Here is a 91,887-nt window from a genome sequence, read left to right as displayed (position 1 = left end):
CGGGTTTACCCGCGAATACGGTAGCGGCGGCAACGGTGAACGACTGGTGGAGATTGGCCAGCAGCCCCAGCCCGTTCGCGGCTACAGGCTAATCGACAAATCAGGCCGCGCCGTAACGCTTGCGCGCCTCGATGGCCAGCCCGCTACCAATGCTGCCAAAGATATTGCCTTCCACATGCCGTGCATTCGGCAGCATCGCCGAAACACTGTTGCGCAGCGCCGGAATGCCGCTGGAGCCACCGGTGAAGAACACCGTATCGACCTGGCCTTCGCTTACCCCAGCCTTGGCCAGCAGTTCGGTCACGCTACCGCGCACGCGCTCCAGCAGTCCTTCGATCGCCTCTTCGAACAGCGTGCGGGTCAGTTCCGCAGTCAGCTCGGGCTCGACGCGGCGCAGGTCGATGTGGCGGCTGTCATGCTCGGTCAGCTCGATCTTGCTGGCTTCCACTTCCATCGCCAGCCAGTGCCCGGCGCGCTGTTCGATCAATTTGAACAGGCGATCGATGCCGAAGCTGTCCTCGATGTCATAGCGCATGCTGCCCAGCGCCAACTGTGACTTCTGCGAATACAAGGCGTTGATGGTGTGCCAGGTGGCCAGGTTGAGGTGGTAGCTGGTCGGCATCAGCGCACCGCTCTTCATGCGGCTGCCATAGCCAAACAACGGCATCACGCCCTGAAGGCTCAGTTGCTTGTCGAAGTCGGTACCGCCAATGTGCACACCGCCGGTGGCGAGGATGTCGCTTTGGCGCTCGGCGACCAGATGGCGCTCGGGCGACAGGCGGATCAGGGTGAAGTCCGAGGTACCACCGCCGATGTCGACGATCAGCACCAGCTCTTCGCGGCTGATGCTCGACTCATAGTCGAAGGCCGCGGCAATCGGTTCGTACTGGAACGACACGTCCTTGAAGCCGATTTTGCGCGCCACTTCGGCCAAGGTGTCCTCGGCCTCCTGGTCGGCAGCCGGGTCTTCGTCGACGAAGAACACCGGGCGGCCCAGCACCACCTGGTCGAATTCTCGGCCAGCGGCCGCCTCAGCGCGCTTCTTGAGCTCGCCGATGAACATGCCCAGCAGGTCCTTGAACGGCAGGGCGCTGCCCAGCACGCTGGTGTCGTGCTTGATCAGCTTCGAGCCCAGCAGGCTTTTCAGCGAGCGCATCAGGCGGCCTTCGTAGCCTTCCAGGTACTCGTGCAGCGCCAGGCGGCCATACACCGGGCGCCGCTCTTCGATATTGAAGAACACCACCGAGGGCAAGGTGATCTTGCCGTCTTCCAGGGCAATCAGCGACTCGACGCCAGGCCGATGCCAGCCGACCGTGGAGTTGGAGGTGCCAAAGTCGATGCCCAGGGCGCGGGCCGGGGATACGTCAGACATGGGAAATGGGCTTCCGGAGGCAAAACGGCCGCGCAGTGTATGCCAGTTGGCTACAGAATCAAGACCAGTCGTCTGCCTTGAGGCAAACCCAAGTCGGTCTTGAAAGGCTATGCTTGACCCCTATCTTCAGTTGCAACATGCACATTCACATTGGTGATCCATAAATGGACTTCAAAGACTATTACAAGATACTCGGCGTAGAGCCCACTGCGGACGACAAGGCGATCAAGGCCGCGTACCGCAAACTGGCGCGCAAGTATCACCCGGATGTCAGCAAGGAGCGCGACGCCGAGGAAAAATTCAAGGAGGCCAACGAGGCCTATGAGGTGCTGGGCGACGCGCAGAAACGTGCCGAGTTCGACGAAATTCGCAAGTACGGCGGCCAGCATGGCCGGCCGTTCCAGGCACCACCGGGTTGGGAAAACCGTGGCGGTGGCGGCGGCTTCGAAGGCGGCGACTTCTCCGACTTCTTCAGCTCGATCTTCGGTGGGCGCAGTGCGGGTGGCAACCCCTTCGGTGGCGCCCGGCAGCAGCAACGCAGTGCTGGCAGGCGGGGGCAGGACGTGGAGCTTGAACTGGCAGTGTTCCTTGAAGAGACCCTGAGCAAGGAGTCCAAGCAGATCAGCTTCCAGGTGCCGCAAACCAATGCCATGGGCCAGCGCACCGGCTTCACCACCAAGACCTTGAACGTGAGGATTCCGGCTGGGGTGACCGACGGCGAGCGCATCCGCCTCAAGGGCCAGGGCGCGCCCGGCAGCGGTGGCGGGGCCAACGGTGACCTGTTCCTGACCATCCGCATGGCACCGCACCCGCTGTTCGATGTCGAAGGTCATGACCTGATCATCACTGTGCCGTTGGCACCGTGGGAGGCGGCCCTGGGCGCCAAGGTGGCGGTTCCGACCCTGGATGGCAAGATCAACCTGACCATCCGTCCTGACAGCCAGAGCGGCCAGCGCCTGCGTGTACCGGGCAAGGGCCTGGCGAACAAGCAGGGAGAGCGCGGCAACCTTTATGCGCAGCTCAAGGTGGTCATGCCACCAGCGTCGGACGAATCTGCCCGCGAACTCTGGACCAAGCTTTCCGAGAAAGCTGCGTTCAACCCGAGGACACAATGGAGTAAGTGATCATGAGCAGCACCCTGATCGTTCAACTGGACATGCGTACCCTGTGTCAGGAAGCCGATGTCACGGCTGAATGCGTGATCGAAATCGTCGAGCACGGCATTGTCGAACCTTCCGGGCGAACGCCGGAGGACTGGCTGTTTGACGATCAGGCGCCGTTGGTGACCAAACGAGCGGTGAAGCTGCACCAGGAGCTGGAACTGGAGTGGGAAGGGGTGGCGCTGGCGCTGGAGCTGTTGCAGGAAGTGCAGCAGTTGCGCAGTGAGAACAGCATGCTGAAGCAGCGTCTGGGCCGGTTTATTCAGATGTAGGTTGCCTTGCCGGCATCTGTGGGAGAGGCCTTGTGTCGCGATGGGCTGTGCAGCAGCCCGAGATCTTTGCTCCACCGCAAAATTGCCGGGGCTGCTTTGCAGCCCTTTCGCGACACAAGGCCGCTCCCACAATGGACCGCATTTCAGGTCGGTTCGGCGCCCGGGTTCAGCACCAGTTGCATGAAGGTCAGATCAAGCCAGCGGCCAAACTTAACCCCCACCTGCGGCATCTGGCCGGTCACCACGAAGCCCAGCCGCTCATGCAGGCGCACCGAAGCTGCATTGCCACGCTCGATCGCTGCCACCATCACATGCTTGCCACATCCGCGCGCGCGTTCGACCAGCGCCGCCATCAACACCGGCCCGAGCCCTTTGCCACGCTGGTCGCTGCGCACGTACACCGAGTGCTCAACGGTCAGGCGAAAGCCCTCGAAAGGCCGCCAGTCGCCAAACGAGGCATACCCCAGCACGCCGGTTTCATCGACCGCCACCAGAATCGGGTAGCCCTGCTGCGCACGCGCTTCAAACCAGGCCTGGCGGTTGTCGAGGTCCACCGGGGTTTCGTTCCAGATCGCCGTGGTGTTGAGCACCGCGTCGTTGTAGATGTCGAGTATGCCTGGCACGTCGGTGTGCAGGGCATCGCGAATTTCGTAGCTCATGACAGCGTCTCGCAAGGTCGTTGCTCGCAGATTAAATGGTTACCAGACCGCGTACACCTTCGGCTTGCATGTTTTCGCCGCGACCGCGCTGGATGATTTCGCCACGGGCCATGACCAGGTACTGGTCAGCCAGCGCTTCGGCAAAGTCGTAGAACTGCTCCACCAGCAAAATCGCCATGTCGCCACGCTCGGCCAGGCGGCGGATGACCGCGCCGATTTCCTTGATCACCGAGGGCTGGATGCCTTCGGTCGGCTCGTCGAGAATCAGCAGGCGCGGGCGGCTGGCGAGGGCGCGGCCGATGGCCAGCTGTTGCTGCTGGCCGCCAGACAGGTCGCCACCGCGGCGCTGTTTCATCTGCTCCAGCACAGGGAACAGTTCGTAGATGAAGGCTGGTACCTCGCGGGCTTCACGGGCGGGGAAGCGCGACAGGCCCATCAGCAGGTTTTCCTCGACGGTCAGGCGCGGGAAGATCTCGCGGCCCTGGGGCACATAGGCGATGCCGGCCTGCACCCGTTGCTGCGGTTTGAACGCGGTGATCGGCTTGCCTTCCCATTCGATGCTGCCGTCGCGGGCGGGCACCAGGCCCATCAGGCAGCGCAGCAAGGTGGTCTTGCCCACGCCGTTGCGGCCCAGCAGGCAGGTCACTTCGCCGATCTTGGCTTCGAAGGACAGGCCGCGCAGGATGTGGCTGCCGCCGTAGTACTGGTGCAGGGTGTCGATCTTGAGCATGTGAGAGTTCCTGAAAGGGATGCTGTGCCTGTGCCGGCCTCTTCGCGGGCAAGCCCGCTCCTACGACGGGAACCGCCCCATGGCATTACGCCCACTGTAGGAACGGGTTTACCCGCGAAGAGGCCGGCACAGGCGCCAAAAATTCAAATCCGGTCAGCGGCCCAGATACACCTCGACCACCCGCTCATCTGCCTGCACCTGCTCCAGCGAGCCTTCCGCCAGCACGCTCCCCTGGTGCAGCACGGTCACATGGTCGGCAATGCTGCCGACGAAGCCCATGTCATGTTCCACCACCATCAGCGAATGCTTGCCGGCCAGGCCCTTGAACAGCTCGGCGGTAAACTCGGTCTCGGCATCAGTCATGCCGGCCACCGGTTCATCCAGCAGCAGCAGTTGCGGTTCCTGCACCAGCAGCATGCCGATCTCCAGAAACTGCTTCTGCCCATGGGACAGCAAACCCGCCTGGCGCTGGGCCAGCGGCAGCAGGCGCAAGGTGGTCAGCACGTCCTCGATGCGCTGGCGCTGGTCACCGCTCAGGCGCGCGGCCAGGCTGGCCCACACCGACTTGTCGGTCTTCAGCGCCAGTTCCAGGTTCTCGAACACGGTCAGCGCCTCGAACACTGTGGGCTTCTGGAACTTGCGGCCAATGCCGGCTTGGGCGATCTGGTATTCGCTCATGCGGGTCAGGTCGAGGGTATCGCCGAAGTAAGCCGTGCCGCTGTCGGGGCGGGTCTTGCCGGTGATTACGTCCATCATCGTGGTCTTGCCGGCGCCGTTGGGGCCGATGATGCAGCGCAGCTCGCCCACCCCGATGTACAGGTTCAGCGTGTTGAGCGCCTTGAAGCCATCGAAGCTGACGCTGATGTCTTCAAGGCTCAGCACCGTACCGTGGCGGGTATCCAGGCCGGCCTTGCGGCTTTGGCCCAGGCCGATGGCATCGCGCCCGGCGCCGAGGTTGTCGAATACCGGTTCCAGCATGAACTCCGGGTGGACTGGGGGCACGCCTCTCATGGCTGGCTCCTTTTCTTCAACAGGCCGACCACGCCCTTGGGCAGGTACAGGGTGACGAGGATGAATAGTGCGCCGAGGAAGAACAGCCAGAACTCGGGGAAGGCCACGGTGAACCAGCTTTTCATGCCGTTGACCAGGCCGGCACCGAGCAGCGGGCCGATCAGCGTGCCGCGCCCGCCCAAGGCTACCCAGACGGCGGCTTCGATCGAGTTGGTCGGCGACATCTCGCTGGGGTTGATGATGCCCACCTGCGGCACGTACAGCGCACCGGCCAGGCCGCACAGCATGGCGCTCAGTACCCACACCAGCAGCTTGAAGCCGCGCGGGTCGTAGCCACAGAACATCATGCGGTTTTCAGCGTCACGCACGGCGGTGAGCAGGCGGCCGAACTTGCTGCGGGTCAGGCGCCAGCACAGGTACAGGCTGGCCAGCAGCAGGCCCACGGTCAGCAGGAACAACACCGCGCGGGTGCCCTGGGCTGCAATGTCGAAGCCGAGGATGGTGCGGAAGCTGGTGAAGCCGTTGTTGCCGCCGAAGCCGGTTTCGTTGCGGAAGAACAGCAGCATGCCGGCAAAGGTCAGGGCCTGGGTCATGATCGAGAAGTACACGCCCTTGATCCGCGAGCGGAAAGCGAACCAGCCGAACACCAGCGCCAGCAGCCCGGGCGCCAGCACCACCAGGCACAGGGCCCAGGCGAAATGCTGGGTACCGGCCCAGTACCAGGGCAGCTCGGTCCACGACAGGAAGGTCATGAACCCGGGCAGGCCGTCGCCGGCGGCCTGCCGCATCAGGTACATGCCCATGGCATAGCCGCCCAGGGCGAAGAACAGGCCATGGCCCAGGGACAGCAGCCCGGCATAGCCCCAGACCAGGTCCAGGGCCAGGGCGACGATGGCGTAACAAAGAATCTTGCCGACCAGGGTCAGGGTGTAGGCCGACACGTGCAGGGCATGATCTGCCGGCAGCAGTGAGCACAGTGGCAAAGCCACCAGCAGCAGGACGACGACGGCACCGATGGCAAGGGTCAGGCGTGGGCCGGCCTTTTGCGTAGCAGTGACAAGCAGTGGCTGGTTCATCAGTCGATTACCCGTCCCTTGAGGGCGAACAGGCCTTGCGGGCGTTTCTGGATGAACAGAATGATCAACGCAAGGATGAGGATCTTGCCGAGTACGGCACCGATCTGCGGCTCCAGCAGCTTGTTGGCGATGCCCAGGCCGAACGCGGCCCAGAGGCTACCGGCCAGCTGCCCGACGCCGCCGAGTACCACCACCAGGAACGAATCGATGATGTAGCTTTGGCCCAGGTCCGGGCCGACATTGCCCACCTGGCTTAAAGCCACGCCACCGAGCCCGGCGATGCCCGAGCCAAGGCCAAAGGCGAGCATGTCGACGCGCCCGGTGGACACGCCGCAGCAGGCGGCCATGTTGCGGTTCTGGGTGACTGCGCGCACGTTCAGACCCAACCGGGTACGGTTGAGCAGCAGCCAGGTGAGCAGCACCACGGCCAGGGCGAAGCCGATGATGACCAGGCGGTTGTATGGCAGCACCAGGTTGGGCAGCAGCTGGATGCCGCCGGACAGCCAGGCCGGGTTGCTCACCTCGACGTTCTGCGCGCCGAACAGCAGGCGGATGGCCTGGATCAGGATCAGGCTGATGCCCCAGGTGGCCAGCAGGGTTTCCAGTGGGCGGCCGTACAGGTGGCGGATCACCGTGCGCTCCAGCGCCATGCCTACCCCGGCACTGACGGCGAAGGCCACCGGCAGGGCAATCAGCGGGTAGAACTCGATGGCGCCTGGGGCGAAGCGCTGCAGCAGTACCTGGACCATGTAGGTGCTGTAGGCGCCGAGCATCAACATCTCGCCATGGGCCATGTTGATCACCCCAAGCAGGCCGAAGGTGATCGCAAGGCCCAGCGCTGCCAGCAGCAGGACCGAACCCAGCGACAGGCCGCTGAAGGCCTGGCCGAGCAGTTCGCCTACCAGCAGTTTGCGCTTGACCTGGGCCAGGCTCGTTTCGGCGGCTGTGCGCACGCCCGGGTCTAGTTCTGCATCGGGCTGCAGCAGGGCTTCGAGGCGGGTGCGGGCCAGCGGGTCGCCGGTTTCACCCAGCAGGCGCACGGCGGCCAGGCGTACCGCAGGCTCGCTGGCGCCCAGTTGCAGGTTGGCCAGGGCCAGGCCGAGGGCTGCCTGTACGGCGGCATCCGGCTCGGCGGCGAAGCGCCGGTCGAGGAAGGCCATTTGCGCGGGTTGTGCGCTTTTCTGTAATTGCTGGGCTGCGGCCAGGCGGGTGTCGCTGTTGTCGCTGAGCAACTGGTGGCTGGCCAGGGCGTTGTCGATCAGGCCGCGCAGGCGGTTGTTCAGGCGCACCTTGCGCGTGTCATCGGTGGCGATGCGGCCTTGGCGCAGGTTTTCCAGCAGTGGCAGGCGCGCGGCATCGGGTTGTGCTGCCCAGCCTTCGAGCAGGCCGGCCTGCTCGGCGGGCTTGGCGGTGAGAAAGAATTCGCCCTCGCTGGCGTGGGTTGCCAGGGGGATTAGCAGCAGGAGGGTGAGCAGGAGTCTGAGCATGCGGGCAATCCTGGAAATCGGTGTTGGATTCTTCGCGGGTGAACCCGCTCCTACACACAGACGGTGCAAGGTTTGAAACCTGCGCGGTCCTTGTAGGAGCGGGTTCACCCGCGAATGGGCTGCAAAGCAGCCCCATGCACTCAGTTACCTTTCACGGCGTAATCTGGCCGCTTGTCATTGCCCGGAATGAACGGGCTCCATGGCTGCGCCCGCAGTGGCTGCTCGGTTTCCCACACCACGCTGAACTGCCCGTCATCCTGAATCTCGCCGATCATCACCGGCTTGTGCAGGTGGTGGTTGGTCTTGTCCATGGTCAGGGTGAAGCCCGACGGGGCTTCGAAGCTCTGCCCGGCCAGTGCTTCACGCACCTTGTCGACGTCGGTGGACTTGGCTTTCTCCACCGCTTGCGCCCACATGTGGATGCCTACATAGGTGGCTTCCATGGGGTCGTTGGTCACGGCCTTGTCGGCACCTGGCAGGCCCTTGGCCTTGGCGTAGGCCTTCCAGTCGGCGACAAACTTCTGGTTGACCGGGTTATCCACCGATTCGAAGTAGTTCCACGCCGCCAGGTGGCCCACCAGCGGTTTGGTGTCGATGCCGCGCAGTTCCTCCTCGCCCACCGAGAAGGCCACCACCGGCACGTCGGTGGCCTTCAGGCCCTGGTTGGCCAGTTCCTTGTAGAAGGGCACGTTGGAGTCACCATTGACTGTGGAAATGACCGCGGTCTTGCCGCCGGCGGAGAACTTTTTGATGCTGGCGACAATGGTCTGGTAATCAGCGTGGCCAAACGGCGTGTACACCTCTTCGATGTCCTTGTCGGCCACGCCTTTGCTGTGCAGGAATGCGCGCAGGATCTTGTTGGTGGTGCGTGGGTAGACGTAGTCGGTGCCCAGCAGGAAGAAGCGCTTGGCGCTGCCGCCGTCCTCGCTCATCAGGTATTCCACGGCCGGGATGGCTTGCTGGTTCGGGGCGGCGCCTGTGTAGAACACGTTCGGCGACATCTCTTCGCCCTCATACTGCACCGGGTAGAACAGCAGGCCGTTGAGTTCTTCGAACACCGGCAGAACGGACTTGCGCGACACGGAGGTCCAGCAACCGAACACCACGGCCACTTTGTCCTGGGTCAGCAGTTGACGGCTCTTTTCAGCGAACAGCGGCCAGTTGGACGCCGGGTCGACCACCACCGGTTCCAGCATCTTGCCGTTCACGCCACCCTTGGCGTTGATCTGCTCGATGGTCATCAGCGCCATGTCCTTGAGCGATGTCTCGGAAATGGCCATGGTCCCGGAAAGCGAATGCAGGATACCGACCTTGATGGTCTCGGCGGCCTGGATACTCCAGCTCAGGCCCATCGCCGCGATCGATGCGCTGAGGGTAAGGGCCTTGATCAGACTGCGACGCTTCATGTGCTCTCTCCGCTGAGTTTTTTATGGTGTTGGGCAAGCGGGGAGGGCGTTGCAAGGGCTGTGCCTAGTGGCGAAAGGTACGGTTTAGAGGGGCTGTGCGAGGTGTTGGGGCGTTGGTTGGATCCAGGTTGGTGCCTGATGGATTTGTGTGCACAGGATTGGGGCCGCGGTGCGGCCCATCGCGACACAAGGCTGTTCCCACAGCGGACGGCGTACACCGTTGCCTTCGTGGGAACAGCCCCCGAGGCGATCAGCCGTTATGCACAGCCGTGCGGGGATGGCGCCTGCTGCGTACGAGCTGGTAGGTCACCGCCAGCACGACAAACCAGATCGGTGTCACTACCAGTGCTGAACGCGTATCCGCTTCCAGGCTCAGCAACACCAGGATGAACGCAAAGAACGACAGGCACACGTAGCACATGAAGCGCCCGCCCGGCATCTTGTAGTTCGACGCCTGATGCAGCCCCGCGCGGTCTTTGCGGTACTTCAGGTATGACAGCAGGATCAGCGTCCACACGAACATGAACAGTACCGCCGACACGGTGGTGACCAGGGTGAATGCCTCGACCACGTTCGGCACCAGGTAGATCAGCACCGCACCGAGCAACAGGCAGGTGCACGAGAAATACAGGCCGTTGGCCGGCACCGAACGGCTGGACAGCTTTTCGAAGGCCTTGGGCGCGTCGCCTTCCTGCGACAGGCCGTAGAGCATGCGGCTGGTGGAGAACACGCCGCTGTTGGCCGACGAAGCCGCCGAGGTCAGCACCACGAAGTTGATGATGCTTGCCGCCGCCGGCAGACCTGCCAGCACGAACAACTCAACGAACGGGCTTTTGCCGGGCACCACATCGCGCCACGGGGTCACGGCCATGATCGCGATCAGCGCCAGCACATAGAACACGATGATACGGACCGGGATCGAGTTGATCGCCCGCGGCAGGGTGCGTTCCGGGTTCTTCGCTTCGGCGGCGGTGGTACCCACCAGCTCGATGCCGACGAAGGCGAACACGGCGATCTGGAAACCGGCGAAGAAGCCCATCAGGCCATGGGGGAACATGCCGCCGTCATTCCACAGGTTGGCCAGCTGGGCGGTGCGCCCGCTGGGCGAGGTGAAGCCGGTGATGACCATGTACAGGCCGGTAGCGACCAGGCCGAGGATGGCAACGATCTTGACCAGGGCGAACCAGAACTCCAGTTCGCCGAACATTTTCACGGTGACCAGGTTCAGCGACAGCAGCAGCCCTACGCAGGTTAGCGCCGGTATCCACTGCGGCAGGTCGGGGAACCAGAACTGCGTGTAGGCGGCGATCGCGACCACGTCGGCAATGCCAGTGACCACCCAGCAGAACCAGTAGGTCCAGCCAGTAAAGTAGCCGGCCCAGGGGCCGAGCAGGTCGGCGGAAAAGTCGATGAACGACTTGTAGTTCAGGTTCGACAGCAGCAGTTCGCCCATGGCGCGCATGACGAAGAACAGCATGAAGCCGATAATCATGTAGACGAAGATGATCGATGGCCCGGCCAGGCTGATGGTCTTGCCTGAGCCCATGAACAGACCGGTACCGATCGCGCCGCCGATGGCGATCAGCTGGATGTGGCGGTTGGTCAGGTTGCGTTGCAGGTGCGGTTCATCTGTCGCTATGGGTGAGGTTTGCGTCATAGGCTGCAGTCTTCTTGTCAGAGGTAGCCGGCTAGGCTAACACGCGCGTTCCAGATCGGGGCGCGACAGATCGACTCTGCATTTTCGGCTCAGCATTTCGCCTGTGCTGGCCTCTTCGCGGGTAAACCCGCTCCTACAAAGGCAACGCGGTCCCTCGTAGGAGCGGGTTTACCCGCGAAGAGGCCAGCACAGGCAACACAAGGCTCAAGCGCTGGCCAAGACCCGGCGGCGCCTCACCACCAAACTATCCACTCCCCACATCACCACCATCGACACCCCCACCAGCGGGAACATCACCCCCAGCACCAGCATCACGGCCACCGCCGCCTTCCAGCGTGGCAGGTCATGACGCAGAGGCGGTACGCCCAGGCCGCCTTCAGGCCGGCGCTTCCACCACATCACCAGCCCGCTCACCGACCCCAGCAGAATCATCAGGCACACCAGCAGGATGATGATCTGGTTCAGCGCCCCGAACATCTTGCCTTCGTGCAGCATCACGCCCAGCTCGGTGGCGCGGGCGACCGGGCTGTAGTCGTGCCAGCGCACATCGGCCAGAACCTTGCCGGTGTATTGGTCGACATGCAGGGTGGCGTCGTTGCGCGGGTCGTCGGCGAACACGGCAATGGTGAACACCCCGTCGGCAGTGGTGGGCAGGGTAATGCTGTAGCCCGGCTCGACCTGACGCGAAGTGGCAATGTCTTCGACTTGCTGCACGCTCACCTGGGGCGCTGCGGGCATGTCCGACATCATGTGGTGCCCGGCGTGCTCGGCGTGTGCACCGGACTGTGGCATCGGCGTGTTTTCCATGGCCCAGGGCACGGTCTGGCGGTGTGCGCTGTTCAACTCACGCGCCTGCTGGTCCGACTTGGGCACGTCGTTCCACATGGCTGCCGGGAAGCGGTTCCACAAATCAGCGTACTGCTTGCCCCACAGGCCGGTCCAGGTCATGCCGCTGAGCAGCATCAACAACAGCAAGGCCGAACCCCAAAAGCCGGTTACCGCGTGCAGGTCACGCCACAGCAGTCGGCCGCGTGCCGACAGCCGCGGCCAAAGTACGCCGGCGCCATTGCGCCCGCGCGACCACCACAGGTACAGGCCCGATACCACCAGCACGATGCCCCAGCCCGCAGCCAGTTCCACCAGCCGGTCGCCGACCGTGCCGACCATCAGTTCGCCGTGCAGGGCGCGGGCGACGGCCTGCAGGTTCTGCTTGCCATCCTGCTCACCGAGTACCTTGCCGCTGTATGGGTCGACGAACACGTTCAGTTCACGCCCGCCGTCCTGCACCACGAACTGCGCACTACGCTCTGCATTCAGTGGCGGCAGGTATTGGCTGATGTGGCCCTTGGGGTAGGCCTGGCGCACTTCAGCCAGCATCATGTCTGCGCCCTGGCGGTGGTGGCCGGCCTCGACCACCATCAGATCGCGGTACAGCAGCGGGTCGAGCTGGGGCTTGAACAGGTAGATGATGCCGGTGATTGCCAGCAGGATCATGAACGGGGCCACGAACAGCCCTGCATAGAAATGCCAACGCCAGGCCAGGTTATAGAATGAGACGCGTGTTCCTCTCATGGGAACCTCCTTTTTGACCAGCTGAGGGGCGCAACCGAAGCTGCGCCCGTTGTTGTCAGAAGCTGAAGTCGACCTTGGTCCAGAAGGTCCTGCCTGGCTCGTTGACCGGCTGTGGATCTGTAGCCGGGTAGCCAAACCCGGCGTTCCCGGCCAGGTTCAAGTGCTCGGCGTAGGTTTTGTCGAACAGGTTGTCGACCCCTGCGCTGAGCTTGAGGTTGTTGTTCACCTTGTAGGCGCCGTTCAGGGAGAACACGCCGAAGCCGGCGCTCTTGTCGTAGTCCTTGCCAACGACGTTCCCTTGGTTTTCGGCAATGCGGTTTTGCGCCGCCACCAGCCGCCACAGTGCGCCGACGCTCCACACATCGCGGCTGTACGTCAGGCCCATGCGGCTTTCCAGGGGAGGCATTTGAGGTAGCGCTTTGCCATCGCTGCTGTTCTTGCCCCAAGCGTAGGCAAGCGTGGCGTCGGCCTTCCAGTTTTCAGTCAGCTGGTAGGCGGCGCCCAGTTCGCCACCCATGATGCGGGCATCGATGTTCTGCGCCTGCGAGGTGCTCATGCCCATCATGCCAGTGCGATAGTCGAACAGGATGTAGTCGCGAATCTGCCCGACATAGCCCGAAGCCCAGGCCTCCAGGCGTTCAGTGCGGTACTGGATGCCGAAGTCGAGCTGGGTGGTTTTTTCTGGCTTGATGCCGTCGAAGGCATTGGCCGAGCCGGGTGGTGCCAGCTTGGGTGAGAACAGCTCCCAGTAGTCGGGGAAGCGCTGGGCATGGCCGAGGCCGATGTAGGTGGTGGCCGGGATGGCCGCCAGGTCGTGCTCGTAACGGATGAAGCCGCTTGGCAGGGTATCGGCGCGGGTGTCGCCTTCGGTGGCGCTGGTTTTGCGGAAGTCACGCGCCGAGGCGCGGTCAAGGCGGGCGCCGGTAATCAAGCGGTCCTCACCGCTGACGTACCAGGTCAGTTCGCTGAAGGCGCCGTAGTTGTGGAAGTCGGCGTCCTTGGTCCAGGCCTTGCCCTTGTGTGCGTCCACACCCATACCGCCACGCTGGCGATGTTCGTTGGTTTGCGCGTCGATGCCGCTGATCAGTTGCACATCGGCCCAGCGCCAGGTGGCTTTGATGCGTGCACCCATGGTGCGGCGGTCGACGTTGCTGACCATCGGCATGCCCATCATTCCGCTACCCGACGGCGTGCGCAGGCTGTAGTTGTCCATCACATGGTCGGCGTAGTTGTAGTAGACCTGCGCCTCGACCTTGTCGAGCACCTCGCCGAGGTTGGACTTTTCAAAGCGCAGGCCCAGGCTTTCGCGCTTGAACTGCGAGCCGTCCATGCCGCGCCCGGCGTAGCGGGCTTCGCCGTCACCCTTGCCGGCAGTCAGTTCCAGCAAGGTGTCCTGGTCGGGTGTCCAGCCGAGGGCGACATCGCCGTTCCACTTTTCCCAGCGCGACGGCACGGTGTCGTCGTTGCCGTCGTGGTAGTCGTCCGAGCGTGACTGGTTGCCGACGAAGCGGGCATAGCCCTGACTGTTGCCGGCCGCGGCATCCAGCACCTTGTCGAAGCGGCCGTTGGAGCCGGCCAGCAGGCTTGCGTTGACGCGGCTGCCGAGGGTGCCGAATTTCTCAGGTTCGCGCTCGAAGAGGATGGTGCCGGCCGAGCCGCCGGGCCCCCAGATGACGCTCTGCGGGCCTTTGATCACGGTCAGGCGGTCGTAGGTTTCTGGCGAGATATAGGACGTGGGCGCGTCCATGCGATTGGGGCAGGCTCCAAGCATCAAGCCGCCGTTGGTGAGGATGTTCAGGCGCGAGCCGAACATGCCGCGCAATACCGGGTCGCCGTTGGTACCGCCGGCACGGATTGCCGAGAAGCCGGGGATGGTCTTCAGGTAGTCGGCGCCGTCGCTGGCCGGCACTGGCTGGCGCGGGTCTTTCGGGTTGGTGACCACAGTCAGCGGCGAACTCGGGGCCACGGCGGTGATCACCGTCGGGCTCAACTCGGGTGCGTCGTGCACATGGTCTTCATGGCCAGGGTCGGCAGCCAGGGCCATGGGCGCGAGCAGCGAGCCGCACAGGGCGGCGATGGTCCCACGCAGGGACAAGGCAAAAACAGGGGTGCAGCCGGACATAATGATTCCAGTCGATCAGTCATGAGTTAGCGCGAAGCCTCCTGGCTTCGTGCGCAAAATGTGGTTTCAGACGTTGATCGAAGAAGGCGGGGCGCGGCTGCGCGCACCAGGGAATACAGCCTGCCGGGCATGGCCCTGGTGCGTTGGCGCAAGCAGGTGGGTGGTGGGGACGATGCTGTCGGCGCTGAGCGGGCTGAGGGCCTGGGGCAGGGCCGGGCAGTTGAACAACAGGCTGCAGTAACCGCACTTTTCCCACATCACATGCAACTGGCCATCGCTGCCGTGGCCGTGATGGGCGTCGCCGCCATGCTGATGGGCAGCCGCCATCGGCATGTTCATCGGCATGTTCATGCCCGCGTGGTGGTCCATCGGCATCGACTGGGAAATCAGCGGGCCGATGAAGATCATCCACATGGCGAACAGGCTCAGCCATCCGCCACCGGCGCGCCTGAGGTCAGGGCGGGTGGTACGGCCGATGCTGTGGCGCGGCAGGCTCATGGCGCGTGCCTGTCAGCAGGTATCAGTGCGCGTGTTCGTGGGCTTGCGGCTGGTCCGCAGGCGCCTGCTTCTGCACGGCCACTTCGACGGTGATGTCGCCGGCCTTTTCGAAGTGCAGGGTCAACGGGAAGCGTTTGCCGTCGCTGAGCAGGCTGCGGTCCTTGGGCTGCATCAGCATCACATGGTAGGCACCGGGGGCAAAGGTCAGGTCCTTGCCGGCAGGCACTACCACGCTGGGCACCTGTTGCATCTTCATGGCGCCAGTGGCGCTCATGGCATGCTCGTGAAGTTGCGCGTCATCGCTGATGGGGCTGTCGACGCTGAGCAGGCGGTCATCAGCCTGGCCATTATTGTGCACCACGAAATACGCGGCGACGTTAGGCGCGTTGGGTGGCAACTGCAGCGACCACGGGTGGGCAATGTGCAGGTCACCCACGCTGTATTCGTGGGCATTGGCAAAGGCGCCAGGCAGCAGCAGGGCGGCCATGACGAGGGCGTGCTTGAGCATGGTGAATCTCCGTTTCAATTCTGGTTCAGGCAGACAGCATGATGAACTCAGGCTAGCGGAGAGGCACGAGGGTTTAGCCCAGGCCAGAGCTGGCGGGGCGTGGGTGTGTACTTGGCAGGTGGCGGCAGCAGCCCGCTGAGCAGTGTCGGCGGGTTGTGCAACTGTGGCGGGTAGCCGGGCAGGGCCAGCAGCGGCACGGCACCGGAGCAGCACCAGCAGTTCATCATGCCGACGCTGTCGTCACTTTGCGGGCCGAGGTCGATCTTGGCCAGGGCCTGAACGTCGACGTTGGCCTTGTTGGCCATGCTGGAACAGAAAGCCCCCCACAGCAGCTGCTCGGCCGTGCCCTTGGGCGCAGCAGAAGACAGCGGCATGGCCAGCAGGTTGAACAGCACTGCAAGGCAGGCTATCCAGGCAATGTGCCGACGTGGGGGCATGGAGAGATCCGGTCAGGAATCGTGGTGGCTATTGTACGGCGGAGTATAGGTAAAAATGCCGGGGTGCGGTGAAGTGACGCAGGTGGTCTGGTAATGGGGGCTGCTGTGCAGCCCATCGCGACACAAGGCCGCTCCCACAGAATTGCGGCAGCCTCGAATACTGCGCTGTCCTGTGGGGCCTTGTGTCGCGATAGGGGCGCAAAGCGCCCCCGACACTCTCAAATCTTGTTGCGGCCCATCAACCCGCGCACGGTTTCTTGCAGGTCAGCCGGCAACACCACCACTTTGGCATTGCTGCTCCCCGCCAGGTTCTCCATCGCGCCCACATAGCGTTCGCCCAATAGGTACATCGCCGGTACGGTCTCGTTGCCCACCGCTTCCTTCACCAGCGAAATCGACCGCGCCGAGGCCTCGGCCAGGCTGATCTGTGCCTCGGCATCCAGCCTGGCCGCCTGCAGGCGCGCCTCTGCTTCGAGGATCGCCGCCTGCTTGGCCCCTTCGGCGCGGGTAACGTCGGCCTTGCGCTCACGTTCGGCCGCGGCCTGGCGTTCCATGGCCAGTTGCATGTTTTCCGAAGGTTTGATGTCTTGAATCTCCACCGAGCGCACCGTCACGCCCCAGTCTTCGGTCTGCTCGGACATTGCATCGCGCAGGCGGGCCTTGATCTGCTCGCGGCTGGACAGCGCCTCGTCGAGGTCCATTGCACCGACGATGGCGCGCAGCGAGGTCATGGTCAGGCTGGTGACGGCGAACGAGAAGTCCTGCACGCCATACGAGGCTTTCTGCGGGTCGACTACCTTGGCGAAACACAGGGCGTTGGCGACGATTACCGCGTTGTCCTTGGTGATGATTTCCTGCTGCTGCACATCGAGGATGATGTCCTTGGTCGGCAGGCGGTAGGCGACCACGTCCATGTAGGGGATGACAATGTTCAGGCCCGGCTTGAGGGTGCTGTGGTAGCGACCCAGGCGTTCGACGATCCACTCCTCGCCCTGGGGCACGATGCGCACCCCCTTGAACACGGTGATCAGGACGAACAGGGCGATGGCGCCGACGACGATGAGGCTGGTCATGCTGCAAAATTCCTTTTAATGCGGATTCAGGCCCGGATAACGCGGGCGGTGTTCCCCTCGATGGCGGTCAGGCGTACCCGCTCGCCGGCGGCGATCTGGCTATCGGCGACGCAGGTCCACTCTTCGTTGCCGAGGATCGGCTTCTGGAAGCGTACGCGGCCTTTCTGGAACTCCGACACGGGAGCGGTCAGCAGGCCCACTTCGCCGATCACGCTGTCGGCGGTCCAGCGCACATCCGGCTGCTTGCGCCGGAACACTTTGAACCACAGCACGGTGGTGGCCGACGACAGCAGTACCCACAGCAGGACCTGCATGTCCAGTTGCAGGCTGGGTGCGGCGAGCGAGATAAGCGAGACCAGCACGGCGCCGATGCCGAACCAGAGTATGAAGAACGTTGGGAGGACCAGTTCAAGCAGGATCAGCGCAATGCCGAAGACCAGCCAGATCCACCATTGCATTTCCATATGGGTGAAACCTTCCGGGGGAGGGGCGTCGAGTTTAAGGCAGCAGATCGGCAACGGGCCACTGGGTTGGTTGGAAGAAAAGTCTGAAATCCTTGTAGGAGTGCCTTTGTGTCGCGAAAGGGCAGCGCCTAAAGGGCGAGCGCTGTGGCCAGATCCGTCAGTGAGTCGAATGCCCTGTCCACCTCCGGCAGCGTCGGACGTTTCAGGACAAGCACCGGCACGCCAAGCTCCCGCGCCACTTCCAGCTTCGGCTCGGTCGCCACACTGCCGCTGTTCTTGCTGATCAGCACATCGATGTGGCGGCGCTGGAACAACACTCGCTCATCCTCGATATGGAACGGCCCACGTGCGCCAATCACTTCACAGCGCTCGTTGCCAGGGCACGCCTCCAGCGCACGCAAGGTCCAGAACTGCTCCGGCGGAATCTCGTCCAGGTGCTGAAGCGGCTCGCGCCCCAGCGTGAACAGTGGCCTGCGGAACGGCTTCAGTGCTTCGATCAACCCTGCCCAATCCTCGACTTCACGCCAGTCGTCCCCCGCTTGCGCCTGCCAGGCGGGGCGGCGCAAGGCCCAGCACGGGATGCCGGCGTTGCGTGCGGCGCTGGCGGCATTGCGGCTGATTTGCGCGGCATAGGGATGGGTGGCGTCGATCAGCAGGGTGATGCCCGCTTCGCGCAGGTAACGGGTCAGGCCCTCGACACCGCCATAGCCCCCGACCCGCACCTGGCATTGCAAGCCCTGTGGCACGCGGCCGATACCGGCCAGGCTGTAGACATGTCGAGGCCCGAGCCGGCGGGCGATAGCCAGGGCTTCAGTGACACCCCCCAGCAACAGGATGCGCGCAGTCATTGCACACCCGCCTGGCCGACGATGCCGCCTTGGCGGTCGATGGCGAACACTTCCACGTGCACCTGCGCCGGCACGACGCTACGGGCGAAGGCCAGGGCGTGGGCACACACCGCGTCACCCAGGGCAATGCCGGCCGCATGAGCCAGGGCGAGCGCTTGCTGGCTGGTGTTGGCGCCGCTGATGGCAGCCTGCAACGCCTCGTCAGCGCCAATGTCTGCGGCCCAACCGGCCAGTTGCGGCAAGTCGATGCTGGAGTGACGGCTGTGCAGGTCCATGTGCCCGGCGGCCAGTTTGCTGATCTTGCCGAAGCCGCCGCACAGGGTCAGGCGCGGCACCGGTACCTTGCGCAGGTGCTTGAGCACCGCGCCGACGAAATCGCCCATTTCGATCAGGGCGATTTCCGGCAGACCGTAGACGCGGCGCATGGTGTCTTCGCTGGCATTGCCGGTGCACGCGGCTATGTGCGTGTAGCCATTGGTGTGGGCCACGTCGATGCCTTGGTGGATCGAGGCAATGTAGGCCGCGCAGGAGAACGGCCGCACGATGCCGCTGGTGCCGAGGATCGACAGCCCACCGAGAATGCCCAGACGCGGGTTCATGGTTTTCAGGGCCAGCTGCTCGCCACCTTGCACATTGACCGTGACCTCGAAGCCGCCAAGGTAGCCACACGCGTCGGCCAGGTGTTGCAGGTGTTCACTGATCATGCGCCGAGGCACCGGGTTGATGGCCGGTTCACCCACAGCCAGCACCAGCCCCGGCCGGGTCACCGTGCCCACGCCGCTGCCGGCGACAAAACCAATGCCAGGTTCCGCCAGCAGGCGCACCTGGCTATAGACCAGGGCACCGTGGGTCACGTCCGGGTCGTCACCCGCATCCTTGAGGGTGCCGGCTTCGGCGCACTCGCCGATCAGGCGGCAGAATTCCAGGCGCATCTGCACGACCTTGCCTTTGGGCAGGGTGATGTCCACCGCATCGTCACGCTGCCCGGTGAGCAGCAGCTTGGCCGCTGCCAGGCTGGTGGCGGTGGCGCAGCTGCCGGTGGTAAGGCCGCTGCGCAGAGGTGCGGGCTGTTCGCGGGTTTCTTCACGCATCGGCGGGTTTCAGTACTTCCAGAAGGGTGATCGGCAGCGCCTGGCGCCAAGTGTCGAACGCACCCAAGGGCTGGGCATGCGCGACATGGATGCGGGTCAGCTCACCACCGTGCTGTTCGCGAAAATGTGCCAGGGCCAGTTCGCTTTGCAGGGTGACGGCGTTGGCCACCAGGCGGCCGCCGGGGCGCAGGCTTGCCCAGCACAGGTCCAGTACACCTGTGCGGGTTACGCCGCCTCCGATGAAGATCGCATCCGGTTGTTCCAGGCCTTGCAGCGCCGCTGGCGCCTTGCCGCGAATCAGTTGCAGGCCGGGTACACCCAGTGCATCGCGATTGTGCTCGATCAAACCCTGGCGGCCTTCGTCGGCCTCGATGGCCAAGGCGCGGCATGCCGGGTGGGCGCGCATCCATTCGATGCCGATCGAGCCGCAGCCCGCACCCACATCCCACAACAGTTCGCCAGGCTGCGGTGCCAGGCGCGCCAGGGTGATGGCGCGGACATCACGCTTGGTCAACTGGCCATCGTGCCGGTATGCGGCGTCTGGCAGCCCGGCCAGCCGGTGCAGGCGGGGCGCATCGGGCGTAGCCAGGCATTCGATGGCTACCAGGTTGAGCGCCGCGATACCAGTGTGCGGCCAGTCTTGGGCGGTGCCGGCCAGTGCACGTTCGTCCACGCCCCCCAGGTGCTCGAACACCTGCAGGCGGCTAGGGCCGAAGCCGTGCTCGCGCAGTTGCGCGGCAATTGCCGCCGGACTGTCGCCATCGTTACTCAGCACCAGCAGGCGCATGCCGCTGTACAAGTGGGCATTGAGCGCCGCCAGGGGGCGGGCCACCAGCGACACCACCTGCAGGTCCTGCAGCGGCCAGCCCAGGCGGGCAGCGGCCAGGGCGCAGGAAGAGGGCAGCGACAACACGCGCATTTCTGCAGCAGGCACCTGGCGTGCCAGGCTGGCGCCGACGCCGTAGAACATAGGGTCACCGCTGGCCAGCACGCACACCGGCTCGCCGCGACGGGCCAGCACCGGGGCCAGCGAGAACGGGCTGGGCCAGGCCAGCTGTTCAGCGGTCACGCAACGTGGCAGCAAGGCCAGCTGGCGCGGGCTGCCGAAGACCCGGCCAGCGCCCAGCAGGGCGCGCCGGGCCTGTTTGCCCAGGCCGCTGAAGCCGTCTTCGCCGATGCCTACTACTGTCAGCCAGGGTGTCATGTATTTCAATCCGCCATTTTTGGGGCCGCTTCGCGCCCCTTCGCGGGCAAGCCCGCTCCTACAGGTACAGTGCAGCATGTGCAGCCTGCAGTGATCCTGTGGGAGCGGGCGAGCCCGCGAAGAAGGCGACGCGGTCCTGAATTTCTACTTGATCGCCGAGGATGCTCGACCACCGGCTTTTCATGCCGCCGGACAAAGCAGGCATAATACCGCGCCTTCTACACTCAAGCGCACTTTCACAGATTGCCGGACACCCCATTGACCCAGGCCGAAGCCCCCACTGTCATCCCTCGTCCCTCGGCCTGCCCGGGGTTGTGGCGCATCGTCAGTGCCCGTGATGGCGGCATCTGCCGTATCAAGCTGCCGGGTGGCCTGCTGCTGGCCGAGCAGGCCGAGGCCGTGGCGGCGGCGGCCGAGCGCTTTGCTGGCGGCGTGATCGAAGCCACCAACCGTGGCAACCTGCAGATTCGCGGCATTGGCAGCGAGCATCGCGCTTTGGTCGAGGCACTGCTCGCAGCCGGCCTGGGACCACGCGACGCCGCGGGTGACGATGTGCGCAACGTGATGCTCAGCCCACTGGCCGGGCATGACCCGCTCATGCTGCTGGACGCCAGGCCGCTGGCCGGGCAGATCCTCGACCTGTTGGAAGGCACCCCGCGCTTTCACCAGCTGTCGGCCAAGTTCGCTGTGCAGCTGGATGCAGGCGAGCGCCTGGCGATGCTCGAACACCCCCATGACCTGTGGCTGTCGCCCCTGCACCTGGATCAGCAGACCTGGCTGGCGTTTGGCCTGGCAGGTTGCCCGGCAGAGGGCCAGGCGCTCGGTGCGGTGCCGCTGGCACAGGGCCTGATGCTGGTGCGCGCCGTGCTGGAGCGCTTCCTCGATCTGGCATCCCCGACGCAGGCGCGCATGCGCCAGCTGCTTGAGGTGTACCCGTCAGCTGATTTTGTCGCTGGGCTCGGTCTGGACATCCGCCGCGATGCCGCCGTGCTCACATGGCGGCGTGAACAGCACCGCGCCTCGTGGTTGGGCAGATTGCCCCAGGCGCAGGGTATTGCCCTTGGCGTTGCCCCGCCGCAAGGCCGCCTGACCCCCGCGATGCTGCGTGGCGCCGCACGTATTGCCCGTGAACTGGGCGATGCCAGCATGCGCCTTAGCCCTTGGCAAAGCCTGGTGCTGACCAACCTGCAAGCGCAGCACATCGATCAGGCCCTGGCCGAACTGTCTGCGCTGGGGTTGCTGTGCCACGACCATGAACCCCTGGCGCGTATCAGCGCCTGCACCGGTGCCAGCGGCTGCGCCAAGGCCCTTGCCGAGACCAAGGCCGACGCCGTTGTCCTGGCCGCGCTGCTGGGCCCTGGCGTGCCGGCCAGCGTGCACCTGTCCGGCTGCCCCCGTTCCTGCGCCGTGGCCCATGTTGCCCCGGCCACTTTGCTGGCCCGTTCGCCGGGCCGTTACGACCTGTACCTGCGTGATGCGCGCCAGCCGGGTTTCGGTGCCCTGCGCGCCACCGACCTTACCTTGAATGAAGCAGGCGCCATGCTCGACCTGCCGACGGAGCACCTTGATGATTGACTACATCCGCGATGGTCAGGAGATCTATCGCAACTCCTTCCGGATCATCCGCGAGGAAGCCCGACTCGAGCGGATCCCCGCAGACCTTGAAAAGCTCGCCGTGCGCGTGATCCACGCCTGTGGCATGGTCGACGCCATCGATGGCCTGCAGTTCTCAGACGGTGCCGGCCGGGCCGGGCGCGAGGCGCTGCTCAACGGCGCGCCGATCCTGTGCGATGCGCACATGGTGGCCGAAGGGATCACCCGGGCGCGCTTGCCAGCTGACAACAAAGTCATCTGCACCCTGCGTGACCCCAGCGTGCCGGGCCTGGCCAAAGACGCCGGCAACACACGCTCCGCCGTAGCCCTGGAGCTGTGGCGCCCTTACCTGGAGGGCAGCGTGGTGGTCATCGGCAATGCCCCTACCGCGTTGTTCTACCTGTTGGAGATGCTCGATGCCGGTGCGCCCAAGCCGGCGCTGATCCTCGGTTTCCCGGTCGGTTTCGTCGGCGCTGCCGAGTCCAAGGCCATGCTCGCCGCCGACAGCCGTGGCGTGCCGTTCGTGATCATGCAAGGCCGCCTGGGCGGTAGCGCGATGGCCGCCGCGGCGGTCAACGCCCTGGCCACGGAGGTGGAATGATGGCGCCGCGCGGACGACTGCTTGGCCTGGGCGTGGGCCCTGGCGATCCTGAACTGATTACCCTCAAGGCCCTGCGCCTGTTGCGTGAGGCGCCGGTGGTCGGCTACTTCGTGGCCAAGGGCAAGCGTGGCAATGCCTTCGGCATTATCGAGGCGCACCTGCAGCCCGAGCAGACCCTGCTGCCGCTGGTCTACCCGGTCACCACCGAAGTGCTGCCGGCGCCGCTGTCCTATGAGCAAGTGATCAGCGACTTCTACGACGAAGCCAGCGTACAGGTGGCCGAGCACCTGGATGCCGGCCGCGACGTGGCGGTGATTTGCGAAGGCGACCCGTTCTTCTATGGCTCCTACATGTACTTGCATGACCGCCTGGCGCAGCGCTACGAGGCAGAAGTGATTCCCGGTGTCTGCTCCATGCTCGGTGGCGCTTCGGTGCTGGGGGCGCCGCTGGTGTACCGCAACCAGAGCCTGTCGGTGTTGTCCGGCGTGTTGCCCGCTCAAGAGCTCAAGCGCCGTCTGGCCGACGCCGATGCAGCGGTGATCATGAAACTTGGGCGCAACTTCCCCAAGGTGCGCGAAGTGCTGGCCGAACTGGGCCTGGACGGGCGTGCGCTGTATGTGGAACGGGCGACCATGGCCAACCAGAAGATCGTGCCGCTGGACCAGGTCGACCCGCAGTCGTCACCCTACTTCTCGTTGATCATCGTGCCGGGGGAAAAATGGCAGGGCTGAACATGCACAAGGCGCCGGCGATCATCATTCTTGGGCCGGGCAGCCTGGCGACGGCGCAGCGTATCCAGGCCTGTTATCCACAGGCCACGATCCATGGCCTCGAGGGGCGTGTCGAGGGTGCGGACCAGTCGTACGCGTCGTTTGGCGATACCCTGCGCGGGTTGTACCAGCAAGACACGCCGATCATCGCGTTGTGCGCCGCGGGTATCGTCATCCGCAGTCTGGCCAGCCTGCTCAGCGAGAAGGGCAGCGAGCCGCCGGTCCTGGCCGTGGCCGAGGATGGTAGCGCGGTAGTGCCGTTGCTCGGCGGCCTCGGTGGGGTGAACGTGATGGCGCGCGAAATCGCTGACGCGCTGGGCGTTTCCGCTGCCATCACCACCAGTGGCGAGCTGCGCTTCGGGACTTGCCTGCTGAACCCGCCGCAGGGCTATGCATTGGCCGACATCGAGCAAGGCAAGCGCTTTGTATCCGACCTGCTGGCGGGTGAGCCTGTGCGCATCGAAGGTAACGCCCCGTGGCTGCAGCTGGCGCAGTTGCCCGCCAGCGAAGCGGCGCAGCGCACCATCCATGTGGGGCATCAGGCGCGCCCGGCCAACCGCGACGAGCTGCTGATCCACCCGCGCCTGGTGGTGGTGGGCGTTGCAGGTGGCAATCTGCACAGTATTCGCGCAGCCCTGCAGCAGGCCGGCATCGCCGAGCCCTCGGTAGCCTGCGTGCTGGCAGACGAGCGAACCATGGCCGACAGCGCGTTGCACGAAGCTGCGCAGGCCCTGGGTGTCCCCTTGCGCTTCGCCACCCGCCCAGGCGATGTGGCCAGCATGGTCGCTGCGGCGGTGCCCGATAGCGAGTTGATAGCGCTTGGAGAAGTCGTGGTCGCGGTGGCGCCTGCCCCGGTCGACGTAGCGCAGGTCGGCCGCCGTCGCGGTCGCCTGGCGGTCATCGGCCTTGGCCCAGGTGCGGCGGAACTGATGGTGCCGGCGGTCAAGGCCGAACTGGCGCAGGCCGAAGATGTGCTCGGTTATGAAACTTACGTGCGCATGGCTGGCCCGTTCCGCAGCGACCAGGTGCTGCACTGCACCGACAACCGCGAAGAGATGCAGCGCGCCCGACATGCCTTCGAACTGGCGGCCCAAGGCCGTTCGGTGGTGGTGGTCTCGTCGGGCGACCCGGGCGTTTTCGCCATGGCCGCTGCGGTGCTCGAAGCATTGCACGAATCCAGCGACCCCACTTGGCATCGCGTTGACCTGCAGATCTTGCCGGGGGTATCAGCCTCGCTGGCAACCGCCGCCCAGGCAGGTGCACCGCTGGGGCATGACTTCTGCGTGATGTCGCTGTCGGACAACCTCAAGCCCTGGTCGATCATTGAAAAGCGCCTGGACCTGGCTGCCCAGGCCGACCTGGTGCTGGCCTTCTACAACCCGATCTCCAAGGCCAGGCCGCACCAGCTCGGTGTGGCCCTGGAGGTTGTGCGCCGACATCGTGACGGGAACACGCCTGTAGTCCTAGGCCGTGACATCGGTAGGCCGGGGCAGACGCTTAAGGTAGTCACCTTGGCCGAGCTGCTGCCGGAAATGGTCGATATGCGCACCATGGTTCTGGTTGGCTCCTCTACAACCTGTGTATTCCCTCGCCTGTCGGGTGGGGTGTGGGCCTACACGCCGCGTTGGTACCCCACCGCCAACTAGTTGCGTCGGAAACTCTTCAGCGCGCTTTGTGGCCAGCGCGCTGGCTAAGGTGATTGCCCTTGACTCAAGGGGCAACCATCAAGGAGTTTCCAATGTCCGATGCAACCCAAATCACCACCACCGATGCCGCCATCCTGGTAGACGGCAACCTGCTTGCCTTCGGCGCGGGCATGTCTGCGCAAAGCCGTCATGATGTGAAGAATGCCTTCCACTTCGCCACGTTGGTCGCCGACAAAGCTTTTGACGCCGAAAAGCAGAGCCGGGAGTGGTACGACAAATTCATCGATGTCATGCGAGACCTTGGCTTTACCATCCCACGCCGTACCTTCGAACTTGAAACCTCGGTGGAACTGTCCGTCACCGTAGGCGCCGTGGCCATCCGCGCGATAGGTGTGGTCGGCAATGCGATGCTGGGCGGCACCAAGCTGGGTGAAGTGGCAAAGCGGGCGTTTGACAAAATGACCACAGTCGAAAACGACGCCAAGGTGCTCCACCACAAGCGCAAGAACAAAGCCAGGGGCCTGGTCGGCCTGGCCTCCTGCATTGAAACCTCAAAAAACGATGTGGTCATGGTGGTGAGCTGCATCCAGGCATCTGCCCCAGCACTGGACGACGATGTGCTCGGCATCCAGTGGAAGCTGGACAGGTCCGCTTACTACGCCGGCACGGCAGTGCTCACCCTCAATAACTTTGTCTACGACAAAGTCCGCGAAACCGTAGAAAACAAACTCGGCGTGCGCAGTGTCGAGAACGTGCTCGAGTACGACATCTGATTGCTCGGCGGCGTAGTCGCAACGCCGCCTTGTTCGGTTCTTTGTGACGAGGTAACACGATGGATAGAGCAGATGAGCAACTGATGTTGATTGGCGGAACAGCATTGCTGTATTCGCCAGGCGCAGTCGAGGCACAACGCCAGGCCGCTTTCGATTCAGTCCTGTACGCGCAGTTGGTAGCCAACAAGCACGCCGGTTCACGCGTGGACAATTATGAAAACTGGTATGCCGCGTATCGGGAGGCCTACCGCCAACTGGGCTGGATCAAGCTGGCCAGTACTCATGACCTGAAACCGTTGGGGCGACCTGTGCGCAACGCGCATATACAGCCACTTGAAGCGTGGCTGAAGATGCGTTCGCTTCGCCATGAGGCCGTGCTGGCGGCGATAAAGACGGGCCTTGGCCAGTCTGCTGAAGGCTTCAGGCACTTGCTGAGTTTCTGCGCGCATGATCAGGCGCAGTGCTCCACCCTGGTCATCGAACTTGGCGTACTCAAGCCGGGCCCGGCGCTGGACTTGTGCAGCATCTCGCTGCAAATCGACAAGCCACTCTCGCTAGTTTCGCTGGAGACATTTCTGGGCGAACAAGTACTTGAGGGCGAGGCCGAGTTCAACGGCGTTTCCCTGGCATTGGATGAAGGACGCTTCCAACGCCAGCGTGATGAATTGCAGGCCTTGATGAAAACCAAGGATGCACAGGCCGTTTACCGGTTCGACCCTTACGCACAACCTACAGGAGCAGCATCATGAGTGAAGCCACGTCTGCCGTGATCGGCGCTGGGATTGTTTCGTTCTTGCCGGGCGTCGACGCCGCGCAGAAAAACAAGGTGAAGCTGGCCTTGGCAATGGCCGAAAGAGCCACCGAGGCCGCTTTCAAAGAGGGGCTGATTAAAGACTGGTTCGCTTATTACCGTAACCAACTCAAATTCATGGGGTGGGATGCGGTGACGGCTGAGCAGATCCATTGGCCGGACAAGACGCGTACGCAACAGACGGATCAGGTGCTGCAGACCCTGTCCAAAACTGCCGGGGACAGCTTTGCATCGTCGGTCAAAGTGTCCATTCAAGCGTTGCTGACCAAGCCGTCGGTGCTGAAGGAACTTGAGAAAAAGGCATTCGAGATGCAGCACTTTCAAGTGTTGGCCTGTGCGCCGGCCGGTAATAACCGTGTCGACATGGTGATTTACCACGAAACGGACAAGCAGTCTGTTTTCAGTGCAGGGTTCATCAGCCGCAAGCGCAGTTACAAGAATGTGCGTGCGGAGCTGGTCCGGTTCAATATTCTGGCCTTCGAGAACAGCGTAATGCCAAAAGTGCAGGAAAGCGTCGTCAAGGTATCCCTGGCGCGCATTCATGACTATGCCATCTAAGGCACCAGGTACCCTTTGATCCCTGTAAAAATGATCTGCGCCGCCAGGGCACAGACGAACAGCCCCATCAAACGGCTGACGATCTGCAGGCCCTGGTCGCCCAGGATTCGCTCGATACCGTGGGACAGGTAAAGCACTAGGCCGACAGTGAAACTGGCCAGGGCAATGCTGACGATGGCCAGCAGTTTTTCATCCCAGTGCGGCTGGCTCACCCCCATCACCAGCAGGGCACCGATGGTACCGGGGCCAACGGTCAGCGGAATGGTCAGCGGTACGATGGTCACATCCTGCTGCACGTTGTCGGCCTGTACCGCCGGCTTGCCCTGGGCCATGCCCAGGGCCGAAATGAATAGCACGCTGCCGGCACCGATGCGGAAGGCATCGGCGGTGATGCCGAAAATTCCGAAGATCGCGCGCCCGAACAGGTAGAGCGTCACGCTGGCGACCAAGGCTGCGAACGCGACCTTCCAGGCCAGTTGCTTGCGCTCCTTGCTGGAGTGGCCACGGGTCAGGCTGATGAAACACGACAGCACGAAGAACGGGCTGTAGAGCACGAGCATTTTCAGGTAGACGCTGAACAACTCATGGAGCATGAGCAGTGTTCCTTGGGTTTATGCCGGCGCGGCCTTGTGTCGCGAGGCCGCTCCTGCAAGAGCATTGGATATCGGTCAGGACGTATGTGCCGGGTCCACCTTGGCTTCCCGGTGATTGGCCCAGTATTGAATCAGCTCACGCAACTGCGACAACTCCACCGGCTTGGCCATGTGTCCGTCCATGCCTGCCAGCCGCGCACGCTCCTTGTGTTCGGCGAGTATGTGCGCTGTCAGTGCCACCACCGGCGTGCGCTGGCGCTGGTTTTCTGCTTCCCAGGCCCGCAACTGCTGGGTGGCCGAGAAACCGTCCAGTATCGGCATCTCGCAGTCCATCAACACCAGGTCATAATGCTGCGCTTTCATTGCCTGCAAGGCCTCTTCGCCATTGCAGGCGGTATCGGGCTTGAGGTTGAGCTTGCCGAGCATGCTGCGGATCACCTTGGTCGAGATGCTGTTGTCTTCGGCGACCAGCACGCGGAAGTCGCCTGGCAGGTCCAGCGCCTGCGGGATGCCAGGCAGGCTGGCAGGCATCGCCTGTTCGCGGCCGCGCTGGGCCAGCTCCTCGGCCAGGGTGGTCTTCAATGTATAACCGGCCACCGGTTTGGCCAGTATTCGCTTGACCCCGGCGTTGCGCGCGATGACTTTGCTCGGCGCATTGCTGATGCCGGTGAGCATCACCACCAGGATGTCGTGGTTCAGGCTCGGGTCTTCCTTGATCTTGGCGGCCAGCTGCATGCCGGTCATGCCGGGCATGTTCTGGTCCAGCAGCACCGCGTCGAAGTAGTCGCGCAGGTGTGCCTTGGTGCGCAAAAGGGCCAGAGCCTCCTTGCCTGACGGCACCGCGCTGACGTTCATGCCCCAGGCGCTGCACTGCTGTACAAGCACCTTGCGGCACGTGTCGTTGTCGTCGACCACCAGCACGCGGGCATCGCGCAGCGGGCTGTCGAGGTCCGCCGGTGGCTGTTCCAGACGGGAAGGGTCCAGCGGCAAGGTCAGCCACAAGGTGTTGCCCATGCCGGTGCTGCTCTTGATGCCGAACTCGCCCTGCATCAGACCGATCAGCTGTTTGGCGATGACCAGCCCCAGATGGCCGCCCAGCTTGTTGCTGGAAAGGAAGTGGTGGCTGTGCAACTCAGCCTGCAGCAAGGCTTCACGGTCGGCGGCGGGCAACGGCTCGCCGCTGTCCTGCACGGCGATACGCAGGCGTGGCACCTCGCCGCGTTGATCCAGCGCCACCACCAGCAGGATCTCGCCCTGGTCGGTGTTTTTCAGGGCGTTTTCCAGCAGGCTCGACAAGGCCTGGCGCAGGCGCGTCGGGTCTCCGCTGATGACCCGTGGTACTTGTGGCTGGGTGAAACTGATCAGCTCGATGTTCTGTTGCTCGGCCTTGGCGCGGAAGATGTTCAGGCAATCCTCGATCAGCGCGTTAAGGTCGAACTGCACGTCATCCAGCTCGATCTGCCGGGATTCCAGCTTGGAAATGTCCAGAATTTCGTTGATCAGCGTCAGCAGCTCGTTGCCCGCGCTGTGGATGGTCTGCACATAATCTCGCTGCTTCACCGACAGCGGTGTGCCCAGCAGCAGTTCAGTCATGCCGAGCACGCCGTTCATCGGGGTGCGGATTTCGTGGCTGATCTTGGCCAGGAACTCGGCTTTGGCGTTGATTTCTGCATCGCTGGCGGCCAGCGCGCGGCTGGCGCTGAAACGCTCCTCGCTTATGCGCCGCAGCCGTTCACTGACCGCCAGGTTGAGCAGCAGGCCACTGACCACGGTCAGGCCCAGCAGGATACACAGCAGCCAGGGTGTCGAGGTGCGTGTCAGGCCCAGCAGGGCTGGCAGCAGTACCAGGCCTCCGAGGTTGAACACCACCATTGCCAGGCTGAACAGGCGTCCGGGCGCATAACCCTTGTACCAGTGGTAGCTGCTGACCAGCAGCATGCTCACGCTGCCCAGCGCCATCAGGGCGTAGGTCATCAGGTTCAATGGCAGGGTATCGACGAACAGCAGCACCAGGCCACTGAGCCCGACAATCAGCATCTCACCCTGCAGCAGGCGGTTAAGCCGTGGCGAATTGCACGGCGAAAAGAAATGTTGGGTGAAATACAACCCGGACAGGCCGGCCAGGACCAGTGTCAGATAGGCGGCAGGCGTTTGCGCACTGTGCCACACATGCCACCAAGGGCCGCTGAGGTTCAGCAGGATCAGGCCGCTGAGCAGCATCAGGCCGTGGTAGAGCGCCAGGATCAGGGTGGTGCTGGAGCGGGTGTAGAGGAAGCGGATCAGGTTGTGCATGATCAGCATGATCAGGCCGCCGAACAGCATGCCGAACAGCAGCGGCTGGCGTTGGTCCGAAGCTGCCTCGGCCGCAGGTTCAAGGCTGATGGCCGGACGCAGCTGGTGCTCTGAGGCCAGGCGCAAGTAGATGTCCAGCGGTTGCCTGCTGTTGGGCAGGGGCAATACATGGTCGCTGCCTCGCAGGGTCGGGCTGGCATTGCCGGCCTGGCGCCCGTGGTGCAGCTGACGCAGAAGTTGTTCGCCTTCGAGGGCGTAGAGGTCCAGGCCAGAAAGGTCCGGGGCAAATACCCGCAGCAGTTGCTCCTGGTCACCTGGTGCCAGACGATAGTGCAGCCACAAGGCCTGTCCAGCCGGGGCAGCATCAAGGTCGGCGAGAGGCAGTGGGCTGAACTGGTTGCGATAGCGCTCGGAGCGCACATCGCTCAGTTGCAGGTTGGCCTGTTCGTCGAACAGAACGGTCCAGCCACCGTCATGTTCGGCCGCAGCCGGAAACATGCAGAGCAGGGTCAGCAAGCTGACGATCAGAGCTGAGGCAATCCGAAGCCGACGCACTACGAAATCCCTTCTTGGCCGATGTGCCGGGTACTCACTATGCGCGGCGCGCCAAGTCGAAGGCAAGGCCCATTCCGGGCCCTGTCGACGAGCCGGATGCCGCAGGCTGAAACCGCTACGGCATACCGGTAGTACTTACTGCTGGTGCTCACCGCGCTCGCGGGCAATGGCCCGATAGCCGATGTCGGAACGGTAGAAGCTGCCGTTCCAGCTGACTTCCTTGGCCAGGCGATAAGCCTGCTGCTGCGCGTCGGCAACGGTGCTGCCCATGGCGGTGGCACACAGCACGCGCCCGCCGTTGGTGGTTACCTTGCCATCCTTGAGCGCAGTACCGGCATGGAATACCTTGCCTTCGATCTTGGCGGCAGCGTCCAGGCCGTTGATCACGTCGCCCTTGGCGTAGTCGCCCGGGTAACCGCCCGCTGCCAGGACCACGCCCAGGCTCGGGCGCGGGTCCCACTGTGCTTCGACCTTGTCCAGTGCCTTGGCGAACGCAGCTTCCACCAGCAGTACCAGGCTCGACTCCAGGCGCAGCATGACCGGCTGGGTTTCCGGGTCGCCGAAGCGGCAGTTGAACTCGATGACCTTGGGGTTGCCCGCCTTGTCGATCATCAGGCCGGCGTAGAGGAAGCCGGTGTAGACGTTGCCTTCCTCGGCCATGCCGCGCACGGTTGGCCAGATCACCTGGTCCATCACGCGCTGGTGCACGTCGGCGGTAACCACCGGGGCAGGGGAGTAGGCGCCCATGCCGCCCGTGTTCGGGCCGGTATCCTGGTCGCCGACGCGCTTGTGGTCCTGGCTGGTGGCCATGGGCAGCACATTGTGGCCGTCGACCATGACGATGAAGCTGGCTTCTTCGCCATCGAGAAACTCTTCGATCACGACACGCGAACCTGCTTCACCGAAGGCGTTGCCAGCCAGCATGTCACGCACGGCGGCTTCGGCTTCTTCCAGCGTCATGGCGACGATCACGCCCTTGCCTGCCGCCAGGCCATCGGCCTTGATCACGATTGGCGCGCCTTTTTCCTGCAGATAGGCCAGCGCTGGCTCGATCTCGGTGAAATTCTGGTAGTCGGCGGTCGGGATCTTGTGACGTGCCAGGAAATCCTTGGTGAAGGCCTTGGAGCCTTCCAGCTGGGCCGCGCCCTTGGTTGGGCCGAAGCAGTCCAGGCCGCGGCTGCGGAACAGGTCGACCACGCCGATAACCAGCGGTGCTTCCGGGCCGACGATGGTCAGGTCGACGTTTTTCTCGGCGAAGTCGGCCAGTTGCTCCAGGGCACACACGTCGATGGCGACGTTCTCGCACTTGGCTTCAATGGCGGTACCGGCGTTGCCCGGGGCAACGAAGACTTTCTCGACGCGTGGGTCCTGGGCGACTTTCCAGGCCAGGGCGTGCTCACGGCCGCCGCTGCCGATGATCAAAACTTTCATGTCAAAACCTCGATTCAAGTGATCCCGTGGCTTGCGCCGAACACTGTGGGAGCGGGCTTGCCCGCGAATGCGGCGGTGAATCCACCATCGTATTCGCGGGCAAGCCCGCTCCCACAGGATCTCGACTCGCCTCGGGATCCGCGTAATTAGTGGCGGAAGTGGCGCATGCCAGTGAAGACCATCGCGATGCCGGCCTCGTCGGCAGCAGCGATGACTTCAGCATCACGCATCGAACCACCCGGCTGGATCACGGCGCTGATACCCACTTTAGCTGCATTGTCGATGCCGTCACGGAACGGGAAGAATGCATCCGACGCCATGACCGCGCCCTGCACCTGCAGGCCAGCGTGCTCGGCCTTGATTGCAGCGATGCGGGCGGAGTTGACGCGGCTCATCTGGCCGGCGCCGACGCCGATGGTCTGGCGCTGCTTGGCGTAGACAATGGCGTTGGACTTGACGAACTTGGCCACTTTCCAGGCGAATACCAGGTCGTGGATCTCTTGCTCGGTCGGGGCACGCTTGGTGACGATCTTCAGGTCATCGGCGGTGATCATGCCGATATCGCGGCTTTGCACCAGCAGGCCACCGTTGACGCGCTTGAAGTCCCAACCGGCAGCGCGCTCGGCTGGCCACTCGCCGCACTCCAGCAGACGTACGTTCTGTTTGGCAGCCACCACGTCGCGGGCGGCCTGGGAGATTTTCGGGGCGATGATCACTTCGACGAACTGGCGGTCGACAATGGCCTTGGCGGTTTCGCCGTCCAGTTCACGGTTGAATGCGATGATGCCGCCGAACGCCGATTCGGTGTCGGTCGCGTAAGCCAGGTCGTAGGCTTTGCGGATGCCGCCTTCGTCTTCCGGTACTACCGCCACGCCGCACGGGTTGGCGTGCTTGACGATGACGCAGGCCGGCTTGACGAAGCTCTTTACGCATTCCAGCGCGGCGTCAGTGTCGGCCACGTTGTTGAATGACAGTTCCTTGCCTTGCAGCTGGACAGCGGTGGAAATGCTGGCTTCGCCTTTCTTGGCTTCTACATAGAACGCCGCGCTCTGGTGCGGGTTCTCGCCATAACGCATTTCCTGTGCCTTGACGAACTGGCTGTTGAAGGTGCGCGGGAATTCGCTGCGCGCCTCGGTGCTCAGGGTGTCCTTGGCCTGGTCGATGGTGCCCATGTAGTTGGCGATCATGCCGTCGTAGGCGGCAGTGTGCTCGAACGCCTTGAGCATCAGATCGAAGCGCTGGGCATAGGTCAGGCCACCGGCCTTGAGGCCTTCGACGATGCCGGCGTAGTCGCTGGCGTTGACCACGATGGCCACGTCCTTGTGGTTCTTGGCTGCCGAACGGACCATGGTCGGGCCGCCGATGTCGATGTTCTCGATGGCGGTCGGCAGGTCACAGCCTGGCTTGGAAATGGTGGCTTCGAACGGGTACAGGTTGACCGCAACCAGGTCGATCGGCTTGATGCCGTGCTCGTTCATGATGGCGTCGTCGGTGCCACGACGGCCGAGGATACCGCCGTGGATCTTCGGGTGCAGGGTTTTGACCCGGCCATCCATCATTTCGGCGAAGCCGGTGTAGTCGGCCACTTCCACCGCGTTTACGCCGTTGTCCTTGAGCAGCTTGTAGGTGCCGCCGGTGGACAGGATCTCGACACCGAGCTGCTGCAGCTCACGGGCGAATTCGAGGATACCGGTCTTGTCGGAGACGCTGATCAGGGCGCGGCGGACTGGCAGGCGGGTAGTCTGGTCGGTCATTTCGGGTTCCAATAACGCGGTGGAGTCAGCAAAAAAGGCGCCTCTGTTCAGGGAGTCGCCTTTTCTGGATGGGATTCTGGCTTACAACAAGTCGTACTGCTTGAGCTTCTTGCGCAGGGTGCCTCGGTTCAGCCCGAGCATCTCGCTGGCCTTGGTCTGGTTGCCCTTCACGTAGTTCATCACGCTTTCGAGCAGGGGCGCCTCGACTTCGGAGAGCACCAGGTTGTACACGTCCGTCACGGTCGCGCCTTCCAGGTGGGCGAAGTAGTTGTGCAGCGCCTTCTCGACGCTGTCGCGAAGGGTCTGGCCCTCTTCGCTCGGCGTGTTGAGGTGCTGTTTCAGGTTGGCGTTGTCGCTCACGGGCGTTGTTCCACTCACAAATGTCTCGGTCATCATCGTCATGCGGCCACCCCTTGTCCGTCCTCTGTCTCAAGGCTCTGTCGACGTTCGCTGAAAAACGCGCGAACGTTGGCGCACTGCGCTTGTGTGTCTTCCAAAGCGTTGAACCGGGCGCGAAACTCCTTGCCGCCGGGTCGTGTTGCCAGGTACCAGCCAACGTGCTTGCGGGCGATACGTACGCCCATCACATCGCCATAGAAGGCATGCAGCGCGGCCAGATGCTCCAGCAGGATGCGTTCCACTTCGTCCAGTTGCGGCGCTGGCAGATGTTCGCCAGTGCGCAGGTAATGCTCGATCTCGCGAAAGATCCATGGCCGCCCCTGGGCAGCCCGGCCAATCAACAGGCCATCGACCCCGGTGGTTTCCAGCACCGCCCGGGCCTTTTCTGGCGAGGTGATATCGCCGTTGGCAAAAACCGGGATTGACACCGCCTGCTTGATGGCAGCGATGGTGTCGTACTCGGCTTCGCCGGTGTACAGGTCGGCACGTGTGCGGCCATGCACCGCCAGCGCCTGGATGCCAGCCTGTTCGGCGATCTTCGCCACGTTCAGGCCGTTCTTGTTCGCCCGGTCCCATCCGGTGCGGATTTTCAGGGTCACCGGTACGTCCACGGCGCTGACCACGGCGTGGAGGATCTCGCTGACCAAGGCTTCATCTCTCAATAAAGCAGAGCCTGCGGCTTTGTTGCAGACTTTTTTTGCCGGACAGCCCATGTTGATATCGATGATCTGGGCACCCGCCTCTACATTGGCCTTTGCCGCCGCAGCCATCATCTGCGCATCGCCGCCGGCGATCTGCACCGAGCGTGGCTCGGGATCACCTTCATGGATGCGGCGCAGGCTCGACTTGCGGCTGTTCCACAGGCTCATGTCGCTGCTAACCATTTCCGACACCACCATACCGGCGCCCAGGCGCTGGCAAAGTGTACGGAAAGGCTGGTCCGTGACCCCGGCCATGGGCGCGAGGATCAGGTTGTTACGTAGTGTGTATTGGCCGATGCGTACCGCCGACATAGGTGATCCCTGTTGTGGGGCCGAATCTTGGAGTTCGAAAAAGGGTTGGCATGATACCCGCTCTCGATGACTGGATAAAGATGGATTTGGATAAAATCTGAACAGTTGTCGGCTTATGCCTTTGCGCTTCAAGCAGCAGGCGACAGGACGAAAAGCGGTCGCGGTTGGGGCTTCTTGTCTTGTCGCTCGCTGCTGGCCGCTTGTCGCCTACTCCGGCGAACGGAAGCTCAGGCTGTAATTCACGGCCTTCGGGCCAGGGTCGAGGATGTCCAGGGCAATGTGGATTGGCGTCTGGCTGGGCATTTCGCCACGCCCTGCCAGTTCGCCCGACAGGTACTCGCTGGGCTTGAAGCGACGGCTGGCGATCAGTTGGCCATTGAGGTCGGCGAAACGCAGTTCCAGCAACGGGAATGGCTGGGCGAACGGCGCGCGGTTGTAGATGATTGCGTCGACAATCAGCGCGCCCTTGAAGTCCGGGTGGCTGCGTACCACCAGATTGCTGCTCTTGATGCGTGCAATATCGACGCGGGTTGGCACCTGGCAACCGACCATCGGGCAGATCTGCTGGAAAATCGGCCGATACTGGTCCTGGCGGGCCATTTCGTCGAAGTGGAACCACACGTACTGGAACGCGAGCAGGCCGGCAGCCAGCAGGGTCAGAAAGCCCCACAGCAGGCGCTTGCCCCAGTTGGGTGCGGGTTTTTCCCAGCCTAGCTGCAAGGGGTCGTCGACCACATCGACCAGCGGCTCCTTGCGCGAGGGGCGCTCGGGTTTGCCGGCAAGGCCTGGTTCCAGGCGCTCTCCGGGCAGCGGCTCGACGGGCTCGTCGTCATGCGCCGACAGGCGCAGCGCCAGTGGCTCGTCGTCGCGGGCGCTCAGGCCCGTTTCCGGGGTTTCGTCATCGCTGATACGCAGCGGTTCGCTGAATGCGGGCTGGTCATCGCGTTCGGCCGCACGGTGCACGGGCGGCTCGCCATCGATGTCCAGGTCAAGGTTGCTGCCCAGGGTAGGCTCGGTGCGTTCGCCGGGTGCAGGCTCCAGGTCGAGCTCCAAAGGTTCCGGTTCCAGCAGCACCGGGGTAGGCTCTGCCGGTTCCTGCGGCACGTAGGGCTCATCGGTAGCCGTGCCGAAAAGGTCTTCTGCGTGCTCGTCCGGGTGAAGTTCATCGCGCCGTGCCTGCAGCTTGTCATCCTGGCTGGGCGGGTGGGTCGGGGCCGGTTGGCCGCGACGCTCCAGGCGCTCCAGTTCCTTGTCGAGGTCGAGCTCGTCCAGCGCCTGGGCAGTCAGCGCCCAGTCCTGGTCAGGGGGGGTACCGCGTACGCTGGTGGCAGGCTCTTGCGCCGGTTCGGCCAGCGGCTCGGCAGGCACTGTAGGTACCGGTGCCGGCACCACGGGGGCGCTGGTGGTGGCGGCGCGGTTTTGCTCCAGCAGCTGCTTGGCGGCATTGAATACCTGCAGGCAGTGACCGCAGCGCACCACGCCACGGGCCACGCCCAACTGGTGGTGGGTGACGCGAAAGCTGGTCTGGCAATGCGGGCACTGGGTGACGAAACTGTCGGTCATGCGGCGATCCGGGAGCTGTGCAGAAAAGTATTCTAGGCCCGCTTAGCGACGCCGACCACTGATGCGCACCCAGCCGTCGCGCACGACGATCGGGTCCAGTTCAAAGTCGGCGGCATAAGCGGCGGCCACGTCTTCACCTTGCTCGGCGAGGATGCCCGAAAGCGCCAGCAGGCCACCTGGGCGAACCAGGCCGGACAACTGTGGCGCCAGCGACACCAGCGGGCCGGCGAGGATGTTGGCAACCAGCACGTCGGCCTGCATCGCCGGCATGTGCTCGGGCAGGTACAGCGCCAGTTTCTCGTCGGCAATGCCGTTGCGTTGGGCGTTGTCGCGCGAAGCCTCGATGGCTTGCACGTCGATGTCGGTGCCTACCGCTTCGCGGGCGCCCAGCAGCAGCGCAGCGATGGCCAGGATGCCCGAACCGCAGCCAAAGTCCAGCACCTGGGTGCCTTCAAGCTGCTGGCCGTCGAGCCATTCCAGGCACAGGGCCGTGGTGGGGTGAGTGCCGGTGCCAAAGGCCAGGCCCGGGTCGAGCAGCAGGTTCACGGCGTCCTTTTCCGGGGCATCGTGCCAGCTGGGCACGATCCACAGGCGGCGGCCGAAGCGCATCGGCTGGAAGTTGTCCATCCAGCTGCGTTCCCAGTCCTGGTCCTCGATCACCTCGGCCTGGTGCTCGGGCAGCTCGGCGCCGGTCAGCAGGCGCAGGTGGGCGAACACCTGTTCAGGGTCGGCATCGGCCTCGAACAGCGCCAGCAGGTGAGTGTGCGACCACAGCGGGGTGGTGTTGAGGTCTGGTTCGAAGATCGGTTGATCTTCGGCATCCATGAACGTGACCGAGACGGCGCCTACTTCAAGCAGCGCATCTTCATAGGTTTCGGCTTGTTCCGGGCTGATGGCCAGGCGTACTTGCAGCCAGGGCATGGCGGGCACCTTTGATAAATCGACAGGGGCAGCCCTAGGCTGCGCGAAGGCTGGCAGTTTACGCGAGTGCGGGGGATTTGTGGATCGGGGGCTGCACAGCAGCCCCCCGGGCATGTATCAGACAAAACAGAGCGACAGCGACTCGGCTATATAAGCAGGTTTCTCTTCACCCTCAATCTCCAGTGTGGCAATCGCCTTGAGTAGCCACTGCCCCGGCTTTTTCTCCACCACCTCGCCCAGCTTTACCTTCAGCCGAACCCGGCTGTCGACCTTGACCGGCTGAATGAAGCGCACGCTGTCCAGCCCGTAGTTCACCACCATCTTCAGCCCTTGCGGCAGGACGAGGATGTCCTCGATCAGCTTGGGGATCAGCGACAAGGTCAGGAAACCATGGGCGATCGTGCCGCCAAACGGGGTTTTTGCCGCCTTCTCGGGGTCGACATGGATGAACTGGAAATCGCCGGTCGCCTCGGCGAACAGGTTGATGCGCTGCTGGTCGATCTTCAACCACTCCGAGTGGCCCAGCTCCTTGCCAACGTACTGCGAAAGCTCTGTAACCGGTACATGGGGCATCGCGGACTCTCCGGGTTGTCTGTTGGTACGAAAGTACAAGATCAGCACGGCGAACCGTTTCAGTCAAGTTGCCCGCTTTTCGGCGAATATCGGTCTACAGCCGAGCGTGCTTATAATGGCGGCCATGCCCGAGGGAGATGCTTATGCTGTTGCGTGGTTTGACCTGGCTGGTACTGTTCCAGCTGCTGGGGACGGCGATCAATCACCTGTTCGTGCCGTTTTTACCCGGGCCGATCATCGGCCTGTTGTTGCTGCTGCTCTTCCTCATGGCCCGCGGTGAGGTCGGCAAGCCGCTGAACGAGGCCGCCAGCAGCTTGCTGCGCTATCTCCCGCTACTGCTGGTGCCGCCGGCAGTCGGGGTGATGGTATATGCCAAGGACATTGCCGCCGACTTCTGGGCGATTGCCGGGGCCTTGCTGATCTCCTGTCTGGTGACCCTGGTGTTCGTCGGTGTGCTGATGCAAAAGCTCATCCAGCGCCAGGGCAAGCGTGAGGAGCAGCCATGATGCTCGACTGGCAGGGCGCACTCGATGCGGTCATTCATCACCCATTGTTCGGTATCGGCATCACGCTGGGGGCCTATCAGGTAGTGCTGGCAGCCTACGAGAAAACCCGCTGGATCTTCCTGCAACCTGTATTGGTATCGATGCTGCTGGTGATCGGTGTGTTGCTGCTGTGCGGCATCGATTACAGCGAGTACCGCAAAAGCACCGAAATCATGAACATCCTGCTGGGGCCCGCTACGGTGGCCCTGGCTGTGCCGCTCTATCTCAACCTGCGGCGTATCCGCCAGCTGTTCTGGCCTACATTTACTACGCTGGTAGTCGGAGGCCTGTTCGCCACGCTCTGCTGCCTGGTGCTGGGTTGGTGGTTCGGTGCCGAGCACATGATCCTGATGACCATGGCGCCGAAGTCCGTCACCTCGCCGATCGCCATGCTGGTGGCTGAGCAGATTGGTGGCGTGGCAGCCCTGGCGGCAGTGTTCGTGTTGATTACCGGGGTGATCGGGGCGATCTTCGGCCCGGCGTTGCTGAGCCGCTTCGGCGTGCACAGCCCTGAGGCGCGCGGCATGTCGCTGGGCGTGACCGCACACGCAGTGGGCACTTCGGTGGCCCTGCAGGAAAGTGACGAATGCGGCGCCTTTGCCGCGCTGGCGATGAGCCTGATGGGAGTGGCTACAGCGGTGTTCCTGCCGCTGGCAGTCAGCCTGGTGGCTTGAGGAATTGTGATGACGCTACCGCTGTTTCCGCTCAATACCGTGCTGTTTCCTGGCTGCTTTCTCGATTTGCAGATTTTCGAGGCGCGCTACCTGGACATGATCGGGCGCTGCATGAAGCAGGGCGAAGGGTTTGGTGTGGTGTGCATCCTTGAGGGCGAGCAAGTCGGCAAGGCGCCGCCGGTGGTCGCCTCGATCGGCTGTGAAGCGGTGATCCGCGACTTCGTGCAGCAGGATAACGGCTTGCTGGGTATCCGCGTCGAGGGCGTGCGGCGCTTCAATCTGGAAAGCTCCGAGGTGCAGAAGGACCAGTTGCTGGTGGGCCAGGTGCAATGGCTGCCGGAGCAGGCCGACAGCCCGTTGCTGGAAGCCGATGACGACCTATTGGCGCTGCTGGTAGCTCTGGGTGAGCACCCCATGGTCGAAGCGCTGGGCATGCCGCGACCGGTGGACGGGCGTCAGGCGCTGGCCAATCAGCTGGCGTACCTGTTGCCGTTCATGGAAGAGGACAAGCTGGACCTGCTGACCCTCGATTCGCCACAGCAGCGGCTGGGCGAGATCCAGAAGCTGCTGGAGCGGATTCAGGGTGAGTTGTTCGCCTGATGGTTCTGTATTGCCTGTGCCGGCCCCTTCACGGGTAAACCCGCTCCTACGACAAGCGCGATCCCCTGCGTAGGAGCGGGTTCACCCGCGAATAGGCCGGCACAGGCAACATCAATATTGATACCTGACCAACGCCTGCGGCAACGCATGCATGGCGAAGAACGCCAGCAGCGCCACGCATGCCGGCAACACCAGCCACCACACCCGCAGCGGCAGGGCTGGCAGGGTCTGCTGGCGTTGCACCAATGTCAGGCTGAGTGCGCACACGCAACAGGCCAGCAGGGCCCCGGCCAGGATATCGGTTGGCCAGTGCGCCCCCAGGTACACCCGCGACAGGGCAATCGCCAGCGCCGGAATGCACCCCAGCATCACCCAGGTCAGGCGCATGCGTGGTGGCTGCCCACGCCCCGCCAGTACGGCCATGACCAGGAAGAACGCGAACGATGCCGAGCTGTGCCCGCTGGGCATGCTGTAGCTGGTCAGTGGGTCGGTCAGTACTTCCGGCCTGGCCCGGGCAAATAGCCATTTCAGTGTGCCGTTGGCGATCGCCGTGCCCATCAACGCGCCCGCCGCGAAAAATGCGTGTCGCCACTGACGGGCAAGCAGCAGCAGGCCGGTCAGCAGGGCACCGAGGAACAACTGGGTGCGGAAATCGCCTAGCCGTGTCACCAGCACCACGGTGCTGTCGATGGCCTGGCTGCGATGCTCCTGGACCAGTGTCATCACGCCTTGGTCGAACTCATGGAAGTAGGGCCAGCCGAGGAATACACCGGCCAGGGCGATGAAGCTGAGCGCGGCAACCAGCCGGGTGCCGTGGCGCTGGTCACGCAGGCTGGTATTCAGGCTCAGGCCGATCAGCACCGCGAGGGCGCCGGCTATGATCCCGGCGTCCAGCCAGAAGCCTTCCGGCAGGGGCAGGCGCATGGCGGCGCCGGTGGCCCAGCCGGGCAGCAGGTAGGCGACCGACCAGCCGGCGCCCGCCAGCAGGCTGACGGCGATGAAGCGCGGCAGGGGCATGTCGAACATGCCGGCGACCATTGGCAGCATCGGCCGCAGCGGGCCGATGAAGCGGCCTACCAGCAGGCTGGCGATGCCATAACGCTGGAAGTAGCTTTCGGCGCTGCCGATCCATTCCGGATGGTGGCGTAGCAACGGCAGCCGGCGAATGTTCTGGTGGAAGTACTTGCCCACTGCGTAAGACATGGCGTCGCCCAGCAGGCCGCCGAGAAAGCCGAGGAGCAGCGTTTCGCCCAGGCTGAACGTGCCGTTACCGGCCAGTACCGCAACGGCGAACAGCAGTACGGTGCCCGGCACGATAATGCCGGCGATGGCCAGGCATTCGATGCAGGCCACCAGGAAAATCGCCAGGCCAAGCCACTGCGGGTTGGCGCTGAGCCAGCCGGTCAGGCTGTCGAGCCATTGGCCCATGTTCAGCTTCCTTGTTCGAGAATGAAGAAATCACGGCCTTCGACTTGGCCGCGACGTAACGGGTTCCGTGTGCAGAAACGGGCGTACTCGGCATCGACGAAGCGGTACGGCAGGTGCTCGTCGCGCCCGTGCGAGATGCCCAGGCGAGCGGCCTGGATCACCCGGGGCACGGCGTTGCCGCAGTCCTCGACGTACAGGCGTTCGGCGTCGAAACGCTGGGCGTCCCAATGCGGCACTTTCAGGCCCAGGGCCCGGCATAGCAGGGTCTGGCCGGCGCACAGGCGCTCTTGCGGGCGGATATTGCCGCTTGCATCGGGGTTGTTCAATTGCATCTGCGCCAGGCTGTCGGGCCCCGAGAGGGTGTCCTGCCAAGGATAGGCAGACTTGATCAGCACTGCGTTGCCCGGCCCGTGGGCGCTGAAGTTCAGCGAATCGCCGCCGCGGGCGTAGTACATGTAGATGTGCCCCCCATCCAGGAATAGCGCCTTGCGTTTTTCGGTGTAGCCGAGCGAAGCGTGGCTACCTTTATCGGCAAGGTAGTAGGCCTCGGTCTCGATGATCCGCGCGGCCAGCCACAGGTCGCCGTGGCGGTGACGGATGACCTTGCCCAGCAGTGCCTTGGCCAGGGTCTGGGCGTCGCGGTCGAAAAAGCTGTCGGGCAGGGCTGGCATGCGGGCAGTTCGTGGCTGGAGAGGCGGGGATGATAGCAATGAATGGCTTAATCGAGGCTGAATTGGATGGTGATGTGGGCAGTGCCGGCCCTTTCGCGGGTAAACCCGCTCCTACACAAATCCCAGTGGGAGCGGGCGCGCCCGCTAAAGGGCCGCGACAGGAGATGGAAATCTCGATAACCCCGGTTACATCTTTCCTACACATTGCCCCATCCATTTTCTACCATCCGCCACCCGCCGCTGGGCGTACACCTGCGCGGCAGTTATAATCAGCCGATTTCCCCTTCGCCAAGACACCGAACCCATGACTGAGTCCGTTCTTGACTATATGACCCGCTTGGGTCGCGCTGCCCGTGAGGCTTCCCGGGTGATCGGCCGTGCCAGCACGGCGCAGAAGAACCGCGCCCTGCAAGCCGCCGCCGACGCGCTGGACGCTGCCCGTGCCGAACTCACCGCTGCCAACGAGCTGGACCTGGCCGCCGGCCGCGCCAGTGGCCTGGAGCCCGCACTGCTCGATCGTCTGGCGCTGACCCCGGCGCGTATCGACGGCATGATCACCGGCTTGCGCCAGGTGGCCAGCCTGCCGGACCCGGTCGGTGCCATCCGCGACATGAGCTACCGTCCATCGGGCATTCAGGTAGGCAAGATGCGTACCCCGCTGGGGGTGATCGGGATCATCTATGAATCGCGTCCGAACGTGACCATTGATGCCGCCAGCCTGTGCCTCAAGTCGGGCAATGCAACCATCCTGCGTGGCGGTTCCGAAGCCATCCACTCCAACCGCGCCATTGCCACCTGCATTCAGCGTGGCCTGGCCGAAGCCGGCCTGCCGGCGGCGGTGGTGCAGGTGGTCGAAACCACCGACCGCGAAGCCGTGGGCGCGCTGATCAGCATGCCGGAATTCGTCGATGTCATCGTGCCGCGCGGAGGCCGTGGCCTGATCGAGCGCATCAGCCGCGATGCCCGCGTGCCGGTGATCAAGCACCTGGACGGCATCTGCCACATCTATGTCAGCCAGCATGCCGACCTGGACAAGGCCTGGAATGTGGCTTTCAACGCCAAGACCTACCGCTACGGCATCTGCGGTGCCATGGAAACGCTGCTGGTCGACCAACAAGTGGCTGAGCGCTTCCTGCCAGAAATGGCCCGCCGCTTCGTGGAGAAGGGCGTGGAGCTGCGCGGTTGCGAGCGTACCCAGGCTATCATCAGCGTCAAACCGGCCACCGAAGCCGACTGGCACACGGAATACCTCGATGCGATCCTGTCGATTCGCGTGGTAGACGGCCTGAACCAGGCCATCGAGCACATCAACCACTATGGCTCGCACCACACCGACTCGATCATCAGCGAACACCAGGGTGAAGCCCGTCAGTTCATGGCTGAGGTCGATTCGGCGTCGGTCATGCTCAATACCCCGACCTGCTTTGCCGATGGCTTCGAGTACGGCCTGGGTGCGGAAATCGGTATTTCCACCGACAAGCTGCATGCCCGCGGCCCTGTCGGTCTGGAAGGCCTGACCTGCGAGAAGTATGTGGTGATCGGCGATGGCCAGTTGCGCGGCCAGGGGTCCTGCTGAGTTGAGCAAGGCCCAGGCAGTCCGGCGTATCGGCATTCTAGGTGGTACCTTCGACCCCGTGCATATCGGCCACTTGCGCAGCGCGCTGGAAGTGGCCGAGTTCATGCGGCTGGATGAGCTACGCCTGTTGCCCAATGCCCGGCCGCCGCACCGCGACACGCCACAGGTGGCCGCGCAGGATCGCCTGGCCATGGTCCGTGAAGCGGTGCAGGGCGTCGCTTGCCTGAGCGTCGATGCCCGCGAGCTGGAACGTGACAAGCCGTCGTACACCATCGATACGCTGGAATCGATCCGCGCCGAACTATGCGGCCACGACCAGCTGTTCCTGGTGCTGGGTTGGGATGCCTTCTGTGGCCTGCCCGCCTGGCATCGCTGGGAAGAATTGCTGCAACACTGTCACATCCTGGTACTGCAACGTCCGGATGCCGACGTAGAACCCCCTGACGAGTTGCGCAACCTGTTGGCTGCGCGCTCGGAGAGCGATCCCACCGCCATGTCCGGCCCGGCGGGAAATATTTCGTTCGTCTGGCAGACGCCGCTTGCGGTGTCGGCTACACAGATCCGACAGCTGCTGGCCAGCGGCAAATCGGTGAGGTTCCTGGTGCCGGACGCCGTACTGGCCTATATCGAGGCGCACGAACTGTATCGTGCGCCCAACTGACGGTGCCTCTGGCGCCTCATCCAACGAGTTGAACGAGTTTTATATGACCAAGCAGAAAATTTACGGCGAAGAACTGGTCGCAGTGACCAAGGCAGCGCTGGAAGACGTCAAGGCCCAGGACATCCAGGTCATCGACGTGCGCGAGAAGCACAGCCTGACCGACTACATGATCATTGCCACCGGTACCTCCAACCGCCAGATCAACGCGATGGCCGAAAAGGTCCGTGAAGCAGTCAAGGCCAAGGGCGCCCAGCCACTGGGTGAAGAAGGCAAAGGCGACAGCGACTGGGTGCTGCTGGACCTGAACGACGTCATCGTGCACATGATGACCGCCGCTGCCCGCCAGTTCTACGACCTTGAGCGTCTGTGGCAGGGTGCCGAGCAAAGCCGTGCCGCCGATGGCAAGCACCACAGCCCGGACCATGCCCACGAGTACTCCGACAAGCTCAAAGACCGCGAATAAGGAAAGCGCTGTGCGTCTGCGCCTGATTGCGGTCGGCTCGCGCATGCCGAAGTGGGTCGAGGAAGGCTGGCATGAATATGCCAAGCGCCTGCCCGCCGAGCTGTCGCTGGAGCTGGTGGAAATTCCGCTGAACACCCGTGGCAAGAATGCCGACGTCGCCCGCCTGATCCGTCAGGAGGGCGAAGCCATGCTGAGCAAAGTGCAGCCTGGGGAACGCATTGTCACCCTCGAGGTCCATGGCAAGCCATGGAGTACCGAGCAGTTGGCCACCGAGCTGGACCGCTGGCGCCTGGATGCGCGCACGGTGAATTTGATGGTGGGCGGCCCGGAGGGCCTGGCGCCTGAGGTTTGCGCGCGCGCCGAGCAACGTTGGTCGCTGTCGCCGCTGACTTTGCCGCACCCGTTGGTAAGGATACTCATCGGCGAGCAGATCTACCGCGCCTGGACCGTGTTGTCCGGGCACCCTTACCACAAATGAGCCTGTAAGCAGTCCGATGTCGCAGCCGATCCGTCTCAAGGACCACGAGAAAGACGCCCGCCTGGTGCGCAAACGCGTCGTGGTCGGCGCAGTCGCGATCATGCTGCTTGTCTGCGTGTTGATCGCACGGCTGTACTACCTGCAGATCATCCAGTACGACTACCACTCCACGCTGTCGGAGAACAACCGGGTGCATGTGCAGCCGATCCCGCCGACCCGCGGGCTGATCTTCGACCGCAACGGGGTGATCGTTGCCGACAACCGCCCCAGCTTCAGCCTGTCGATGACCCGCGAACGTGCGGGTAACTGGCAGGAAGTGCTGGATACCATCGTCGAAGTGCTGGACCTCACCGCTGACGACCGTGCCCTGTTCGAGAAGCGCATGCGCCAGGGCCGCCGGCCATTCGAGCCGGTGCCGATCCTGTTCGAGCTCAACGAAGAGCAGATCGCCCGCGTGGCGGTAAACCAGTTCCGCCTGCCGGGTGTGGAAGTGGTGGCCCAGCTGGTGCGGCATTACCCGCAGGGTGCGCATTTCGCCCATTCGGTGGGTTATGTAGGGCGGATCAACGAGAAAGAGCTGAAAACGCTCGACCCGGTCAACTACAGCGGTACCCACCATATCGGCAAGACCGGCATCGAGCGCTTCTACGAGGCCGCCCTGCACGGTCAGGTGGGTTACGAGGAAGTCGAGACCAACGCTCGTGGCCGGGTGTTGCGGGTGCTCAAGCGCACCGATCCGAAGCCGGGCAAGGACATTGTGCTTAGCCTGGACATCAAGCTGCAGGAGGCCGCTGAAGCCGCCCTGGGAGGCCGGCGTGGTGCAGTGGTCGCGCTCGACCCGCGAACCGGCGAGGTACTGGCGATGGTGAGTCAGCCTAGCTTCGACCCCAACCTGTTCGTCACCGGCATCAGCTTCAAGGCCTATGCCGAATTGCGCGATTCGATCGATCGGCCGCTGTTCAATCGCGTGCTGCGTGGCTTGTACCCGCCGGGGTCGACCATCAAGCCGGCGGTGGCTATTGCCGGTCTGGACAGTGGCGTGGTGAATGCCAGCAGCAGGGTGTTCGACCCTGGCTACTACCAGTTGCCCAACTACGACCATAAATACCGTAACTGGAACCGTTCCGGGGATGGCTGGGTCGACTTGGACACCGCCATCATGCGCTCGAACGACACCTACTTCTATGACCTTGCGCACAAGATGGGCATCGATCGCTTGTCCAGCTACATGAACAAGTTCGGTATCGGCCAGCGGGTTTCCCTCGACATGTTCGAGGAGTCTGCCGGGTTGATGCCGTCGCGCGAATGGAAGCGTGCCACCCGTCGCCAGGCCTGGTTCCCTGGCGAAACCCTGATTCTCGGCATCGGCCAGGGCTATATGCAGGCTACGCCGCTGCAACTGGCTCAGGCCACTGCACTGATCGCCAACAAAGGTGTGTGGAACCGCCCGCACCTGGCCAAGACCATCGAAGGCCTGCCGCCGGTGGACGACAACCCCATGGAAGACATCGTGCTACGTGACAAGTCCGACTGGGCCAAGGTCACCCATGGCATGGAACAGGTGATGCACAACGCCCGCGGTACCGCGCGCAAGGCAGCTGCCGGAGCCCAGTACCGCATTGCCGGCAAGAGCGGTACCGCCCAGGTGGTGGCGATCAAGCAGGGCGAGAAGTACGATCGCAATAAACTCCAGGAGCGCCACCGCGACCATGCCCTGTTCGTCGCGTTTGCCCCAGCCGAAGCCCCGAAAATCGTGGTTTCGGTGATGGTCGAGAACGGTGAGTCCGGCTCGGGTGTCGCCGCTCCGGTGGTACGCCAGATCATGGACGCCTGGCTGCTCGACGAAAATGGCCGGCTCAAACCCGAGTTCGCGCCCGCCACCGTTACCCAGGAATCGGCCCTGTGATGAACAATTTCGATCGCATGCTCTCCAGCGAGGATGTGATGCGTCGGCGTGCGAGCTTTCTGCAACGCATTCATATCGACGGCCCCTTGCTGATCATTCTGCTGACCCTTGCAGCCGGCAGCCTGTTCGTACTGTATTCGGCCAGTGGCAAGAACTGGGACCTGCTGCTCAAGCAAGCCACCTCGTTTGGCATCGGCCTAGTGTCGATGTTCGTCATCGCCCAGCTGGAGCCGCGCTTCATGGCGCGTTGGGTGCCGTTGGCCTACCTGGCCGGGGTGCTGTTGCTGGTAGTGGTCGACGTGATGGGCCACAACGCCATGGGGGCCACACGCTGGATCAACATTCCGGGGGTGATCCGCTTCCAGCCCTCGGAATTCATGAAGATCATCATGCCGGCGACCATCGCCTGGTACCTGTCCAAGCGCACCTTGCCGCCCCATTTGAAGCACGTGGCGATCAGCCTGGTGCTGATCGGCGTGCCGTTCATGCTGATCGTACGTCAGCCCGACCTGGGGACCGCGCTGCTGATCCTGGCCTCCGGTGCCTTCGTGCTGTTCATGGGCGGCTTGCGCTGGCGCTGGATCCTCAGCGTGCTGGCGGCAGCCGTGCCAGTCGCGGTGGCAATGTGGTTCTTCGTCATGCACGACTACCAGAAGCAGCGGGTATTGACCTTTCTCGACCCTGAAAGCGACCCGTTGGGCACCGGTTGGAACATCATCCAGTCCAAGGCGGCGATCGGCTCGGGCGGGGTGTTTGGCAAAGGCTGGCTGCTTGGCACGCAGTCGCACCTGGACTTTTTGCCGGAAAGCCACACCGACTTCATCATCGCCGTGCTCGGCGAGGAATTCGGCCTGGTAGGCATCTGCCTGCTGCTGATTGTCTACCTGCTGCTGATCGGCCGTGGCCTGGTGATCACCGCCCAGGCGCAGACCCTGTTCGGCAAGCTGCTTGCGGGCAGCCTGACCATGACTTTTTTTGTATACGTGTTCGTCAATATCGGAATGGTAAGCGGCCTTCTGCCCGTGGTGGGCGTGCCGTTACCTTTCATCAGCTATGGCGGAACATCGTTGGTGACGCTGCTGTCAGCGTTTGGCGTTTTGATGTCGATCCATACGCACCGCAAATGGATCGCGCAGGTTTGAATAAGGTGAACAATTTCATGCAAGCAGTGCGTAACTGGGCTGCCCGTTGTGCGCCTTGGATCGGTGCGGTGGGCCTGTTCGGCGCTGTACAGCTGGCCCATGCCGGCGAATACGACGGCTCGCCCGAGGTAGCCGCATTCGTAGGCGAAATGAGCCGCGACTATGGTTTTGCGCCTGAGCAACTGATGGGTGTGTTTCGTGAGGTGCAGCGCAAGCAGTCGATTCTCGACGCCATCTCGCGCCCGGCCGAGCGGGTCAAACCGTGGAAGGACTACCGGCCGATGTTCATCACCGATGCGCGTATCGCTCGCGGTGTGGATTTCTGGCGTCAGCACGAGGCTGTATTGGCACGTGCCGAGCAGGAGTACGGCGTACCTGCGCAGTACATTGTCGCGATCATCGGCGTGGAAACCTTCTTTGGCCGCAATACCGGCAACTACCGGGTGATCGACGCCCTGTCGACGCTGGGCTTCGACTACCCGCCACGGGCCGAGTTCTTCCGCAAGGAGCTGCGAGAGTTCCTGCTGCTGGCCCGTGAGGAACAGCTCGATCCCTTGACGCTCAAGGGCTCGTACGCCGGCGCCATGGGGCTGCCGCAGTTCATGCCAAGCAGCTTCCGCAACTACGCGGTGGACTTCGACGGGGACGGCCATATCAATATCTGGAACAACCCTGACGATGCCATCGGCAGCGTGGCCAGCTACTTCAAGCGCCACGGGTGGGTGGCCGGCGAGGGTGTGGTCAGTCGCGCCTGGGTGGAAGGTGGGCGCGCCGACGAAGGCCTGACCACCGGCATCGAACCGGTGAAAACGGTAGGGGAGTTGCGTACGCTTGGCTGGTCGGTTCATGATTCGCTGCGCGATGATCTGCCGGTTACCGCCTTCCGTCTCGAGGGCGAGAGTGGCCCCGAGTACTGGATGGGCCTGAAGAACTTCTACGCGATCACTCGCTACAACCGCAGCGTGATGTATGCCATGGCGGTACATCAGCTTGCGGAACAGCTGGTTCAAGTACGGGGCGTCAAGTAATGCGCGCAATCATCTCTGGCAACGCTTTCAAGCTGCTCACCTGCCTCGCCGTCGGTGTGGCGCTGGTCAGCTGCTCTTCCAACCGCCCGGCCCCGAAAAGTAGTGGTAATGTCGTGCGTAGCCAGCCGGGCCTGGACATCAACCGGGCGCACAAGGACGGCGCACCGTGGTGGGACGTGGATGTGAACAAGATCCCCGATGCCACCCCGACCGTGCACACCGGTAACTACAAGGCCAACCCGTACACCGTGCTGGGCAAGACCTACTACCCGATGCAGGACTCGCGCAACTACCGCGCCGAGGGTACGGCATCGTGGTACGGCACCAAGTTCCACGGGCAGAACACTGCCAACGGCGAGCTGTACGACCTGTATGGCATGAGCGCAGCGCACAAGACCCTGCCGCTGCCAGCCTATGTGCGGGTGACCAACCTGGCGAACGGCCGCAGCGTGATCCTTCGGGTGAACGACCGTGGCCCGTTCTATTCCGACCGAATCATCGACTTGTCCTATGCTGCCGCGAAAAAGCTCGGCTATGCCGAGATCGGCACCGCGCATGTGCGCGTCGAGGGTATCGACCCGCAGCAGTGGTGGGCTCAGCGCGGCCAAACACCGCCGATGGTGCTGAAGGAGCCGCAAGTGGCGCAGACCCAGGCAATACCGGCCAGTACCGGGCGGGTCGAGCAGTGGACCCCGCCGCCACAGCAGCACGCAGCGCCCGTGGTACCCGTGCAGGTGGGTGGCAACAACGTGCCCGGCGGTAGCGGTGGCAGTTTCTTGCAGGTAGGCGCGTTCGCCAACCCGGACGCTGCCGAGTTGCTGCGCGCCAAGCTCAGCACCATGGTCAATGCACCCGTGTTCATCAGCTCGATCGTGCGTAACCAGCAGACCCTGCACCGCGTGCGCCTGGGGCCGATCGGCAGCCAGGGCGAGATCCAGCAAGCACAAGACAGCATTCGCCTGGCGAACTTGGGGCAGGCAAAGCTGGTCACAGCAGACTGACTGTGGGAGCGGGCGCGCCTGCGAAGACGGCAACACCAAACTATCGGTTTTGTCATGAATTGCCGGTCGCGGCCATGTACAATGACCGCTTTTGCCCGCAGCGACATAAAGCCGCACGTTCGCGGGCCAGGCCATAGGCCATAAAACTAGACTGACTGGCGCTGGGCACATGATCTTGCCCAGGGAACATCTCAGACCATTAGCGATTTTCGAGAGACGGATGAACATCACCAACCTTGCCAAACGACTTTGCCTGCCTGTACTGCTGCTGATCACGCCTGCCGCCTTCGCGGCGGAGCAGATGACGCCGGCGCCACCGCAACTGGCAGCCAAGTCCTACGTACTCATGGACGCGTCCAGCGGCAACGTGCTGGTCGAGAACAACGGTGACGAGCGCCTGCCGCCAGCCAGCCTGACCAAGCTGATGACCGCCTATATCGCCACCCTGGACATCCGTCGCGGCCAGATCGGTGAAAGCGACCCGGTTACCGTCAGTGAAAACGCCTGGCGTACCGGCGGTTCGCGCATGTTCATCAAGGTTGGCAGCCAGGTAACGGTCAGCGACCTGCTGCACGGCATCATCATCCAGTCCGGTAACGACGCCTCGGTCGCCCTGGCCGAGCACATCGCCGGCAGCGAAGACGCCTTTGCCGACATGATGAACAAGACGGCTGCCGACCTGGGCATGACCAACAGCCACTTCATGAACCCGACCGGTCTGCCGCACCCCGAGCATTACTCGTCGGCGCACGACATGGCGACCCTGGCTCGCGCGATCATCAACGTCGACCCGGCCCACTACGCCATCTACTCGCAGAAAGAGTTCTTCTGGAACAACATCAAGCAGCCTAACCGCAACCTGCTGCTGTGGCGTGACAAGACCGTCGATGGCCTGAAAACCGGTCACACCGACGAAGCCGGCTACTGCATGGTGGCTTCGGCCGTTCGTGACGGGCAGCGCCTGATCGCCGTGGTGTTCGGTACCAACAGCGAGCAATCGCGTGCTGCCGAAACCCAGAAGCTGCTGACCTACGGTTTCCGCTTCTTCGAAACCCAGACCTTCTACCAGAAAGGCACCGAGCTGACCCAGGCGCCGGTTTGGAAGGGCGCTACCAGCCAGGTCAAGGCTGGCCTGGCTGACGACCTGACCATGACTATGCCTAAAGGCCAATTGAAGCGCCTGCAGGCTTCGATGACCATGAACCCGCAGCTCACCGCACCGATCGCCAAAGGTGACGTGATCGGCAAAGTGGAAGTCAAACTGGACGAAAAAGTGATTCACAGTGCCGACCTGATCGCCCTTGATGGCGTCGAGGAAGGTGGTTTCTTCCGCCGTATGTGGGATAGCATCCGTCTATTCTTCTACGGGTTGTTCAACTGATACGTGACCTGCATGCCCCCGCGCCTACCGCGGGGGTGTTGTTGTTGCCACGGCTTACGAGGCCGTTTCCGCCATGAGCGAACCAGACGTCAAGTCGCACAAGATCGAATTCCCTTGCGACGATTACCCGATCAAGGTCATCGGTGACACCGTTGTCGGTTTCAAGGACATGGTCATCGAGATTCTCAGCAAGCACGCCAAAGTCGACCTTTCCACCCTGGCCGAACGCCAGAGCAAGGAAGGCAAGTACACCACCGTGCAATTGCACATCGTTGCCGAAAGCGAGAACCAGTTGCACGATATCAACAGCGCCCTGCGCGCTACCGGCATCGTGAAAATGGTGCTTTGATGTCCGCCTGCCTCGGTTTTCGCGAGCTTGGCCTGCAGCCCTATGAACCGGTGCTGGAGGCCATGCGTCGTTTTACCGAGCAGCGCAGCCCGGACAGCCAGGATGAAATCTGGCTGGTCGAGCACCCTGCGGTCTTCACCCAGGGGCAGGCCGGCAAGGCCGAGCACCTGCTGGTGCCGGGCGACATCCCGGTGGTGCAGACCGACCGCGGCGGCCAGGTCACCTACCATGGCCCCGGGCAGCTGGTGGCCTACCTGCTGCTGGATGTGCGCCGGCTGGGCTTTGGCGTGCGTGAGCTGGTCAGCCGTATCGAGCTGGCCCTCATCGACCTGCTCGCCAGCTATGCTGTTCAGGCGTCTGCCAAGCCCGATGCCCCGGGTGTCTATGTCGACGGAGCGAAAATCGCCTCCCTCGGCCTGCGAATTCGCAACGGCCGTTCGTTTCACGGCCTTGCCCTGAACGTGGACATGGACCTTGCGCCATTCCGCCGAATCAACCCCTGCGGCTATGCGGGGCTGGCGATGACCCAGCTGCGCGACCTGGCAGGTCCGATCGAACTCGACGAGGTCAGGACAAGGCTGCGCGGACAGCTGGTCAAGCACCTCGACTACGCTGAGCAGACGACCCTCACGGGCGGAATCGACTGAATATGACAACTGTGCAAGAAGCCGTGCCGAACCTGATACCTACCCAGGATGCCACCCCGCGCCCAGCGCCGAAGAAGGTGGAAGCTGGGGTCAAGCTGCGTGGTGCCGACAAAGTCGCGCGCATCCCGGTGAAGATCATCCCTACCGATGAGCTACCCAAGAAGCCCGACTGGATTCGCGTGCGTATCCCGGTGTCGCCCGAGGTAGACCGCATCAAACAACTGCTGCGCAAGCACAAACTGCACAGCGTGTGCGAAGAGGCCTCCTGCCCGAACCTGGGCGAGTGCTTCTCGGGTGGTACCGCCACCTTCATGATCATGGGTGACATCTGCACCCGTCGTTGCCCGTTCTGCGACGTTGGTCACGGCCGACCGAAGCCGCTGGATCTGGACGAGCCGAAAAACCTGGCTGTTGCCATTGCCGACCTGCGCCTGAAGTATGTGGTGATCACCTCGGTGGACCGCGACGACCTGCGTGACGGTGGTGCCCAGCACTTTGCTGACTGCATCCGGGAAATCCGCGCGCTGTCGCCGGGCGTGCAGTTGGAGACCTTGGTGCCTGACTACCGTGGCCGTATGGACGTTGCCCTGGAAATCACCGCGCAAGAGCCGCCGGATGTGTTCAACCACAACCTCGAGACCGTACCGCGCCTGTACAAGGCCGCGCGCCCGGGTTCGGACTATGACTGGTCGCTGGACTTGCTGCAGAAGTTCAAGCAGTTGGTGCCGCACGTACCGACCAAGTCGGGCCTGATGCTCGGCCTGGGCGAAACCGACGAGGAAGTGATCGAAGTGATGCACCGCATGCGCGAGCATGACATCGACATGCTCACCCTTGGCCAGTACCTGCAGCCGTCGCGCAGCCACTTGCCGGTGCAGCGTTTCGTTCACCCGGACACCTTTGCCTGGTTCGCCGAGGAAGGTTACAAGATGGGCTTCAAGAACGTTGCTTCTGGCCCGCTGGTGCGTTCTTCGTACCACGCTGACCAGCAGGCCCACGAAGCCAAGATCAAGCTCTGAGCTATGCTCTAGCCTAGAGCGGAGCCACAGATGCCGATGCGCGCCCAAGGGCGGCATCGGCATTTTTGTTTGTGTCCCATGCGCTGCAAGGAGCCGCGATGTACTGCGCCAAAACCTTCCAACCCACCCTGCCAGCCGCGCTGCCGGCCAACGCATGTTTTGCCATTGTCGCCCCGGCGGGCGCGGCGCGGCTTGATGCGCACAAGGTTAGCCAGTGGTTCGTTGACCGCGGCTACCGTTGCCATATCTACCCGGGTGCCCTGCAGGCGCAGGGCTACCTGGCGGGGCCGGACCAGCAGCGCCTGCAGGACTTGCATGCAGCGTTTGCCGATCCGGCCATGGACGCCATCCTGTGCATGCGTGGGGGCTACGGCAGCATGCGCCTGCTTGACCAGCTCGACTTTGAACTGATCCGGCGCAACCCCAAGCCGCTGATCGGCTACAGCGACATCACCGCGCTGCATACGGCGATCTACCGGCATGCCGGGCTGGTGACCTTCCATGGGGGGATGCTCAATGCCGACCTGTTGGGGGCCAAGTTGCCACCGACCGAGTCGTCGTTGCTGGCGCAACTGGGTGGGCATGTGAGGGCAGGCGAGCAGGTCGCGCACCCGGCGGGCTTCGCATTGGACTGCGTGCTGCCGGGGGTGGCCAGCGGACCGTTGCTGGGGGGCAACCTGTCGATGCTGGGGGCGACCATGGGGACCCTTGCCGAGCTGGATACCCAGGGCTGCATCCTGTTCATCGAGGACGTCAACGAGCCGTTGTACAGGGTGGATCGGCTGCTGACCCAGTTACGCCTGGCAGGCAAGCTGGAGGGGGTCAAGGGCGTGCTGGTGGGCGACTTTGCCGGGATTACCACCGCAGCGCTGAAGCCATTGCTGGAGGATACGTTTGCACCGCTGGGTGTGCCGGTGCTGGCGGGCTGGCGCAGCGGGCATTGTGACCCGAATGTATGCTTGCCCCTGGGGGCTCGGGTGAGGCTGGACAGTGTTCAGCAAACACTGGTGCTGGAGCAGGACCTGTTCAGGGCGTGAAACTACCGGGGCCGCGCAGCGGCCCCGAAATTCCTACTGCTGCCGCAGGCTCTCAAGCAGCTTATGGGTCGGGTAGCCATCCGCCGGCCAGCCCAGCCCTTGCTGGGCATTGCGGATCGCCTTGCGGGTATTGGCCCCGATAATGCCATCTGCATTACCCGCATCATGCCCGCGGCTGTTCAGCAAGTTCTGCAACTCCATGCGCTCGGTGCGGCTGAGCGGCAGATCCTCTTTCGGCCAGCTGCCGGCAATGAAGCCCCAGCCGCTGAAGCGATCCCCGAGCAGGCTCACCGCCAAGGCATAGGACGACGAGTTGTTGTACTTGAGGATGGCGCGGAAGTTGTCCAGCACCAGGAACGCCGGGCCGCGTGCACCGGCCGGCAGCAGCAGGGCGGCAGACAGCTGGTTGCTACCTGCCGGCAGCTGGGTGCCCGCTGGCAGTTTCACGCCCATCGCGAGCCATTCACTCACTGGTTTGCGCAGTGCGCCATCGGCCTGCCAGAAGTCGAAACCAGCCGGCACCTGTACCTCGAAGCCCCACGGTTGGCCGCGTTTCCAGCCCGAACTCTGCAGGTAGTGCGCTGTTGAGGCCAAGGCATCTGGTGTGCTGTTCCAGATGTCGCGGCGGCCATCGCCGTCGAAGTCCACGGCATGGGTGTTGTAGGTGGTCGGGATGAACTGGGTCTGGCCCATGGCGCCGGCCCACGAGCCACGCATGGCTTCAGGCTGGATGTCACCATGCTGGATGATCTGCAGCGCGGCAATCAGCTGATCCTGGGCGAACTGTGGGCGGCGGCCCTCATAGGCCAAAGTGGCCAGCGAGCGGATCACCGACTTGCTGCCTTGGAACTGGCCGAAGTTGCTTTCCATGCCCCACACCGCGACCAGCACCTGGCGGTCCACGCCATAGCGTTGCTCAAGGCGAGTCAGCAGCTCGGCGTTCTGCTCCAGCAGCTTCTTGCCGTTGCGCACACGCAGGGGCGACAGGGCGCCTTCGAGGTATTCCCACACCGGGCGGGTGAACTCCGGCTGGCTGCGGTCTGCCTTGATCACGTCCAGGTCGGGGGTGACACCGAGGAAGGCGCGGTCGAAGGTGCTCGGCGAAATGCCGGCTTGCAGGGCCTGCTCGCGGAAGCCTGCTTGCCATTGGGCGAAGGTTTGCAGGGGCTGGATGTCAGTGCTGACGTCGGGCGTTGCGCCGGGCACGGTCACCACGGGATTGGGTTGGGCAGGGGCCAGCGGCAGCGCGTCGGCGGCGGTGGGCTTTTCCGCACAGGCCACGAGCAGGATGAAGCTGGAGGCCGCGATCAGCTGGCGGGTTTCCCAGCGGGGGATAAGACGGAAGAGCATGCACAGATCCAGAGTTGCAGGTCAGGTGACGACCATACCATGCCTGCGCTTGCGATGCTTTCATGCAGCCAAAAAGTAGGAAGCCTCCCAATCTCTCGATTGGAAGGCTTCGCGGCGGTAGCTGCCTTTGCCCTTGTTCGGTTGTTCCTGGCGGCAGCGGAACAGTGGCTGGGCAACGATGGACTTGGCCTTGTTGGGGCCGTGCTTTTTCGGCTTTTTGCTCATGGCGGGCTTCCCGGGTTGGGTGGGTTTCGCGGCGCACTGTAGGCCCCCCGAGGGGTGGGGGCCAATTGATTGTGTATATGGTCGAGGCTCTGGTGCCTTGTGTAGGAGCGGGTTCACCCGCGAATACGGTGGCGGCAGCAACGGTGAACGGCGGGTGGAAATTGGCCAGCAGGGCCGGCCCTTTCGCGGGTAAACCCGCTCCTACACGACGGCCTGTGCCAAACCCCGATGTGTGTCCACCACCAATCTGCGTAGGAGCGGGTTTACCCGCGAATACGGTGGCGGCGGCAACGGTGAACGGCGCGTGGAGATTGGCCAGCAGGGCCGGCCTCTTCGCGGGTAAACCCGCTCCTACCAGTGGCCGCAGTTACTCGGGAGGCAGGGCCAGGCGTTGGCCAGCCATCAACAGCGACAGCCGCGCCAGGCCAATCCAGGGCGAACCTTCAGCCTGCCCTTTGATCTGCGCATCGATTCGCTGGGCATCCTGCAGCAATTGCGCCCAGCGTTGCGCCGAGAGGCGCTGCAGGGCTTTGCTGACCAGCGGGCGGCGTTTGTCCCAGATGGGCGGGCGGGCCTGGCTGAACGCTTTGTCCAATGGCACGCCTTGGCTGAACTGCTGGGCTAGCCCCGCCAGTTGGCGCAGCTCACGGGCCAAGGCCCAGAGGATGACTGGCGGCTCCACACCTTCACCGCGCAAGCCTTCAAGCATGCGCAGGGCATGCGCAGCCTCGCCGTTGAGAATGGCATCGACCAGGCCGAAGACATCGAAGCGGGCACTGTCGGCGACGGCAGCCTGCACGGTTTCCACGGTGATCTGGCTGCCTTCGGCCAGCAGCTTGAGTTTTTCGATTTCCTGCGCGGCTGCCAGCAGGTTGCCTTCCACGCGCGCGGCAATCAGGTCGACGGCATCACGCTGGGCTGACAGGCCGGCCTGTTGAAGGCGCTGGTTGATCCACTGCGGGAGCTGGTGCACATCCACCGGCCAGATCTGGATGAACTGGCAATGAGCGCCTTCGATCAATGCCTTGCCCCACTTGGTCTTCTGCGCACTGCTGTCGAGCTTGGGCAGGCTGATCAGCAGCAGCGTGTCTTCGGCGGGGTTGGCGCAGTATTCCATCAGCGCAGCGGCACCCTTGTCACCGGGCTTGCCCGAGGGCAGGCGCAGTTCCAGCAGGCGGCGCTGGGCGAACAGCGACAGGCTTGCACCGGCCTGGAGCAGGGTGCCCCAGTCGAAGTTGGCGTCGGCACTGAATACCTGGCGTTCATCGAAACCTTGCTGACGCGCGGCATTGCGGATGGCGTCGGCAGCTTCCTGGCACAGCAGCGGGTCGTCGCCACTGACCACGTAGACCGGTGCCAGGGCGCCTTGCAGGTGCTTGTTGAGTTGGGCGGGGGCGAGTTTCATGGGGAACAGACGGGGCGCCCGAGGGCGCCCCTCGCGGGCTTAGTTGCCCGGTACTTCCAGTGGCGATTGCTGAGGCGTCTCGGCTTGCTGGCGGCGGGCAGCCTCCAGCGCGGCAGCTTCGGCCTGGGCGCGTTCGTCGGCTTTACGCTGCAGCTCATCCAGTTGGGACGGGGACAGCATCTGCAAACGTACGACCATGGCGTTGACCAGGTCGCGGCGCATTTCTTCGCGGGCGCGTTTGGCTTCCTGCTCGGAGCCGGTGATGTTCGAGCCGTCACGCACGTAGACCTTGCGCACCTCCAGCTTGTCGCTCATCAGCTCCAGGTTGTTCAGGCCCAGGATGCTGTAGTCCAGCTTGGTGGTCAGCTCGTACTCGGCGGTACGGTTGCCGCTGTTGTAGGTCGCCGAGCGCTCGCGCTCCTGTTCGTTGGTCAGCACCAGGCGATACGGTGCGCCGGCGTGCACGTTGACGCCGCTACGTTCCAGCACTTCACGCAGCTGGAGCACGGTCGGGCCATAGGCATTGCGCGCGCTGACGTCCATTTCCTTCACGCTCAGCTCGGTGGCGCCGGTACCGCGCAGCTGGAAACCGCAGGCGCTGAGCATGACCGCCAGGCCGATTACCAGCAAATTGCGTTTGATCATGTTGTTGCTCCCTTTTGGGCCTGTTCCGCCCACCCGCAATCGATGCGGGTGGGCGTTTTCATCAGTTGGCGACGATGTTGACCAGCTTGCCCGGTACCACGATGACCTTGCGGATGGTCAGGCCATCGATGAAGCGCAGGACATTCTCGTTGCTGCGGGCAGCGGCTTCGACTTCTTCGCGGCTGGCAGCGGCAGGCATCTCGACCTGGCCGCGCAGTTTACCGTTGACCTGAACCACCAAGGTAATGGAGTCCTGCACCAGCGCCTGTTCGTCGACGCTTGGCCAGGCGGCATCGATCACCGAGCCTGCGTGGCCCAGGTGCTGCCACAGCGCGTGAGAGATGTGCGGAGTGATCGGCGCCAGCAGCAGGGTGACGGCTTCCAGGCCTTCCTGCAGCAGGGCGCGGTCCTGTTCGGTGGCTTGCGGGGCCTTTTCCAGCACGTTCATCACGGTCATCACCTGGGCGATGGCGGTATTGAACTTGTGGAACTGGCCCACGTCGGTGCTGGCCTGCTTGATGGCAGCGTGAATGGCGCGGCGGATGACCTTTTGCGCGTCGTCCAAGGCGGCAACATCCAGCTTGCCTGGCAGGCCCTGGCTGACGTGAGCCTGAGCCAGACGCCAGACACGGCGCAGGAAGCGGCTGGCACCTTCGACGCCGGAGTCGGACCATTCCAGGCTCATGTCGGGCGGCGAGGCGAACATCATGAACAGGCGGCAGGTGTCGGCGCCGTAGGCTTCGATCATGGACTGCGGGTCGACGCCGTTGTTTTTCGACTTCGACATTTTCTCGGTGCCACCGATTTCCACCGGCAAGCCGTCGGTCTTCAGGCGGGCGCCAATGATCTTGGCTTTGGCATCACGCTCGATTTCGACATCGGCCGGGTTGAACCAGTCCTTGCCGCCGTTGCTGGCAACGCGGTAGTAGGTCTCGGCGACCACCATGCCCTGGGTCAGCAGGTTCTTGAATGGCTCGTTCGAGGTGACCAGGCCTTCGTCACGCATCAGCTTGTGGAAGAAGCGCGCGTACAGCAGGTGCAGGATCGCGTGTTCGATACCGCCGATGTACTGATCTACCGGCAGCCAGTGGTTGGCGGCTTTGGGGTCGACCAGGCCTTTGTCGTAGTTTGGCGAGGCGTAGCGGGCGAAGTACCAGGACGACTCGACGAAGGTGTCCATGGTGTCGGTTTCGCGCTTGGCCGGAGTACCGCATTTCGGGCAGCTGCATTCGTAGAATTCAGGCATGCGCGCCAGCGGCGAACCGGCGCCGTCCGGCACCACGTTCTCCGGCAGGGTGACCGGCAGCTGGTCTTCCGGCACCGGGACGTCGCCGCAGGACGGGCAGTGGATGATCGGGATCGGGCAGCCCCAGTAGCGCTGGCGGCTGATACCCCAGTCGCGCAGGCGGAACTGGGTACGCGATTTGCCCAGTTCCTTGCGGATCAGGGCCGCTTCGATGGCGTCGAAGGCGCCAGCAAAGTCCAGGCCGTCGAACTCTGCGGAGTTGATCAGCTGGCCGTGCTCGCCATAGGCGGCCTGCCACTCGCTGCCGACTTCATCGCCAGCGCTGGTGCGCACCACGGCCTTGACCGGCAGGTTGTACTTGTGGGCGAACTCGAAGTCGCGCTCGTCGTGGGCCGGCACGGCCATTACCGCGCCATCACCGTAGTGCATCAGCACGTAGTTGGCGACCCATACTGGCAGCTTCTCGCCAGTGAGCGGGTGCTCGACCAGCAGGGAAGTGGCCATGCCTTTCTTCTCCTGAGTGGCCATGTCGGCTTCGGCAACGCTGCCGCTCTTGCACTCATCGATGAACGCCTGCAGCGCCGGGTTGCCCTGCGCAGCCTGGGTGGCCAGCGGGTGCTCGGCGGCGACGGCGACATAGGTGGCGCCCATCAGCGTGTCCGGACGGGTGGTGAAGACCTTGAGGGTGCCTTCGTGGCCGATGCTGGCCTGGTCGTACGGGAACTGGACTTCCATGCCGCGCGATTTGCCGATCCAGTTGCGCTGCATGGTCTTGACCTGCTCAGGCCAGCCCGGCAGCTCGTCGAGGCTCTCCAGCAGCTCGTCGGCGTAATCGGTGATGCGGAAGTAGTACATCGGGATTTCGCGCTTCTCGATCAGCGCGCCCGAACGCCAGCCACGGCCGTCGATGACTTGTTCGTTGGCCAGTACGGTCTGGTCCGCCGGGTCCCAGTTCACGGTACCGTTCTTGCGGTAGATGATGCCTTTTTCGAACAGGCGGGTGAACAGCCACTGCTCCCAACGGTAGTAGTCGGGTTTGCAGGTGGTGACTTCACGTGCCCAGTCGATGGCCAGGCCCAGGCTCTTGAGCTGGGTCTTCATGTAGTCGATGTTTTCGTACGTCCACTTGGCCGGGGCGACGTTGTTTTTCATCGCCGCGTTTTCCGCGGGCATGCCGAAAGCGTCCCAGCCCATCGGCTGCAGGACGTTCTTGCCCAGCATGCGCTGGTAGCGGGCAATCACGTCACCGATGGTGTAGTTGCGCACGTGGCCCATGTGTAGCTTGCCGCTCGGGTACGGGAACATCGATAGGCAATAGTAGGTGTCTTTGCCTGGCTGTTCGGTAACAGCGAACGATTGTTGCTCGTCCCAGAACTTCTGGGCGGCGGCTTCGATATCACGGGGCGTGTATTGTTCGTGCATGGCTACTTTTGGCTGAGAGAGAAGAGACCTTGTTCCAGGCAGCGGAACCTCGCTGCGTCCGGCACTCCGGTGTCGTTTAGAGTGAACGCCGTAGCATACAGCAGCGCCGCGCATCGTGGGAAACCTTCGTTGCGAATGCCCGCTGGTCGCGGCGCACGGCTGCTTTTTGCAACGACGCTAAGCTCAGGTGTGGGGGGAGATATTCTTACCTTCAATGAGGTGAACGGATGGGAGAGACGCAGCTACCCGCAATCAGACCGGAGCTTTACGAGCGCCTGATCGACCGGCTTGGCCTGGCACTGGAAACGGCCAGGACCTCGGTGCGATTGCGCGACGAGATGCCAGCTGAGCTTGAGTTGCGTGGCCTGAGCCACGCAGAGTTCGAAGTGATCAAGGCCTACCTGGAATCCCTTCCGGAGCGCCACAATGCCCCTGTCGGCAGTTACCCACAAGCGGAGCCGACATCGGCCAAGATCATCTGGCTCAAGGACAAGAAACGCCCCGCCAGTACGGCGAGATCCAGGACGCTGCCACATCGCTAGCCGTTCAGGACGCCAGGCGCAGGCTATCGCGCGCCGGTTCTTCACTATCACACAACTCAAGATCGACGCCGGTAAGCACTTGTTGACCGGCGTCGATCCTTCTAGGCTGCACGCCTGCCAAGGAGGTGTGGCCGATGCCGATCCGATTCTTCATCAAACAATGGCTGATGCCGCCGGGCGTGCTGTTCTTGCTGCTGCTTGCGGCATGGTGGCTGCGTACGCGGCGGCCCCGGTTGGCGGCGCTTTGCTTTACCGTAGGGCTGGGTGGCCTGTGGTTGATGAGCCTGCCGCTGGTGGTGCAGGAAACCGCCCGTGTGCTGGAAAGTGAGCCGCCGCTGGCCGTGAGCGACTGGGCCGGCCTGGCGAGCCGGGCGGATGCCATTGTGGTGCTGGGCGCCGGGCGCGAGCGCGGGGACCCGGCCTGGGGTGGCGGTGACCAGCCCACGGCCACGGCACTGGAACGTATGCGCTTTGCCGCGCGACTGGCCAAAGCCTCGGGCCTGCCAGTGTTGACCAGTGGTGGGTTGCATTACGGCACGCCGCCCAGCGAGGCGAGGCTGATGGCGGAGCGCCTGCATGAAGATTTCGCTGTCGAGGTGAAATGGCGCGAAGAGGCCAGCCGCACGACCTGGGAAAATGCTCAGCTGACGGCCAAGGTGCTGCAGCCTTTGGGGTTTCGCCGGGTGGTGCTGGTGACCCAGGCCTGGCACATGCAGCGCTCACGCTGGAGTTTTGAACAGGCGGGGTTCGAGGTGGTGCCGGCGCCGGTGGGGTTCCTTGGGCGCGATCATGCGCGGCCGTTTGGCGGGCTGCTGCCAGAGAGCCGGGCGATGTGGCAGAGCGGGCAGTTGTTCAATGAAGTGGTGGGGTTGGTGGGGTATCGGGTGTTCTACTGATTCACCGGCTTACATAATCCCCTGTAGGACCGGGCTTGCCCGCGAAAGGGCCTGCCCTGCTGGCCAATCTCCATCCGCTGTTCACCGTTGCCGCGACTACCGTATTCGCGGGTAAACCCGCTCCTACAGTGGCCGCGTATCGCCAGTCAGACGGTTTTTGCAATACGCCCTGCCAGCAACGCCCAGCCCAGCAGCAATGCACAGACAATTGCCAGCGGCCATGAGCGCCATTGCAGGTAAGGCGTCAGCTGCTGCATCGGCACCACCTCGCCATACAGCACGGCCTGCTGGAACTGCGGAATCTGCGTGGTAATGCGGCCAAACGGGTCGATCAGCGCGGTCACGCCGTTGTTGGTGGCGCGGATCATCCAGCGGCCGGCTTCCAGCGCGCGCATCTGCGCCATCTGCAGGTGCTGCAAGGGGCCGATCGATTTGCCGAACCAGGTGTCGTTGCTGATGGTCAGCAGCAGGTCGCTACGCGCAGCCAGGCCGGCGGCGAACTCGGGGTAGACCACCTCGTAGCAGATGTAAGGCGCAATCTGGTAGCCCTTGGCCTGCAGCAGCGGCTGGTCTTCCGGACCGCGGGCGAAGTCGGACATGGGCAGGTTGAAGAACTCGATGGCCCCACGCAGCACGTCTTGCAGCGGCACATACTCGCCAAATGGCACCAGCTTCTGCTTGAGGTAGGTGCCATCGCCTTCGCCAGTGACGGTGATGCCGTTGTAGTAGCGGCGCTGGTGGTGCACTTCTTCACGCACCGGCACGCCCGTGATCAGCGCCGAGTGGCGCTCGGCGGCGAAGCGGCCCATCACGTCGATGTAGCCCTGGGCCTGGTCCTTGAGCACCGGAACGGCGGTTTCCGGCCACACCAGCAGGTCCACCGGCCTGGAGCTGAAGCTCAGGTCGCGGTATAGCGCCAGTTGCGCGTCGATGTGCGCAGGGTCCCATTTCAGGTCCTGCTCGACGTTGCCCTGGATCGCCGCCACTTTCAGCGGATCGCCTGCCGGAATGGTCCAGGCATGGCCCTTGAGCGCCAGGCCCAGCACCCAGGGGGCCAGCAACAGCACGCTGGCCACGGTCAGGAACGAGGGGCGGGTGCGCAGGCGGTGCAGGTTGCACAGCAGGGCGGCGGTGAGGGCGAGGCTGAAGGAAATCAGCCATACCCCGCCCAGCGGCGCAAGGCCGGCCAACGGGCCGTCCAGCTGGCTATAGCCGGCGTAGAGCCAGGGGAAACCGGTCAGGAACCAGCCGCGGAAGGCCTCTTGCAGTAGCCAGAGGGCGGCGAAGCACAGGGCGTCGGCCAGTGGTGCTTCGTTGCGCCGTAGCCAGCGCGCCCACAGCCAGGTGGGCAGGGCGAAGAACCAGGCCAGTGCGGCGAAGAACGCCAGCAACAACACGATTGCCAGCAGCGGCGAGGCGCCGCCGTAGGTGTTCATGCTGACGTAGATCCACCAGGTGCCGGCGCCATACAGGCCAAACCCAAACCACCAGCCACGCCACATGGCCTGGCGCGGGCTGAGCTCGCGCAGGCCAAGGTAGAGCACCGCGATGGACAGCACCGCCAACGGCCAGATGTCGAACGGCGCCAGGGCCAGGAGGGTGGAAGCACCGGCCGCCAGGGCCAGCAGGTTACCGGGCCAGCCGGGGCGGGTGATCCAACGCATGTTTGTCCTTAACGGGTGATCGGGGTCAGGCGCAGCAAGTGTATCCGCCGGCTGTCGGCGTTGAGAATACGGAACTTGTAAGACCCGATCTCAGTGGTTTCGTTGCGCTTGGGCAGGTGGCCAAAGGCGCTCATCACCAGGCCGCCGACCGTGTCGAACTCGTCATCGGAGAACTCGCTGTCGAAGAACTCGTTGAAGTTCTCGATCGGGGTAAGCGCTTTGACCAAAAAATCACCGCTGGGCAGTGGTTTGATGTAGCTGTCTTCCTCGACGTCGTGCTCGTCTTCGATATCGCCGACGATCTGCTCCAGCACGTCCTCGATGGTGACCAGGCCCGCCACGCCGCCATATTCGTCGATGACGATGGCCATGTGGTTGTGGTTGGCGCGGAATTCACGCAGCAGCACGTTCAGGCGCTTGGACTCGGGCACGAAGGTGGCCGGGCGCAGCAGGTCCTTGATGTTGAAGCTGTCGCCGTTCTCCTTGAGGATCAACGGCAGCAAGTCTTTGGCGAGCAGGATCCCGAGCACATCGTCATGGCTTTCGCCGATTACCGGGTAGCGCGAGTGCGCGGCGTCGATCACCGCCGGCAGGAACTCGCGAGGCGACTGGCCGGCCTTGATGCTGTTCATCTGCGAGCGCGGCACCATGATGTCGCGAACCTGCAGGTCGGCTACCTGAATGGCGCCTTCGACGATGGTCAGCGCTTCGCTGTCCAGCAATTTGTTCTGATGGGCTTCGCGCAGCAGCTCAAGCAGCTCCTGGCGGTTTTTCGGCTCATGGGCAAAAGCCTGGGTCAGTTTACCCAGCCAGGACTTCTGCCCGTTGCTCGATCGATCTTCGCTCATGGCGGTTCTCGTGATCCTTCGTGTATCAGTGTGTGATTGTGTCGGTTTCATCATCGGCATACGGGTCGGGGTGACCCAGTTCTGCCAGCAATTCCCGTTCCAGGCTTTCCATTTCCTCGGCTTCCTCATCCTCGATGTGGTCATAGCCGAGCAAGTGCAGGCAACCGTGGATGACCAGGTGCGCCCAGTGCGCTTCCAGCGATTTGCCTTGTTCGGCCGCTTCGCGCTCGACCACCGCTACACAGATGACCAGGTCGCCCAGCAGCGGGATATCGAGCAGGTCATCGGGCACATCGGCCGGGAACGACAACACATTGGTCGCGTAGTCCTTGTGCCGGTAGGTGTGGTTCAGCTCGCGGCCTTCGGCTTCGTCGACCAGGCGAATGGTCATTTCCGAGTCGGCGCTGCGCTGGCGCAACGCCAATTCGCACCAGCGGCGCAAGGCGGCGTCTTCTGGAGTGGCAGCATCCGTGGCCCGTTGGATATCAAGTTCAAGCATCTTTGCCGGGCGCCTCGGGCTTGGGCTGGCGGGCTTCGAAGCGGTCGTAGGCTTCGACGATACGCTGAACCAGTGGGTGACGAACCACATCCTTGGGTTGGAAATGGGTAAAGCTGATCCCCGGAACGTCCTTCAGCACCTCGATGACGTGCGCCAGGCCCGACTTGGTGCCACGGGGCAGGTCGACCTGGGTTATGTCACCGGTGATCACCGCAGTAGAGCCGAAACCGATGCGGGTCAGGAACATCTTCATCTGCTCGAGCGTGGTGTTCTGGCTTTCGTCGAGGATGATGAAGCTGTTGTTCAGGGTGCGGCCACGCATGTAGGCCAGAGGGGCGATTTCGATCACCTGGCGTTCGATCAGCTTGGCCACGTGTTCGAAGCCGAGCATTTCGTACAGGGCGTCGTACAGCGGGCGCAGGTACGGGTCGATCTTCTGTGCCAGGTCGCCGGGCAGGAAACCGAGCTTCTCACCCGCCTCGACCGCCGGGCGCACCAGCAGGATGCGGCGCACCTGTTCGCGTTCCAGCGCGTCCACGGCGCAGGCTACGGCCAGGTAGGTCTTGCCGGTACCGGCCGGGCCGATGCCGAAATTGATGTCGTTGGCCAGGATTTCCTTGACGTAGCGCTGCTGGTTGAGCCCGCGCGGGCGGATATTGCCCTTGCGCGTGCGCAGCGACACGCTGACCTCGTTGACGGCCGGGTTGTCGATGTTCTCGACAGCCGACTCCTGCAGGTACAGGTGCACGGTTTCCGGTGACAGGTCGGTGGCCTTGGTCTCGCGATAGAGACGGCGCAACAGCTGTTCGGCAGCGGAGGTGGTCCTGGGTTCGCCGATCAGTTCGAACTGATTGCCGCGGTTGCGGATCTCGATGGCCAGGCGCTGTTCGATCAGGCGCAGGTGCTCGTCGAACTGGCCGCACAAGTTGGCGAAACGGTGGGCCTCGAAAGGTTCGAGGATGAAACGATGGGGTTCTATGGGTGCGTTCAAGGTCGTTTTTAGCCGCTCGACGGCGATGGAGTTGAACTCAAGAATAACCCTTGAATGGCAGTGGCGAAAGCACTGAAACGATCAAGGGTTGGCTCAAGGTATATAGTGCCTGTTCTGGCCTCTTCGCGGGCATGCCCGCTCCCACAGGTACTGCACGGGTTTGAAGGTGGGTGCAATACCTGTGGGGCTTGCCCGCGAAGGGGGCGGTGCAGGTATGATCCCCGTCTTTTCTTACGCATGTGTTATCTGGCCAAACATGAGCAAACGCGAACCCGCCATCTATAAAGTGATCTTCCTGAACCAGGGTCAGGTCTTCGAGATGTACGCCAAGCAGATCTACCAGAGTGACCTGTGGGGCTTTCTGGAAATCGAGGAGTTCGTGTTCGGCGAGCGCTCGCAACTGGTCGTGGACCCGAGTGAGGAGAAGCTCAAGAGCCAGTTCGACGGAGTGGTCCGCAGCTTCGTGCCGATGCACTCGATTGTGCGCATCGATGAGGTGGAGCGCCTGGGCACGGCGAAGATCAGCGAGGCCAAGGGCGGCGGCAATGTGATGCCGTTCCCGATGCCAATGCCGGAAAAGTGACCTTCAGGGAAGCGGCGAGAACGGCGTGCGCCCTTCGGCGTTCTGCAGTTCGAGCAGGTACTTGCGGAAAATCTGGCCGAGCACCTGGGTGGCATGCTCCAGTTCGTCGCGGGGCATTTGCTCGGTCACTTCGTCGGCCATGTCCAGCGCATCTTCGGCGCCATTGACCGCAGCCATTTTCAGCAGGATGTAGGCCTGCACGTTGTTGGCCTTGACCCCTTCGCCATGGAAGAACATGGCGCCCAGACGGTATTGGGCGTCGGCTTGGCCCTGCAGCGATGCCTTCTGGAACCAGTCCAGGGCTTTGCCCAGGTTTTTTGGCGTTTGCGTGTAGTAATACTCGCCCAGTTCGAATTGCGCCTGGGCATCCCCCGCAGTCGCCGTCTGCTCGCAGGCCTTGAGGGCGTTTGCCAGGTCTTCAGGCTGAACGTTCAAGGTGCAGCGGCCCGTCGCCGGAATCAGCAACGAGTTACCGCCCTCCGCCAGGGCCAGCAGGGGCTGAAGAAGCAACAGGCAGCCCAGGGTCAGGGCGCGGCCGGTGCGGTTCATGGGGATCGACTTACCTCTGCAAAGCTGCGGCCAATGTCTCTGGTGGCACATTATGGGATAAGCAGCGCCAACCTTACAAAGTTTTACTCGAATTTCTGCTTGGTTGGGGAAGTCAGCTGATTGTGTGTGCGTAATTATTGCCTGGACCGGCCTCTTCGCGGGTGAACCCGCTCCTACAAAGGGGTGTCGTTTTCATGAGTGTAGGAGTGGGTTGGCTCACGAAGAGGCCGGTACAGGCTGGCCATCACTTCAGGGCAGCAAAGGCTTTCTCAGCCGCATCCAGGGTGATCTGCAACTCCTTGTCGCCATGGGCGATGGAGGTGAAGCCCGCTTCGAATGCGCTCGGTGCCAGGTACACGCCACCGTCGAGCATCAGGTGGAAGAAGCGCTTGAAGCGCTCGGCATCGCTGGCCATCACGTCTTCGAAGGTGACGATATCGTCGGCGCCGCTGAAGTACAGGCCGAACATGGCACCGGCCTGGGTGGTGACGAAAGGCACACCAGCGGCATCGGCGCGTTGCTGCAGGCCGTCAAGCATGCGGCTGGTGTAGTCGGTCAGCTCGGCGTGGAAGCCTGGGCGGCTGATCAGCTTGAGGGTGGTCAGGCCGGCGGCCATGGCCAGCGGGTTGCCCGACAGGGTGCCGGCCTGGTAGACCGGGCCGAGCGGGGCGATGCAGCCCATGATTTCACGCTTGCCGCCGAAACAGCCGACCGGCATGCCGCCACCGACGATCTTGCCGAAGGTCGACAGGTCCGGCTTGATGCCGTAATGGCCCTGGGCGCCGCCGAGCGAGACGCGGAAACCGGTCATCACTTCGTCGAAGATCAGCACCACGCCATGCTTGTCGCATTGCTCGCGCAGGCCTTCGAGGAAACCCGGTGCCGGTGGTACGCAGTTCATGTTGCCGGCCACTGGCTCCACGATGATGCAGGCCACGGTCTGGCCAACTTCGGCCAGGGTCTTCTCGACGGCGGCGATGTCGTTGAACGGCAGGGTCAGGGTGTGCTTGGCGAAGTCCGCTGGCACGCCTGCCGAGCTTGGCACGCCTTGGGTCAGCAAGCCCGAGCCGGCTTTTACCAGCAGGCTGTCGGAGTGGCCGTGGTAGCAGCCTTCGAACTTGATGATGGCGTCACGGCCAGTGTAGCCACGGGCCAGACGGATGGCACTCATGGTGGCTTCAGTGCCCGAGCTGACCATGCGCACCATTTCCATCGACGGTACGATCGAGCAGACCAGGTCGGCCATCTCGGTTTCCATGGCGGTCGGCGCGCCGTAGGACAGGCCGTGTTCCAGCTGCCTGCGTACCGAGTCCAGCACGTCCGGGTGGCCGTGGCCGAGGATCATCGGGCCCCAGGAGCCGACGTAGTCGACGTAGCGTTTGTCGTCCTCGTCAACGACATAGGCGCCTTCGGCATGCTTGAAGAACAGCGGCGTGCCGCCAACGCTCTTGAAAGCGCGGACTGGCGAGTTGACGCCGCCAGGGATGTGCTTCTGGGCTTGGGCGAACAGGGCTTCGGAACGGGACATGGAAGTATCTCTCGAATCAGGATGCGAACAAGGCGTTGAAGGCGCGGGCGCGGCGGGTGACTTCCTGCGCGCTGTCGGCACCGAACAAGCCGTGGATCACCGCCAGCAGGTCGGCGCCGTGGGCGACCAACGGGGCGGCGTTGTCGAGGGTGATGCCGCCGATCACGGCGATCGGCAGTTTCACCTGGGCGCGGGCCTGCTCGAGCAGGCCGACGTTGGCAGCGGGCGCGCCCGGCTTGGTGACAGAATTGAAGAAGCGGCCAAAGGCCACGTAGCTGGCGCCTTCGCTGGCAGCCTGGGCGGCCAGTTCGAGGCTGGCGTGGCAGGTGGAGCCGATGATTGCCTGACGCCCGAGCAGTGCGCGGGCCGGGGTCAGCGGGCCGTCGGTCTGGCCCAGGTGCACGCCGACACCCAGGCGGGCGGCCAGTTCGGCGTCGTCGTTGATCAGCAACTGGGTGCCGTAACGCTCGCAGAGCTTCATCAGCCCTTCGGCTTCACGCAGGCGGCGCGCAGCATCGTCGCTCTTGTCGCGGTACTGCAGCAGACGCACGCCGCCTTCCAGGGCCGCCTCGACATGGGACAGGAAACGGCCGGCGAGCAGCTGGCTGTCGGTGATGGCGTACAGACCGCGTAGCTTCATTGAAGGCCTCGTATCAGGAGCAGAAGTCCAGTGGCAGGCGGCGCGGCACGTATTGGCCCTTGCCCAGTTGCTCGGCGTCACGCAGGGTGCGCCAGGTGTAGTCCAGGGCGGTGCGCACGGCGCTTTCCAACTGCTCGCCGAGCGCCAGGCGGCCGGCCAGGGCGCTGGCCAGGGTGCAGCCCGAGCCATGGTAGCTGCCCGGCAGGCGCTGGCAAGTCCAGGTGAAGTGCTGGCCGTCCTGGGTATACAGGCGGTTGTGGATTTCGTCTTCGTCGCCGTGACCGCCGGTAATCAGCAGGTGTCTACAGAACGGCAACAGTTTCTCGGCACATTCGTCAGCGGTGCCCTCGGGCAGTTCGGCGAGGATGCGTGCTTCGGGCAGGTTCGGCGTGGCGATGGTCGCCAGCGGCAGCAACCGTTCACGCAGGGCGTAGCCCACTTCGTCCTTGCCCAGGCGGCCACCGCCACCGGCACGCAGCACCGGGTCGCAGACCAGTGGCAGGTGAGGGTGGACGGCCAGCAGTTCGGCGACGGTGTCGACCATCTCGATCGAGCCGAGCATGCCCAACTTGACGGCGGCCACCGTGGAGTCGGCCAGCACGGCATTGGCCTGGGCCAGCACCCACTCGCGGTCGAGCACGCGGAAGTCGGAAACGTTGACGGTATCCTGCACGGTCAGGGCGGTCACTGCAGGTGCAGCGTGGCAGCCTTGGGCGATCAGGGCTTCGATATCTGCCTGCAAGCCGGCGCCGCCACTGGGGTCGTGGCCGGAGAGACAGAGGACAACGGGGCGGGAGCTGTAGGTATTCATGGTCGGCGAGCTTACCACCAAACCTGTTTGGGCGGATCGTCCGACAAACGAGTTTTACTGATCGATCGGTCAGGTTGCTGATTGGTTTTCTATTGAAAGCATTGATTTAGAGCCTTTTCTTTGTGTTTTTATGTGGCCGATTGCCAGGTTGTGAGGCTATGCTAGAGTGCTCGGATAACTCGACAAACGGGTTCTGCAGGATCACGTCGTCTCAAACGGATGGGAGGCTACCGCGACGCGACCGGACAGGCCATGCTGGGGCTGTATGCGCTATTTGCTGATTGTGCTTCTGGGTTTGCTGCCCGTGCTGGCCGGAGCGGTCGATTTCGACGACGCTACCCGGCATCTTCCACTGGGCAAGGCCATGCAGGTTTATGAAGACCCCGATGGCAATGCCAGCATCGCTCAGGTCAGTGCCCCCGGTTTCGCCAAACACTTTCAGCCCCACCATGAGGATGTGCTGAACGCCGGTTACTCCACCTCGGTGTTCTGGCTCAAGGTCGAACTGCGCCCCACTGCCGCGCCCAACGCTGCCCCGCGGACATGGCTGCTGGAGTTGGCCTACCCGCCGCTGGATCACCTCGAACTGTATCTGCCTGACAGCAGCGGCTTGTACCGCCTGGCGCAGCGCACCGGCGATGCCTTGCCCTACGACAGCCGGCAGATCCGGCAGAACAACTACTTGTTCGAACTGCAACTGCCGCCAGGCAAGGTGACCACCGCGTACCTGCGGCTGCACAGCCAGGGTTCGGTGCAAGCGCCGCTGGCGTTATGGTCCCCTGAAGCCTACCTGGAAGAGCAGCCCACGCGCCTGTATGTGCTGGGGATGATCTACGGCGTTTTACTGGTGATGCTGGTGTACAACCTGTTCATCTACCTCAGCGTGCGTGACGTCAGCTACCTCTATTACATCCTTTACATCGCTTCGTTCGGCCTTTACCAGGTCTCGGTGAACGGCGCCGGTGTAGCCTATTTCTGGCCAGACAGCCCTTGGTGGGCGAATGCCTCCACGCCTTTGTTCATTGGTGCAGCCGGCCTGTTCGGTTGCCAGTTCGCCCGGCACTTCCTGCAATTGGGCAGCCTCAACCGTGGCTTCGATCGCCTGTTGCAACTGCTGATGCTGGGGGGGGCGCTGGTCATGGTACTGGCGGTGAGCATGCCTTACGGCATTGCGCTGCGCATGGCCACGCTGCTGGCGCTGCTGTTCACCATAAGCGTCTTCAGCGCCGGCCTGTATGCCTGGTGGCGCGGCTTGCGAGTGGCGCGCTGGTTCATCATCGCCTGGACGGCGTTCCTGCTTGGCGGACTGGTCAACACCTTGATGGTACTGGGCTACCTGCCGAACGTGTTCATCACCATGTATGCCAGCCAGCTGGGTTCGGCCTTGGAAGTGGCCTTGCTGTCGCTGGCGCTGGCCGACCGCATCAACAGCCTGCGCGAGCAGCAGGCACAGACCTTGCGCGACACTGGGCGTACGCTGGAGCAATTGAACCTGCAACTGGCCAGGAGCAATCGCCTGAAGGACGAGTTCCTGGCCAGCGTGACTCATGAACTGCGCACCCCGATGAATGGGGTGATTGGCTCGCTCGAGCTGATGCACACCTTGCCGATGGGGGCTGAAATGGCTCAGTACCATCACACGGCAGTGGGGTCTGCCCAAGGCATGATGGATATGGTCGATGCCATTCTTACCCTGTCCGAATTGCAGGCCGGCCGCCTGCGGGCGCAGCCGGCACCGTTCAGCCTACGCGCCCTGTTGCAGGGTTTGCGCGCCGGTTATGCCGGGCAGGCGCTGGGCAAAGGCCTGTACCTGAGCCTGGACATTCCGGCCGACCTGCCGGACGGGTTGCTCGGTGACGGGCAGAAGCTGGCGCACTGCCTGGGTTGCCTGGTGGACAACGGTTTGAAGTTCACCCATCAGGGCGGTGTGATGATCCAGGTGCGCGGCCGCCGGGTGGGGCCGGATGATCTGGCGTTGACCTTTACCGTCAGCGACAGCGGTATCGGTTTCGATGATCTGGAGCAGTCGACCCTGTACCAGCGGTTCTTCCAGGTCGATGGTTCGATGACCCGGCGGTATGGCGGTTTGGGGATTGGGTTGTCGATTTGCCGGCAGATGGGGGAGTTGCTGGGGGCCAGATTGGCGCATGAATCGACGCGCGGGCTGGGTAGCCGCTTCGAGTTGAGTTTGAACATGGCGATTTCGCAGGCGCAGATGAGCCCGCACATGCTGCAGGCGCGGCGCTCGCTGTAGGAGCGGGTTCACCCGCGAAAGGGCCGGGTCTGCTGGCCAATATACACCCACCGTTCACCGTTGCCGCCACCACCGTATTCGCGGGTAAACCCGCTCCTACACAGCACAGGTCGTTGTAGGAGCGGGTTCACCCGCGAAAGGGCCGGGTCTGCTGGCCGATATCCACCCGCCGTTCACCGTTGCCGCCACCTACGCGCGCGCACGCCAGCAACCACACGTTTAGTCATTAATACCCCTTTGACTACCCCGCAAGCAGTGCTTCACTGGGACTCTCAAGCCTACCCGGATCCAGGAGCCCCCCGATGAGCCTGCACCAGTACGCTGAAACCCACGAAGTCACCAACCAGCCGCCGCCGCTCGACGGTGCCAACCTGTACCGCCTCGACCTGCCCTTGCAAGAATGGTCAAGGCGTTTTGGCGCGGGCTGGGCCGAGTCGCGGATCGACGCCTATGGTGCCCTGGCCGGCGGCCCGCTGATGCAGGCAGGCTTCCTGGCCAACGCGCACAAACCCGAGTTCAGCAGCCACGACCGCTATGGCCATCGCATCGATCTGGTCGAGTTCCACCCGGCCTACCATGAGTTGATGCGTACCGCCGTCGAACATGGCCTGCCTTCTTTACCATGGGCCGAGCCCCGTGCTGGCGCCCATGTTGCACGGGCTTCGATGACCTACCTGCACAGCCAGGCCGAGGCCGGCACCGGCTGCCCGCTGACCATGACGTTTGCCGCCGTGCCGGCATTGCGCCTGCAGCCTGAGCTGGCTGAATACTGGCTGCCGAAAATCCTTGCCTGCGAATATGACCCGCGCAACGTTGGCGACCGGCACAAGGCCGGGGTCACCCTGGGCATGGCCATGACCGAAAAGCAGGGCGGCACCGATGTGCGCGCCAACACTACCCGGGCCTATCCGGTCGGTGCGCCGGGCCCGGGGCAGGCCTATGAGCTGGTTGGCCACAAGTGGTTCTGCTCGGCGCCGATGTGCGACGCTTTCCTGACCTTGGCGCAAACCGAAAAAGGCCTGAGCTGCTTCCTGCTGCCGCGCCACCGCCCCGATGGCAACCGCAACCAGTTCTATATCCAGCGCCTGAAGAACAAGCTGGGCAACAGCTCCAACGCCTCCAGCGAGGTGGAGTTCCGCGGTGCGCTTGCGTGGATGATTGGCGAAGAGGGACGCGGCGTGCCGACCATCATCGAGATGGTCGCCATGACCCGGTTCGACTGCATGGTCGGCTCCAGCGCACTGATGCGCCAGGCGTTGACGCAGGCGGCCCACCATTGCGCGCATCGCAAGGTCGGCGGGCGGGTGCTGAACGAGCAGCCATTGATGCAGAACGTGCTGGCCGACCTGGCCCTGGAAAGCGAGGCTGCGCTCGCCTTGAGCTTGCGCATGGGCCAGGCGCTGGAGCAACTGGACGACCCGCAACAGGCGCATTTTGCCCGGCTGGTCACGGCGGTGGGCAAGTACTGGATCTGCAAACGTGCGCCGGCCATGATCAACGAGGCCGCCGAATGCCTGGGTGGCGCGGGTTATGTGGAAGACAGCATTCTGCCACGGCTGTACCGCGAGGCACCGGTCAACTCGACCTGGGAGGGCTCGGGCAACGTGCAGTGCCTGGATGTGCTGCGGGCCTTGTCCAAGGAGCCGGGCGTACTCGATGCACTGTTTGTCGAGCTGGGTGACGGGCATGGCGACCCGCGCCTGGCGGCGCATATCGGCAACCTCAAGGGGGCGTTTGCCGACACCGGCGACATGCAGTACCGCGCGCGGCAACTGACCGAGGATATTGCCCTGGCGTTGCAGGCCAAGCTGCTGCTGGAGGCGGGGAATACGGAGGTCAGTGATGCGTTTATCGGCAGCCGCTTGGCCGGTGGTGGCCGGGTGTACGGGGCGCTGCCGCGAGGTGTGGATGTGATGGCATTGGTCACAAGGGCTACGCCTGCCTGGCCCCTGTAGCAGCGGGCTTGCCCGCGAATGAACCCAACACCGATCAATGGGGGTGTATTTAACCAAGAAGGCAGGCAAGATGGATCACATGCATGTCCAGACAGGAAGCACAGTGTGAGCCACGCTTTTGTAGTCGTTGATACCCCCGAACAGGCCGTCGACCGTCTGGCGGCCTTGCATGAACAGGCCACAGGTGCCCTGAGTCAGGCCCTGAAGCGTTACCTGAAGGACCGTACCGAGCCCGATACCGATGAGCGCGACCTGTTCCGCTACCCGGCACTGCGCCTGACCTACTACAGCCATGGCGAAGTCGCCGCCACCACCCGCGCCTATGCCAAGGTCCAGGTTGCCGGCACCTACAGCGTCACCGTCACCCAGCCCGCTGCGTTCCGTGGCTACCTGCTGGAGCAATTGCGCCCGCTGATGCATGACTACACTGTTACGGTAGAAGTCGGCGTCAGCGAGCAGAACATCCCTTATCCCTATGTGGTCGACCAGGGCGACGAGCTGGCCGGTAGCGGCATTACCGCTGCGCAGCTGGCGCGAGTGTTCCCCAGCACCGACCTGTCGGCGGCCACCGACAACATCGCTGATGGCCTGTACGACTGGGACCGTGCTGAAATCATGCCACTGGCGTTGTTCGATGCCGCGCGCGTCGACTTCTCGCTACGCCGCCTGGTGCACTACACCGGCAGCGACTGGCGCCATGTACAGCCGTGGATCCTGCTGACCAACTACCACCGCTATGTCGACCAGTTCATCAGCCATGGCCTGGAACAATTGCGTGACGACCCGCGCTTCGTGCGTATGGTGCTGCCGGGCAACGTCGTGATCGAAAAGGGCATGGATCATGGCGAAACCCAGGCCCTGGTGGCGAGCGTGGTCTGGCACCGCTACCAGATGCCGGCCTACCACCTGATCGCCGCCGACGGCGATGGCGTTACCTTGGTCAACATTGGTGTGGGCCCGTCCAACGCCAAGAACATCACCGACCACCTGGCCGTGCTGCGCCCGCATTGCTGGCTGATGATCGGCCACTGCGGCGGCCTGCGGCAGTCGCAGACCATCGGCGACTACGTGCTGGCACACGCCTATATGCGCCGTGACGGCATTCTCGACCGGGTCGTGCCGCCGAATATCCCGATCCCGGCCCTGGCCGAAGTGCAGATGGCCTTGCAGGAGGCCGCCGCGCAGGTCACTGGCGAGCGTGGCGAGCAGTTGAAAAAGCGCCTGCGCACCGGCACCGTGCTGACCTACGACGACCGCAACTGGGAGCTGCGCTGGGCTCAGGAACGCCCGCTGATCAACCTGTCGCGTGCCGTGGCGGTGGACATGGAAAGCGGCACCATTGCTGCCCAGGGCTACCGTTTGCGCGTGCCTTACGGCACCTTGCTGTGCGTGTCCGACAAGCCGCTGCACAGCGAGATCAAACTGCCAGGTTCGGCCAACGCCTTCTATAACCGGGCGGTCAGCCAGCACCTGAAGATCGGCATTGCTGCCCTCGACTTGCTGCGCACCGAGCTCAACTCGCTGCACTCGCGTAAACTGCGCAGCTTCGATGAGCCGCCGTTCCGCTGAGGATTCATGTCACTGCCACCCCGTAACAAGCCGCGCCGCCCTCAGGCGCGGCCTGCCGCCGGCCCGCGTCGCCAGGCCAAGGCGCCACCCGCCGAGCCGCGCCTGATCCTGTTCAATAAACCGTTCGACGTGCTGACCCAGTTCAGCGACGGTGAAGGGCGCGCGACGCTCAAGGACTTCATCGACATTCCGGGCGTATACCCGGCCGGGCGGCTGGACCGCGACAGCGAAGGCTTGCTGTTGCTGACCAACGATGGCGGGTTGCAGGCGCGGATTGCCGATCCGAAGCACAAGCTGGCCAAGACCTACTGGGTGCAGGTGGAGGGTGAGCCGAGTGACGAGCAGTTGCAGCGCTTGCGTGATGGCGTGGAGCTGAACGATGGGCCGACCTTGCCGGCTGAGGCGCGGCGCCTGGAAGAACCCGAGCTGTGGCCGCGCAACCCGCCGGTACGCTTTCGCAAAAGTGTGCCGACCAGCTGGCTGGAGCTGGTGATTCGCGAAGGGCGTAACCGCCAGGTGCGGCGGATGACGGCAGCAGTGGGCTTGCCGACCTTGCGCCTGGTGCGCGTGCGGATTGGTGACTGGGCGCTGGATGGGCTGGAGCAGGGTTGCTGGCGGGAGGTCCCTGCCAGGCTTTAGTTCAGGTCAGGGCCTGTTCGCGGGCCCGCCCGCTCCCACAGGGACGGTGCAGTACTTGAAGGCAGCGCCCAACTTGTGGGAGCGGGCGTGCCCGCGAATGGCCCTGAAATGTTTTATACGCCTTCCAGAAACCCCACCACCACGCTTTTGATGATGAAGGCCAGCACCCCCAGGCCCAGCACGAAGAACAGGATCAGCGTCCCGAACTTGCCCGCCTTGGACTTTTTTGCCAGGTCCCAGACGATGAAGCCCATGAAACCGATCAACACGGTGACCAGAATGATCATCATCCATTCTTCGAATACGGCGGGATCCATCGGTGTTCTCCAGGCGGGTTGAGCGTCCGATTATACGTCGGCTGGGTAAGCAATTAACGTAGGTGGGTCAATGGCAGCTCGGTGCTGGCCAGTACCTGGTTGAGCACGAAGCTCGAGCGCACGCTGGTGACGCCTTCGATACGGGTCAGGCTGCCTAGAAGCAGTTTCTGGTAGTGGTCCATGTCCGGCACCACCACTTTCAACTGATAGTCGGCATCCATGCCGGTGACCAGACTGCATTCGAGCACCTGTGGCAGGTTGCGGATGGCGGCCTCGAATGTTTCAAAGCGCTCCGGGGTGTGGCGGTCCATGCCTATCAACACATAGGCGGTCAGGCTCAGGCCCAGCTTCTTGCGGTCGAGCAGGGCCACCTGGCGGGAGATGTAGCCGTCGTCCTCCAGTTGCTTGACCCGACGCGAGCATGGCGATGGCGACAGGCCGATGCGTTCGGCCAGTTCCTGGTTGGAAATGCGCGCATCGCGCTGCAATTCGGCGAGGATGCTCAGGTCGTAGCGGTCAAGTTTGCTCATGGCATTTGCCTTTTCTGTTCGGATTGCTGCGAATTATCAATCCAGGGTGAAAAATTGCGCAAGTGCTATTTATCTGAGCAATCTTCGCAATCCTCTGTCGCAACCCGTCCGGTATCTTTATCACCAGAATCACTGCCCGGACATCAGTCCACGGCGACGCGCCCTAGGCGGGCGGTCGCGGCCAGCCATCCAACAGGATCTGCAGGCCCCCGGGCTACACACCCTCCAGAAGACGGTGTGAGGTGAGCCGGCGCCACAAGTGCCGAGCACGGACGACAATTCCTGAAGGGAGGCCCTGTGGCCTCCCTTTTTTCATATCGGGAATTTTAATTGGCCTGTGGGGTGGGCACGGTAGACTGGCGTTGGTTGCAGTTTTTTCTACCGAGAGGAACACCATGACGTCGCGCATCTGGCAGTTGGCAGGTGTTGGTTTACTGGGTTTGAGCATCAGCCTTGGGGCCTTGGCTGAAGGGCCCGGCGAGGGGCACGGTGAACGTGGCCAGCAGGTGCAAGGTGAGGGTGGACCGGGGCGCTCGCTCAACTCGCGCGACGAAGTGCGCCAGACCCAACCGCCGCGCCAGGGGTATTACCAGGACATCCCCCGCCGCCACGGTGAAGATCACCACTGGCAAACCGGTGGCCCGGGGCAACGGCCCGGTGGCGACTGGCTGGGGCGCCCGGATGGCCATGGCAATGGCTGGGGGCCTGGGCCGCAGTATCGCCCAGGGCACACGGTGGATCATTTTCCTGAGCGCTACTGGAAAGTACCCTACCGGGGCGCTGACTATTTCTACTCGGGGGGTTACTGGTACCGCCCGCACGGGGGCAGTTACATCGTGGTGACCCCGCCGTACGGCGTGCGGGTCAATTACCTGCCGCCTTATGCGCGGGAAGTGTGGTTGGGTGGTGCGCTGTTCTTTCTGGTGGCCGATACCTATTACCAGTACCTGGCAGACAGCCAGGAATATGTGGTGGTCAATCCGCCGGTCGGCGTGCCGTCGCCCGTGCCGGTGGCCCCGGCAAATGGCGGGTATGACGTGGTGGCTTATCCGATGTATGGCCAGGGTCAGGAACAGCAGGAGCAGGACCGCTACCAGTGCCATCGCTGGGCGGTGAGCCAATCGGGCTTCGACCCGGCGACGGCGACGTACGCACCGGCGGCCACTGTGCTCAGCCACTACCAGCGGGCGCTGGGGGCCTGTTTCAGTGGTCGGGGTTACAGCATCAACTGAACCCTGCAGGGGTAGGGATTAATTACCTCATACCGGGTCGGCGTGCACCATCACGTCTGCCTGTGGGTAACGCTGGCGGATCACCCGCGAGGCTTCCACGCACAAGCTATGCGCCTCATGCAGCGGCAGTTGCCCCGGCAGTTCCAGGTGCAGTTGCACAAACCACTGGTTGCCCGACACGCGCGTGCGCAGGTCATGCACGCCTTTCACGCCTGCAACGGCCAGCACCAGCGCGGTCATGTCCTCGCCAACATCGCCGGGTAAGGCCTTGTCCATCAGGATCGCCGTACTTTCGCGGGCAATCTGCAACGCACTCCAGAGGATGTAAAAGGCGATGCCCAGGCCGAACAGCGCATCCAGCTGTGGCCAGCCAAAACGCGTCAGCAACAGGGCCAGCAGAATGCTGCCGTTGAGCAACAAGTCAGAACGGTAGTGCAGGGAATCTGCCCGTACCGCAGTGGAGCCGGTGAGCCGGATGACCTTGTACTGCAGCGCCAGCAGGGCGACCGTCAGCACCAGCGACAGCAGCATCACCGCGATACCGATGGAGGTATCACCCAGCGGTTGCGGGGTGTACAGGCGCTCGACCGCCTGCACACCGATCAGCACCGCACTGCCACCGATGAACAGCGCCTGAGCCATACCGGCCAAGGCCTCGGCCTTGCCATGGCCGAACCGGTGATCGTCGTCGGCCGGGCGCAGGGCGTAGTGCACCGCCAGCAGGTTGAGGAACGAGGCCACGGCGTCCAGTGCCGAGTCGGTCAGCCCGGCCAGCAGGCTCACCGACCCGCTCAGCCACCAGGCCAGCGCCTTGCTCAGCACCAGGATGCTGGCCACCACCAGGGACGCGCGCGTGGCCAGGCGGAGCAGGCGCTGGTGTTCAGCCGGGGTAGTGATCATCCGTGGTCAGTGTCCTTGTGGCTCAGGCTGCCGGGACCAGACCGAGGCTGGCCAGTTGTTCGATGCTGCCGCGGTGCTGGATCAGCCGTGGGTCGCTCAGCGGCAGGCGCTGGCCCAGTTCGCTTTCCAGAATGGCCTGCAACTTCAGGTTGTCGACCTTGCCATCGGGGCTGACGGCTTCCTGCAGTTTGGCCGGGTCAACCTGGGCAGTGCGGCCACCTGGGTAGTAAATGGCGCCGGTGGCAAAGTCGATGCCGAAGGCAATGAGCCCCGGGATCACGTAGAACAGGATACCGATGGCATCCATTGCAGCAACCACAGGGTCGATCTTGCCGCCGATCTGGCCGCGCCGGTCCGGGTAGAAAATGGTGCCGCAGGCCGTCAGTTGAGTCAGCAGGGTGGCGATGAGGGCGCCACCGATGACGCGGGTCGAGATGCGCATGTAAATCTCCGAGAAGGTGTTCAGCAGGACAAGCGAAGCGCCTGCACCTGATGTTAAGACCATGATAGAGCAGGCTGGGTTCGCCGTTATACTCGCGACACTGTTCGAGGACCACCATGATTTCATTACCCATTGATGCTGCCTTGCCCGCCCTGCGCCAGGCTCTGGAGAACCGTCACGAAGTGGTGCTTGAAGCGCCGCCCGGCGCTGGCAAGACCACCCGCGTACCACTGGCGCTGCTGCACGAATCGTGGCTGGCCGGGCAGACCATCCTCATGCTCGAGCCTCGGCGCCTGGCTGCGCGGGCTGCGGCCGAGCGGCTGGCCAGTGAGCTGGGCGAGCAGGTTGGGGAAACCGTGGGTTACCGCATCCGCCTGGACAGCAAGGTCGGGCCGAAAACCCGTATCGAAGTGGTGACCGAAGGCATCCTCACACGCCGCCTGCAAGCCGACCCGGCGCTGGAAGGTGTGGGCCTGCTGATCTTCGACGAATTTCACGAGCGCAGCCTGGATGCCGATCTCGCACTTGCGCTGAGCCTTAACGGCCGCGAGTTGCTGCGTGACGACCCGCCACTGAAGATTCTGCTGATGTCCGCGACCCTGGAAGGCGAGCGCCTGTCGCGGTTGCTGGACGATGCCCCGGTGGTCAGCAGCGAAGGCCGCATGCATCCGGTGGATATCCGCTGGGGGCGGCAGTTTCAGCCAGGCGAGTTCATCGAGCCACGGGTGGTGGACTGCGTGCTGCATGCGCTGGCTGACCAGGCCGGCAGCGTGCTGGTGTTCCTGCCTGGGCAAGCCGAGATCCGCCGGGTTCACCAAAGCCTTCAGGAGGCGCTGGGGACGCGCCCCGAGATTCTGCTGTGCCCGCTGCATGGCGAGCTCGACCTCAATGCCCAGCGCGCCGCTATCGACCCGCCGGCCAAGGGCCTGCGCAAGGTGGTGCTGGCCACCAACATCGCCGAAACCAGCCTGACCATCGATGGCGTGCGCGTGGTGATCGACGCAGGCCTGGCCCGGGTGCCGCGCTTCGACCCCGGCAGCGGCATGACCCGCCTGGACACCCAGCGCATTTCCCGCGCCAGCGCCACCCAGCGCGCGGGGCGTGCCGGCCGCCTGGAGCCCGGCGTGTGCTACCGCCTTTGGTCCGAGGCCCAGCATGACCAGCTGGCCGCCCATGGCAGTGCCGAGATTCTCCAGGCCGACCTGGCCGGGCTGGCCCTGCAGCTGGCGCGCTGGGGTGTAACGCCCGAGCAGTTGCGCTGGCTCGATCAGCCACCGGCTGCAGCGTTCGCCCAGGCACAGGACCTGTTGGCGCGACTCAGCGCCTTCAAGCCGGGCAGCCGCGACACCCTCAGCGAACATGGCCAGGCCATGGCCGAACTGCCGGCTCACCCACGCATCGCGCACTTGTTGCTGCGCGGCCAGGACCTGGGCCTGGCACAGATGGCATGCGATGTGGCTGCACTGCTGGGGGAGCGGGACATTCAGCGTGGCGGTGGTGCCGACTTGCACAGCCGGCTTGCGTTGGTCAGCGGTGAGAGCAAGGCAGCGCGTGGCGGCCAGGGTGGTGTGCAGCGTGCTCGTCAGCTGGCCCGGCAATACCGTGGCCTGTTGCGTGGCAAGGTCGGTGCGCCGGTCGCCGACCCGGACCACCCACGCTGGCTGGGCGCCCTGTTGGCGCTGGCCTACCCTGACCGGGTCGCCCAGCAGCGCCGGGCGGGTGGGGCGGAGTATCGGCTGGCCAACGGCCGTGCGGCCCTGTTTGGCGAAGTCGATGCATTGATGAAGTGCCCATGGCTGGTGATCGCCGACCTGGGTAGCCGCCAGGGGCAGCGTGAGGAGCGGATCTATCTGGCAGCCGAATTCGATCCGGCGTTGCTCGAGGGTGTACTGGCCGAGCAGGTCGAGCGGGTCGATATCCTCGATTGGGACGAGCGCGAGCAGGTGTTGCGCGCCGAGCGCCAGGTGAAGGTTGGCGAACTGGTCCTCAGCCGTGAGCCGCTGCCCAGGCTGGATGACGAAGCCAGGGCCCGGGCGCTGCTTGGCCTGGTCCGGCGCAAAGGTTTGAACCTGCTGACTTGGACGCCGGAACTGCGGCAATGGCAGGCACGTGTGGCGCTGCTGCGTCAGCTCGACCTGCAGAAGGATGGCCACAGCGAATGGCCTGACCTGGGGGACGAGGCCCTGCTGGCCAGCCTGGAAGACTGGTTACAGCCTTACCTGAGCAAAGTATCGCGCCTCAGCCACTTTGCCGCGCTGGACTTGCCGTCGATGCTGCGCAACCTGCTGCCCTGGCCGCTGCCGCAACGCCTGGAAGAACAGGCCCCGGCGCATTTGGCCGTGCCGTCCGGCTCGAACATCCGCCTGGATTACAGCGAAACCCCGCCGATTCTCGCCGTGCGTCTGCAAGAACTGTTCGGCCTTGCCGACACCCCGCGCATCGCCAATGGCCGGCAGCAGGTCAAGCTGCACCTGCTGTCACCGGCGCGTCGGCCGGTGCAGGTGACCCAGGACCTGGCCAGTTTCTGGCGCACGACCTATGCCGAGGTGAAGAAAGACCTGAAAGGGCGATATCCGAAGCACTACTGGCCGGACGACCCTCTGGTGGCCGAGGCTACCGCCAGGGCCAAGCCGAGAGGGAGCTGATGCACACCACCGAGTGCGGCAGGCCGAAAAAATCATGCGCTGGCCACAACGTGTCAGTGGTCGTGCCATTCATCGTATTGCACCCGCCAGTGCAGCTCGATCTGCCTGCCTCAATAGGAACGTGATCACTTCGCCTTCCTCGACGTTGAGCCAGGCTACCCACTCTCCACTCCTGTGCGGCGTATCCGTGAGGGCGCCGACCCTGTAGCCCCGCTGGTCGCGCAGATGGCAGACAAGGCCTTCATCTGTCAGCGCCAGCGGCTCGATTTTCCAGTATTCGCTAACGTCTGCATGCCAGTAGAAGCCCAGATAGCCATTGCGGCTGACCCCTAGTTTCTTGGTCTCCGGGCGCCCTGGCATGCTGATGCGGTAGTGCAGGCGATCGTTGGTCCGCGAGTGGTAATGAAAGTCCATCACCGGCGAGTCCTGCCTTCCCCCCGCCTGCAACCAGTCATCCTCAGGGGTAATACCCCAGCCGAACTTGTCTGTACTGCGGCTGAGGCGTAGCGGGATGTCCCGGTCTACGGTGCGCATGTACAGCTTGCCGCGAAAAGACCTGGCGTACCCGGCCTGAATGGTTTCGTTCATGGTGCACTCCTTGAATAGCATTGAGGATGTGCACTCTGGCGCCAGGGCTGGGCAGCCGGCAGGCCGAAAACATTCCCCGGTGGCCTCAGGTGCGGGCTTCACCTTCCAGCAACATGAACAGGCGGTACAGCACCACGGTGCTGAACAGCTGCAGGAAGCCGCTGAGGCTGTCCATGGCCAGTTCCATCCCAGGTGATGGCTCGGGGAAGGCCATCAACAGCAGCCCGTCGATGAGCCAGATCGGTGCCAGCACGCCTAAGACGCAGATCATGATGCGCATGAAATGCCCGGTGGTCATGCTTGCGCTTTCGCGCATCGCCTGCACCACCGGCCGGCCGCGCAGCACCAGTAGGTACTCGGCGAACACCAGGTTGATCATGATCCACACCCCCGGGAAGATGAACAGCGCCAGGCCGGCCATGATCAGTAGCGAGCTGATCAGGATTAGGAGGGCCAGTTGCGGCCACAGTTGAAGGGCGCGGGCGAACAGGTCGCGCTTGGCGATTTCCTGGCCGTTGCTGCGTGTGTCCAGGTACAAGATCAGGGCTGCGCTGTACAGCGGGTAGAACAACAGGCTGACCAGCATGCCGTAGGCCGGTGATGCCTGGTCGCCCAGCTGCCGGTCCAGCAATTGGGTGAGCAGGGCTTCCACCACCACCAGCGGCAGGCACAGCTGGAGGATGTTTGGCAGGTGACGGCGGAAGAAGTACAGGGAGTCGCGCAGAACGCTCAGCGGATTCATCAGTCAACATCGCATGGCAGTAAAAACAGGGGCCTAACTTTAGCCCAAAGCAGGCCTGGAGCTGTCACTTGCTGAAAAAAGTTTCACCGCAGCAGTGATTGAATCCCGCGCCTGTACGCCCCATCTTTGACGCTGTCCGATGTCCCGCTACCCCACGAGGTCGCCCCATGAACACTGAAGAACAAACCCTGATCGACGGCCTGTTCGGCCGCCTCAAGCAAGCCGAAGACCCGAGCCAGCCGCGTGACGCGCAAGCCCAGGCGTGCATCGAGCAGCACGTGCGTCAGCAACCGGCGGCGCCTTACTACATGGCCCAGGCGATTTTGGTACAGGAGGCCGCGATCAAGCGCCTCGACGAACAGAACAAGCAGCTGCAAGCCGAGCTGCAGCAGGCCCGTGCCCAGGCTCAGGCGGCACAAGCCGCCAGCAGTGCGCCGAGCAATGGCGGGGGTGGCTTCTTGTCCAGCATCTTTGGTTCGGGTGGGCGCAACGCAGCACCGGCGGTGCAGCCACAGCGTCCTTCGGTGCCCCCTGTAGCGTCCGGTGGTGGCTGGCGCGAGCCGTCGGCACCTAGTTTCGCCCAACCTCAGGCGCCGCAGCCTGGCTATGGCGCCGCGCCTGCGCGCAGTGGGGCCAGCAGCTTCCTTGGTGGGGCCATGCAGACCGCCGCCGGTGTGGCCGGTGGTGTGCTGCTGGCGCAGGGTATCAGCAGCCTGTTCAACCACAACTCGCAACCGGAGGAAGTGGTCGAGGTCATCAAGGAAGAGCCGGTGCCAGCCAGCGACAGTGGCGGCTGGAACGACCAGGGCGGGCAGCAGCAAGTGGCTGACAACGGTGGCTGGGGCAGTGACCAGGGTGGATACGCCGACGGTGGTTTTGGCAGCGATGACGGCGGGTTCTTCTCGGACGACGATTCTTACGTCTGACAGGTCTGGCATACTGCTGGCATTTCCGGGGGCGCTTTGCGCCCCTTCGCGGGCACGCCCGCTCCCACAGGTGTACGCGCGATACCTGTGGGAGCGGGCGTGCCCGCGAAGGGCTGCGCAGCAGCCCCCCGGCACTCCAGGCCAAAAATGAGGTTCCCAGGTGAAAAAGATCGCGCTGTTCGCCGATGTGCAGAACCTCTATTACACCGTGCGCCAGGCCCACGGCTGCCATTTCAACTACACCGCCCTGTGGGCCGATGTCAGCCGCGAAGGCCAGATCGTCGAGGCCGTGGCCTATGCCATCGACCGTGGCGACAGCAAACAACAGCAGTTCCAGCAGATCTTGCGCAACCTCGGTTTCGATGTGCGCCTCAAACCCTTCATCCAGCGCAGCGATGGCTCGGCCAAAGGTGACTGGGATGTGGGCATTACCCTGGATGTGATCGACGCGGCCAGCCGGGTCGACCAGGTGGTGCTGGCCTCCGGCGACGGTGATTTCGACCTGCTGCTGGAGCGGGTAATCCAGCGCCATGGCACCGAAGCGGTGGTGTATGGCGTGCCGGGGCTGACGGCGTTGTCACTGATCCGTGCTGCCACCCGCTACGTGCCCATCGAAGGCGCGCTGTTGCTCAAACACTAAGGTCTTTTCATGGAACGTATCGCTGTCATCGACTTTGAAACCACCGGCATTTCCCCCGGTACCGGCTGCCGTGCCACCGAGGTCGCGGTGGTAATGCTTGAGGGTGGGCGCATTGTCGAGCGCTACCAGAGCCTGATGAATGCCGGCGTGCCGGTGCCGGCCTTCGTCGCAGGGCTGACCGGCATCACCACCGCCATGCTGCGCAGTGCGCCGCCGGTGGAGAAAGTGATGAACGAGGTGGCCGAGTTCGTCGGCGGCACCCCATTGTTGGCGCACAACGCTGCTTTCGACCAGAAGTTCTGGGACTACGAGCTGGGCCGTATTGGCCGCAGCCGCAGCCAGCCCTTCGCGTGTTCCCTGTTGCTGTCACGGCGTCTGCTGCCCGCCGCGCCGAACCACAAGCTGGGCACTTTGACACGCTGGGCTGGGTTGCCGGACACGGGGACTGCGCACCGGGCCATGGCCGATGCCGAAATGGCCGCCAACCTGCTGCAGCATCTGGCGGGTGTGTTGCGCCAGGACCATGGGGTTCAGCAACTGTCGCACGAGCTGCTTTGCCGGCTGCAGAAAACCCCGGCTGCGAAGCTGCGCGAAGCGCTGGCCAAGTACTGCAGGGATTAGCCAGTGAACGTCGGGGGGAGGGTCGCCTACGTCGAACGCACCAGAATTGTGCCGCTCAATTGAACCCGTTCTGTAACGTCCCTTCACCCAGGCAGGCCGTTAAACTGAGGCACCCGTAAACGGATTTCGAGTTTCCCCCATGCCTGCCTCCCGTCGTTTCCCGCTGCTGCTGATTGGCGCCTTCCTGGCCCTGTATCTGGTCTGGGGTTCCACTTACCTGTTCATTCGCATCGGCGTCGAGAGCTGGCCTCCGATGCTCATGGCCGGTGTGCGCTTCCTGATCGCCGGTGGCCTGCTGTACGGCTTCCTGCGTTGGCGCGGCGTGCCGGCACCTACCTGGCCGCAATGGCGGGCGGCAGGAGCGATCGGTTTCTTGTTGCTCAGCTGTGGCAACGGCGGGGTGACCGTGGCCGAGCATGCCGGCGTGGCTTCGGGCGTGGCGGCTTTGGCGGTGGCGACGGTGCCGCTGTTCACCTTGCTGTTCGGCCTGTTGTTCGGGCACCGCAATTCGAAGCTAGAGTGGGCGGGGATAGCCCTTGGGCTGGTGGGCATCGGCCTGCTGAACCTGGGCTCCAATCTGCAGGCAAGCCCGATAGGTGCGGCGCTGATCATCTTCGCGGCGGCGTCCTGGGCGTTTGGCTCGGTGTGGAGCAAGACCTTGCCGCTGCCCCAGGGGCCGATGGCCAGCGCAGCGGAAATGCTGGTCGGGGGTGCGGTGCTGTTGCTGGGCAGTGTGCTATCGGGCGAACGCATGACACAGCTGCCGACCGCCGCTGGCTGGGGGGCGCTGGCCTACCTGGTGTTCTTCGGTTCGATCCTGGCGTTCAGTGCCTACATGTACCTGCTCAAGCACGTGCGCCCGGCAGCGGCCACCAGCTACGCTTACGTCAACCCGGCGGTGGCGGTGCTGCTGGGGATCGTCTTTGCCGGTGAGCAGATTGGCGCTGAAGAGTGTGTGGCGATGGCAGTGATCATCGGTGCGGTGGTGCTGATCGGCCTGCCGCAGTGGCGCAAGGCGCCTGAACCTGTGCAACCGTTGAAAGGTGAAATCTGCAAGTAGGCAGGGGCGATGCGGTAAACTTGCCGCCTTCGCTGAACCCCCTGACGGTATTGCCATGAATTTCGCCAAACTCGGCCTGATCGAACCGCTGCTGCGTACGTTGCAGCAACTGGACTACACCACCCCAACCCCGGTGCAGGCCAAAGCCATCCCCGCCGTGCTGGCCGGCCGCGACCTGATGGCCGCAGCCCAGACCGGTACCGGCAAGACCGCAGGCTTTGCCCTGCCTGTGCTGCAGCGCCTGGCGCTGGAGGGCGAGAAGGTGGCCAGCAACTCGATCCGCGCCTTGGTGCTGGTACCCACTCGCGAGCTGGCCGAGCAGGTGCACAACAACGTGCGCGAATACGCCGAGAACCTGCCGCTGAGTACTTACGCGGTGTATGGCGGGGTCAGTATCAACCCACAGATGATGCGCCTGCGCCGGGGTGTCGACCTGCTGGTGGCTACCCCTGGCCGCTTGCTCGACCTGTTCCGGCAGAACGCCGTGAAGTTCAACCAGGTGCAGACCCTGGTGCTGGATGAAGCCGACCGCATGCTTGACCTGGGCTTTGCCGAAGAACTGCAGTCGGTGTATGCGGCACTGCCGCGCAAGCGCCAGACGCTGCTGTTTTCCGCCACCTTTTCCGATCAGATTCGCATGCTGGCGGGGCTGGCGCTGAATGACCCACTCAGTATCGAAGTGAGCCCGCGCAACGCCACGGCCACCAGCGTCAAGCAGTGGCTGGTGCCTGTGGACAAGAAGCGCAAGGCCGACCTGTTCTGCCACCTGCTGCGCAAGCAGCGCTGGAAGCAGGTGCTGGTGTTCGCCAAGACCCGCAATGGCGTCGATCAGTTGGTGGAGCGCTTGCTGGCTGAAGGCGTGAATGCCGACGGCATCCACGGTGATCGCCCACAGGCGACCCGCCAGCGTGCGCTGGACAGCTTCAAGGCCCGTGAGGTGCAAGTGCTGGTGGCGACCGATGTGGCGGCCCGTGGCCTGGATATCGATGACTTGCCGCTGGTCGTCAACCTCGACCTGCCGATCGTTGCCGAAGACTACGTGCACCGCATCGGGCGTACCGGGCGGGCGGGCAACAAGGGCGAGGCGATTTCGCTGGTGTGTGCGGATGAAGTGCAACTGCTGGCGGCTATCGAGGTGCTGACCCGGCAGACCCTGCCGCGTCATGAAGAGCCGGATTTCATCCCCGAGCACCGGGTGCCGATGACCGATGCCAGTGGGCAGGTTATCAAGAAACCGAAGAAGCCCAAGAAGCCGAAAGAAAACAGCGCCAAGCGCGGGCTGGGGCGCTGGATGGACAGCAGTGAAGCTGGCAGTGCGGAGCCAGCGGTGAAGGCTGTGCGCAAGGTGCCGAGCTTCAATGGTGGGCCGCGCAAGCGCAGGCCTTGAGGTTTTGGGGCCGCTTTGCGGCCCTTTCGCGACGCAAGGCCGCTCCCACATGGGCTGCACAATCTGGATTGACGCAGTACTTGTGGAAGCCGCCCCGGCAAGCTGTCAGGAAGCCCGCACCCAATCTGCCGCTGCCCGCCCGGCGCGCAAGCCGCTGGCAAAGCACGCCGTGAGCAGATACCCCCCGGTCGGCGCCTCCCAGTCCAGCATCTCGCCGGCACAGAACACCCCCGGCATGCCCTTGACCATCAACCCCTCATCCAGGCCCTCGAAGCGTACTCCGCCGGCGCTGCTGATCGCTTCATCCAGCGGCCGCGTGCGTACCAGGGTGATGGGCAATGCCTTGATGGCCCGAGCCAAAGCATCTACGTCGGCAAAGGTCACCTGATCGGTCAGTTCGCGCAGCAGTGCGGCCTTGACCCCATCAATCCCCAGCTGGCTGTGCAGGTGCTTGGCCATGGAGCGTGAACCGCGCGGTTTGGCCAGTGCCAGGGCAATCTTGTCCACAGGCTTGTCCGGCAGCAGGTCGAGCAACAACACCCCGCGGCCTTCACGGTGGATGGCCTCGCGTACCGGTGCCGACCAGGCATACACCAGGCTGCCTTCCACACCTTGGGCGGTGAGGATGAACTCGCCCTTGCGCGCTGGGCTGCCCGGGACGCTGAGGGCGATGTTCTTCAGCGGTGCGCCCGCGAACTTGTCCTTGAGCAGCGCGCTCCAGCCCTCTACTTCAAAACCGCAGTTGCTCGGCTGCAAAGGCGAGATATCCACAGCCCGTTCTGCCAGCAGCGGTTGCCAGCTGCCGTCAGAACCCAAGCGCGCCCAGCTGGCGCCACCCAGCGCCAGCACCACGACCGAGGCTTTCACCTGCCGTTCGCCCTGTGGATAAGCAATTCGCAAGCTGCCATCGGTGTTCCAGCCCAGCCAGCGATGGCGGGTGTGGATAACTACCCCGTTGTCGCGCAGGCGCTTGAGCCAGGCACGCAGCAACGGTGCGGCTTTCATGTCGGTGGGGAACACCCGGCCCGAGGTGCCGACGAAGGTTTCGATGCCCAAACCATGAATCCACTGGCGCAACGCGTCCGCATCGAAGTCGCGTAGCAAGGCCCCGATTTCGCCCTGGCGTTCGGCATAGCGTGCCACGAACGCCGGGTAGGGCTCGGAATGGGTGATGTTCATGCCCCCGACACCCGCCAGCAGGAACTTGCGGCCCACTGAAGGCATGGCATCGAACACCTCGACCGCCAGGCCTGCCTTGGCCAGTACTTCGGCAGCCATCAGGCCGGCGGGGCCGCCACCGATGACGACAGCGGGGGGAGGGGATGCGGGGGTCAGATCAGGCATGGTGGGCAGCAGGCTGTGGAAAAGAGGCGCATTCTACCGCAGCGCTGCCCACGGAAGCACTGATCAAAAAATAGTCAGTGTCATGCAGGCCTTGCCAGTAAAGGGCTACAGCGCCTTTCGCGCAGGTTATCCACAAGCGGTTCCACAGTCATTGTGAACAACCTATGACACGTGCCGCGCTGTGGTGAAGGATGCCGTGGCGTCTGGCCAAGGCTGTGCGGTCCTTGCTGTAGCCTCCGCCGATCACGCCCATCACCGGGATATCGCGGCCCAGGCAGTGGCGCAGCACGGCTTCGTCACGGGCGGCAACGCCTGCGTCAGTCAGCTGCAGGTAGCCCAGGGCGTCGTCCTTGTGCACATCGACACCGGCGTCATACAGCACCAGGTCGGGTTGATAAAGCGGCAGCAGGTAGTTGAGGGCGTCGTCCACCACCTTCAGGTAGGCAGTGTCGCCCATGCCTCGGGGCAGGGGGATGTCCCAGTCGCTTTGTGCCTTGCGGGCGGGGAAGTTCTGCTCGCAGTGCAGCGACACGGTGATGGCCTCGGGCGTGTCGTGCAGGATGCGCGCGGTGCCGTCACCCTGGTGCACGTCGCAGTCGAAGATCAGCACCCGGTGTACCCGGCCTGCTTCCAGCAGGTAGCGGCTGATGACCGCCAGGTCGTTGAAAATGCAGAAGCCGGCGGGGTGGTCGTAATGGGCGTGATGGGTGCCACCGGCGAGGTGACAGGCGATGCCGTGCTGCAACGCCATCTCGGCAGTCAGCAGTGAGCCGCCGACGGCGCGCACGGTACGCCGGGCCAGGGCCTCGCTCCAGGGCAGGCCGAGGCGGCGCTGGTCCTCGCGCGACAGCTCGCCGTTCATGTAGCGCTCAATGTAGCTGCGGTCATGGGCCAGGGCGAGGATGTCGTTGGGGCAGATGTCCGGGCGCAGCAGGGCCTGGTCGGTGGTCAGCCCGCTGCCGACCAGGTGGTCGTGCAGCAGGCGGAACTTGTCCATCGGGAAGCGGTGTTCAGCGGGGAACTCCGGGCTGTAATCTTCGTGGTAGATCAGCGGCAACGGCATGGATGGGGTCGCAATCAGGGCCAGTGCTGATCTTGCCATGACGGGTGACTGCAATGGGAGTACCTGTTTCTTGCGCCGGTACCGGCCCTT

General features: G+C 63.6%; 89 protein-coding genes. 39 read left to right on the top strand and 50 right to left on the bottom strand.

Going from position 1 to position 91,887, the window contains the following annotated elements; all coding sequences use genetic code 11:
- Nucleotides 1-100: 100 nt before the first annotated feature.
- Nucleotides 101-1,372: an Hsp70 family protein gene (locus N5D53_RS15940; protein WP_010955455.1), complete on the bottom strand. Its 1,272-nt coding sequence runs from the start codon at nucleotides 1,370-1,372 to the stop codon at nucleotides 101-103.
- Between the two features lie 164 nt (nucleotides 1,373-1,536).
- Here N5D53_RS15940 and cbpA point away from each other — a divergent pair, with 164 nt between their 5' ends.
- Both cbpA and N5D53_RS15930 read left to right on the top strand, forming a co-directional pair.
- Nucleotides 1,537-2,496, top strand: coding sequence for a curved DNA-binding protein (cbpA, locus tag N5D53_RS15935; protein ID WP_019437188.1), 960 nt, complete (start codon nucleotides 1,537-1,539; stop codon nucleotides 2,494-2,496).
- A gap of 2 nt (nucleotides 2,497-2,498) precedes the next feature.
- Nucleotides 2,499-2,804, top strand: a complete 306-nt coding sequence (locus N5D53_RS15930; protein WP_020191746.1) for a chaperone modulator CbpM — start codon at nucleotides 2,499-2,501, stop codon at nucleotides 2,802-2,804.
- A gap of 143 nt (nucleotides 2,805-2,947) precedes the next feature.
- Here N5D53_RS15930 and N5D53_RS15925 read toward each other — a convergent pair whose 3' ends face one another.
- The 17 genes from N5D53_RS15925 to cbiE form a co-directional block, all read right to left on the bottom strand.
- The gene (locus N5D53_RS15925; protein WP_010955452.1) at nucleotides 2,948-3,463 is read right to left on the bottom strand and encodes a GNAT family N-acetyltransferase; all 516 of its coding nucleotides are present in this window, start codon (nucleotides 3,461-3,463) and stop codon (nucleotides 2,948-2,950) included.
- A gap of 31 nt (nucleotides 3,464-3,494) precedes the next feature.
- Nucleotides 3,495-4,193, bottom strand: a complete 699-nt coding sequence (gene urtE / locus N5D53_RS15920) for an urea ABC transporter ATP-binding subunit UrtE (protein WP_104962633.1) — start codon at nucleotides 4,191-4,193, stop codon at nucleotides 3,495-3,497.
- 153 nt (nucleotides 4,194-4,346) lie between these two features.
- Entirely contained in the window at nucleotides 4,347-5,204 is an 858-nt protein-coding gene (gene urtD, locus N5D53_RS15915; protein ID WP_010955450.1) for an urea ABC transporter ATP-binding protein UrtD, read from the bottom strand.
- Entirely contained in the window at nucleotides 5,201-6,280 is a 1,080-nt protein-coding gene (urtC, locus tag N5D53_RS15910) for an urea ABC transporter permease subunit UrtC (protein WP_190869904.1), read from the bottom strand. The genes urtD and urtC overlap by 4 nt, the downstream gene beginning before the upstream one ends.
- The gene (gene urtB / locus N5D53_RS15905) at nucleotides 6,280-7,767 is read right to left on the bottom strand and encodes an urea ABC transporter permease subunit UrtB (RefSeq protein ID WP_104962632.1); all 1,488 of its coding nucleotides are present in this window, start codon (nucleotides 7,765-7,767) and stop codon (nucleotides 6,280-6,282) included. Before urtB ends, urtC begins: the two co-directional genes overlap by 1 nt.
- A 140-nt stretch (nucleotides 7,768-7,907) precedes the next feature.
- Nucleotides 7,908-9,173 (bottom strand): urea ABC transporter substrate-binding protein, encoded by a 1,266-nt coding sequence (gene urtA, locus N5D53_RS15900; RefSeq protein ID WP_003249642.1) that lies wholly within the window; start codon nucleotides 9,171-9,173, stop codon nucleotides 7,908-7,910.
- 250 nt (nucleotides 9,174-9,423) lie between these two features.
- Complete coding sequence (cycA, locus tag N5D53_RS15895) at nucleotides 9,424-10,830, bottom strand: D-serine/D-alanine/glycine transporter (protein WP_104962631.1); 1,407 nt, start codon at nucleotides 10,828-10,830, stop codon at nucleotides 9,424-9,426.
- Nucleotides 10,831-11,034: 204 nt separating this feature from the next.
- On the bottom strand, nucleotides 11,035-12,402 hold the full coding sequence (locus N5D53_RS15890) for a PepSY domain-containing protein (protein ID WP_279840543.1): 1,368 nt from the start codon (nucleotides 12,400-12,402) through the stop codon (nucleotides 11,035-11,037).
- A 55-nt stretch (nucleotides 12,403-12,457) separates the two neighbouring features.
- A complete protein-coding gene (locus N5D53_RS15885; protein ID WP_279840542.1) occupies nucleotides 12,458-14,524 on the bottom strand; it encodes a TonB-dependent copper receptor in 2,067 nt (688 codons plus the stop codon).
- 66 nt (nucleotides 14,525-14,590) lie between these two features.
- Nucleotides 14,591-15,022: a DUF2946 domain-containing protein gene (locus N5D53_RS15880; protein WP_279840541.1), complete on the bottom strand. Its 432-nt coding sequence runs from the start codon at nucleotides 15,020-15,022 to the stop codon at nucleotides 14,591-14,593.
- A 22-nt stretch (nucleotides 15,023-15,044) separates the two neighbouring features.
- Nucleotides 15,045-15,530 (bottom strand): copper chaperone PCu(A)C, encoded by a 486-nt coding sequence (locus tag N5D53_RS15875; protein ID WP_003249653.1) that lies wholly within the window; start codon nucleotides 15,528-15,530, stop codon nucleotides 15,045-15,047.
- A gap of 47 nt (nucleotides 15,531-15,577) precedes the next feature.
- Nucleotides 15,578-15,967, bottom strand: coding sequence for a DUF2946 domain-containing protein (locus tag N5D53_RS15870; protein WP_010955443.1), 390 nt, complete (start codon nucleotides 15,965-15,967; stop codon nucleotides 15,578-15,580).
- A gap of 218 nt (nucleotides 15,968-16,185) precedes the next feature.
- Nucleotides 16,186-17,040: an SPFH domain-containing protein gene (locus tag N5D53_RS15865; RefSeq protein WP_010955442.1), complete on the bottom strand. Its 855-nt coding sequence runs from the start codon at nucleotides 17,038-17,040 to the stop codon at nucleotides 16,186-16,188.
- Nucleotides 17,041-17,066: 26 nt separating this feature from the next.
- Nucleotides 17,067-17,504 (bottom strand): NfeD family protein, encoded by a 438-nt coding sequence (locus N5D53_RS15860; RefSeq protein WP_049586722.1) that lies wholly within the window; start codon nucleotides 17,502-17,504, stop codon nucleotides 17,067-17,069.
- 128 nt (nucleotides 17,505-17,632) lie between these two features.
- A complete protein-coding gene (locus tag N5D53_RS15855) occupies nucleotides 17,633-18,352 on the bottom strand; it encodes a cobalt-precorrin-6A reductase (RefSeq protein ID WP_064491157.1) in 720 nt (239 codons plus the stop codon).
- The gene (locus N5D53_RS15850; RefSeq protein WP_190869908.1) at nucleotides 18,349-19,443 is read right to left on the bottom strand and encodes a cobalt-precorrin-5B (C(1))-methyltransferase; all 1,095 of its coding nucleotides are present in this window, start codon (nucleotides 19,441-19,443) and stop codon (nucleotides 18,349-18,351) included. The genes N5D53_RS15855 and N5D53_RS15850 overlap by 4 nt, the downstream gene beginning before the upstream one ends.
- Entirely contained in the window at nucleotides 19,436-20,647 is a 1,212-nt protein-coding gene (gene cbiE / locus N5D53_RS15845) for a precorrin-6y C5,15-methyltransferase (decarboxylating) subunit CbiE (protein ID WP_279840539.1), read from the bottom strand. The genes N5D53_RS15850 and cbiE overlap by 8 nt, the downstream gene beginning before the upstream one ends.
- Before the next feature lie 243 nt (nucleotides 20,648-20,890).
- Between cbiE and cobG the strand changes: the two genes are divergently transcribed.
- The 7 genes from cobG (at nucleotide 20,891) to N5D53_RS15810 (ending at nucleotide 27,399) form a co-directional block, all read left to right on the top strand.
- Nucleotides 20,891-22,222, top strand: coding sequence for a precorrin-3B synthase (gene cobG / locus N5D53_RS15840; protein WP_279840538.1), 1,332 nt, complete (start codon nucleotides 20,891-20,893; stop codon nucleotides 22,220-22,222).
- On the top strand, nucleotides 22,215-22,841 hold the full coding sequence (locus tag N5D53_RS15835; protein WP_003249670.1) for a precorrin-8X methylmutase: 627 nt from the start codon (nucleotides 22,215-22,217) through the stop codon (nucleotides 22,839-22,841). Before cobG ends, N5D53_RS15835 begins: the two co-directional genes overlap by 8 nt.
- Nucleotides 22,838-23,572 (top strand): precorrin-2 C(20)-methyltransferase, encoded by a 735-nt coding sequence (locus tag N5D53_RS15830; RefSeq protein WP_020191548.1) that lies wholly within the window; start codon nucleotides 22,838-22,840, stop codon nucleotides 23,570-23,572. Before N5D53_RS15835 ends, N5D53_RS15830 begins: the two co-directional genes overlap by 4 nt.
- The gene (gene cobJ, locus N5D53_RS15825; protein WP_279840537.1) at nucleotides 23,560-25,257 is read left to right on the top strand and encodes a precorrin-3B C(17)-methyltransferase; all 1,698 of its coding nucleotides are present in this window, start codon (nucleotides 23,560-23,562) and stop codon (nucleotides 25,255-25,257) included. The genes N5D53_RS15830 and cobJ overlap by 13 nt, the downstream gene beginning before the upstream one ends.
- 92 nt (nucleotides 25,258-25,349) lie before the next feature.
- Complete coding sequence (locus N5D53_RS15820; RefSeq protein ID WP_012053823.1) at nucleotides 25,350-26,030, top strand: hypothetical protein; 681 nt, start codon at nucleotides 25,350-25,352, stop codon at nucleotides 26,028-26,030.
- Between the two features lie 59 nt (nucleotides 26,031-26,089).
- Nucleotides 26,090-26,779 (top strand): hypothetical protein, encoded by a 690-nt coding sequence (locus N5D53_RS15815; RefSeq protein WP_012053822.1) that lies wholly within the window; start codon nucleotides 26,090-26,092, stop codon nucleotides 26,777-26,779.
- A complete protein-coding gene (locus tag N5D53_RS15810) occupies nucleotides 26,776-27,399 on the top strand; it encodes a hypothetical protein (RefSeq protein ID WP_012053821.1) in 624 nt (207 codons plus the stop codon). Before N5D53_RS15815 ends, N5D53_RS15810 begins: the two co-directional genes overlap by 4 nt.
- On the opposite strand, the gene N5D53_RS15805 is transcribed toward N5D53_RS15810, so the two are convergent.
- The 9 genes from N5D53_RS15805 to N5D53_RS15765 form a co-directional block, all read right to left on the bottom strand.
- Nucleotides 27,396-27,992, bottom strand: coding sequence for a MarC family protein (locus N5D53_RS15805; RefSeq protein WP_104962621.1), 597 nt, complete (start codon nucleotides 27,990-27,992; stop codon nucleotides 27,396-27,398). The genes N5D53_RS15810 and N5D53_RS15805 overlap by 4 nt on opposite strands.
- Before the next feature lie 75 nt (nucleotides 27,993-28,067).
- Entirely contained in the window at nucleotides 28,068-30,839 is a 2,772-nt protein-coding gene (locus tag N5D53_RS15800; protein ID WP_104962620.1) for a hybrid sensor histidine kinase/response regulator, read from the bottom strand.
- Between the two features lie 135 nt (nucleotides 30,840-30,974).
- Nucleotides 30,975-32,270 (bottom strand): phosphoribosylamine--glycine ligase, encoded by a 1,296-nt coding sequence (gene purD / locus N5D53_RS15795; protein ID WP_003249685.1) that lies wholly within the window; start codon nucleotides 32,268-32,270, stop codon nucleotides 30,975-30,977.
- Nucleotides 32,271-32,416: 146 nt separating this feature from the next.
- Nucleotides 32,417-34,024 (bottom strand): bifunctional phosphoribosylaminoimidazolecarboxamide formyltransferase/IMP cyclohydrolase, encoded by a 1,608-nt coding sequence (gene purH / locus N5D53_RS15790; protein WP_003249687.1) that lies wholly within the window; start codon nucleotides 34,022-34,024, stop codon nucleotides 32,417-32,419.
- Between the two features lie 81 nt (nucleotides 34,025-34,105).
- The gene (gene fis, locus N5D53_RS15785; protein ID WP_012274390.1) at nucleotides 34,106-34,426 is read right to left on the bottom strand and encodes a DNA-binding transcriptional regulator Fis; all 321 of its coding nucleotides are present in this window, start codon (nucleotides 34,424-34,426) and stop codon (nucleotides 34,106-34,108) included.
- A complete protein-coding gene (gene dusB / locus N5D53_RS15780; RefSeq protein ID WP_003249695.1) occupies nucleotides 34,423-35,436 on the bottom strand; it encodes a tRNA dihydrouridine synthase DusB in 1,014 nt (337 codons plus the stop codon). Before dusB ends, fis begins: the two co-directional genes overlap by 4 nt.
- Nucleotides 35,437-35,643: 207 nt before the next feature.
- On the bottom strand, nucleotides 35,644-36,999 hold the full coding sequence (locus N5D53_RS15775) for a DUF3426 domain-containing protein (RefSeq protein ID WP_279840536.1): 1,356 nt from the start codon (nucleotides 36,997-36,999) through the stop codon (nucleotides 35,644-35,646).
- A gap of 42 nt (nucleotides 37,000-37,041) precedes the next feature.
- Nucleotides 37,042-37,920, bottom strand: a complete 879-nt coding sequence (prmA, locus tag N5D53_RS15770) for a 50S ribosomal protein L11 methyltransferase (protein ID WP_003249700.1) — start codon at nucleotides 37,918-37,920, stop codon at nucleotides 37,042-37,044.
- A gap of 117 nt (nucleotides 37,921-38,037) precedes the next feature.
- Nucleotides 38,038-38,493 (bottom strand): MaoC family dehydratase, encoded by a 456-nt coding sequence (locus N5D53_RS15765; RefSeq protein WP_010955428.1) that lies wholly within the window; start codon nucleotides 38,491-38,493, stop codon nucleotides 38,038-38,040.
- A 143-nt stretch (nucleotides 38,494-38,636) separates the two neighbouring features.
- On the opposite strand from N5D53_RS15765, the gene N5D53_RS15760 reads away from it, so the two are divergent.
- Genes N5D53_RS15760 through N5D53_RS15750 form a run of 3 tightly spaced genes read left to right on the top strand, consistent with a single transcriptional unit; the run spans nucleotide 38,637 to nucleotide 40,312 of the window.
- Entirely contained in the window at nucleotides 38,637-38,999 is a 363-nt protein-coding gene (locus N5D53_RS15760) for a CidA/LrgA family protein (protein ID WP_049586734.1), read from the top strand.
- The gene (locus N5D53_RS15755) at nucleotides 38,996-39,712 is read left to right on the top strand and encodes an LrgB family protein (RefSeq protein WP_004576852.1); all 717 of its coding nucleotides are present in this window, start codon (nucleotides 38,996-38,998) and stop codon (nucleotides 39,710-39,712) included. The genes N5D53_RS15760 and N5D53_RS15755 overlap by 4 nt, the downstream gene beginning before the upstream one ends.
- A gap of 9 nt (nucleotides 39,713-39,721) precedes the next feature.
- Nucleotides 39,722-40,312 (top strand): LON peptidase substrate-binding domain-containing protein, encoded by a 591-nt coding sequence (locus N5D53_RS15750; protein ID WP_003249708.1) that lies wholly within the window; start codon nucleotides 39,722-39,724, stop codon nucleotides 40,310-40,312.
- A 111-nt stretch (nucleotides 40,313-40,423) separates the two neighbouring features.
- Here N5D53_RS15750 and N5D53_RS15745 read toward each other — a convergent pair whose 3' ends face one another.
- Both N5D53_RS15745 and N5D53_RS15740 read right to left on the bottom strand, forming a co-directional pair.
- Nucleotides 40,424-41,740, bottom strand: coding sequence for a bifunctional DedA family/phosphatase PAP2 family protein (locus tag N5D53_RS15745; protein ID WP_104962618.1), 1,317 nt, complete (start codon nucleotides 41,738-41,740; stop codon nucleotides 40,424-40,426).
- Between the two features lie 2 nt (nucleotides 41,741-41,742).
- Complete coding sequence (locus tag N5D53_RS15740) at nucleotides 41,743-42,411, bottom strand: DNA-3-methyladenine glycosylase (RefSeq protein ID WP_279840533.1); 669 nt, start codon at nucleotides 42,409-42,411, stop codon at nucleotides 41,743-41,745.
- Nucleotides 42,412-42,715: 304 nt separating this feature from the next.
- Between N5D53_RS15740 and N5D53_RS15735 the strand changes: the two genes are divergently transcribed.
- The 13 genes from N5D53_RS15735 to N5D53_RS15675 all read left to right on the top strand — a co-directional run bounded on the left by N5D53_RS15735 (nucleotide 42,716) and on the right by N5D53_RS15675 (nucleotide 55,099).
- Nucleotides 42,716-43,987 carry a glutamate-5-semialdehyde dehydrogenase gene (locus N5D53_RS15735; RefSeq protein WP_279840532.1) on the top strand — a complete coding sequence of 424 codons (1,272 nt, stop codon included), beginning with the start codon at nucleotides 42,716-42,718 and terminating at the stop codon, nucleotides 43,985-43,987.
- Nucleotides 43,956-44,648: a nicotinate-nucleotide adenylyltransferase gene (gene nadD / locus N5D53_RS15730; protein ID WP_279840531.1), complete on the top strand. Its 693-nt coding sequence runs from the start codon at nucleotides 43,956-43,958 to the stop codon at nucleotides 44,646-44,648. Before N5D53_RS15735 ends, nadD begins: the two co-directional genes overlap by 32 nt.
- A gap of 43 nt (nucleotides 44,649-44,691) precedes the next feature.
- Nucleotides 44,692-45,111, top strand: coding sequence for a ribosome silencing factor (gene rsfS, locus N5D53_RS15725; RefSeq protein ID WP_009685825.1), 420 nt, complete (start codon nucleotides 44,692-44,694; stop codon nucleotides 45,109-45,111).
- A gap of 10 nt (nucleotides 45,112-45,121) precedes the next feature.
- Nucleotides 45,122-45,589 (top strand): 23S rRNA (pseudouridine(1915)-N(3))-methyltransferase RlmH, encoded by a 468-nt coding sequence (gene rlmH / locus N5D53_RS15720; protein ID WP_003249722.1) that lies wholly within the window; start codon nucleotides 45,122-45,124, stop codon nucleotides 45,587-45,589.
- Between the two features lie 16 nt (nucleotides 45,590-45,605).
- Complete coding sequence (gene mrdA, locus N5D53_RS15715; protein ID WP_010955422.1) at nucleotides 45,606-47,495, top strand: penicillin-binding protein 2; 1,890 nt, start codon at nucleotides 45,606-45,608, stop codon at nucleotides 47,493-47,495.
- 38 nt (nucleotides 47,496-47,533) lie between these two features.
- On the top strand, nucleotides 47,534-48,637 hold the full coding sequence (rodA, locus tag N5D53_RS15710) for a rod shape-determining protein RodA (RefSeq protein WP_003249727.1): 1,104 nt from the start codon (nucleotides 47,534-47,536) through the stop codon (nucleotides 48,635-48,637).
- 17 nt (nucleotides 48,638-48,654) lie between these two features.
- Nucleotides 48,655-49,665, top strand: a complete 1,011-nt coding sequence (gene mltB, locus N5D53_RS15705) for a lytic murein transglycosylase B (RefSeq protein ID WP_190869914.1) — start codon at nucleotides 48,655-48,657, stop codon at nucleotides 49,663-49,665.
- The gene (locus tag N5D53_RS15700) at nucleotides 49,665-50,666 is read left to right on the top strand and encodes a septal ring lytic transglycosylase RlpA family protein (RefSeq protein WP_064491146.1); all 1,002 of its coding nucleotides are present in this window, start codon (nucleotides 49,665-49,667) and stop codon (nucleotides 50,664-50,666) included. Before mltB ends, N5D53_RS15700 begins: the two co-directional genes overlap by 1 nt.
- Nucleotides 50,667-50,886: 220 nt before the next feature.
- A complete protein-coding gene (locus N5D53_RS15695) occupies nucleotides 50,887-52,047 on the top strand; it encodes a D-alanyl-D-alanine carboxypeptidase family protein (protein WP_010955418.1) in 1,161 nt (386 codons plus the stop codon).
- A 73-nt stretch (nucleotides 52,048-52,120) separates the two neighbouring features.
- A complete protein-coding gene (locus N5D53_RS15690) occupies nucleotides 52,121-52,396 on the top strand; it encodes a DUF493 domain-containing protein (protein WP_104962617.1) in 276 nt (91 codons plus the stop codon).
- Nucleotides 52,396-53,043, top strand: coding sequence for a lipoyl(octanoyl) transferase LipB (gene lipB, locus N5D53_RS15685; RefSeq protein WP_003249738.1), 648 nt, complete (start codon nucleotides 52,396-52,398; stop codon nucleotides 53,041-53,043). Before N5D53_RS15690 ends, lipB begins: the two co-directional genes overlap by 1 nt.
- A 2-nt stretch (nucleotides 53,044-53,045) precedes the next feature.
- Nucleotides 53,046-54,062, top strand: a complete 1,017-nt coding sequence (lipA, locus tag N5D53_RS15680; protein WP_003249742.1) for a lipoyl synthase — start codon at nucleotides 53,046-53,048, stop codon at nucleotides 54,060-54,062.
- Nucleotides 54,063-54,160: 98 nt separating this feature from the next.
- Nucleotides 54,161-55,099, top strand: a complete 939-nt coding sequence (locus N5D53_RS15675) for an LD-carboxypeptidase (protein ID WP_279840530.1) — start codon at nucleotides 54,161-54,163, stop codon at nucleotides 55,097-55,099.
- 33 nt (nucleotides 55,100-55,132) lie between these two features.
- On the opposite strand, the gene N5D53_RS15670 is transcribed toward N5D53_RS15675, so the two are convergent.
- From N5D53_RS15670 to leuS, 5 genes are all read right to left on the bottom strand, one after another.
- On the bottom strand, nucleotides 55,133-56,449 hold the full coding sequence (locus N5D53_RS15670) for a lytic murein transglycosylase (protein WP_010955414.1): 1,317 nt from the start codon (nucleotides 56,447-56,449) through the stop codon (nucleotides 55,133-55,135).
- 60 nt (nucleotides 56,450-56,509) lie between these two features.
- The gene (gene arfA / locus N5D53_RS15665) at nucleotides 56,510-56,674 is read right to left on the bottom strand and encodes an alternative ribosome rescue factor ArfA (RefSeq protein ID WP_003249747.1); all 165 of its coding nucleotides are present in this window, start codon (nucleotides 56,672-56,674) and stop codon (nucleotides 56,510-56,512) included.
- A 367-nt stretch (nucleotides 56,675-57,041) separates the two neighbouring features.
- Nucleotides 57,042-58,079 (bottom strand): DNA polymerase III subunit delta, encoded by a 1,038-nt coding sequence (gene holA, locus N5D53_RS15660; protein WP_003249749.1) that lies wholly within the window; start codon nucleotides 58,077-58,079, stop codon nucleotides 57,042-57,044.
- A 39-nt stretch (nucleotides 58,080-58,118) separates the two neighbouring features.
- On the bottom strand, nucleotides 58,119-58,724 hold the full coding sequence (gene lptE, locus N5D53_RS15655; protein WP_020193850.1) for an LPS assembly lipoprotein LptE: 606 nt from the start codon (nucleotides 58,722-58,724) through the stop codon (nucleotides 58,119-58,121).
- Nucleotides 58,725-58,785: 61 nt separating this feature from the next.
- Nucleotides 58,786-61,392 (bottom strand): leucine--tRNA ligase, encoded by a 2,607-nt coding sequence (gene leuS / locus N5D53_RS15650; protein WP_064491246.1) that lies wholly within the window; start codon nucleotides 61,390-61,392, stop codon nucleotides 58,786-58,788.
- Between the two features lie 227 nt (nucleotides 61,393-61,619).
- On the opposite strand from leuS, the gene N5D53_RS15645 reads away from it, so the two are divergent.
- Nucleotides 61,620-61,934, top strand: coding sequence for a hypothetical protein (locus N5D53_RS15645; protein WP_010955411.1), 315 nt, complete (start codon nucleotides 61,620-61,622; stop codon nucleotides 61,932-61,934).
- A gap of 134 nt (nucleotides 61,935-62,068) precedes the next feature.
- Complete coding sequence (locus tag N5D53_RS15640; RefSeq protein ID WP_064491245.1) at nucleotides 62,069-62,830, top strand: YdcF family protein; 762 nt, start codon at nucleotides 62,069-62,071, stop codon at nucleotides 62,828-62,830.
- A 146-nt stretch (nucleotides 62,831-62,976) separates the two neighbouring features.
- Here the strand turns inward: N5D53_RS15640 and lnt are convergent, their stop codons facing one another.
- Genes lnt through N5D53_RS15620 form a run of 4 tightly spaced genes read right to left on the bottom strand, consistent with a single transcriptional unit; the run spans nucleotide 62,977 to nucleotide 66,832 of the window.
- Nucleotides 62,977-64,494, bottom strand: a complete 1,518-nt coding sequence (lnt, locus tag N5D53_RS15635; protein WP_198748162.1) for an apolipoprotein N-acyltransferase — start codon at nucleotides 64,492-64,494, stop codon at nucleotides 62,977-62,979.
- Nucleotides 64,495-64,502: 8 nt separating this feature from the next.
- Nucleotides 64,503-65,342 carry an HlyC/CorC family transporter gene (locus tag N5D53_RS15630; protein WP_003249762.1) on the bottom strand — a complete coding sequence of 280 codons (840 nt, stop codon included), beginning with the start codon at nucleotides 65,340-65,342 and terminating at the stop codon, nucleotides 64,503-64,505.
- Between the two features lie 25 nt (nucleotides 65,343-65,367).
- A complete protein-coding gene (gene ybeY, locus N5D53_RS15625; protein WP_010955408.1) occupies nucleotides 65,368-65,841 on the bottom strand; it encodes an rRNA maturation RNase YbeY in 474 nt (157 codons plus the stop codon).
- Nucleotides 65,834-66,832, bottom strand: a complete 999-nt coding sequence (locus tag N5D53_RS15620) for a PhoH family protein (protein WP_014592526.1) — start codon at nucleotides 66,830-66,832, stop codon at nucleotides 65,834-65,836. Before N5D53_RS15620 ends, ybeY begins: the two co-directional genes overlap by 8 nt.
- A gap of 256 nt (nucleotides 66,833-67,088) precedes the next feature.
- On the opposite strand from N5D53_RS15620, the gene N5D53_RS15615 reads away from it, so the two are divergent.
- The gene (locus tag N5D53_RS15615; protein ID WP_003249769.1) at nucleotides 67,089-67,415 is read left to right on the top strand and encodes a DUF1820 family protein; all 327 of its coding nucleotides are present in this window, start codon (nucleotides 67,089-67,091) and stop codon (nucleotides 67,413-67,415) included.
- 3 nt (nucleotides 67,416-67,418) lie between these two features.
- Here N5D53_RS15615 and N5D53_RS15610 read toward each other — a convergent pair whose 3' ends face one another.
- From N5D53_RS15610 to N5D53_RS15595, 4 genes are all read right to left on the bottom strand, one after another.
- The gene (locus tag N5D53_RS15610) at nucleotides 67,419-67,964 is read right to left on the bottom strand and encodes a tetratricopeptide repeat protein (RefSeq protein WP_004576914.1); all 546 of its coding nucleotides are present in this window, start codon (nucleotides 67,962-67,964) and stop codon (nucleotides 67,419-67,421) included.
- 244 nt (nucleotides 67,965-68,208) lie between these two features.
- Nucleotides 68,209-69,492, bottom strand: coding sequence for a glutamate-1-semialdehyde 2,1-aminomutase (gene hemL / locus N5D53_RS15605; RefSeq protein ID WP_010955406.1), 1,284 nt, complete (start codon nucleotides 69,490-69,492; stop codon nucleotides 68,209-68,211).
- Between the two features lie 16 nt (nucleotides 69,493-69,508).
- Nucleotides 69,509-70,132 carry a thiamine phosphate synthase gene (gene thiE, locus N5D53_RS15600; RefSeq protein WP_190869917.1) on the bottom strand — a complete coding sequence of 208 codons (624 nt, stop codon included), beginning with the start codon at nucleotides 70,130-70,132 and terminating at the stop codon, nucleotides 69,509-69,511.
- Between the two features lie 13 nt (nucleotides 70,133-70,145).
- On the bottom strand, nucleotides 70,146-70,943 hold the full coding sequence (locus N5D53_RS15595; protein WP_190869918.1) for a hydroxymethylpyrimidine/phosphomethylpyrimidine kinase: 798 nt from the start codon (nucleotides 70,941-70,943) through the stop codon (nucleotides 70,146-70,148).
- Nucleotides 70,944-71,208: 265 nt separating this feature from the next.
- On the opposite strand from N5D53_RS15595, the gene N5D53_RS15590 reads away from it, so the two are divergent.
- From N5D53_RS15590 to N5D53_RS15575, 4 genes are all read left to right on the top strand, one after another.
- Nucleotides 71,209-73,197: a hybrid sensor histidine kinase/response regulator gene (locus N5D53_RS15590; protein WP_266022699.1), complete on the top strand. Its 1,989-nt coding sequence runs from the start codon at nucleotides 71,209-71,211 to the stop codon at nucleotides 73,195-73,197.
- A gap of 302 nt (nucleotides 73,198-73,499) precedes the next feature.
- Complete coding sequence (locus tag N5D53_RS15585; RefSeq protein WP_190869919.1) at nucleotides 73,500-75,152, top strand: acyl-CoA dehydrogenase family protein; 1,653 nt, start codon at nucleotides 73,500-73,502, stop codon at nucleotides 75,150-75,152.
- Between the two features lie 105 nt (nucleotides 75,153-75,257).
- On the top strand, nucleotides 75,258-76,721 hold the full coding sequence (gene amn / locus N5D53_RS15580; RefSeq protein WP_014592520.1) for an AMP nucleosidase: 1,464 nt from the start codon (nucleotides 75,258-75,260) through the stop codon (nucleotides 76,719-76,721).
- A gap of 6 nt (nucleotides 76,722-76,727) precedes the next feature.
- Entirely contained in the window at nucleotides 76,728-77,360 is a 633-nt protein-coding gene (locus N5D53_RS15575; protein ID WP_049586600.1) for a pseudouridine synthase, read from the top strand.
- 113 nt (nucleotides 77,361-77,473) lie between these two features.
- On the opposite strand, the gene N5D53_RS15570 is transcribed toward N5D53_RS15575, so the two are convergent.
- Complete coding sequence (locus tag N5D53_RS15570) at nucleotides 77,474-77,677, bottom strand: DUF2788 domain-containing protein (protein WP_003249787.1); 204 nt, start codon at nucleotides 77,675-77,677, stop codon at nucleotides 77,474-77,476.
- A gap of 53 nt (nucleotides 77,678-77,730) precedes the next feature.
- Nucleotides 77,731-78,207, bottom strand: coding sequence for an Lrp/AsnC family transcriptional regulator (locus N5D53_RS15565; RefSeq protein ID WP_003249795.1), 477 nt, complete (start codon nucleotides 78,205-78,207; stop codon nucleotides 77,731-77,733).
- Between the two features lie 395 nt (nucleotides 78,208-78,602).
- Here N5D53_RS15565 and N5D53_RS15560 point away from each other — a divergent pair, with 395 nt between their 5' ends.
- Nucleotides 78,603-79,439: a DUF6515 family protein gene (locus N5D53_RS15560; protein ID WP_266022692.1), complete on the top strand. Its 837-nt coding sequence runs from the start codon at nucleotides 78,603-78,605 to the stop codon at nucleotides 79,437-79,439.
- A gap of 27 nt (nucleotides 79,440-79,466) precedes the next feature.
- Here the strand turns inward: N5D53_RS15560 and N5D53_RS15555 are convergent, their stop codons facing one another.
- Nucleotides 79,467-80,339, bottom strand: coding sequence for a cation diffusion facilitator family transporter (locus N5D53_RS15555; protein WP_279840527.1), 873 nt, complete (start codon nucleotides 80,337-80,339; stop codon nucleotides 79,467-79,469).
- 22 nt (nucleotides 80,340-80,361) lie between these two features.
- A complete protein-coding gene (locus N5D53_RS15550; RefSeq protein WP_190869920.1) occupies nucleotides 80,362-80,781 on the bottom strand; it encodes a polyribonucleotide nucleotidyltransferase in 420 nt (139 codons plus the stop codon).
- Between the two features lie 116 nt (nucleotides 80,782-80,897).
- Between N5D53_RS15550 and hrpB the strand changes: the two genes are divergently transcribed.
- Nucleotides 80,898-83,426, top strand: coding sequence for an ATP-dependent helicase HrpB (gene hrpB / locus N5D53_RS15545; RefSeq protein WP_279840526.1), 2,529 nt, complete (start codon nucleotides 80,898-80,900; stop codon nucleotides 83,424-83,426).
- A gap of 69 nt (nucleotides 83,427-83,495) precedes the next feature.
- Here the strand turns inward: hrpB and N5D53_RS15540 are convergent, their stop codons facing one another.
- Together N5D53_RS15540 and N5D53_RS15535 are read right to left on the bottom strand one after the other, a co-directional pair.
- Entirely contained in the window at nucleotides 83,496-84,014 is a 519-nt protein-coding gene (locus N5D53_RS15540; protein WP_190869952.1) for a hypothetical protein, read from the bottom strand.
- Between the two features lie 85 nt (nucleotides 84,015-84,099).
- Nucleotides 84,100-84,756 (bottom strand): YciC family protein, encoded by a 657-nt coding sequence (locus tag N5D53_RS15535; RefSeq protein ID WP_019438909.1) that lies wholly within the window; start codon nucleotides 84,754-84,756, stop codon nucleotides 84,100-84,102.
- Between the two features lie 167 nt (nucleotides 84,757-84,923).
- Between N5D53_RS15535 and N5D53_RS15530 the strand changes: the two genes are divergently transcribed.
- From N5D53_RS15530 to N5D53_RS15510, 5 genes are all read left to right on the top strand, one after another.
- Nucleotides 84,924-85,682, top strand: a complete 759-nt coding sequence (locus N5D53_RS15530; RefSeq protein WP_190869953.1) for a DUF2076 domain-containing protein — start codon at nucleotides 84,924-84,926, stop codon at nucleotides 85,680-85,682.
- Nucleotides 85,683-85,842: 160 nt separating this feature from the next.
- Complete coding sequence (locus N5D53_RS15525) at nucleotides 85,843-86,322, top strand: NYN domain-containing protein (protein WP_004576858.1); 480 nt, start codon at nucleotides 85,843-85,845, stop codon at nucleotides 86,320-86,322.
- Nucleotides 86,323-86,331: 9 nt separating this feature from the next.
- Nucleotides 86,332-86,943 (top strand): 3'-5' exonuclease, encoded by a 612-nt coding sequence (locus N5D53_RS15520; RefSeq protein WP_020192908.1) that lies wholly within the window; start codon nucleotides 86,332-86,334, stop codon nucleotides 86,941-86,943.
- Nucleotides 86,944-87,082: 139 nt separating this feature from the next.
- Nucleotides 87,083-88,003 (top strand): drug/metabolite exporter YedA, encoded by a 921-nt coding sequence (gene yedA / locus N5D53_RS15515; RefSeq protein ID WP_004576856.1) that lies wholly within the window; start codon nucleotides 87,083-87,085, stop codon nucleotides 88,001-88,003.
- 55 nt (nucleotides 88,004-88,058) lie between these two features.
- Entirely contained in the window at nucleotides 88,059-89,390 is a 1,332-nt protein-coding gene (locus tag N5D53_RS15510) for a DEAD/DEAH box helicase (RefSeq protein ID WP_190869954.1), read from the top strand.
- Between the two features lie 105 nt (nucleotides 89,391-89,495).
- Here N5D53_RS15510 and N5D53_RS15505 read toward each other — a convergent pair whose 3' ends face one another.
- Together N5D53_RS15505 and N5D53_RS15500 are read right to left on the bottom strand one after the other, a co-directional pair.
- Entirely contained in the window at nucleotides 89,496-90,734 is a 1,239-nt protein-coding gene (locus N5D53_RS15505) for a TIGR03862 family flavoprotein (RefSeq protein ID WP_266022684.1), read from the bottom strand.
- A gap of 148 nt (nucleotides 90,735-90,882) precedes the next feature.
- Nucleotides 90,883-91,797 (bottom strand): histone deacetylase, encoded by a 915-nt coding sequence (locus N5D53_RS15500; protein ID WP_004576004.1) that lies wholly within the window; start codon nucleotides 91,795-91,797, stop codon nucleotides 90,883-90,885.
- Nucleotides 91,798-91,887 lie beyond the last annotated feature (90 nt).

It is taken from the genome of Pseudomonas sp. GD03862 (genome assembly GCF_029840855.1).
Taxonomy (GTDB): Bacteria; Pseudomonadota; Gammaproteobacteria; order Pseudomonadales; family Pseudomonadaceae; genus Aquipseudomonas; species Aquipseudomonas alloputida.
The sequence above is the reverse complement of the archived record's forward strand: the minus strand, read 5'-3'. Positions and strand labels throughout refer to the sequence as shown.

What these genes read in the sequence shown, in the direction of transcription:
- N5D53_RS15940 (WP_010955455.1), bottom strand. Translation starts at nt 1,372, where the DNA reads ATGTCTGACGTATCCCCGGCCCGCGCCCTGGGCATCGACTTTGGCACC.
- cbpA (WP_019437188.1), top strand. Translation starts at nt 1,537, where the DNA reads ATGGACTTCAAAGACTATTACAAGATACTCGGCGTAGAGCCCACTGCG.
- N5D53_RS15930 (WP_020191746.1), top strand. Translation starts at nt 2,499, where the DNA reads ATGAGCAGCACCCTGATCGTTCAACTGGACATGCGTACCCTGTGTCAG.
- N5D53_RS15925 (WP_010955452.1), bottom strand. Translation starts at nt 3,463, where the DNA reads ATGAGCTACGAAATTCGCGATGCCCTGCACACCGACGTGCCAGGCATA.
- urtE (WP_104962633.1), bottom strand. Translation starts at nt 4,193, where the DNA reads ATGCTCAAGATCGACACCCTGCACCAGTACTACGGCGGCAGCCACATC.
- urtD (WP_010955450.1), bottom strand. Translation starts at nt 5,204, where the DNA reads ATGAGAGGCGTGCCCCCAGTCCACCCGGAGTTCATGCTGGAACCGGTA.
- urtC (WP_190869904.1), bottom strand. Translation starts at nt 6,280, where the DNA reads ATGAACCAGCCACTGCTTGTCACTGCTACGCAAAAGGCCGGCCCACGC.
- urtB (WP_104962632.1), bottom strand. Translation starts at nt 7,767, where the DNA reads ATGCTCAGACTCCTGCTCACCCTCCTGCTGCTAATCCCCCTGGCAACC.
- urtA (WP_003249642.1), bottom strand. Translation starts at nt 9,173, where the DNA reads ATGAAGCGTCGCAGTCTGATCAAGGCCCTTACCCTCAGCGCATCGATC.
- cycA (WP_104962631.1), bottom strand. Translation starts at nt 10,830, where the DNA reads ATGACGCAAACCTCACCCATAGCGACAGATGAACCGCACCTGCAACGC.
- N5D53_RS15890 (WP_279840543.1), bottom strand. Translation starts at nt 12,402, where the DNA reads ATGAGAGGAACACGCGTCTCATTCTATAACCTGGCCTGGCGTTGGCAT.
- N5D53_RS15885 (WP_279840542.1), bottom strand. Translation starts at nt 14,524, where the DNA reads ATGTCCGGCTGCACCCCTGTTTTTGCCTTGTCCCTGCGTGGGACCATC.
- N5D53_RS15880 (WP_279840541.1), bottom strand. Translation starts at nt 15,022, where the DNA reads ATGAGCCTGCCGCGCCACAGCATCGGCCGTACCACCCGCCCTGACCTC.
- N5D53_RS15875 (WP_003249653.1), bottom strand. Translation starts at nt 15,530, where the DNA reads ATGCTCAAGCACGCCCTCGTCATGGCCGCCCTGCTGCTGCCTGGCGCC.
- N5D53_RS15870 (WP_010955443.1), bottom strand. Translation starts at nt 15,967, where the DNA reads ATGCCCCCACGTCGGCACATTGCCTGGATAGCCTGCCTTGCAGTGCTG.
- N5D53_RS15865 (WP_010955442.1), bottom strand. Translation starts at nt 17,040, where the DNA reads ATGACCAGCCTCATCGTCGTCGGCGCCATCGCCCTGTTCGTCCTGATC.
- N5D53_RS15860 (WP_049586722.1), bottom strand. Translation starts at nt 17,504, where the DNA reads ATGGAAATGCAATGGTGGATCTGGCTGGTCTTCGGCATTGCGCTGATC.
- N5D53_RS15855 (WP_064491157.1), bottom strand. Translation starts at nt 18,352, where the DNA reads ATGACTGCGCGCATCCTGTTGCTGGGGGGTGTCACTGAAGCCCTGGCT.
- N5D53_RS15850 (WP_190869908.1), bottom strand. Translation starts at nt 19,443, where the DNA reads ATGCGTGAAGAAACCCGCGAACAGCCCGCACCTCTGCGCAGCGGCCTT.
- cbiE (WP_279840539.1), bottom strand. Translation starts at nt 20,647, where the DNA reads ATGACACCCTGGCTGACAGTAGTAGGCATCGGCGAAGACGGCTTCAGC.
- N5D53_RS15835 (WP_003249670.1), top strand. Translation starts at nt 22,215, where the DNA reads ATGATTGACTACATCCGCGATGGTCAGGAGATCTATCGCAACTCCTTC.
- N5D53_RS15830 (WP_020191548.1), top strand. Translation starts at nt 22,838, where the DNA reads ATGATGGCGCCGCGCGGACGACTGCTTGGCCTGGGCGTGGGCCCTGGC.
- cobJ (WP_279840537.1), top strand. Translation starts at nt 23,560, where the DNA reads ATGGCAGGGCTGAACATGCACAAGGCGCCGGCGATCATCATTCTTGGG.
- N5D53_RS15820 (WP_012053823.1), top strand. Translation starts at nt 25,350, where the DNA reads ATGTCCGATGCAACCCAAATCACCACCACCGATGCCGCCATCCTGGTA.
- N5D53_RS15815 (WP_012053822.1), top strand. Translation starts at nt 26,090, where the DNA reads ATGGATAGAGCAGATGAGCAACTGATGTTGATTGGCGGAACAGCATTG.
- N5D53_RS15810 (WP_012053821.1), top strand. Translation starts at nt 26,776, where the DNA reads ATGAGTGAAGCCACGTCTGCCGTGATCGGCGCTGGGATTGTTTCGTTC.
- N5D53_RS15805 (WP_104962621.1), bottom strand. Translation starts at nt 27,992, where the DNA reads ATGCTCCATGAGTTGTTCAGCGTCTACCTGAAAATGCTCGTGCTCTAC.
- purD (WP_003249685.1), bottom strand. Translation starts at nt 32,270, where the DNA reads ATGAAAGTTTTGATCATCGGCAGCGGCGGCCGTGAGCACGCCCTGGCC.
- purH (WP_003249687.1), bottom strand. Translation starts at nt 34,024, where the DNA reads ATGACCGACCAGACTACCCGCCTGCCAGTCCGCCGCGCCCTGATCAGC.
- fis (WP_012274390.1), bottom strand. Translation starts at nt 34,426, where the DNA reads ATGACGATGATGACCGAGACATTTGTGAGTGGAACAACGCCCGTGAGC.
- dusB (WP_003249695.1), bottom strand. Translation starts at nt 35,436, where the DNA reads ATGTCGGCGGTACGCATCGGCCAATACACACTACGTAACAACCTGATC.
- N5D53_RS15775 (WP_279840536.1), bottom strand. Translation starts at nt 36,999, where the DNA reads ATGACCGACAGTTTCGTCACCCAGTGCCCGCATTGCCAGACCAGCTTT.
- prmA (WP_003249700.1), bottom strand. Translation starts at nt 37,920, where the DNA reads ATGCCCTGGCTGCAAGTACGCCTGGCCATCAGCCCGGAACAAGCCGAA.
- N5D53_RS15765 (WP_010955428.1), bottom strand. Translation starts at nt 38,493, where the DNA reads ATGCCCCATGTACCGGTTACAGAGCTTTCGCAGTACGTTGGCAAGGAG.
- N5D53_RS15760 (WP_049586734.1), top strand. Translation starts at nt 38,637, where the DNA reads ATGCTGTTGCGTGGTTTGACCTGGCTGGTACTGTTCCAGCTGCTGGGG.
- N5D53_RS15755 (WP_004576852.1), top strand. Translation starts at nt 38,996, where the DNA reads ATGATGCTCGACTGGCAGGGCGCACTCGATGCGGTCATTCATCACCCA.
- N5D53_RS15750 (WP_003249708.1), top strand. Translation starts at nt 39,722, where the DNA reads ATGACGCTACCGCTGTTTCCGCTCAATACCGTGCTGTTTCCTGGCTGC.
- N5D53_RS15745 (WP_104962618.1), bottom strand. Translation starts at nt 41,740, where the DNA reads ATGGGCCAATGGCTCGACAGCCTGACCGGCTGGCTCAGCGCCAACCCG.
- N5D53_RS15740 (WP_279840533.1), bottom strand. Translation starts at nt 42,411, where the DNA reads ATGCCAGCCCTGCCCGACAGCTTTTTCGACCGCGACGCCCAGACCCTG.
- N5D53_RS15735 (WP_279840532.1), top strand. Translation starts at nt 42,716, where the DNA reads ATGACTGAGTCCGTTCTTGACTATATGACCCGCTTGGGTCGCGCTGCC.
- nadD (WP_279840531.1), top strand. Translation starts at nt 43,956, where the DNA reads ATGGCCAGTTGCGCGGCCAGGGGTCCTGCTGAGTTGAGCAAGGCCCAG.
- rsfS (WP_009685825.1), top strand. Translation starts at nt 44,692, where the DNA reads ATGACCAAGCAGAAAATTTACGGCGAAGAACTGGTCGCAGTGACCAAG.
- mrdA (WP_010955422.1), top strand. Translation starts at nt 45,606, where the DNA reads ATGTCGCAGCCGATCCGTCTCAAGGACCACGAGAAAGACGCCCGCCTG.
- rodA (WP_003249727.1), top strand. Translation starts at nt 47,534, where the DNA reads ATGCGTCGGCGTGCGAGCTTTCTGCAACGCATTCATATCGACGGCCCC.
- mltB (WP_190869914.1), top strand. Translation starts at nt 48,655, where the DNA reads ATGCAAGCAGTGCGTAACTGGGCTGCCCGTTGTGCGCCTTGGATCGGT.
- N5D53_RS15700 (WP_064491146.1), top strand. Translation starts at nt 49,665, where the DNA reads ATGCGCGCAATCATCTCTGGCAACGCTTTCAAGCTGCTCACCTGCCTC.
- N5D53_RS15695 (WP_010955418.1), top strand. Translation starts at nt 50,887, where the DNA reads ATGAACATCACCAACCTTGCCAAACGACTTTGCCTGCCTGTACTGCTG.
- N5D53_RS15690 (WP_104962617.1), top strand. Translation starts at nt 52,121, where the DNA reads ATGAGCGAACCAGACGTCAAGTCGCACAAGATCGAATTCCCTTGCGAC.
- lipB (WP_003249738.1), top strand. Translation starts at nt 52,396, where the DNA reads ATGTCCGCCTGCCTCGGTTTTCGCGAGCTTGGCCTGCAGCCCTATGAA.
- lipA (WP_003249742.1), top strand. Translation starts at nt 53,046, where the DNA reads ATGACAACTGTGCAAGAAGCCGTGCCGAACCTGATACCTACCCAGGAT.
- N5D53_RS15675 (WP_279840530.1), top strand. Translation starts at nt 54,161, where the DNA reads ATGTACTGCGCCAAAACCTTCCAACCCACCCTGCCAGCCGCGCTGCCG.
- N5D53_RS15670 (WP_010955414.1), bottom strand. Translation starts at nt 56,449, where the DNA reads ATGCTCTTCCGTCTTATCCCCCGCTGGGAAACCCGCCAGCTGATCGCG.
- arfA (WP_003249747.1), bottom strand. Translation starts at nt 56,674, where the DNA reads ATGAGCAAAAAGCCGAAAAAGCACGGCCCCAACAAGGCCAAGTCCATC.
- holA (WP_003249749.1), bottom strand. Translation starts at nt 58,079, where the DNA reads ATGAAACTCGCCCCCGCCCAACTCAACAAGCACCTGCAAGGCGCCCTG.
- lptE (WP_020193850.1), bottom strand. Translation starts at nt 58,724, where the DNA reads ATGATCAAACGCAATTTGCTGGTAATCGGCCTGGCGGTCATGCTCAGC.
- leuS (WP_064491246.1), bottom strand. Translation starts at nt 61,392, where the DNA reads ATGCACGAACAATACACGCCCCGTGATATCGAAGCCGCCGCCCAGAAG.
- N5D53_RS15645 (WP_010955411.1), top strand. Translation starts at nt 61,620, where the DNA reads ATGGGAGAGACGCAGCTACCCGCAATCAGACCGGAGCTTTACGAGCGC.
- N5D53_RS15640 (WP_064491245.1), top strand. Translation starts at nt 62,069, where the DNA reads ATGCCGATCCGATTCTTCATCAAACAATGGCTGATGCCGCCGGGCGTG.
- lnt (WP_198748162.1), bottom strand. Translation starts at nt 64,494, where the DNA reads ATGCGTTGGATCACCCGCCCCGGCTGGCCCGGTAACCTGCTGGCCCTG.
- N5D53_RS15630 (WP_003249762.1), bottom strand. Translation starts at nt 65,342, where the DNA reads ATGAGCGAAGATCGATCGAGCAACGGGCAGAAGTCCTGGCTGGGTAAA.
- ybeY (WP_010955408.1), bottom strand. Translation starts at nt 65,841, where the DNA reads ATGCTTGAACTTGATATCCAACGGGCCACGGATGCTGCCACTCCAGAA.
- N5D53_RS15615 (WP_003249769.1), top strand. Translation starts at nt 67,089, where the DNA reads ATGAGCAAACGCGAACCCGCCATCTATAAAGTGATCTTCCTGAACCAG.
- N5D53_RS15610 (WP_004576914.1), bottom strand. Translation starts at nt 67,964, where the DNA reads ATGAACCGCACCGGCCGCGCCCTGACCCTGGGCTGCCTGTTGCTTCTT.
- hemL (WP_010955406.1), bottom strand. Translation starts at nt 69,492, where the DNA reads ATGTCCCGTTCCGAAGCCCTGTTCGCCCAAGCCCAGAAGCACATCCCT.
- thiE (WP_190869917.1), bottom strand. Translation starts at nt 70,132, where the DNA reads ATGAAGCTACGCGGTCTGTACGCCATCACCGACAGCCAGCTGCTCGCC.
- N5D53_RS15595 (WP_190869918.1), bottom strand. Translation starts at nt 70,943, where the DNA reads ATGAATACCTACAGCTCCCGCCCCGTTGTCCTCTGTCTCTCCGGCCAC.
- N5D53_RS15590 (WP_266022699.1), top strand. Translation starts at nt 71,209, where the DNA reads ATGCGCTATTTGCTGATTGTGCTTCTGGGTTTGCTGCCCGTGCTGGCC.
- N5D53_RS15585 (WP_190869919.1), top strand. Translation starts at nt 73,500, where the DNA reads ATGAGCCTGCACCAGTACGCTGAAACCCACGAAGTCACCAACCAGCCG.
- N5D53_RS15575 (WP_049586600.1), top strand. Translation starts at nt 76,728, where the DNA reads ATGTCACTGCCACCCCGTAACAAGCCGCGCCGCCCTCAGGCGCGGCCT.
- N5D53_RS15570 (WP_003249787.1), bottom strand. Translation starts at nt 77,677, where the DNA reads ATGGATCCCGCCGTATTCGAAGAATGGATGATGATCATTCTGGTCACC.
- N5D53_RS15565 (WP_003249795.1), bottom strand. Translation starts at nt 78,207, where the DNA reads ATGAGCAAACTTGACCGCTACGACCTGAGCATCCTCGCCGAATTGCAG.
- N5D53_RS15560 (WP_266022692.1), top strand. Translation starts at nt 78,603, where the DNA reads ATGACGTCGCGCATCTGGCAGTTGGCAGGTGTTGGTTTACTGGGTTTG.
- N5D53_RS15555 (WP_279840527.1), bottom strand. Translation starts at nt 80,339, where the DNA reads ATGATCACTACCCCGGCTGAACACCAGCGCCTGCTCCGCCTGGCCACG.
- N5D53_RS15550 (WP_190869920.1), bottom strand. Translation starts at nt 80,781, where the DNA reads ATGCGCATCTCGACCCGCGTCATCGGTGGCGCCCTCATCGCCACCCTG.
- hrpB (WP_279840526.1), top strand. Translation starts at nt 80,898, where the DNA reads ATGATTTCATTACCCATTGATGCTGCCTTGCCCGCCCTGCGCCAGGCT.
- N5D53_RS15540 (WP_190869952.1), bottom strand. Translation starts at nt 84,014, where the DNA reads ATGAACGAAACCATTCAGGCCGGGTACGCCAGGTCTTTTCGCGGCAAG.
- N5D53_RS15535 (WP_019438909.1), bottom strand. Translation starts at nt 84,756, where the DNA reads ATGAATCCGCTGAGCGTTCTGCGCGACTCCCTGTACTTCTTCCGCCGT.
- N5D53_RS15530 (WP_190869953.1), top strand. Translation starts at nt 84,924, where the DNA reads ATGAACACTGAAGAACAAACCCTGATCGACGGCCTGTTCGGCCGCCTC.
- N5D53_RS15520 (WP_020192908.1), top strand. Translation starts at nt 86,332, where the DNA reads ATGGAACGTATCGCTGTCATCGACTTTGAAACCACCGGCATTTCCCCC.
- yedA (WP_004576856.1), top strand. Translation starts at nt 87,083, where the DNA reads ATGCCTGCCTCCCGTCGTTTCCCGCTGCTGCTGATTGGCGCCTTCCTG.
- N5D53_RS15510 (WP_190869954.1), top strand. Translation starts at nt 88,059, where the DNA reads ATGAATTTCGCCAAACTCGGCCTGATCGAACCGCTGCTGCGTACGTTG.
- N5D53_RS15505 (WP_266022684.1), bottom strand. Translation starts at nt 90,734, where the DNA reads ATGCCTGATCTGACCCCCGCATCCCCTCCCCCCGCTGTCGTCATCGGT.
- N5D53_RS15500 (WP_004576004.1), bottom strand. Translation starts at nt 91,797, where the DNA reads ATGCCGTTGCCGCTGATCTACCACGAAGATTACAGCCCGGAGTTCCCC.